The sequence below is a fragment of the Bradyrhizobium betae genome (assembly GCF_050632175.1).
GTDB lineage: Bacteria > Pseudomonadota > Alphaproteobacteria > Rhizobiales > Xanthobacteraceae > Bradyrhizobium > Bradyrhizobium betae_B.
This window is the reverse complement of the sequence record NZ_CP192576.1, coordinates 2,262,898-2,377,930: the sequence shown is the minus strand read 5'-3', so window position 1 is coordinate 2,377,930 and position 115,033 is coordinate 2,262,898. Positions and strand designations below refer to the sequence as shown.

Annotated in this window: 92 protein-coding genes and 8 pseudogenes (1 of these 100 cut by a window edge); 54 read left to right on the top strand and 46 right to left on the bottom strand. The window is 64.5% G+C overall.

All coding sequences use genetic code 11. From position 1 onward, the window contains the following. Both ACQ86E_RS11555 and ACQ86E_RS11550 read left to right on the top strand, forming a co-directional pair. Positions 1-895 (top strand): annotated as a pseudogene (locus ACQ86E_RS11555) (acyl-CoA synthetase) (it extends 661 nt beyond the left edge of the window). A 110-nt stretch (positions 896-1,005) separates the two neighbouring features. Further along, positions 1,006-1,680, top strand: coding sequence for an alpha/beta hydrolase family protein (locus ACQ86E_RS11550; RefSeq protein ID WP_431205495.1), 675 nt, complete (start codon positions 1,006-1,008; stop codon positions 1,678-1,680). A 3-nt stretch (positions 1,681-1,683) separates the two neighbouring features. Here the strand turns inward: ACQ86E_RS11550 and ACQ86E_RS11545 are convergent, their stop codons facing one another. Beyond that, positions 1,684-2,658, bottom strand: a complete 975-nt coding sequence (locus ACQ86E_RS11545; RefSeq protein ID WP_431205494.1) for a ketopantoate reductase family protein — start codon at positions 2,656-2,658, stop codon at positions 1,684-1,686. Between the two features lie 156 nt (positions 2,659-2,814). Here ACQ86E_RS11545 and ACQ86E_RS11540 point away from each other — a divergent pair, with 156 nt between their 5' ends. Then, positions 2,815-3,618 carry an enoyl-CoA hydratase-related protein gene (locus tag ACQ86E_RS11540; protein WP_431205493.1) on the top strand — a complete coding sequence of 268 codons (804 nt, stop codon included), beginning with the start codon at positions 2,815-2,817 and terminating at the stop codon, positions 3,616-3,618. A gap of 80 nt (positions 3,619-3,698) precedes the next feature. On the opposite strand, the pseudogene ACQ86E_RS11535 reads toward ACQ86E_RS11540, so the two are convergent. After that, positions 3,699-4,582, bottom strand: a pseudogene (locus tag ACQ86E_RS11535) (LysR family transcriptional regulator). A gap of 112 nt (positions 4,583-4,694) precedes the next feature. Between ACQ86E_RS11535 and ACQ86E_RS11530 the strand changes: the two are divergent. The 4 genes from ACQ86E_RS11530 to ACQ86E_RS11515 are packed head-to-tail and all read left to right on the top strand — an operon-like array spanning position 4,695 to position 8,698. Then, positions 4,695-6,059: an FAD-dependent oxidoreductase gene (locus tag ACQ86E_RS11530; protein WP_431205492.1), complete on the top strand. Its 1,365-nt coding sequence runs from the start codon at positions 4,695-4,697 to the stop codon at positions 6,057-6,059. A gap of 33 nt (positions 6,060-6,092) precedes the next feature. Further along, on the top strand, positions 6,093-7,097 hold the full coding sequence (locus ACQ86E_RS11525; RefSeq protein ID WP_431205491.1) for an ABC transporter substrate-binding protein: 1,005 nt from the start codon (positions 6,093-6,095) through the stop codon (positions 7,095-7,097). A 16-nt stretch (positions 7,098-7,113) separates the two neighbouring features. Further along, the gene (locus ACQ86E_RS11520; RefSeq protein ID WP_431205490.1) at positions 7,114-7,887 is read left to right on the top strand and encodes an ABC transporter ATP-binding protein; all 774 of its coding nucleotides are present in this window, start codon (positions 7,114-7,116) and stop codon (positions 7,885-7,887) included. Then, positions 7,880-8,698, top strand: coding sequence for an ABC transporter permease (locus ACQ86E_RS11515; RefSeq protein ID WP_431205489.1), 819 nt, complete (start codon positions 7,880-7,882; stop codon positions 8,696-8,698). Before ACQ86E_RS11520 ends, ACQ86E_RS11515 begins: the two co-directional genes overlap by 8 nt. Before the next feature lie 61 nt (positions 8,699-8,759). Here ACQ86E_RS11515 and gtdA read toward each other — a convergent pair whose 3' ends face one another. Beyond that, entirely contained in the window at positions 8,760-9,800 is a 1,041-nt protein-coding gene (gene gtdA / locus ACQ86E_RS11510; protein ID WP_431205488.1) for a gentisate 1,2-dioxygenase, read from the bottom strand. A gap of 89 nt (positions 9,801-9,889) precedes the next feature. Here gtdA and maiA point away from each other — a divergent pair, with 89 nt between their 5' ends. Further along, positions 9,890-10,522 (top strand): maleylacetoacetate isomerase, encoded by a 633-nt coding sequence (gene maiA / locus ACQ86E_RS11505; protein ID WP_431205487.1) that lies wholly within the window; start codon positions 9,890-9,892, stop codon positions 10,520-10,522. Next, positions 10,512-11,024, top strand: coding sequence for a MarR family winged helix-turn-helix transcriptional regulator (locus ACQ86E_RS11500; RefSeq protein ID WP_431205486.1), 513 nt, complete (start codon positions 10,512-10,514; stop codon positions 11,022-11,024). The genes maiA and ACQ86E_RS11500 overlap by 11 nt, the downstream gene beginning before the upstream one ends. A gap of 220 nt (positions 11,025-11,244) precedes the next feature. Here ACQ86E_RS11500 and ACQ86E_RS11495 read toward each other — a convergent pair whose 3' ends face one another. The 5 genes and pseudogenes from ACQ86E_RS11495 to ACQ86E_RS11475 all read right to left on the bottom strand — a co-directional run bounded on the left by ACQ86E_RS11495 (position 11,245) and on the right by ACQ86E_RS11475 (position 16,537). Beyond that, positions 11,245-12,858: a benzoate-CoA ligase family protein gene (locus tag ACQ86E_RS11495; protein WP_431205485.1), complete on the bottom strand. Its 1,614-nt coding sequence runs from the start codon at positions 12,856-12,858 to the stop codon at positions 11,245-11,247. Beyond that, positions 12,855-14,010, bottom strand: a pseudogene (locus tag ACQ86E_RS11490) (FAD-dependent monooxygenase). The gene ACQ86E_RS11495 and the pseudogene ACQ86E_RS11490 overlap by 4 nt, the downstream one beginning before the upstream one ends. Before the next feature lie 183 nt (positions 14,011-14,193). Continuing rightward, complete coding sequence (locus ACQ86E_RS11485) at positions 14,194-14,409, bottom strand: hypothetical protein (protein WP_431205484.1); 216 nt, start codon at positions 14,407-14,409, stop codon at positions 14,194-14,196. A 109-nt stretch (positions 14,410-14,518) separates the two neighbouring features. After that, on the bottom strand, positions 14,519-15,382 hold the full coding sequence (locus ACQ86E_RS11480; RefSeq protein WP_431205483.1) for a cysteine rich repeat-containing protein: 864 nt from the start codon (positions 15,380-15,382) through the stop codon (positions 14,519-14,521). 153 nt (positions 15,383-15,535) lie between these two features. Then, entirely contained in the window at positions 15,536-16,537 is a 1,002-nt protein-coding gene (locus tag ACQ86E_RS11475; RefSeq protein ID WP_431205482.1) for an NADP-dependent oxidoreductase, read from the bottom strand. Positions 16,538-16,747: 210 nt separating this feature from the next. Here ACQ86E_RS11475 and ACQ86E_RS11470 point away from each other — a divergent pair, with 210 nt between their 5' ends. Together ACQ86E_RS11470 and ACQ86E_RS11465 are read left to right on the top strand one after the other, a co-directional pair. Next, positions 16,748-18,046 (top strand): dicarboxylate/amino acid:cation symporter, encoded by a 1,299-nt coding sequence (locus ACQ86E_RS11470; protein ID WP_431205481.1) that lies wholly within the window; start codon positions 16,748-16,750, stop codon positions 18,044-18,046. Between the two features lie 9 nt (positions 18,047-18,055). Continuing rightward, positions 18,056-18,997, top strand: a complete 942-nt coding sequence (locus tag ACQ86E_RS11465; RefSeq protein ID WP_431205480.1) for an amino acid ABC transporter substrate-binding protein — start codon at positions 18,056-18,058, stop codon at positions 18,995-18,997. Between the two features lie 176 nt (positions 18,998-19,173). Here ACQ86E_RS11465 and ACQ86E_RS11460 read toward each other — a convergent pair whose 3' ends face one another. Further along, the gene (locus ACQ86E_RS11460) at positions 19,174-19,974 is read right to left on the bottom strand and encodes an ATP-grasp domain-containing protein (RefSeq protein ID WP_431206448.1); all 801 of its coding nucleotides are present in this window, start codon (positions 19,972-19,974) and stop codon (positions 19,174-19,176) included. 374 nt (positions 19,975-20,348) lie between these two features. Here ACQ86E_RS11460 and ACQ86E_RS11455 point away from each other — a divergent pair, with 374 nt between their 5' ends. The 3 genes from ACQ86E_RS11455 to ACQ86E_RS11445 all read left to right on the top strand — a co-directional run bounded on the left by ACQ86E_RS11455 (position 20,349) and on the right by ACQ86E_RS11445 (position 23,399). Continuing rightward, a complete protein-coding gene (locus ACQ86E_RS11455; RefSeq protein ID WP_431205479.1) occupies positions 20,349-21,122 on the top strand; it encodes a ferredoxin--NADP reductase in 774 nt (257 codons plus the stop codon). Between the two features lie 303 nt (positions 21,123-21,425). Further along, positions 21,426-23,051, top strand: coding sequence for an FMN-binding glutamate synthase family protein (locus ACQ86E_RS11450; RefSeq protein ID WP_431206447.1), 1,626 nt, complete (start codon positions 21,426-21,428; stop codon positions 23,049-23,051). Positions 23,052-23,159: 108 nt separating this feature from the next. Beyond that, positions 23,160-23,399, top strand: a complete 240-nt coding sequence (locus tag ACQ86E_RS11445) for a PilZ domain-containing protein (protein ID WP_431205478.1) — start codon at positions 23,160-23,162, stop codon at positions 23,397-23,399. A gap of 48 nt (positions 23,400-23,447) precedes the next feature. Here ACQ86E_RS11445 and ACQ86E_RS11440 read toward each other — a convergent pair whose 3' ends face one another. After that, complete coding sequence (locus ACQ86E_RS11440) at positions 23,448-24,743, bottom strand: hemolysin family protein (protein ID WP_431205477.1); 1,296 nt, start codon at positions 24,741-24,743, stop codon at positions 23,448-23,450. Between the two features lie 387 nt (positions 24,744-25,130). Here ACQ86E_RS11440 and ACQ86E_RS11435 point away from each other — a divergent pair, with 387 nt between their 5' ends. From ACQ86E_RS11435 to ACQ86E_RS11425, 3 genes are read left to right on the top strand one after another with little or no spacing between them, the layout of a single operon-like run. After that, a complete protein-coding gene (locus tag ACQ86E_RS11435; RefSeq protein ID WP_431205476.1) occupies positions 25,131-26,537 on the top strand; it encodes a TadE/TadG family type IV pilus assembly protein in 1,407 nt (468 codons plus the stop codon). Between the two features lie 10 nt (positions 26,538-26,547). Further along, complete coding sequence (locus tag ACQ86E_RS11430; protein WP_431205475.1) at positions 26,548-27,105, top strand: TadE/TadG family type IV pilus assembly protein; 558 nt, start codon at positions 26,548-26,550, stop codon at positions 27,103-27,105. 12 nt (positions 27,106-27,117) lie between these two features. Then, positions 27,118-27,777 carry a TadE/TadG family type IV pilus assembly protein gene (locus ACQ86E_RS11425; protein ID WP_431205474.1) on the top strand — a complete coding sequence of 220 codons (660 nt, stop codon included), beginning with the start codon at positions 27,118-27,120 and terminating at the stop codon, positions 27,775-27,777. A 91-nt stretch (positions 27,778-27,868) separates the two neighbouring features. On the opposite strand, the gene ACQ86E_RS11420 is transcribed toward ACQ86E_RS11425, so the two are convergent. From ACQ86E_RS11420 to ACQ86E_RS11410, 3 genes are all read right to left on the bottom strand, one after another. Further along, on the bottom strand, positions 27,869-29,833 hold the full coding sequence (locus ACQ86E_RS11420) for a carbohydrate porin (RefSeq protein WP_431205473.1): 1,965 nt from the start codon (positions 29,831-29,833) through the stop codon (positions 27,869-27,871). A gap of 396 nt (positions 29,834-30,229) precedes the next feature. After that, on the bottom strand, positions 30,230-30,493 hold the full coding sequence (locus ACQ86E_RS11415; protein ID WP_431205472.1) for a hypothetical protein: 264 nt from the start codon (positions 30,491-30,493) through the stop codon (positions 30,230-30,232). A gap of 139 nt (positions 30,494-30,632) precedes the next feature. After that, on the bottom strand, positions 30,633-31,439 hold the full coding sequence (locus ACQ86E_RS11410; protein ID WP_431205471.1) for a creatininase family protein: 807 nt from the start codon (positions 31,437-31,439) through the stop codon (positions 30,633-30,635). A gap of 139 nt (positions 31,440-31,578) precedes the next feature. Between ACQ86E_RS11410 and ACQ86E_RS11405 the strand changes: the two genes are divergently transcribed. The 5 genes and pseudogenes from ACQ86E_RS11405 (at position 31,579) to ACQ86E_RS11385 (ending at position 36,018) form a co-directional block, all read left to right on the top strand. Then, a complete protein-coding gene (locus ACQ86E_RS11405) occupies positions 31,579-32,601 on the top strand; it encodes an ABC transporter substrate-binding protein (protein WP_431205470.1) in 1,023 nt (340 codons plus the stop codon). A 104-nt stretch (positions 32,602-32,705) separates the two neighbouring features. Next, a complete protein-coding gene (locus ACQ86E_RS11400; protein ID WP_431205469.1) occupies positions 32,706-33,521 on the top strand; it encodes an ABC transporter ATP-binding protein in 816 nt (271 codons plus the stop codon). Continuing rightward, positions 33,518-34,336 carry an ABC transporter permease gene (locus tag ACQ86E_RS11395; RefSeq protein ID WP_431205468.1) on the top strand — a complete coding sequence of 273 codons (819 nt, stop codon included), beginning with the start codon at positions 33,518-33,520 and terminating at the stop codon, positions 34,334-34,336. The genes ACQ86E_RS11400 and ACQ86E_RS11395 overlap by 4 nt, the downstream gene beginning before the upstream one ends. Then, positions 34,336-35,325, top strand: coding sequence for a 2-hydroxyacid dehydrogenase (locus tag ACQ86E_RS11390; RefSeq protein ID WP_431205467.1), 990 nt, complete (start codon positions 34,336-34,338; stop codon positions 35,323-35,325). Before ACQ86E_RS11395 ends, ACQ86E_RS11390 begins: the two co-directional genes overlap by 1 nt. Next, positions 35,325-36,018 (top strand): annotated as a pseudogene (locus ACQ86E_RS11385) (AprI/Inh family metalloprotease inhibitor). The gene ACQ86E_RS11390 and the pseudogene ACQ86E_RS11385 overlap by 1 nt, the downstream one beginning before the upstream one ends. A 172-nt stretch (positions 36,019-36,190) precedes the next feature. On the opposite strand, the gene ACQ86E_RS11380 reads toward ACQ86E_RS11385, so the two are convergent. From ACQ86E_RS11380 to ACQ86E_RS11365, 4 genes are all read right to left on the bottom strand, one after another. Then, the gene (locus ACQ86E_RS11380) at positions 36,191-37,849 is read right to left on the bottom strand and encodes a hypothetical protein (protein WP_431205466.1); all 1,659 of its coding nucleotides are present in this window, start codon (positions 37,847-37,849) and stop codon (positions 36,191-36,193) included. A 125-nt stretch (positions 37,850-37,974) separates the two neighbouring features. After that, positions 37,975-38,688, bottom strand: coding sequence for a RadC family protein (gene radC / locus ACQ86E_RS11375; protein WP_431205465.1), 714 nt, complete (start codon positions 38,686-38,688; stop codon positions 37,975-37,977). A 90-nt stretch (positions 38,689-38,778) separates the two neighbouring features. After that, positions 38,779-39,597 (bottom strand): type I methionyl aminopeptidase, encoded by an 819-nt coding sequence (gene map / locus ACQ86E_RS11370; protein ID WP_431205464.1) that lies wholly within the window; start codon positions 39,595-39,597, stop codon positions 38,779-38,781. A gap of 120 nt (positions 39,598-39,717) precedes the next feature. Beyond that, positions 39,718-41,034, bottom strand: coding sequence for a mechanosensitive ion channel family protein (locus tag ACQ86E_RS11365; RefSeq protein WP_431205463.1), 1,317 nt, complete (start codon positions 41,032-41,034; stop codon positions 39,718-39,720). Positions 41,035-41,244: 210 nt separating this feature from the next. Here ACQ86E_RS11365 and ACQ86E_RS11360 point away from each other — a divergent pair, with 210 nt between their 5' ends. Next, complete coding sequence (locus ACQ86E_RS11360; protein WP_431205462.1) at positions 41,245-43,038, top strand: potassium/proton antiporter; 1,794 nt, start codon at positions 41,245-41,247, stop codon at positions 43,036-43,038. Between the two features lie 45 nt (positions 43,039-43,083). Here ACQ86E_RS11360 and modC read toward each other — a convergent pair whose 3' ends face one another. The 5 genes from modC to mepA form a co-directional block, all read right to left on the bottom strand. Beyond that, positions 43,084-43,746 (bottom strand): molybdenum ABC transporter ATP-binding protein, encoded by a 663-nt coding sequence (modC, locus tag ACQ86E_RS11355; protein WP_431205461.1) that lies wholly within the window; start codon positions 43,744-43,746, stop codon positions 43,084-43,086. Between the two features lie 2 nt (positions 43,747-43,748). Next, a complete protein-coding gene (gene modB, locus ACQ86E_RS11350) occupies positions 43,749-44,444 on the bottom strand; it encodes a molybdate ABC transporter permease subunit (protein WP_014439365.1) in 696 nt (231 codons plus the stop codon). Between the two features lie 20 nt (positions 44,445-44,464). After that, positions 44,465-45,247: a molybdate ABC transporter substrate-binding protein gene (gene modA / locus ACQ86E_RS11345; protein ID WP_431205460.1), complete on the bottom strand. Its 783-nt coding sequence runs from the start codon at positions 45,245-45,247 to the stop codon at positions 44,465-44,467. 228 nt (positions 45,248-45,475) lie between these two features. Further along, on the bottom strand, positions 45,476-45,979 hold the full coding sequence (locus ACQ86E_RS11340) for a hypothetical protein (RefSeq protein ID WP_431205459.1): 504 nt from the start codon (positions 45,977-45,979) through the stop codon (positions 45,476-45,478). Positions 45,980-46,291: 312 nt separating this feature from the next. Further along, the gene (gene mepA / locus ACQ86E_RS11335) at positions 46,292-47,236 is read right to left on the bottom strand and encodes a penicillin-insensitive murein endopeptidase (RefSeq protein WP_431205458.1); all 945 of its coding nucleotides are present in this window, start codon (positions 47,234-47,236) and stop codon (positions 46,292-46,294) included. A 521-nt stretch (positions 47,237-47,757) separates the two neighbouring features. Between mepA and ACQ86E_RS11330 the strand changes: the two genes are divergently transcribed. Next, entirely contained in the window at positions 47,758-49,926 is a 2,169-nt protein-coding gene (locus ACQ86E_RS11330) for a putative bifunctional diguanylate cyclase/phosphodiesterase (RefSeq protein ID WP_431205457.1), read from the top strand. A gap of 186 nt (positions 49,927-50,112) precedes the next feature. Here ACQ86E_RS11330 and ACQ86E_RS11325 read toward each other — a convergent pair. Further along, positions 50,113-52,078: pseudogene (locus ACQ86E_RS11325) on the bottom strand (methyl-accepting chemotaxis protein). Positions 52,079-52,444: 366 nt separating this feature from the next. On the opposite strand from ACQ86E_RS11325, the gene ACQ86E_RS11320 reads away from it, so the two are divergent. Genes ACQ86E_RS11320 through ACQ86E_RS11310 form a run of 3 tightly spaced genes read left to right on the top strand, consistent with a single transcriptional unit; the run spans position 52,445 to position 56,876 of the window. After that, the gene (locus ACQ86E_RS11320) at positions 52,445-53,542 is read left to right on the top strand and encodes an efflux RND transporter periplasmic adaptor subunit (RefSeq protein ID WP_431205456.1); all 1,098 of its coding nucleotides are present in this window, start codon (positions 52,445-52,447) and stop codon (positions 53,540-53,542) included. Then, positions 53,542-56,568 carry an efflux RND transporter permease subunit gene (locus ACQ86E_RS11315; protein WP_431205455.1) on the top strand — a complete coding sequence of 1,009 codons (3,027 nt, stop codon included), beginning with the start codon at positions 53,542-53,544 and terminating at the stop codon, positions 56,566-56,568. Before ACQ86E_RS11320 ends, ACQ86E_RS11315 begins: the two co-directional genes overlap by 1 nt. Further along, complete coding sequence (locus ACQ86E_RS11310; protein WP_431205454.1) at positions 56,565-56,876, top strand: DUF3240 family protein; 312 nt, start codon at positions 56,565-56,567, stop codon at positions 56,874-56,876. Before ACQ86E_RS11315 ends, ACQ86E_RS11310 begins: the two co-directional genes overlap by 4 nt. Before the next feature lie 32 nt (positions 56,877-56,908). On the opposite strand, the gene ACQ86E_RS11305 is transcribed toward ACQ86E_RS11310, so the two are convergent. After that, a complete protein-coding gene (locus ACQ86E_RS11305) occupies positions 56,909-58,129 on the bottom strand; it encodes an MFS transporter (RefSeq protein ID WP_431205453.1) in 1,221 nt (406 codons plus the stop codon). Positions 58,130-58,360: 231 nt separating this feature from the next. On the opposite strand from ACQ86E_RS11305, the gene ACQ86E_RS11300 reads away from it, so the two are divergent. Together ACQ86E_RS11300 and ACQ86E_RS11295 are read left to right on the top strand one after the other, a co-directional pair. After that, complete coding sequence (locus tag ACQ86E_RS11300) at positions 58,361-59,662, top strand: serine hydrolase domain-containing protein (RefSeq protein ID WP_431205452.1); 1,302 nt, start codon at positions 58,361-58,363, stop codon at positions 59,660-59,662. Between the two features lie 205 nt (positions 59,663-59,867). Then, the gene (locus tag ACQ86E_RS11295) at positions 59,868-60,281 is read left to right on the top strand and encodes an SRPBCC family protein (RefSeq protein WP_431205451.1); all 414 of its coding nucleotides are present in this window, start codon (positions 59,868-59,870) and stop codon (positions 60,279-60,281) included. Between the two features lie 234 nt (positions 60,282-60,515). Here ACQ86E_RS11295 and lepA read toward each other — a convergent pair whose 3' ends face one another. Beyond that, positions 60,516-62,327, bottom strand: coding sequence for a translation elongation factor 4 (gene lepA / locus ACQ86E_RS11290; RefSeq protein ID WP_431205450.1), 1,812 nt, complete (start codon positions 62,325-62,327; stop codon positions 60,516-60,518). A 126-nt stretch (positions 62,328-62,453) separates the two neighbouring features. Between lepA and ACQ86E_RS11285 the strand changes: the two genes are divergently transcribed. Beyond that, positions 62,454-64,079, top strand: coding sequence for a glycosyltransferase family 39 protein (locus ACQ86E_RS11285; RefSeq protein ID WP_431206446.1), 1,626 nt, complete (start codon positions 62,454-62,456; stop codon positions 64,077-64,079). Positions 64,080-64,086: 7 nt separating this feature from the next. Here the strand turns inward: ACQ86E_RS11285 and ACQ86E_RS11280 are convergent, their stop codons facing one another. From ACQ86E_RS11280 to ACQ86E_RS11260, 5 genes and pseudogenes are all read right to left on the bottom strand, one after another. Then, the gene (locus ACQ86E_RS11280; RefSeq protein WP_431205449.1) at positions 64,087-64,404 is read right to left on the bottom strand and encodes an HPr family phosphocarrier protein; all 318 of its coding nucleotides are present in this window, start codon (positions 64,402-64,404) and stop codon (positions 64,087-64,089) included. Then, positions 64,401-64,802 carry a PTS sugar transporter subunit IIA gene (locus tag ACQ86E_RS11275; RefSeq protein WP_011090868.1) on the bottom strand — a complete coding sequence of 134 codons (402 nt, stop codon included), beginning with the start codon at positions 64,800-64,802 and terminating at the stop codon, positions 64,401-64,403. Before ACQ86E_RS11275 ends, ACQ86E_RS11280 begins: the two co-directional genes overlap by 4 nt. Before the next feature lie 189 nt (positions 64,803-64,991). Then, positions 64,992-65,462 (bottom strand): annotated as a pseudogene (locus ACQ86E_RS11270) (HPr kinase/phosphorylase). Then, positions 65,459-67,261: a stimulus-sensing domain-containing protein gene (locus ACQ86E_RS11265; protein ID WP_431205448.1), complete on the bottom strand. Its 1,803-nt coding sequence runs from the start codon at positions 67,259-67,261 to the stop codon at positions 65,459-65,461. Before ACQ86E_RS11265 ends, ACQ86E_RS11270 begins: the two are co-directional and overlap by 4 nt. A gap of 175 nt (positions 67,262-67,436) precedes the next feature. After that, entirely contained in the window at positions 67,437-68,138 is a 702-nt protein-coding gene (locus ACQ86E_RS11260) for a response regulator transcription factor (protein ID WP_007597749.1), read from the bottom strand. A gap of 240 nt (positions 68,139-68,378) precedes the next feature. On the opposite strand from ACQ86E_RS11260, the gene ACQ86E_RS11255 reads away from it, so the two are divergent. From ACQ86E_RS11255 to ACQ86E_RS11245, 3 genes are all read left to right on the top strand, one after another. Next, entirely contained in the window at positions 68,379-69,128 is a 750-nt protein-coding gene (locus ACQ86E_RS11255) for a HugZ family protein (protein WP_431205447.1), read from the top strand. A gap of 55 nt (positions 69,129-69,183) precedes the next feature. Then, positions 69,184-71,778: a CHAT domain-containing protein gene (locus tag ACQ86E_RS11250; RefSeq protein WP_431205446.1), complete on the top strand. Its 2,595-nt coding sequence runs from the start codon at positions 69,184-69,186 to the stop codon at positions 71,776-71,778. Between the two features lie 283 nt (positions 71,779-72,061). Continuing rightward, a complete protein-coding gene (locus ACQ86E_RS11245) occupies positions 72,062-73,678 on the top strand; it encodes a phosphoenolpyruvate carboxykinase (protein WP_431205445.1) in 1,617 nt (538 codons plus the stop codon). Between the two features lie 174 nt (positions 73,679-73,852). Here the strand turns inward: ACQ86E_RS11245 and ACQ86E_RS11240 are convergent, their stop codons facing one another. The 5 genes from ACQ86E_RS11240 to ACQ86E_RS11220 form a co-directional block, all read right to left on the bottom strand. Continuing rightward, a complete protein-coding gene (locus ACQ86E_RS11240) occupies positions 73,853-74,668 on the bottom strand; it encodes an acyl-CoA thioesterase (RefSeq protein WP_431205444.1) in 816 nt (271 codons plus the stop codon). Between the two features lie 192 nt (positions 74,669-74,860). Beyond that, on the bottom strand, positions 74,861-77,377 hold the full coding sequence (locus tag ACQ86E_RS11235; protein ID WP_431205443.1) for a glycogen/starch/alpha-glucan phosphorylase: 2,517 nt from the start codon (positions 77,375-77,377) through the stop codon (positions 74,861-74,863). A gap of 239 nt (positions 77,378-77,616) precedes the next feature. After that, the gene (locus tag ACQ86E_RS11230) at positions 77,617-78,207 is read right to left on the bottom strand and encodes a PAN domain-containing protein (RefSeq protein WP_431205442.1); all 591 of its coding nucleotides are present in this window, start codon (positions 78,205-78,207) and stop codon (positions 77,617-77,619) included. 130 nt (positions 78,208-78,337) lie between these two features. Further along, complete coding sequence (locus tag ACQ86E_RS11225; protein ID WP_431205441.1) at positions 78,338-79,708, bottom strand: glutamate--cysteine ligase; 1,371 nt, start codon at positions 79,706-79,708, stop codon at positions 78,338-78,340. A 100-nt stretch (positions 79,709-79,808) separates the two neighbouring features. After that, complete coding sequence (locus tag ACQ86E_RS11220; RefSeq protein ID WP_431205440.1) at positions 79,809-80,306, bottom strand: MarR family winged helix-turn-helix transcriptional regulator; 498 nt, start codon at positions 80,304-80,306, stop codon at positions 79,809-79,811. A 126-nt stretch (positions 80,307-80,432) separates the two neighbouring features. Between ACQ86E_RS11220 and gstA the strand changes: the two genes are divergently transcribed. Beyond that, entirely contained in the window at positions 80,433-81,047 is a 615-nt protein-coding gene (gene gstA, locus ACQ86E_RS11215) for a glutathione transferase GstA (protein WP_431205439.1), read from the top strand. A 222-nt stretch (positions 81,048-81,269) separates the two neighbouring features. Continuing rightward, positions 81,270-81,578 carry a hypothetical protein gene (locus tag ACQ86E_RS11210; RefSeq protein WP_431205438.1) on the top strand — a complete coding sequence of 103 codons (309 nt, stop codon included), beginning with the start codon at positions 81,270-81,272 and terminating at the stop codon, positions 81,576-81,578. A 455-nt stretch (positions 81,579-82,033) separates the two neighbouring features. Here the strand turns inward: ACQ86E_RS11210 and ACQ86E_RS11205 are convergent, their stop codons facing one another. The 4 genes and pseudogenes from ACQ86E_RS11205 to ACQ86E_RS11190 all read right to left on the bottom strand — a co-directional run bounded on the left by ACQ86E_RS11205 (position 82,034) and on the right by ACQ86E_RS11190 (position 87,754). Beyond that, positions 82,034-84,247, bottom strand: a complete 2,214-nt coding sequence (locus ACQ86E_RS11205; protein WP_431205437.1) for an FAD-dependent oxidoreductase — start codon at positions 84,245-84,247, stop codon at positions 82,034-82,036. Positions 84,248-84,265: 18 nt separating this feature from the next. After that, positions 84,266-85,473, bottom strand: a pseudogene (locus tag ACQ86E_RS11200) (acetyl-CoA C-acetyltransferase). A gap of 70 nt (positions 85,474-85,543) precedes the next feature. Continuing rightward, positions 85,544-87,333, bottom strand: a pseudogene (locus tag ACQ86E_RS11195) (acyl-CoA dehydrogenase C-terminal domain-containing protein). 34 nt (positions 87,334-87,367) lie between these two features. Further along, positions 87,368-87,754 carry a nuclear transport factor 2 family protein gene (locus ACQ86E_RS11190; RefSeq protein WP_431205436.1) on the bottom strand — a complete coding sequence of 129 codons (387 nt, stop codon included), beginning with the start codon at positions 87,752-87,754 and terminating at the stop codon, positions 87,368-87,370. A 202-nt stretch (positions 87,755-87,956) separates the two neighbouring features. Between ACQ86E_RS11190 and ACQ86E_RS11185 the strand changes: the two genes are divergently transcribed. Continuing rightward, positions 87,957-88,547 (top strand): PadR family transcriptional regulator, encoded by a 591-nt coding sequence (locus tag ACQ86E_RS11185; RefSeq protein WP_431205435.1) that lies wholly within the window; start codon positions 87,957-87,959, stop codon positions 88,545-88,547. A gap of 62 nt (positions 88,548-88,609) precedes the next feature. Here the strand turns inward: ACQ86E_RS11185 and ACQ86E_RS11180 are convergent, their stop codons facing one another. Further along, complete coding sequence (locus tag ACQ86E_RS11180) at positions 88,610-88,786, bottom strand: DUF2934 domain-containing protein (protein WP_431205434.1); 177 nt, start codon at positions 88,784-88,786, stop codon at positions 88,610-88,612. 277 nt (positions 88,787-89,063) lie between these two features. On the opposite strand from ACQ86E_RS11180, the gene ACQ86E_RS11175 reads away from it, so the two are divergent. From ACQ86E_RS11175 to ACQ86E_RS11165, 3 genes are all read left to right on the top strand, one after another. After that, a complete protein-coding gene (locus tag ACQ86E_RS11175) occupies positions 89,064-92,543 on the top strand; it encodes a hypothetical protein (protein WP_431205433.1) in 3,480 nt (1,159 codons plus the stop codon). A gap of 367 nt (positions 92,544-92,910) precedes the next feature. Then, a complete protein-coding gene (locus tag ACQ86E_RS11170; RefSeq protein WP_014439410.1) occupies positions 92,911-93,828 on the top strand; it encodes a sulfite exporter TauE/SafE family protein in 918 nt (305 codons plus the stop codon). Next, entirely contained in the window at positions 93,825-94,595 is a 771-nt protein-coding gene (locus ACQ86E_RS11165) for a TIGR02186 family protein (RefSeq protein ID WP_431205432.1), read from the top strand. The genes ACQ86E_RS11170 and ACQ86E_RS11165 overlap by 4 nt, the downstream gene beginning before the upstream one ends. Positions 94,596-94,697: 102 nt before the next feature. Here the strand turns inward: ACQ86E_RS11165 and ACQ86E_RS11160 are convergent, their stop codons facing one another. Together ACQ86E_RS11160 and ACQ86E_RS11155 are read right to left on the bottom strand one after the other, a co-directional pair. Then, entirely contained in the window at positions 94,698-95,471 is a 774-nt protein-coding gene (locus ACQ86E_RS11160) for an MBL fold metallo-hydrolase (RefSeq protein WP_431205431.1), read from the bottom strand. Between the two features lie 12 nt (positions 95,472-95,483). Next, positions 95,484-96,392, bottom strand: coding sequence for a DMT family transporter (locus ACQ86E_RS11155; RefSeq protein WP_431205430.1), 909 nt, complete (start codon positions 96,390-96,392; stop codon positions 95,484-95,486). A gap of 98 nt (positions 96,393-96,490) precedes the next feature. Here ACQ86E_RS11155 and ACQ86E_RS11150 point away from each other — a divergent pair, with 98 nt between their 5' ends. After that, positions 96,491-97,354, top strand: a complete 864-nt coding sequence (locus ACQ86E_RS11150; protein ID WP_431205429.1) for a LysR family transcriptional regulator — start codon at positions 96,491-96,493, stop codon at positions 97,352-97,354. 128 nt (positions 97,355-97,482) lie between these two features. Here the strand turns inward: ACQ86E_RS11150 and lepB are convergent, their stop codons facing one another. The 3 genes from lepB to ACQ86E_RS11135 form a co-directional block, all read right to left on the bottom strand. Then, a complete protein-coding gene (gene lepB / locus ACQ86E_RS11145) occupies positions 97,483-98,259 on the bottom strand; it encodes a signal peptidase I (RefSeq protein WP_431205428.1) in 777 nt (258 codons plus the stop codon). Next, positions 98,256-99,683, bottom strand: coding sequence for a metalloprotease TldD (gene tldD / locus ACQ86E_RS11140; protein ID WP_014439416.1), 1,428 nt, complete (start codon positions 99,681-99,683; stop codon positions 98,256-98,258). The genes lepB and tldD overlap by 4 nt, the downstream gene beginning before the upstream one ends. Before the next feature lie 113 nt (positions 99,684-99,796). Then, a complete protein-coding gene (locus ACQ86E_RS11135) occupies positions 99,797-100,342 on the bottom strand; it encodes an invasion associated locus B family protein (protein ID WP_431205427.1) in 546 nt (181 codons plus the stop codon). A 461-nt stretch (positions 100,343-100,803) separates the two neighbouring features. Here ACQ86E_RS11135 and coxB point away from each other — a divergent pair, with 461 nt between their 5' ends. The 13 genes from coxB (at position 100,804) to ACQ86E_RS11070 (ending at position 112,639) form a co-directional block, all read left to right on the top strand. Then, positions 100,804-101,646 carry a cytochrome c oxidase subunit II gene (coxB, locus tag ACQ86E_RS11130; RefSeq protein WP_431205426.1) on the top strand — a complete coding sequence of 281 codons (843 nt, stop codon included), beginning with the start codon at positions 100,804-100,806 and terminating at the stop codon, positions 101,644-101,646. A gap of 88 nt (positions 101,647-101,734) precedes the next feature. Further along, entirely contained in the window at positions 101,735-103,360 is a 1,626-nt protein-coding gene (gene ctaD, locus ACQ86E_RS11125) for a cytochrome c oxidase subunit I (RefSeq protein ID WP_431205425.1), read from the top strand. A gap of 60 nt (positions 103,361-103,420) precedes the next feature. Beyond that, entirely contained in the window at positions 103,421-104,365 is a 945-nt protein-coding gene (locus ACQ86E_RS11120) for a heme o synthase (protein WP_431205424.1), read from the top strand. Further along, positions 104,362-104,538, top strand: coding sequence for a CoxF protein (locus ACQ86E_RS11115; protein WP_431205423.1), 177 nt, complete (start codon positions 104,362-104,364; stop codon positions 104,536-104,538). Before ACQ86E_RS11120 ends, ACQ86E_RS11115 begins: the two co-directional genes overlap by 4 nt. Before the next feature lie 5 nt (positions 104,539-104,543). Then, positions 104,544-105,194, top strand: coding sequence for a cytochrome c oxidase assembly protein (locus tag ACQ86E_RS11110; protein ID WP_431205422.1), 651 nt, complete (start codon positions 104,544-104,546; stop codon positions 105,192-105,194). A gap of 77 nt (positions 105,195-105,271) precedes the next feature. After that, a complete protein-coding gene (locus ACQ86E_RS11105) occupies positions 105,272-106,168 on the top strand; it encodes a cytochrome c oxidase subunit 3 (protein ID WP_431205421.1) in 897 nt (298 codons plus the stop codon). Positions 106,169-106,258: 90 nt separating this feature from the next. Next, positions 106,259-106,660, top strand: a complete 402-nt coding sequence (locus ACQ86E_RS11100) for a DUF983 domain-containing protein (protein ID WP_375311376.1) — start codon at positions 106,259-106,261, stop codon at positions 106,658-106,660. Then, positions 106,657-107,409, top strand: a complete 753-nt coding sequence (locus ACQ86E_RS11095) for an SURF1 family protein (RefSeq protein WP_431205420.1) — start codon at positions 106,657-106,659, stop codon at positions 107,407-107,409. Before ACQ86E_RS11100 ends, ACQ86E_RS11095 begins: the two co-directional genes overlap by 4 nt. Before the next feature lie 116 nt (positions 107,410-107,525). After that, complete coding sequence (locus tag ACQ86E_RS11090; RefSeq protein WP_431205419.1) at positions 107,526-107,891, top strand: nuclear transport factor 2 family protein; 366 nt, start codon at positions 107,526-107,528, stop codon at positions 107,889-107,891. A 272-nt stretch (positions 107,892-108,163) separates the two neighbouring features. Beyond that, positions 108,164-110,503 carry a TonB-dependent receptor gene (locus tag ACQ86E_RS11085; protein ID WP_431205418.1) on the top strand — a complete coding sequence of 780 codons (2,340 nt, stop codon included), beginning with the start codon at positions 108,164-108,166 and terminating at the stop codon, positions 110,501-110,503. Between the two features lie 34 nt (positions 110,504-110,537). Then, positions 110,538-110,813: a hypothetical protein gene (locus ACQ86E_RS11080; RefSeq protein ID WP_431205417.1), complete on the top strand. Its 276-nt coding sequence runs from the start codon at positions 110,538-110,540 to the stop codon at positions 110,811-110,813. Between the two features lie 3 nt (positions 110,814-110,816). After that, positions 110,817-112,364 carry a PepSY-associated TM helix domain-containing protein gene (locus ACQ86E_RS11075; protein WP_431205416.1) on the top strand — a complete coding sequence of 516 codons (1,548 nt, stop codon included), beginning with the start codon at positions 110,817-110,819 and terminating at the stop codon, positions 112,362-112,364. Beyond that, on the top strand, positions 112,361-112,639 hold the full coding sequence (locus ACQ86E_RS11070) for a DUF3325 family protein (protein ID WP_431205415.1): 279 nt from the start codon (positions 112,361-112,363) through the stop codon (positions 112,637-112,639). The genes ACQ86E_RS11075 and ACQ86E_RS11070 overlap by 4 nt, the downstream gene beginning before the upstream one ends. Here the strand turns inward: ACQ86E_RS11070 and ACQ86E_RS11065 are convergent. Next, a complete protein-coding gene (locus ACQ86E_RS11065; protein WP_431205414.1) occupies positions 112,623-113,954 on the bottom strand; it encodes a histidine kinase in 1,332 nt (443 codons plus the stop codon). The two genes, ACQ86E_RS11070 and ACQ86E_RS11065, sit on opposite strands and share 17 nt — an antisense overlap. 86 nt (positions 113,955-114,040) lie before the next feature. On the opposite strand from ACQ86E_RS11065, the gene ACQ86E_RS11060 reads away from it, so the two are divergent. Continuing rightward, positions 114,041-114,685, top strand: a complete 645-nt coding sequence (locus tag ACQ86E_RS11060; RefSeq protein ID WP_431205413.1) for a response regulator transcription factor — start codon at positions 114,041-114,043, stop codon at positions 114,683-114,685. Positions 114,686-115,033: the final 348 nt, after the last annotated feature.

Here is a 115,033-nt window from a genome sequence, read left to right as displayed (position 1 = left end):
CTCCGGCGGCTCGAACGTGATCGTTCAGGGTTTCACTCCCGAGGGCGTGATGGCTGCGATGCAGAACGAGCGCGTCACCGACGTGTTGCTGGTGCCCACAATGATCCAGATGCTGGTCGATCACCCCGCGATTGGAAACTACGACCTGTCGTCGCTCAAGCACATCATCTATGGGGCCTCGCCCATCAGCGAGGCGGTGCTCGACCGTGCCGCGCGCGCATTGCCGCATGTGCGTTTCACCCAAGCCTACGGCATGACCGAATTGTCGCCAATCGCGACGTTGCTGCACGCCGACGAGCATGTCGGGGAGGGGCGCAGAAAGGGCCGTCATCGCGGTGCTGGCCGTGCCACGCTCGGCTGCGAGGTGCGGATCGTCGACGAGAACGACCGGCCTGTGCCGGCAGGGTCCATCGGCGAGATCGTGGTGCGCGGCGATACCGTGATGATGGGCTATTGGGAGCGGCCCGAGGAGACCGCGCGGGCCGTCATTGATGGCTGGATGCACACGGGCGATGGCGGCTACATGGACGAGGACGGGTTCATCTATGTCGTCGATCGCGTGAAGGACATGATCATCTCGGGCGGCGAGAATGTGTACTCGATCGAGGTCGAGAACGCGCTGGCGCAGCACCCGTCGGTGCTGCAATGCGCGGTCATCGGAGTTCCCAATGAACAATGGGGAGAACAGGTCCATGCCGTCGTGGTCAAGCGCAACGGGGTGGAGGTTTCGCCCGGCGAGCTGATCGAGTTCACGAAGACGTTGATTGCCGGCTACAAATGTCCGCGCAGCATCGAGATCACCGAGACGCCGCTGCCGCTGTCGGGCGCCGGCAAGGTGCTGAAGCGCGAGCTGCGCCGGCCGTTCTGGGAAGGTCGGGAACGGCGGGTCAGCTAGAGACCTTCGTTCGCGCGGGCCGCACACATCAGGGTCAAGCGCGAGGTCTGCTGTTTTCAGATCGCGGCCGCGCAGGTAACATCGAGGGAATTCATCGGGAACATCTGGTCTTGGTCGAGACGCGCGAACTCAAGCTCGACATCGAACGCATCGGTACGGTTTCGGCGCTCCTGACGCAGCCGGACCATGCGCGCGCCTGCTACGTGCTGGCGCATGGTGCGGGCGCCGATATGAGGCATTCCTTCATGGAGAAGGTCGCCGAGGGCCTTGCGAGCCGCGGCATCGCGACGCTCCGCTTCAATTTTCCTTACATGGAAAAGAAGCAGGGCCGTCCCGACCAGCCGGCGGTCGCGCACGCCGCTATCCGCGCGGCAGTGCAAGCGGCGGAGCATTTGTGCCCCGGCTTGAAGCTCATTGCGGGCGGAAAGTCCTTCGGCGCGCGCATGACCTCGCAGGCGCAGTCCAAGGCGCCATTGACTGGCGTCAAGGGGCTCGCCTTCCTCGGCTTTCCCCTGCATGCCGCCAAGAAGCCGTCGGCGGAGCGCGCCGAGCATCTCGCCGATGTCGAGATCCCCATGCTGTTCCTGCAAGGCACGCGCGACGGACTTGCCGATCTCGGCATCCTCAAGCCTGTGATCGCGGCGCTCGGCGCCAAGGCGACGCTGCATGAGGTCGAAGGCGGGGATCATTCCTTCGCGGTGCTCAAGAAGTCGGGGCGTACGAACGAGGATGCGCTCACAGAGGTGCTCGACGCGCTCACCGCCTGGGTCGATCGGCTCGGCTGAGTTTCACGCGGAATAAAGCCCCTTGTCGCGCGCCTTCTGGATCGCCAGCGCGGCGATCAAGTCGAGCGTCGGCGTCGACAGGCCGGCGGTGCGGGCGAAGGCGGCGGGCGCCTTCACCAGTACGTCGATCTCCATGGCGCGGCCGAGTTCGTAATCCTGAAGCAGCGACGGCTTGTGGTTGGGGGCGGGGCCGCTGCGCGTCACGCGCTTGACCTCGGGGATGAAATGCTGGGCGATGTCGTTGGCCTCGTTCAGCATGCGCGGAATGACCTCGGCGAAGGCAGGGTCGTCGCGCACCCCGCGCGCCGTCTGGCCGGTCAGCAGGCACAGCACCGAGAGCGACATGTTGATCAGCAGTTTCGACCAGATCGCCTCGCGGATCTCGGCCACCGGCGGCGATTCCAGTCGTGCGTCGTTGAAGACGCCCCGGAGCCTGGTGATACGCTCGCAATTGCGGTCGTCGCATTCGCCGATCAGGAACCGGTTGCGGTCCGGCGTCAGGTTCTGCACCACGCCGGGCGCGACCACCTCGTTGGAGGAGAAGACGACGCCGCCGATGATCCGTTCCTTCGGAATGCAGGCCCGCAGGCGCCCGCCCGGGTCGAGGAAGGAGATGTCGGGCGGGGTCGGGTGTCGCGGCGGCAGGCCGATCCCGTACCACCAGGGAATGCCGTTCTGCGCGAACACGATCGCGGTGTCGTCCTGCAGCAGCGGCTTGATGCTCGACACCAGCCCGGGAAGCGCGGTCGCCTTCAACGTGCTGATCACCACGTCCTGCGGACCGAGCTGGGCCGGATCGCCCGTGGCGTTCACCTTGGCGGTAACCTCGGAATCGCCGACGCGCAGCTTGAGGCCGTTGGCACGGGCCGCCTCCAGATGTGCCCCGCGCATCACGCAACTGACGTCATGGCCGGCGCGCGCCAGCCGAACCGCGATGTGGCTGCCGACGGCGCCCGCGCCGAAAATGCAGATGCGCATGGATATGTCCCGTCCCTGATCCCATAGTGCCGCCCGGCGCCAGCATGACACAAGCTGCCATGCGATGGGCGCGGCCACGCTACGCCACAAAGATATGGATCAGGGCGCGCGGGCTCGGCCATAGTGCGGGTCAAACAAACGTCCGGAGGATCGCCGATGACTGCCAGCCCTGTCCTGTGGAGCCTCGACGCGCGCGGCGTCGCGACCGTCACGTTGAACCGGCCGGAGGTCAACAACGCCTATGATGGCGGGCTGATATCAGGCGTGCTCGCGGCCATGGACGATCTCGGCCGGAAACCAAGTCTCCGGGTCGTCGTGCTCCGGGGCAACGGCAAGCATTTCCAGGCCGGCGCCGACCTCAAATGGATCAACGGCGTGCGGCCGCAATCGCCCGAGGCCAACGAAGGGGCGTCGCGGGCAACCTTCGAGGCGGTGCAGCGCCTCAACACGCTGCCCATCCCGACCGTCGCGCTGGTGCAGGGCGGCTGTTTCGGCGGCGGCACCGGCGTGATCGCGGCCTGCGACGTCGTGATCGCGGCCGACAATGCCCTCTTCTCCATTACCGAGGTACGCTGGGGCCTGACGGCCGCGATCATCATCCCGCAGCTCTGCGATGCCATTGGCGTACGGCAAGTCCGTCGCTATGCGCTCACCGGCGAACGCTTCGGCGCCGAAGACGCGCGCCGCATTGGCCTCGTGCATGACGTCGTGCCGCTCGCCGAACTGGAGGCCGCCGGAGCCAAGGTGGTCGAGCAATTGCTCGCCAACGGACCCGAGGCGATGGCAGAGACCAAGCGGCTCGCGCTGGAGAGCTCGTTCGGCGGAATGGCGGTGGACGATGCCGCCTACAGCCGGCTCGTGCACCTGCATTCGGTCAAGCGCCAGAGCGCGGAGGCGGCGGAGGGCTTGGCGTCGTTCGCGGAGAAGCGGGCGGGGAACTGGGACGGCGCGAAAAGCTGAACACGCGACCGGTAGCCTGGATGAGCGAAGCGACATCCGGGAATGCCGCGAGCGCTGCCGCATGTCGCTACTCATGCGGGCTACAGCGACGACGCGAGCGACGTCTTCAGCAGCTTGAGCAGCGCCTGCACCGCGGCCGCATTGCGTCGCCGCTCCGGGATCGCGGCTTTCACCCACAATTCCGGAATCGGAAAGTCGCGCAGCACCGGCTTGAGCGTGCCGTCGCGCAACGCGTCCGCGACGAGATAATGCGACATCAGCGCGATGCCGTTGCCGGCGATGGCGCTGCGCGCCAGCACGTGGCCCTCGTTGGACGAGAGCAGCGGACTGACCTGGATACTGATGCGGCCGCGTGGGCCGTCGAAGATCCATTCCGGTCCCGTCGGCAGAAAGCTGAGGCAGCGATGCTCGACGAGGTCGCGCGGATGCTTTGGAGCGCCGTGCTTCTTCAGATAGGCGGGGAGGCGCAAAGCAGCCGCTTCAGCGCGCACAGCGGCTCGTCGACCACGCCGCCGAAGGAATGCGGAAAGGCGCCGATGGCGATGTCAAAGCCCTCGGCGACGGGATCGACCGGGCGGTCGATCAGCACGATCTCGAGCTTGAGCCGCGGGTTCTGGGTCTGGAACGCACTGAAGGCATCCGCAAGCCGCGCCACCGTCAGCGAGGTCGGCGCCTTGATGCGGAGGTGATCGACGAGGTCGTGGCCTTTCTCGCCCATGCGCGAGAGCAGGTCGGCCGCATCGGTGACGACGCCGCGCGCGCGATGAACATAGCGCTGGCCAGCGTCGGTCAGCCGCAATTGCCGGGTCGAGCGATGAAACAGCGGCGTGCCGATCCGCGCTTCCAGTTGCGTCACGCGTTTGGCCACCACCGAGGTCGAGACGCCAAGTTTTCGTGCGGCGGCGGAGAACCCGGCCGCATCCGCGGTGGCGAGGAAGGCCTGGAGGTTGACGAGGATATCCATCACGACCTTTCACGATTCGAGAAAGCTGATCGCGTATTTTGGAGGATTGTAGCCCGGCTCGCGTTAATTCATAGTCCGGTTCAAGCAAGAGAATTTGGGAGCAGGATGCGCCATGCGGGGCACGACGATCGAAGAACCGGCACGCCGGATTCCGCTCTATGGCGAATATGAAGTCGTCGTGCTCGGCGGCGGGCCGGCCGGCATCATCGCTGCGGCCTCGAGCGCGCGCGCCGGGCGCAAGACTCTGCTGATCGAGCGTTACGGCTTTCTCGGCGGCATGGGCACTGCGGCCGGCGTCACGAATTTTTGCGGCCTGCACGGCAATGTCTACGGGCAGGCCCACCGGCTGGTGCAGGGCATGGCGTCCGAACTGCTGGCGCGGATCGACCGCCTCAACGGCCTCAATGCGCCGCACCTGATCCTCGGCAAGGTCTTCGCGCAGGCCTATGACACCGCGGCCTACAAGATCGCGGCCGACGAATTGCTGGCGAGCCAGAAGGTCAACGTCCTCTTTCACGCGCTCGGTGCCGGCGTGGTGATGGGCGACAACAGCCGCATCGTTGCGCTGCTGGTCGAGACCAAGGCCGGCCGGCAGGCGGTGCGATCGGAGATCTTCATCGATTGCTCCGGCGACGGCGATCTCGCCGTCTGGGCCGGTGCGCCGTTCGAGATTGGCGACGAACACGGCCATCCGATGTATCCCTCGATGATGCTGCGCCTCAACGGCATCGATCCCGTGAGGGCCGGGGAGGCCTGGCGGACCATCCCGCAATTGATGGAACAGGCGCTCGCCGCCGGCACCCATAAATTCCCGCGGAAAAGCGCCATCGTGCGGCCGCAAAAATCCGGCATCGAATGGCGGGTGAATTTCACGCAAGTGGCGCGCGAGGATGGCCATGCCATCAACGGCGTCGAGCCCGACGATCTCACCCGCGGCGAGATCGAGGGCCGCAAGCAGGCGCTGGCCGCGTTCGAATTCCTGCGCACCGTGCCGGGCTTTGAAAAATCCTACATCGTCGACCTGCCGCCGCAGCTCGGCATCCGCGAGACCCGCCGCATCAAGGGCGGCTACCAGCTCAGCGGCGAGGACGTGCTCGGCTGCGCCTCGTTCGAGGATTCCATCGGCGTCAACGGCTGGCCGATCGAGGCCCATGTTGCCGGCGACGTCGTGTTCACCTTCCCGCCGATCCCGGAATCGCGCGGCTATAACGAGCTGCCTTATCGGATGCTGGTGCCCGAAGGCGTCGACAATCTGCTGGTCGCCGGCCGCTGCGCCTCGATGACCCATGAGGGCCAGTCGGCGGCGCGGGTGTCCGGTGCCTGTTTCGTGATGGGCGAGGCGGCCGGTTCCGCCGCCGCGCTCGCGCTCGCCGGAAACCGGATCCCACGCGAAATCCCGGTTGAAAAGTTGCAGGAAACGTTGAAACAACAGGGCGCCTTCATCGGGCGGGATCAGCCCGTGCCCGCAGGGCTCTAACGGGCCGACAAGAGAACCACTGGAGGAAACGGGATGATCGGGATTGCGCGGCTCGCACTGGCGGGCCTGGTTGCGATCATGGCGATGGGCAATGCTCGGGCCGAGGATGCGCTGAAGGCCAGGATCGGCGTGCTCCGCCTGTCGTCCTCCGCGCCGGTCTTCATCGCGCAGGACAAGGGCTATTTCCGCGAGGCCGGCCTCGACGTCGAGCTGAAGTTTTTCGATGCGGCGCAGCCGATCGCAGTCGCTACGACCTCCGGCGACGTCGATTTCGGGGTCACCGCCTTCACCGCCGGTCTCTACAATCTCGCCGGCAAAGGCGTGCTGAAAGTGATTGGCGGCATGAGCCGCGAGAAGGCCGGCTATCCCCTGATCGGCTATTTCGCCAGCAACAATGCCTACGCGGCTGGGCTGAAGACGCCCAAGGATCTCGCGGGCAAGCGCGTCGCGGTCACGCAGGTCGGCTCATCCTTTCATTATTCGCTCGGCCTGCTCGCCGACAAATACGGCTTCAAGCTCGCCGAGGTGAAGATCATCCCGCTGCAATCGCTGTCGAACGCGGCCGCCGCGCTGAAGGGTGAAACCGTCGATGCGGCGCTGCTCCCCGTCTCGACGGCGCGCAAGCTGATGGACGAAGGCGGCGCGAAATTCTTAGGGTGGGTCGGGGACCAGACGCCCTGGCAATTGGGCGCGGTGTTCGCCGCGCCCAAGACGCTGACCAACAAGGTGCTGGTGACGAAGTTTCTCGGCGCGCTCGCAAGAGCCGACCGCGAATATCACGACGTGATCCTCGCCGCGATGAAGGACGGTGTCGCGCCGATCAACGAGCAGACCAAGCCGCTGCTCGAGATCATCGCGAAGTACACCAGCCTTCCGGTCGAGCAGGTGGTCGGCAATTGTGCCTATATCGATCCCGATGGAAAACTCGACGTGAAGAATGTCGACAACCAGATCAAATGGCTGCAGGAGCAGGGCTTTGCCGACAAGGGATTTGACGCGAATGCGATCATCGCCAGGGACTTTGTGAAGGCGGATTGAGAGCAGAAACCGGTTCATGGACCTGATCGCCAGCCACATCTCCCACCGCTTCGGCGATCTCGCCGTGCTCGACGACGTCTCCTTCACCGTCGGCGCCGGCGAGGTGGTGGCGATCGTGGGGCCGTCGGGCTGCGGCAAGAGCACGCTGCTGTCGATCCTCGGCGGGCTGCTGCAACCGACCTCCGGCGCGCCCGAGCTGCGCGGGACGCCGGCGGCGGACAGCCTCAACCCGCTCACCTTCGTGTTTCAGGATTTTGCGCTGCTGCCCTGGGCCAGCGTCGAGGAGAACGTCGAATTCCCGCTGCTGCACACGCCACTCTCGGCGCAGCAACGCCATGCACAGGTCGACGACGCGCTGCGCCGCACGGGGCTGACGGACTTTCGAAAGACCTATCCAAAACAGCTTTCCGGCGGCATGCGCCAGCGCGTCGGCATTTCGCGAGCGCTGGCGGTACGGCCCGCGATCCTGCTGATGGACGAACCGCTGTCGGCGCTGGATTCGCAGACCCGCGAGCTCTTGATGGAGGATTTCGTCCGCCTGCTCGCCGATGGCGGCATGGGCGCGGTTTATGTCACGCACAATCTCGAAGAAGCGGCGCGGCTGGCCGATCGCATCGTGGTGCTGTCGCGGCGGCCCGGTCGTATCCGCGAAGTCGTGGCGGTGCCGATGACGCGCGCCGAACGCGGCGAAATCGCTGCGCGGGAAAGGCTGCTCGCGCTGCAGAACCAGATCTGGTCGCTGATCCGCACCGAGGCGATCGACGCCGAGCGCGAGGTCCAGCATGCTTGATCGCGCGGGCACGCCTGCAAAGGACGACACGACGCGGCGGGTCCGGTTCCGTGGCGCCGGCTTCGTGCCCGCAAGCAGCCGGTTCGGCGGCTGGATCGCGCTCGCGCTCGTCATCGCGCTCTGGCAGGCGGCCGGCAGCGCCGGTCTCGTCAATCCGCTGTTCCTGCCGGCGCCCCTGGCCATTGCGCGCGCGATCTACCAGCTCGCGATCTCAGGCGCGCTCTGGCAGCATGTTTCGGCCTCGCTGCTGCGCATCGGCGTCGGCTGGGTGCTCGGCACTGCGGCGGGCGTTGCGGTCGGCTTCGCCATCGGCCTGTCGCGGCTCGCGCGCAGCGTCGGCATCACGTTCATCTCGGCGCTGTTTCCGATCCCGAAGATCGCGCTGCTGCCGCTCCTGATCCTCTGGCTCGGCATCGGCGAAGAGCCGAAGATCGCGACCATTGCGTTAGGGGTATTCTTCTCGACCGCGATCTCGGTCTATAGCGGGGTCGATGCGGTGCCGCGCAATCTCATTCGCATGGCGCAGAGCTTCAACGTTCCCTTCGCCACCATCGTGCGCAAGGTGATCTGGCCCGGCGCGCTACCAGCGATCCTCGCCGGCTTCCGCATCACCGCCTCGGTCGCGCTGCTGCTCGTCGTCAGCGCCGAGATGATCGGTGCGCAATACGGCATCGGCGCGTTCGTGCTCCAGGCCGGCAACCTGATGCAGACGGATCAGCTGCTTGCGGGCGTGGTGATATTGTCGGTGTTCGGGCTGGCTGTGGGCCGGGTAATTAATTGGCTGGAGACGCGGTTGTTGCACTGGCGGTAGCTACATTCACCGCAAAATCGCTGGTGGATTACGCCTTCGGCTGATCCACCCTACGAGACCGTCACGCGTTGCCGCGATCCTCGCGAAACAAATCCAGCTTCTGCTGCACCGGTCGATCCGAGAAGCTGAACAATACCGCGTCGTCCTCGGCCTCGTGCGTCACCCACTGCCAGCTCGGCACCACGAACAGATCGCGCGGGCCCCATTCGAAGACGGCATCGCCGATCCGGCTGCGGCCGCGGCCCTCGATCGGACAGAGCACCGTCGCGTCGGTCGAACGGTAGCGCGCGGTCTTGAAACCCTTCGGTAGCAGCTGGATGAAGGTGCCGATGGTCGGCATCGCGAAATCGCCGGTCTCGGGATTGCTGAATTTCAGCTTCAGCCCGTGGCAGGCATCCCATTCCTGGCTCGTCCTGGCCTTCTCCAATGCCTCACGGGTGTAGGCATAGGGATAGCTGAAGATCGGCGAGGTCTTTGAGGACCGCTTCACGTCGACCGGCAGCAGATTGTGGCCGTAGCGGGCAAAGCTGTCGCCTGCGGGCTTCGTAATCTTCTGCTGGTCTTCCTTCGAGCTCTCCGCAAACGAGCAGTCGAAGAACTGCACCAGCGGGATGTCGAGGCCGTCCAGCCAGAACATCGGCTCATTCGTCTCGTTGGAATGATCGTGCCAGGTCATCGACGGCGTGATGATGAAATCGCCGGGCTCCATCGCGGTGCGCTCGCCGTCCACCGCCGTGTGGGCGCCCTTGCCTTCGAGGACGAACCGCAGCGCCGACTGGCTGTGGCGGTGTGCGGGCGCAACGTCGCCCGGCACCACCATCTGCACGCCGGCATAGAGCGAGGTCGTGATCCTGGATTGTCCGCGCAGGCCGGGGTTCTCCAGCACCAGCACGCGCCGCTCGGCTTCCTTGGCCGTGATCAGCTTGCCAGCCTCGGTCATGTAGTTCCGGATGACGTCGAATTTCCACAGATGCGGTCGGCACGCGCTCTTCGGCTCCGGCGTGATCAGGTCGCTCATCACCGTCCACAGCGCGGTGAGATTCTCGCCGTCGATCTTCTTGTAGAAGGCTTCGCGTTCCGGCGTCTTGGTCACGGCTTCCATGGCGCGGCTCCCGTCTGTTTTGTTGATTGACAGTATACTGACGGTCTAGGTAGCGTCAACGTCACAAGACTAAAAGAGGGAGGGTTCTGATGAAGCTGCATGGCTATTTCCGCTCCAGCGCCGCCTATCGCGTGCGGATTGCGCTGAACCTGAAGGGCCTCGGCGCCGAGCATCTGCCGCATCATCTGCGCAAGGGCGAGCAACGCGCGCCAGCCTATCTCGTCATCAATCCGCAGGGCCTCGTGCCGGCGCTTGAGGATGATGCGGGTGTGGTACTGACCCAGTCGGTCGCGATCATCGAATGGCTCGACGAAACGCATCCCAATCCGCCGCTGCTGCCCAAGGATCCGCTGCAACGCGCCAAGGTGCGCGCCTTCGCGCTCGCCATCGCCTGCGATACCCATCCGGTGCAGAACTTGAAGGTGCTGGCGCGGCTGCGCGAGCTTGGGCTTGCCGAGGAGAAAGTCCAGGAATGGGCGGCGTGGGTCAATCGTGAAGGATTGTCGGCCTGCGAGACGCTGATCAGGCCCGAGCCGGGGCCGTTCTGCTTCGGCGACGCGCCGACGCTCGCCGATCTCTGCCTGGTGCCGCAGCTTGCCAATGCGCGCCGCTTCGGCGTCGACGTCTCCGCCTATCCGCGCCTGCTGAAGGCGGAAGCCGCCGCCAGGGCCTTGCCGGCGTTCGCCAACGCTGCGCCGGAGAAGCAGCCCGATGCCGAGTAAGCCTGTTGCTCCGATCACGATCGACGCAGTCTATGCCGCGCCGGGCTATCTGTTCCGGCGCATGCAACAGATCGCAGTCGCGATCTTCATGGAGGAATGCAAGGCGTTCGACCTCACGCCGGTGCAATATGCGGCACTGATCGCGATCCACACCCATCCCGGCATCGACGCCACGCGGCTGTCGGCGGTGATCGCCTTCGACCGCTCCACGCTCGGCAGCGTGATCGAGCGGCTGCAGGCCAAGGATTATATCGAACGCAAGCCGGCTCCCGAGGACAAGCGGATCAAGCTGCTCTATCTGACGAAGCCGGGGGCTGCGATCCTGCGCGAGATCATCCCCGCCGTCGAGCGCGCCCAGGCGCGCATGCTGGCGCCGCTCAAGCCTGCCGAGCGCAAGGCGCTGATGGGGTTGCTGGTGCAACTCGTCGATCTCAACAACGAGGCTTCGCGCGTGCCGCTGCGCGCGGAGGACGCGCTGGAGCATCTGGGGAAGGCGGGATGAGGGGGATGTGAGGCGATGCTCGCGCCTCACACACAGCTGTCGTCCCGGACAAGCGAAGCGCAGATCCGGGACCCATACGCCGCAGCTGTAGTTTGACGAGTTTCGTAGGGTGTGCAAAGGCGCTCTTGCGCCGTGCCCACCATCTTTGCTCGAATAGGCCATCAGTGGTGGGCACGCTTCGCTGTGCCCACCCTACGATTTTTGCGCGTGAGCGACATCCTCACATCCGCAACAACGCCTGCCGATCGATCTTCCCTGTGCCCGTCTTCGGCAGCTCGTCGATGAAAATCACCTCGCGCGGATATTTGTACGGCAGCAGCTTGCCTTTGACATAATCCTGCAGCCGCCGCGTCGCCTCGCTCTGGTCGTTGGCGCGGCTGTTCATCACCACCACCGCCTTCAGCGTCATGCGGCGATCCGGCAGCTCGGCCGCGAACACCGCGCATTCGCGGATGTCGGGATGGTCGGCGAGGCACAGTTCGACTTCGAGCGGATAGACCCACTGGCCGGAGATCTTGATGAGATCGTCGGCGCGGCCGCGGAAGAAGTGGAAGCCGTCGGCATCGCGGACGAAGCGGTCGCCGGTGTAGATCCAGCCGCCGTCGCGGATGGTCTCGGCGGATTTGTCCGGCCTGTTCCAGTACAGCGGCGTGTTGGAATCGCCGCGCCCCCACAGGATGCCCTCTTCGTCGTCGCCGACGTCGCGGCCCTCCTTGTCGCGGAGCGCGACCTCGTAGCCAGGTACCCGCAGGCCGGCGGCGCCGAGCTTCTTCCGCTCGGGACGATTGGAGAGATAGATGTGCAGCACCTCGGTCGAGCCGAGGCCTTCGACGATCTCCAGGCCCGTGAGCGTCTTCCAGCCGTTGAAGACATCGGCCGAGAGCACTTCGGCGGCGGAGAGGGACATGCGCAGCGAGGAGAAGTCGGTTTTGTCGGCACCCTGGGCCTTGGTCAGCGAGGTATAGAGCGTCGGCAGCCCGAAGAAGACCGAAGGCCTGTACTGCTCGATCGCCGCGAAGATCGAAGCCGGCTTCGGTTGCCCCGGCAGCAGCAGCGTCGCGGCACCAGCCGAGAACGGGAAGGTGACGGAGTTGCCGAAACCGTAGGCGAAGAAGATCTTCGGCACGGAGAAGCAGATGTCGTCGGGCGTCAGCTTCAGCACGTTCTGCGCAAAGGCGGCCTCGCTATAGGCCATGTCGTGCTGGAGATGCACGATACCTTTGGGCCGGCCGGTCGAGCCGGACGAATACATCCAGAACGCCATCTCGTTGCGATGCGTCGGGGCTTCCGCCAGTTCTTCCGGAAATTGCGCGAGCCAGCCCGCTGCCGCGATCGCCTGCCGCGCGGTGTGATCGCCCACCGCGCCATTGACGACGATCAGCGTGCGCAAGCTCGTATCCTTGCACGCTTCGGCATTGAAGCGGGCACAGAACTCGGCGTCCGCTACGGCAACGCTCGCGCCGGAATCGGCAAGATAGAATTGCAGCAGGTCCGGCGGCGTCAGCGTGTTGATCAGCAGCGGCACGAAACCGGCGCGTACCGCGCCGAAGAAGGCCGCGGGATAGGACGGCGTGTCGTCGAGGAACAGCAGCACGCGGTCGCCGCGCTTCAGGCCGAGCGAGACAAGGCCGTTGCCCCAGCGACACGCGTCAGCGCAGAGCTCGGCGTAGGTGCGGGTGCCGGAAGGACCAATGAGGGCGAGCCTGTCGCCGCGGCCTTTCTCGATATTGTCGAACAGCACGCGGCTGGCGTTGTAGATGTCAGGAACGGCAAAGCCGATCTCGCGGGCGCCCGCGCAGTCCGCCGGCACCTGGTCGTGAATCTCGTTGCTCATGCCGTCGCCTCGCCGTCCGCGTCTCCGCCACCGTTCTTCGCGGCCTCGTAGCGCGCCATGAAAGCGGGCGACATATGGCGCAGGCGGGAATCGTCGATGCGCCCGGAGCGAGTGATGTAGCTGTAGGCGAAATCCATCAGGGAAGCTGCATGTGCTGGGCAAAGTGCTCGTACCAGAAGGCGCTGGTTCGCGCGGCGTTGACGAGCTTCTGCACCACGGGCTTTCGCGCGGCCTGATAGCGGTGCAGCGCGGTCGACAGATGCGCGTCCGATTCCAGCGCCTTGACCAGCGCGATGGCGTCCTCGATCGCGAGGCGTGTGCCCGAGCCGATCGAGAAATGCGCCGAATGCAGAGCGTCTCCGATCAGCACCATGTTCTTGAACGACCAATGCTCGTTCCAGACCCAGGGAAAGTTGCGCCAGAACGATTTGTTGGAGACCAGGCAATGGCCGCCGAGCGTGTCGGCAAACACCTCCTCGCAGACGCCCTTGGATTGCTCGGCGTCCTTGTAGGCAAAGCCATAGGCCTGCCACGTCGCGTGGTCGCACTCGACCAGGAAGGTGCTCATGGTCGGCGAGTAGCGGTAGTGATGGGCGTTGAAGGCGCCGCGATCGGTCTTCACGAAGGTCTGCGACAGCGTGTCGAAGCGCTTCGAGGTGCCATACCAGACGAACTTGTTGGAGGAGTAGGACAGCGACGTGCCGAAATCGCCCTCATAGGCGCGGCGCACCAGCGAGTTCAGCCCGTCGGCGGCGACGATCAGATCGTGCCCGCCCAGTTGGTCGATCGTCTGGATCTGGGTGTCGAACCGCGGCGTGACGCCGACATCGAGGGCGCGCTGCTGCAGGAACTGCAACAGCTCGAGCCGGCCGATCGAGGAGAAGCCGACGCCGTCGATGGCGACGTGGTCGCCGCCGAGGTTCAGCGTGATGTTCTCCCAGCTCTCCATGTGCGGCGCGATCGCGTCGACCGTCTCGGGGTCGTCGGCGCGCAGGAATTCCAGGGCCTGGTCGGAGAACACCACGCCAAAGCCCCAGGTCGCGTCGGCCGGGTTCTGTTCGAACAGGTCGACTTGATCCTCGGGGTGACGCTTCTTCCAGAGATAGGCGAAATAGAGCCCACCGGGCCCCCGCCAATCACGGCGATCCGCAACGTCTGCCTCCCTAATTGACAGTATGCTTACTATCTAGGGGTAGCCTAATAGGCTCCGGCTTCCCGCGCCAGCGGAATTTCGCAGGCGCGCCAAAGCCCATGCCCGGACACGCGCATCGCGTGTGTCCGAAGCAGTGACGTTGCGAAGCATAGCCAAACCGCGACAGCTTGGCTATCGGCGCATCAGACGCAGCGTTTCACGTAGACCCCGTTCACCAGCACCCTGGTGCAGCGGACCGCCGGAACCGGCTTGCGGACCACGACGGCCGCATTCGGCCCTGCGCAGCCGGCACGATAGACGCCGCGGGCGCACACCACCGCGTTGGCATCAGTGGCTTCGAACGTCATGGTTGCGCCGAAGGTGAGGAGGGCAGAGGCGATGAGCAGCAAGGCACGCATGTCGTTCTCCCGGTTTGTCGCAATTGAAATTGGATACGGCAAAAGATCTGTCGCAGCAGGCGCGCAGGAAAGCAGGACGCGCGCCGCAAGGTGTGTCGATGCGCGCCGCCTATCGCACAGTGAAGGGCGCCAGCACGTCCCTGCAGGCGGGCGACAGCGACGCAGCATTGCCCGCAATGCATTGCATGATGCGGCCGCCACCTGGCGCCACGCTGCCGCACAGCGTGCGGACGTCCTCGCGACATGCGGACTGGACGATGAACAGCTCTTCGCGTGGCCGCAGCGGCCGCAATACGATCACGGCCGGTGCGGGAGCCGGTGTCGCAGCGGCCGGTGCAGCCCCAGCCGCAGGCGCGGCTGTCGTCGCGCCGCCTCCGGATGCGGCGCTCACGGCCTTCTCGCAGGCCGGCGAAACCTTGGCCTTGTTCTTCTCCAGGCATTCGAGCGCGGGGGCGCCGCCTGTCGGGACGCCGGCGCATACTTTGGGATAGTCGCCACGGCACGCGCTCTTGATCGCAGCAACCTGCGCGCTGCTCGGCTGCTTGGCCGCGGCGGCCTTCGGCGCCGGCGCGGCTGCTGGCTTTGCCGCGGGCGCGGGTTCTGCCTTCGACGCTGCAGGTTTGGGCTCCGCCTTGGGAGCGGCTTCGGCTTTCGGCGCGGCGGGAGCGGCTTCTGTCTTGGGCGCCGCGGGGGTAGCTTCCGTCTTGGGAGCGGCGGCGGGCTCGACCGCGCGAACCGCGGTCTGGCATCCCGAGGACAGGCTGGACATGTTCTTCTCAAGACATTGATACGCTTCCACGCCGCCGGGCTTTACGCTCGCGCAGTGCGCCATGAAGTCGGAGCGGCATGCGGACCGGATTGCGCTCTTCTGCGCGTCGGTCGGCGCTTGCGCAAATGCGCCTGTTGCAGTTGCGAAGAATGCCGCCGCCAGCAACGCGCTGCGCGTCGAAACATGTTTCAACGTGTTGAACATCCGAGTGAATCCTGCCCTGCCGGTAAAGCCCGGCGCTTTATCAATGTGATGCAATCGCAATCGTCGCGAGTGATGCCTCGCGAGCGTTATCTTTGGCCGCTTTGGCCTCTACCGCAAGTAGATATTGCCTCTGCAGTCGAGACACTGACGTCGTCAGAGCTTGACCATGCGCTTGCCGCGGTTTTCGCCCGCAAGCAATCCGATCAGCGCCTTCGGCGTGTTCTCCAAGCCATCGATGATGTCTTCCTGCACCTTCAGCTTGCCGGATTTTACCCAGGTCTGGAGATCGGCGAGCGCGCGCTGGCTCTCCTTCATGTAGTCCATCACGATGAAGCCCTGCATGATCAGCCGCTTCACCACGATCAGGCCGGGCACACCGCGCGGGCCGTGCGCGGAGGGCGTGCCGTCATATTGCGAGATCGCGCCGCAGCAGGCGATGCGGCCGTAATTGTTCATTTGCGGCAGGCAGGCTTCGAGGATGTCGCCGCCGACATTGTCGAAATAGACGTCGATGCCCTTGGGGGCCGCCGCGCGGAGCGCCTTGAACACGGCGCCGTCCTTGTAATCGACCGCGGCATCGAAGCCGAGTTCGGAGGTCAGCCAGTTGCATTTGTCGGCGCCGCCGGCGATGCCGACCACGCGGCATCCCTTGATCCCAGCGATCTGTCCGACGATCGAGCCGACCGAGCCCGCGGCCGCGGAGACCACGACCGTCTCGCCCTCCCGGGGCTTGCCGATCTCGAGCAGGCCGAAATAGGCAGTGAGGCCGGCGATGCCGAACACGCTGAGCAGGTGCGTCATCGGCTCGAGCTTCGGCATTTTTGTGAGATGCCTCGCCGGCACCGCCGCATAGTCCTGCCAGCCGGTGTCGCCGAATACGATGTCGCCGGTGGCGAGTTCCGGCGCCTTCGAGCTGATGACTTCGGCGATGGCGCCGCCGGCCATCACGCTGTTGGCTTCGACGGCGGACCGATAAGTCGCGCCATGCATCCAGGCACGGTTGGCCGCATCGAGCGAGATGTAGCGCACGCGCAGCAGGGCCTCGCCGTCCTTCGGCTCCGGTATCGTGCCGTCGATCATCTTGAAATGTTCAGGGCCGAGCTTGCCGCTGGGCTTTTCCACCAGAAGAATCTGGCGATTGATGCTGCCGCTCATGGCGTTTTCCCTTCGCTTGTTTGACGATTATTGATGCAGCCGCCGCAAACAAAACGTGCAAGCCGCATTCGTTGTGCGCTGCATAAAGGCTAGATCGGCGCCTCCAGTTTCACAATGGGAACATCCGGACAAAGCGACTGCACGCCAAGCGTGTTGCGCAGCTGTCATATCTGCGACACTATGAAGCGCCGGCGTATGTGGGGGTCATCGATGTCGAACAGGTTTACGCAATACATTCTGGCGGCGATGGTGCTCGGCATCATCATGGGCTCGGCGATCTACAACTTCCTGCCCGACACGCGCGCCGACTGGGCCTCCTCGATCAACCTGATCGCCATGATGTTTCTGCGCCTGATCAAGATGATCATCGCGCCCCTGGTGTTCGCGACCCTGGTCGGCGGCATCGCCCATATGGGCTCGGGCTCTAAGCTCGGCCGCATCTTCGCCAAGACCATGGGCTGGTTCATCAGCGCCTCCTTTATTTCACTGCTGCTCGGCCTCGTGATGGTCAATCTGCTGCAGCCGGGCGCAAATTTCCCCGGCACGTTGCCTGCGGCGGGACAATCGACCGGCCTGCCGGTCTCGGCCTTCTCGATCGAGAAATTCCTGACCCATCTGATTCCGACCTCGATCGCGGACGCGATGGCGCAGAACGAGATCCTGCAGATCGTGATCTTCGCCGTGTTCTTCTCGGTGGCGATGGGCGCGATGCCGGAGCGCTCCAAGCCGATGCTGGCGCTGATCGACGATCTCGGCCACATCATGCTGAAGGTGACGGGCTACGTGATGCTGTTCGCCCCGCTCGCGGTTTGGGCCGCGATCACGGCGACGGTCGCCAAGAACGGCCTTGGGGTGCTCTGGAAGCTCATCGTCTTCATGGGCGGCTTCTATCTCTCGCTGATGATCCTGTGGGCCATCCTCGTCGTCGTCGGCTTCATCGTGATCGGGCCGCGCTACAGCCATCTCTTGAAGCTGATCCGCGAGCCGCTGATGATCGCGTTCTCGACCGCGAGCTCGGAAGCGGCCTATCCGAAGACGCTGGAGGGCCTCAACCGCTTCGGCGCCTCGTCGCGGATCTCGAGCTTCGTGCTGCCGCTCGGCTATTCCTTCAACCTCGACGGCACCATGATGTACTGCACCTTCGCGAGCATCTTCATTGCGCAGAGCTATCACATCGACATGCCGCTCGGCACCCAGCTCGCGATGCTGGCGACCCTGATGATCACATCGAAGGGCGTCGCCGGCGTGCCGCGCGCCTCCCTCGTCGTGATCGCCTCGACGCTGTCGCAGTTCAACATCCCCGAGGCCGGACTGTTGATGATCATGGGCATCGACACCTTCCTCGACATGGGCCGCAGCGCGACCAACGTCATCGGCAACACGCTGGCGACCTCCGTGGTCGCGAAGTGGGAAGGCGAACTCGGGCCCGAGCATGCGATGGGACCAGGTGATGCCGTGCCGGAAGACATGATCCCCGGCGAGGTGCCCGCCATGGCCGGCCATGGTTAGGGGCGCATCATGGGCCAGACGCTGGCAAGGCGGACACTTGCAAGTTCGGTGATCGGCGGCTGCCTGTGGCTCGCAGCATCGTTGCTCGCGACCGCGGCTTCCGCCCAGACCGGCGGCGAAGGGCTCAGCCCGACGCTGTCGGCCATCAAGAAGGCACATGTCGTGCGGCTCGGCTATCGCGAGAGCTCGCCGCCGTTCTCGTTCGTCGACCAGTCAGACCGCCCGATCGGCTACAGCCTCGAACTCTGCGAGGCGATCGTCGAGGAGATTGGCGTCGAGGTCGACGATCCAAATCTGAAGATCGACTACGTCAAGGTCACTTCGGACGACCGTATCGACGCGGTGCTCCAGAACAAGATCGACCTGGAGTGCGGTTCGACCACGGCCAATGCCGAACGTGGCAAACGTGTCGCGTTCTCGCCGTTGATGTTCGTCGCCGGCACCAAGCTGATGGTGCCGAAGGCGTCGAGCGTCCAGTCGCTGACCGATCTGAAGGGCAAGACCATCGTGGTGACGAAGGGCACCACCAACGAGCAGGCGATCCAGGCGGCCGACAGGAAATCCTCGCTCGGCCTCAACATCGTCACCTCGCCCGACCACGAGCAGTCGTACCAGATGCTCGTCGACGGCAAGGCCGATGCGTTCGCGACCGACGATATCCTGCTCTCCGGCCTGATCGCGCGTCACAAGGCGCAGGACAAGTTTCGCGTCACCGGCGATTATCTGTCCTACGACCCCTACGGCATCATGTTCCGCAAGGGCGAGCCGCAACTTTCGGCTGTAGTCGAGCGCGCCTTCCGCAAGCTCGGCTCCAACCGCGACCTTGTGCCCCTCTATAACAAATGGTTCACCGCGCGGCTTCCGACCGGCGAACGGCTCAACGTGCCGATCTCGCTGCAACTGGAGGAAGCCTTCAAGGCGATGGACGATTCGGCGAGCGCGAATAATTGAGTCCGCAAGCTCGGTGCACCCTCTTCCCTTGCGGGAGAGGGTGGGTTTCGCGAAAGCGAAGCCGGGTGAAGTGTCTCTATCCCCACGAGCAGTCTTGCGAGCGGAGAGAACCCCTCATCCGGCGCTTCGCGCCACCTTCTCCCGCAAGGGGAGAAGGGAAGGAGGCCTAGTCGCACTCAGCGTTCTTCCCCAAACACTCGGTCCAGCGCTGCGTCATACGTCGCCTGCACCAGCTCTGGATGCAGTTTGCCCAGCGCCTCCATCGTCACGCCGGAGTTGATCTCGAGGACGCGCCAATCACCGTCGACGCGCACCAGGTCGATTGAAGCGAAGGTGATGCCGATGGCGCCTGCGGCGTCGATCGCGAGCTTCACGCAAGGCTCGCGGACCTCGCCGTCCTCCAGCAGCATCGGCTTCGCACCCGCATCGAGATTGTGCCGCCAGTCCGCGCCACGCTGCTTGCTGTAGACGACGAGCGGCACATCATCGAGCAGGATCACACGGACCTCGTCCTCGATTTCGACATAGGGCGAGATCACGAGCCCCGCGCTCATTGAAAAGACCTCGCCGGCCGCGCGGTCGAGTTCCGCCTCCGTCGTCACCTTGAACACCGAACGTCCCGATGTCCCCTCGTTCGGCTTTACCACCACGCCTTGCGGATTGTCGTGCAGCAGCACGAGCATGGCCTCTCGCCAGCCGGCGCCAACAATGGTCTCGCCCAGCTTTGGATTGAGGAAGAGCTGATGCGGAATGCAGGGCACGCCTTCCAGCGTCAGAACCTCGGCGGTGGCGGATTTGTCGTTGGCGATGCGATGCGCGATGGCGCTATTGAGGCCGATATCGTAGCCGAAGGCGAAATGGCGCCTTGCCCCCCGGCGCATCGCGATCAGCCAGCCACCGGCGCGGACATCGACGGCGATGCCGTGGTTCGCACAATAGTGCCTGATCGCCTGGACGAAGATCCGCTCGCCGCTCATTTGCCTGATCATTCCTGGCGCCAAAGGCCGCAAAAATGCGGGAAACGGCGCCGTGCCTGGTGAAAACCAGAGCTATTCTTAATGAAATTCTCGCGAGCGCGACGGAAATTAAGTGCTGCGATCGAGCCCTTCGGGGAAAAGAAATTACCCTTGATGCGGGCCCGACAGCAGATCCGTTAATGATCCGGCCAATTCCGCCGCAAATGCCGGTTTGATCGGCATCAATTGCACCCGAAACGAGGTTGATTATTGGTCTCAATGGCGTAGATCACGCCTGAGAAATCCTCCGCCATGGCAAGTGGTGCCCGCCTCGCTTCAGGAGGCCGTGCAACGCTGTTGTTCTAAAACCGCAAATATTCGGAATATCGAAAATCATGAGCGCGTTTTACCGAGAGAAGGTTCTTTCCGTCCAGCACTGGACCGACACGTTGTTCAGCTTCCGCGCCACGCGCGACACCGGCTTTCGCTTCCAGAACGGCCAGTTCGCGATGATCGGCCTCGAGATCGACGGCCGTCCGCTGCTGCGCGCCTACAGCATGGCGAGCGCCAACCACGAGGAAGAGCTCGAGTTCTTCTCGATCAAGGTTCAGGACGGCCCGCTCACCTCGCGCCTTCAGAAGATCAAGGAAGGCGACACCATCCTGGTCGGCCGCAAGGCGACCGGCACGCTGATCACCGACAATCTCATTCCCGGCAAGCGGCTGATGCTGCTCTCGACCGGCACGGGCCTCGCGCCGTTCGCCAGCCTGATCAAGGACCCCGATGTCTACGATCAGTTCGAGAGCATCGTTCTGGTGCATGGCTGCCGTCAGGTTTCCGAGCTCGCCTATGGCGAGAAGCTCGTCGCGACCTTGCGTGAGGACGAGTTGTTCGGGGAGCTGCTGGCGGACAAGCTCGTCTATTATCCGACCGTGACCCGCGAGCCGTTCCGCAATCGCGGCCGCATCACCGACCTCATCAACTCCGGGCAGATCTTCAACGACATCGGCCAGGGCCCGCTCGACATCGCCACCGACCGCGTGATGATGTGCGGCAGCCCGGCGATGCTCGAAGAGCTCAAGGTGATGTTCGAAGGCCGCGATTTCATCGAGGGCTCCGGCAACAAGCCCGGCCACTTCGTGATCGAGAAGGCGTTTGTCGAGCGCTGATCGCGGTTCGCCAATCTTGCAGGTCCCGGATCTGCATTTCCTGGCCCGGGACTGGATAAGACCGCTCCCGTATTCCCCTCGCCTCTGCTGCACCGCAAAATCCGCCAATCAGGCTGATTGATCTGCCTCGGCGGAATTCGCTAGCCTGTAACAAGGGTCGCGTCATATCCGTATGACAGGCGCTGGCGTATCGTACCGCCTCATGCTGGCGAGAGGATGGGAATCGTGGCCGAACACAATACACCGCAGGAATCTCCCGCCCCCTTGTCTCCCAAGCGCCCGGCGCTCGCGGAAGAGGGGATCATGGAAACCCTGCTGCTGCCATTCTCGCCACGTTTCATCGTGCTGACGATCTGTGCGGTCGTCACCGCGCTCCTGATCGGCATCGGCATCGCCGACCGCAAGATCTTCGACATCCTGCTGGTCCCGATCCTGATCTTTGCCGCGCTCACCTTGCTCGGTGTGCGCGATCTCCTGCAAAAGAGCCACGCGGTGCTGCGCAACTATCCGATCTCGGCGCATATCCGCTTTCTGCTCGAAGAGATCCGGCCCGAGATGCGGCAGTATTTCTTCGAGAGCGAGAAGGACGGCATGCCGTTCTCGCGCGATACCCGCGCGGTGGTCTATCAGCGCGCCAAGATGGAGCTCGACAAGCGCCCCTTCGGCACCCAGGAGGACGTCTACCGCGAGGGTTACGAGTGGATGAATCACTCGGTGTCGCCGAAGGCGCATGCCGAGGAGAAATTCCGCATCACCATCGGTGGGCCCGACTGCCGGAAGCCCTATTCGGCCTCGGTGTTCAACATCTCCGCCATGAGTTTCGGCGCGCTCAGCCCGAACGCCGTGCGTGCGCTGAATGCCGGCGCGAAGAAGGGCAGCTTCGCGCACGACACCGGGGAGGGCGGTTTCAGCCCCTATCATCGCGAGATGGGCGGCGACATCATCTGGGAGATCGGCTCGGGCTATTTCGGCTGCCGGCATTACGACGGCACTTTCGATCCGGATGCATTCGCGCGCGTCGCTAGCCAGGATCAGATCAAGATGGTCGAGCTCAAGATCAGCCAGGGCGCCAAGCCCGGCCATGGCGGCGTGCTGCCGGCCGCGAAAGTCTCGGAAGAGATTTCGAAGATCCGCGGCGTCGCGATGGGCGAGGACTGCATCTCGCCGGCTTCGCACCGCGCCTTCTCGACCCCCGTTGGCATGATGCAGTTCATTGCCGAGATGCGAAAGCTCTCCGGCGGCAAGCCGGCCGGCTTCAAGCTGTGCATCGGCCACCCCTGGGAATTCCTGGCGATCTGCAAGGCGATGCTGCGGACCGGCATCTATCCGGACTTCATCGTCGTCGACGGCAATGAGGGCGGCACCGGCGCCGCGCCGCTGGAGTTCATGGACCATCTGGGCATGCCGATGCGCGAGGGCGTCAGCTTCGTGCACAACGCGCTGATCGGCATCAACGCACGCGACCGCATCAAGATCGGCGCGTCCGGCAAGATCGCCACGGCCTTCGACATGGCGCGCGCGATGGCGATCGGCGCCGACTATTGCAATTCGGCGCGTGGTTTCATGTTCTCGCTCGGCTGCATCCAGTCGCTGAGCTGTCACACCGACCGCTGCCCGACCGGGGTCGCGACGCAGGACCCGACCCGCGCACGTGCGCTCTACGTGCCGCTCAAGATCGACCGCGTGCACAATTATCACCACGCCACGCTGCATTCGCTGACCGAGTTGATCGCCGCTGCCGGCCTCGAACATCCGCAGCAGCTGCGCCCGATTCACTTCAGCCAGCGGACCTCGACGACCGACGTGAAGTCCTTCGCGCAGCTCTATCCGGCCTTGCGCCCCGGAGAATTGCTGGAAGGCACCGAGGATCCCCGGTTCCGCGATGCCTGGCGGATGGCGCAGGCTGAGACGTTCCAGCCGGCGCTCTGAGGCGCCGATCCACCGCATGATACCGCCCCATTTTGCGGCGGCGACAATTCATCGGGGATCGGAGTCGTGCTTTAACGTCGATGTCAGCTTCGGGTGTAAGCTGGCCCCATGGACGAGCGACGCGATAGAGCCAGGCATCGTGTGCTGAAGGCCGGAACCATCGAGTTCGGCGGCGGCGCGATCGACTGCACCGTCCGCAATTTTTCCGACACCGGCGCCGCCCTCGACGTCAGCAGTCCCGTCGGCATCCCCGAACACTTCACGCTCATCATCCAGGCGGACGGAACGCACCTCGCCTGCACCGTGGTCTGGCGCAAGGAAAGGCGCATCGGCGTGAAGTTCGGGTGAGCGTCTGCGTTCGGCGCGCTTGTCCGGGACGACAGCAGCGATTGGAGCTCACCCCGTTTCGACCTCACCCGTCCGGCTTGCCAGAATCTTGTCGATCCGCCGCCCGTCGAGATCGAGCACCTCGATGTGCCAGCCGCCGAAGTCGAAGGCATCGCCGATGTCAGGCAGCGCGTTGAACTGTTGCAGCACGAGGCCGGCCACCGTGTTGTAGCGGTGCGGCGGCAGCTCGATGCCGAGCAGCTCGCCGAACTCGTCGACCGGCATCCAGCCGGAGACCAGCAACGAGTCGTCGGCGCGCCTGACATAGGCCGGCTCCGGTGGTCCTTCCTCCGAATGGAAGGCGCCGACGATCGATTCGAGGATATCCGCGGGCGTCACCATGCCTTCGAAGGCACCGTATTCGTCGTAGACGAAACCGATGTGAACCGGCGCAGATCTCAGGATGGCCAGAACATCGCGGGCGTCGGCCGACGCCGGAATGCCGGGCGCCTCGCGCACCAGTGCACGCAGATCCGGCGCACGTTCGTTCATATAGGCGATCAGCAGGTCCTTGGCCTGGAGCACGCCGATCGGCTTGTCGCGGTCGCCGTCGGAGACGGGAAAGCGCGAATGCGGGCTCTTTGCGATGATCTCCTGAATGGCTTCCGGCGCATCATTCAGGTCGATCTCGTGGACCTCTGTGCGCGGCGTCATGACGGCGCCGACCGGCCGGTCGCCGAGCCGCATCACGCCCGCGATCATCTCCTTCTCGCCGGGCTCGAGCACGCCGGCATTCTCCGCCTCGGTGACGAGATGATGGATCTCATCCTCCGACACCTTTTCCTCGGCCTTGCCGCCACGGCCGAGCAGCGACAGGATCAGCTTGCCGGAGAGATCGAGCAGGAAGACGAGCGGCAGCGAGACCTTCGCAAGCACGTGCATCGCCGGCGCAACCTTCACCGCGACGCTCTCGGGATCGCGCAGCGCTACCTGTTTCGGTACCAGCTCGCCGACGATCAGCGTGGCATAGGTGATGAGAGTGACCACGATGCCGACGCCGACGATGTCGGCAACGCCGGCGGAGAGACCGGCCTCGACCAGCCATAGCGTCAGCCGCTGGCCCAGCGTCGCGCCGGAGAACGCGCCCGAAAGCACGCCCACCAGGGTGATGCCGATCTGCACCGTGGAGAGGAACTTTCCGGGATCGGCCGCCAGCGTCAGCGCCCGCTCGGCGCCGCGCACGCCCTTGGCGGCAAGCAGCGACAGCCGGGCCGGGCGGGACGAGACCACGGCCAGCTCGGACATGGATAACAGGCCGTTGATGACGATCAGGACGACGACGATGATGAGTTCGACGGACAACATTTTGCGCTGGAAGGAGGGATGCCGGGCCCGGCGGACGCCGGATCAAGCCCCTTATATAGGAACTCCAGGCACGATTTACCCGGCTCCGGCCCAAATTCTCGCAAGTCGCTCCGACTTTCGCGCGCATTTTCGAGGGATCGGATTCCCGGAGGGGCAATCTCGGCGAACCCGTTTAAGCCGCGTTAATGATGCTTTCTCAATGTGACACATCCCGATCCGTCCCAGCCCGTGTTTATGGAACGCGCGTAAGCGTTGATTAAGGCGCGATAGCCATATTTGCCCTCGTAAAGAGCGAGCGATCGGCTGCGAAAACCTTTGGTCTCCTCCGGTCGCAAGGCACCAGAAAATGGTCTCGGCCGCAGCGACGGCAATCAGGGTGAAGGTCAAATGCTCCGCCGCTTAGTGCTTCGTTTCGCGAAAGACCGGAAGGCCAACGTCGCCATCATCTTCGCGCTGATGATGGTGCCCACCATCTTTCTGCTCGGCATGGCGCTCGACTACACGCTGGCCCTGCGCAAGCGGGAGCAATTGAACGCGGCCGCCGACGCGGCCGCGATCGCGGCGGTGAGACCGGCGATGCTGACGCAGACCGACAGCGCTGTCGTCCAGGCCACCGCGACAGCCGTCTTCGCAGCGAAGGCCAATCTGGCGGGCCTCAAGGCCGCGCCGACACCGACGGTCAATGTCGTCGATTCCGGTCTGCAGCGGACCATTACGGTCTCCTACGCCGCCGAGTCCATCAACAATTTCCCGGGGGTTCTCGGCAAGCAGACCTGGCAGATCGCCGGTTCGTCGACGGCGCGAGCGTCGAGCGCGCCCAACATGAACTTCTATCTGTTGCTGGATGACTCGCCGTCGATGGCGCTTGGTGCGACCCAGGCCGACATCGACAACATGATCAAGGCCACGAAGAGTCAGCCGTCCTACGCCGCGAACTGCGCGTTCGCCTGCCATGAAGCCAATCCCAACAACAAGGCTCCAAGCTCTTCGAACAAGGACAACCTCACGGTCGCGCGCGCGAACAACATCACACTGCGCATCGATCTGGTGACCAACGCCGTCAAGCAATTGCTCGTCGGGCCCTGGACGTGCCCGCAGTCTGGTGTTTCGGGCGGCGTCATGCAGTGCATGTCGGCCATCAACAACACCACCTACAAGGCCGGCATCTACACCTTCGACTACAAGCTGAACACGATCCAGACGCTGACCACCCCGACCACCGCCGGGACGAAGATTTCGAACATCCAACTGATGACGGTCGACCATCAGAACTGCGTCATCGCCGGCAACTGCAACACCGACTACGGCTCTGACATTGCGGGCGGACTGTCGGGTGTGAATGCCGTCATGCCACTGCCGGGAACCGGCACCAATCAGGCGGGCGATACCCCCCAGGAGGTGGTCTTCCTCGTCACCGACGGTGTGGAAGACAAGCTCATCGCGAAGTCGGCGAGCTGCGACGCGAACGCCACTTACCCGCTCCCGACCGCCGGCTCGCAGGTGCGATGCCAGCAGCCGCTCGACAACGCGATCTGCACCACCATCAAGAACCGCGGCATCCGCATCGCGATCCTCTACACCGAGTATCTGCAATTGCCGAGCGACGACTGGTACAACAAGCGCATCTCGCAGTTCAACAATCCGACCTCGTCCACGGGGGCGATCGCACAGAAACTGCAGGCTTGCGCGTCGCCCGGTCTGTACGCGGGCGTTCAGACCGGCGGCGACATTTCCACGGCGCTGACCAACCTCTTCATCAAGGTTGCGTCAAGCACCGCCAGCCTCATGCAGTAGGGAAAGCGCCATGACCCCGCCGGACGTCGCAACGAAGAAGAGGAGCCGCAATTGCGGCGCCGCCTTTGTTCGCGATGACAATGGAGCCACGGCTGTGGAGTTCGCGCTGGTTGGCGCGCCGTTCCTTGCCCTCATGATCGCGGTCATTCAGACGTTTCTTGTTTTCTTTGCCCAGCAGACGCTCGAAACGGTGACGCGCCAATCGGCCCGCCTGGTTCTGACCGGGCAGGTGCAGGCCCAGCAGATGACGCAGGCCGTGTTCAAGCAGAAGGTCTGCGATCAAGTCGTGATATTCTTCACCTGCAGTGGCCTGATGGTCGACATGCAGGTCGCCAATGCGTGGTCTTCGGCGAACACGGCCACACCCACATTGACGTTCGACAGCAAGGGCGCCGTCTCGAATGTCTGGCAGTACAATCCCGGAAATGCCGGCGATATCGTCGTTCTCCGCGTGATGTATGTATGGCCGGTCGTCCTGGGCCCGCTTGGCTTCAACCTCTCGAATCTTTCGAACGGCAACCGGCTGATCATGTCGTCGGCCGCTTTCCAGAATGAACCGGGTTCTTAGAAGGAGCTTGCCATGATCGCCCGCATGAGGTCTCGCGCGCGGCACCTGTGGACCGACGCCAGGGGCGTCGCCGCGACGGAATTCGCCATCATCAGTCCGTTCCTGCTGTTGCTCTATGTCGGCGGCGTCGAACTCGGCAACGGATTGTCCATGAACGTCAAGGTCACGGCGACCGCGCGCAGTGTCGCCGACATGGTGTCGCAAAACACGCAGGTCACGTCGAGCCAGATGGACAGCATTCTTGCGGCTTCGTCGGCCATCATGGCTCCGTACGCCGTCACGAAGGGCGGCGCCTCCCTGATGACGATCACGGTTTCCGAGGTCTCGACCGACAGCGCCGGCAAAGCGACGGTTCAATGGAGCAAGTCGACCAGTTCGTCGGGAGCCAGAGCCGTCGGTCAACAGATGACATTGTCGGCGTATACGGCGCCGGACTCGAAAAATCCGAGCAATGCCAACATCTCGCTCATTCTGAGCGAGGTGTCCTATGACTACACGCCCAATCTCGGCTTCGCGATCAGCGGCACCGTCAAGCTGACAGACAGCTATTACCTGTTCCCGCGCTGCTCGACGAACAGCCCGGCTACGTCGAGCTTCCCGTATTATGACGTGAAGTACCCGGCAACGGCGACCTGCACCTGTGTCCAGCATCTGCAGCAGAAGACCTGCTAGCCTTGGCCAGGTGCATGAGGCCCGATACGATCGAGGCCCGCTGACGAAGCTCTACGGGTCTGCTTCGTGATCGACCGAGAGCTGGCTGCGATCAGAATTCGCCGTGCAGCCGCCCCGAGAACACCGAGACCGGCCCGCGGTCGGCGTTGTAGGCGGGATTGACGATGAGCTGGTAGTCGGCGGTGAAGGTCAGCGCCTTGTTCAGCGCGTAGGCGTAGTAGGTTTCCAGCACGCGTTCGCGGCGATAGTTGAGCTGGCCGTCGCCGATCAACGGCCCGAGTCCGCCGGCGGCAATGAAGTCGCGATGATCTTGCGAGAGGCCGTTGATGGCGCCGGCGATGGCGACGACGTCGTCGGGCCGGCCCCATTTCGCGCCCTTCACCGAGACGCCGCCGGACAGGCTGCGGTCGATGTCGGTGAAGGCCATGATCTCGTTGTGGCCGTCGTTCCAGCTCCAGCGGCCGAACACGCCGATGTCGTCGGTGACGGCCTGTTCGAGATTGAACGCGTAGCCGTATTTGATGCGCCCGCGGCGGGTCTGGGTGATATCCACACCGAACGCAGGATTGTCCAGCGTCTCGCGATAGCTGCCGGAATTGGCGCTGTTGACGAAGCCGAGCGTGCGCAGCTTGCCGGGTTGGCCGAACAGCGAATAGCGCGTCTCGAGCTCCACGACATATTCGCCGCGGCGGCCGACATTCATGTCGAAATTGTTCGAGTTGGACTCGGCATCTATCAGGAAGTAGCCGGCGCGCAGCGCCCATTGCTTCTGGTTCAATTCGGCGGTCGCGCCGTAGCCGAGGCCTAGCTTGTCGGCGGCATAGTCGAACGCGCCGGACGCCCAGATCGACCAGTTCATGAAATCCCTGCGCGGATCGTGCGCGTAGGAATTGCCGTCGAACACGTCGACGACGGAGAACTTTCCGACCTGCAGGGTCAGGCGCGAGACATCGACCTTGCTGGCAAGCTGAAGCTGCCCGCTGGCAAGCTCCTCCTGCTCGCCGCCGAAGCCAAACGTCTGGCGCACGAACAGCCGTGAGGCGTTGAAGTGCGGATAGGGGAAGCCGGATTTCTGCGCTTCGCCGTTGGGAAAGCCCGCGGCGCCCGTCGTGTTGTTGAACCCGAATCCCTGCAGCAGCTCGGGATTGAAATAGACCTCGCCGCCATCCCACAGCCGCGCATTCAGATAGAGCGAGTTGCTCCAGGTCTGCTGGAAATCCGGCGACGGGATCAGACTGTTCGGCCCGGTATAGGGCGCGTGGAACGCCGGGTAGCCCTGCCCCAGCACGGTCGATTGGCCGTGAATCTCCCAGCGGCTCGACTCGGTGTCCGTGACATCGGACTTCGGATTGTAGGTCGGCACCCCCGGCCAGTCGATCTTGCGATTGAGGCCGATGCGCAGGCTCTGGAAATCCATCGACGACGAATATCGCGCGCCGGACGGGAAGGTGACGTTGGCATTCTCGAACTTGCTGTAGAGATATTCGAGCCGCGCGCTCCAGTGCGGCGCGAAGGCATATTCGACGCCGCCGCCGGCAGTCCAGCCGAACCGCGTGTTCAACACCTTCTCTTCATTGCCGCCTGTCGGCGTCGCGAGGAAGCGCTCGCCGGCAAACGCGGCGCCGCCGGTGGCATAGACCAGCCAATTGCCGGTGGTGTAGCCGAGGCGCGCGCGCAGGCTCGCCACATAGTCCCAGCGCTCCTCCACGCTCGACAGCGCGGTCGCCGCCGATGACACGACGTGATTGGAGGGCAGATAGTTCGGAAACGAGATGTCGCCTTCGACGCCGAGCAGCAGCCCCGAATTGAGGCGCCAGTTGTAGCCGGCCTGCACGCCGCCGGTCGCGCCGGTGAAGACATGGTTGTCGGTTGCGAGTGTGGGATCGTTCAGCGTCGCGGAGGACGTGCCGCGCGTGAAACCGGTGTGCGCGCCGATATAGAGGCCGGTCCAGTCGTAGACCGCTTTCAGCGCAGGCGCCTTCAGCGGAAGATCGGCCGCGCGGCCGGCGGCGGGAAAAGCCAGCACGCCCGAGGCGATCGCCGCGGCCGTTCGCAAATACCGATGTCGAAGCCCCCTCAACGTCAAAACGTACGCCCCCAAAACGCGAATAATCCACACCGCGCTATCCCTGCCGATTCGCCGCGGTCCTGTCATCAAGTCTTGGGTGTACGTGATCGGTCGAGATGATCCCGATTCGAACGCCATTCCTCCCCCAAGTTCCTATACTCGTTACGAACTTTATTGCGATTAATTCGCAATAGCAACTGGCTCGGCTTGCTGCAAGGGATGGTTGGCACTTCTGTGTGACGGGACTGCAACAATTCCCTGCTGTCCAAAATGAATGACCCCGCCCGGGGGGACAGCCGGGCGGGGTCGGGGGCGCGACACGGGGTGGATGAGGCGCCCGTGTCGGACGCGGGACCCACGTGAGATCGGCCTCAGGTACTCAGATCAGTAGCAGGTGCGAACGCGGCCGATGTACTGGCCGAAGGCGTTGTACTGGGCGACCCAACCGCAGCGGTGATAGCCATTGTAGTAGGGGTCATTGCTGGCGGCGATCGCGGAGCCGACCACTGCGGCGGTGGCGATGCCGGCGCCGACACCCCAGACCCAGCCGGGCGGCTTGGCTTGCGCCTGCGAGGTGGTGGTCACCATGGTGCCGGTGACGGCGAGGGCGGCGAGAGCGACGGCGGCAATCCTGGTCTTGATCGACATGTGAAACTCCATCCGGGTTGAGGCGGTCCGTTGTGGCCCGCGTACCCAGTTGGACGGAGGCTCCTCGCGTCCGGTTCGAAGGCATGTGTCCTGGTCGCCGCGCGGAGCTCTTTCCCGAATAGATTCAGGAGGATGCGACCTAGCCCAGGGGGCCTTTTGCGAGCCTGTTCACGTCGAAGTTATCGACCTCGGCCAGCAATTCGCAGAAGGCCGTCGCGCCTTGATCGATGAGCTGCTCGCCCTTCTCGGCCACGGCCAGCGTCGCATTGCCGACCGCGCCGCTGGCGTTGAGATCCTGCGTCTGCCAGGCGAACGGCGCCGGCCGCTGCGTCGACAGCCAGCGATACTGCTTCTCCAGTGCGATGCTGCTTGCGGGAAAATCCGCAACGGCATCGCTGCGCACCTGGTCGGGATAGCGCGCCAGCATGATCGAGGTCTCGACCGCGCCGCCGTGAATGCCATGGCGAACTTCATCGGCCGGGAACAACGTGTCCGCGCCTGATAGCCGCGACCACGAGGTCGTGACCACGAACAGCTTCTGATGCGCGCGCAGATCCTGCGCGATCAGCATCATTGCCGCGCTGTTGCCGCCATGGCTGGTGATGATGACGAGCTTCTTCACCCCGCGTTGCGCGATGTCCTCGCCGATCCTGGTCCATCGCTTCAGCGCGACGTCGGTCGGCAGCGTCAGCGTGCCCGGATAGTCGATATGCTCGGTGGAAATCCCGATCGGTTCAACGGGCAGGAACGTCGCCGGAACGCTCGCGGGCAAAAGCTCACGCACGCGCGCCAGATAGGCGTCCGCGATCAGAACGTCGGTGGTAACAGGCAGATGCGGGCCGTGCTGCTCGGTCGCCGCCAGCGGCAGCACCGCGATCCAGCGCGAAACCTCGGTGGGTGCAGCATCGGCCCAGCCAATCTCGGCCCAGTCGCGGGAAGGCGTCATCAAGGTTTCTTTGCCCGAATTTGTCGCGTAATTTGGGTTTATCAGGGGACGCGGGCCAGGCCGGCTCGCGTCCCCTGATATCTTGCGGTTTTATCGCGTTGGACTGGCATCGGCTAGAAGCGATCGACGGAGTGCCATTATGAGCCCCTCTCATCTGCGGCGAGCGTTAACAGCGTGCTTGATGGCCGCTTTGGTCTCGACGGTCCCGGCACGTTCCGAGACGCTGGACAAGGTCACCTTCGGCACCAACTGGGTCGCCGAGGCCGAGCATGGCGGCTTCTTCCAGGCGGTCGCCGACGGCACCTACAGGAAATACGGGCTCGACGTCACCATCATCCCCGGCGGCCCCAACGAAAACAACCGGATGCTGCTGGTCGCCGGCAAGATCGATTTCTTCATGGCCGCGAACACGCTGATGTCGTTCGATGCGGTCGCCAACAACGTTCCCGTCGTGACGATCGCCGCGACCTTCCAGAAAGACCCGCAGGTGATGCTGACGCAGCCCGACGCCAAGGTCGCCAGGATCGAGGACCTCAAGCCGTTGACGCTGTTCGTCTCCAAGGAGGGCATGACCAGCTACTTCCAGTGGCTGAAATCGGAATACGGTTTCAGCGAGAAGAACGTGCGGCCCTACAATTTCAATCCGCAGCCCTTCATCGCCAATCCCAAGAGCGCGATGCAGGGCTACGTCACCTCCGAGCCTTTCGCGGTCGAGAAGGCCGCCGGCTTCAAGCCCAACGTGCTGCTGCTCGCCGATTCCGGCTTCAATACCTATTCGACCCTGATCGAGGCCCGCCGCGACACGGTCGAGAAGAAGCCGGATCTGGTGCAGCGTTTCGTCGATGCCTCCATGGTCGGCTGGTACAATTACATCTACGGCGACAATTCGGCCGGCAATGCCATGATCAAGAAGCTCAATCCGGAAATGACCGACGAACTGCTGGCCTATTCCGTCGCGAAGATGAAGGAGTACGGCATCGTCGACTCCGGCGACAGCGTGAGGAACGGCATCGGCGCGATGAGCGACGATCGCTACACCTCCTTCTTCAACAAGATGGTGAAGGCCGGCGTCGTGAAGCCCGATCTCGACTTCCGCAAGTCCTACACGCTGCGCTTCGTCAACAAAGGCGTCGGCGTCGAGCTGCGCCCCAACAAGCCGTAACGCATGTTGAGATCGGAAAAGTCTGGCGCGGCATCGCCGACCTCTCCCCGCTGGGGAGAGGTGAAGATCGCGGCTCGACAGAGCCCCGCCACGACCGGCGATCAATGGTAGAGCGCAAAACCTCGTCCGGGGCCGCGGCCGGCCTGACGGCGCTCGCCGTCAGCCTGCGCGGCGTAACCAAGGCCTATGACAACGGTGTCATGGCGCTTGGCCCGATCGACCTTGCCGTGCGCAAGGGCGAGTTCATCTCGCTGCTCGGCCCGTCCGGCTGCGGCAAATCGACTGCGCTGCGGCTGATCGCGGAGCTCAGCGCGCCGTCATCAGGCACCGTGCGGGTGGCGCGCCATGACAGCGACGCACAGCCCGGCCATGGTATCGGCTTCGTATTTCAGGAGCCGACCCTGATGCCCTGGGCCAGTGTGCGCGAGAATGTGCGGCTGCCTTTGAGGCTCGCAGGCGTGCCGAAGGCGCAAGCCCGCGCGCGTGCCGACGAAGCTCTCGCCAGCGTCGGGCTCGCCGATTTCGCCGAAGCATTCCCGCGCGAGCTCTCCGGCGGCATGAAGATGCGGGTGTCGCTGGCGCGCGCGCTCGTCACCGACCCTGATATCCTTCTGATGGATGAGCCGTTCGCCGCGCTCGACGAGATCACGCGCTTTCGCCTCAACAACGATTTGCTCGCGCTGTGGCGCAGCCTCGGCAAGACCGTTATCTTCGTCACTCATTCGGTGTTCGAATCCGTCTACCTGTCGCAGCGCGTCGTGGTCATGACGGCGCGGCCCGGCCGCATCCAGGCCGACATCCGCATCGAGACGGTCGAGCCGCGCGGAGAGGAGTTTCGCACCTCGACCGCCTATTCCGACTATTGCCGCCGCGTGTCGGCCGCGCTGGCGCCATCCTATTCGGGGCAGTCGACGCTATGAACGCGCCAGCCACCGTCACCGCAACATCCGCCGGCGTGCAGCGCGCGGCGCGCTTCGTGCTCCCCGTCATCGTGTTCGCGGCCGGCCTTCTCGCCTGGGAATGCGTGGTCCGCATCAGGGAGATTCCGCCCTACGTGCTGCCGGCGCCCTCCGTCATTGTCCTGACGCTGGTCAAGGATTGGGCGGTGTTGTCACAATCGCTCGCCGCCACGCTGCTGACGACGCTCGAAGGGTTTGCCGCCGCCAGCATCGGCGGGATCGCACTGGCGCTGTTGTTCAACCAGTCGAAATGGGTGGAATATTCGCTGTTCCCCTATGCCGTGGTGCTTCAGGTGACGCCGGTGATCGCGATCGCGCCGCTGCTCCTGATCTATCTGGAGCAGCAGACCGCGGTGGTCGTCTGCGCCTTCATCGTCGCCTTTTTCCCGGTGCTGTCGAACACCACGCTCGGGCTGAACTCCGTCGATCGCAACCTGGCCGGCCTGTTCCAGCTCTATGGCGCCTCGCCACTGCAGACCCTGCGGTTCCTGAAGCTGCCGGCGGCGCTGCCTTATATCCTCGGCGGCCTGCGCATCGCCGGCGGCCTGTCGCTGATCGGTGCGGTCGTGGCCGAAATCGCGGCCGGCACCGCCGGCGCGGGATCCGGGCTTGCCTACAGGATCGCCGAATCCGGCTATCGGTTGAACATACCCCGCATGTTCGCAGCGCTGTTGTTGTTGTCGCTCGCCGGGATTGTCATCTATGGGGTGCTGGCGGTAGTTTCCCACCTCGTTTTACGGCGCTGGCATGAAAGCGCGCTTGGAAAGGACAACTGATGGCTGCCGGTTCGATTTCGTCCGAAAAGATCGACCTTTTGATTTATGGACCGGTGCGGCCGATCCTCGAGAGTGGTTTTTCCGATCATTTCGTCGTCCACAAGGCCGAGACGCGGGGTGATCTTGAGCGGCTGACGCCGGCGATTCGCGACAGGATCCGCGGCATGGCCGTGACCTATCACACGGTGCGCGCCGACAAGGATTCGCTGTCGCAGCTGCCGAAGCTGGAGATGGTGGCGAGCTTCGGCGTGGGCTACGACCACATCGACGCCAAATACGCGGCCGAGCACAACATCATCGTCACCAACACGCCCGACGTGCTGACCGAAGAGGTCGCGGACGTCGCGATGGGCCTGTTGATCTCCACCTTGCGCGAATTCATCAAGGCCGACCGCTATGTGCGCTCGGGCCTCTGGCAGACCCAGAACTATCCGCTCAGCGTCGGCTCGCTGCGCGACCGCAAGGTCGGCATCGTCGGCATGGGCCGGATCGGCCAGGCCATCGCGCGCCGGCTTGATGCCTCGCTGGTGCCGGTGGTCTACCACTCGCGCAATCCGTCCAAGGACGTCTCCTACAAGCACTATCCCGACCTGATCGAGATGGCGAAGGCGGTTGATACGCTGATGGTGATCGTGCCCGGCGGCGCCAGCACCAACAAGATGATCAATGCCGAGGTGCTCAAGGCGCTCGGCCCGCGCGGTGTGCTGGTCAACGTTGCGCGCGGCTCGGTGATCGACGAGCCGGCCTTGGTGCAGGCGCTGAAGTCCGGCACCATCCTCGCCGCAGGCCTCGACGTGTTCGCGGCCGAGCCGACCGTGCCGGATGAACTCAAGACCATGCAGAACGTCGTGCTGCTGCCGCATATCGGCTCGGCTTCGGTGGTGACGCGCAACGCGATGGATCAGCTCGTGGTCGACAATCTCAAGGCCTGGTTTGCCGGCAAGGCGCCGTTGACGCCGGTTGCGGAAACGCCGGCGAAGAGCCGCTGATGGGAGCTCTTCGGGTCGCTGCAACCGTCATCGCGGCATGTGTCGCCGCGATTGGCACTGCGCATGCGCAGGATGCGTCGACCCTGAAGAAGGACATGCCCGGGCAGTGGGAGCTCTCCACCACCGAGCGCAGCAAGACCTGCGTCGTCACCCTCAAGGCCGACGCCGCGGGACAGGGCTACAAGCTCGAGCTGGAGCCGGCCTGCAAGACCGCGCTGCCTTTCACCAAGGACATCGTGGCCTGGAGCGTCAGGGGTCTCGACATCGTTCGTTTGCAGGATGCGACCGGTGAGGCCGTGATCGACCTTACCGAGGTCGAGGCCGGCATCTTCGAGGGCCTGCGGCAGGGCGAGGGCGTCTACATCCTGCAGGACCTAGCCGCCGCCCGCTCGATGGCCAAGTCGATGGACCAGATGATCGGCGACTGGGCGATGGTGCGTGGCAACGGCCAGCCGGTCTGTGGATTGACCCTGACCAACACGGAAGCCGGCCCTGACAATTTCCAGGTCTTCCTCAAGCCGAGATGCGATGCGGCCATTGCGCAGTTCAACCCGACGCAATGGCGCCTCGAGCCGCGGCCAGATCATCCTGATGTCGAAATCCGGCGATGCCTGGCAGTTCGAGGCCGACGACAACGCGCAGTGGCGGCGCGTCCCCGACACCGCCGATCCCTTGATCATGCTGCGGCAGTAGGCGGCGCGGCGCTACCGTTTCCATCTCACTAGGCCCGTTTGATCTAGCGATCGACCGAGCAACCGGGGATAAGAATAATTCCCGGCTGTGGTGATCGCGGTCTTCACCTTGGTGTCACCGATACGCTCCCTCGCGTCTGCGTATTGATCTGGCAAGCTCATGAGTGCCATCTTCAGCTCTGCGCAACTTTTGCTCCCAGATAGACCCCGTTACTGATGCCCATCAAGGTGAGGAAGCCAGTCGGTATTTCAGGGATCACATACGTCGTCACGACATTCATCAATACGAAAGCAGCCGCAATAAGGGTGAACAGCAGCAGCTGAAATCGGGTGACGTCAACTTCTTTGCCGGTTACGCCGTCGCGCGTCACCTCATTGACGAGCAGGTCATACCAGCTCGGCGCCTTGGGATTTGAGAGCTTGTCGACACCATCTTTGGCAGCCTCCGCTCTTTCGGTCGCATCACTCGCTTGCTTGGCGGCGAGTTCCTTTTGTGTTTGCGAGGCAGACGTGTCGCGGGCGATCTTGTCCGCGTTGATCTTGGCCTCATCCGCACTTTTCTGTGAAGTGACCGCAGCAGCTTGGAGTCCGGTAGTCTGAGAGTTGTCATGCACCTTCGAGCCGAGCGCGGCCGCTCCCGCGATGCCGAGCAATACGAGCGTGCCATTCGTGATCTCGATCAGGTCCCCCGAAAGCGCCATGACATAGACGGCGGATGCCGCAACCAAGATCGTCCATAGAGCAATCTGGAGCTGGGAAAGACTGGCATGTCCTGTCGGGGTCGAGATGATGCGCAGGGGCCAGGACGCCTTTGCCAACTTCGTATCAGCCAATAGCCACTTCGATACGGAGCTCAGGACGAAAAGGGCAGTGATGACCGTTACGATCGCATAGATGATTGCGAACCACGGGTTGGTGATCCCGATCGTCGTCGCCACGTCTGCGACAGGAGTCTTGTCTTCCTTGAGGACGAGAATCCGAACGTCCGCCAGGGGAACCAGCGGTATCGCAGAGTCCTGCTTCTTGTCGTCCGGTAGTTTTTCGAAAATGCGCGGTATGGTCGTGGTGATCGTCCAGGTCGTGCCGTCGTTATTGCGGTCCAGCCGATCAGGGCGGGCGTCGACATACAAGCCCTCCTTGTTTTCGGCCGCCGTCGCTTTCCATCGAAAACAGACGATGAAGGATGAGTTCGGTGGAATCGTCGCGAGAGTCCGCAGGGTGAACTGCATGACGCCGCCCTGGGGTTGCCAACGCTTGCGCTGCAAGCTTTCGCCGGTCGCTTGCACGATGCTGCCGGTGACAGCATCACTGGTCGCAGTATTGTTGCAGCCCTTCGGGCTGGGCGGTGTGGGCGGAGTCTTGGGCTGTTCGGCTGCGGGCTGCTTGGCTGCCAGCGCGTTGGGCTGTTCGGCTGCCGGCTGCTTGGATGCCGGCGCGTTGGGTTGCTCGGCTGCCGGTTGCTTCGCTGCCGGCGTGTTGGGTTGTTCGGCTGCCGGTTGCTTCGCTGGCGGCGTGTTGGGTTGTTCGGCTGCCGGTTGCTTCGCTGGCGGCGCGTTGGGTTGCTCGGCTGCCGCTTGCTTCGCTGCCGGAGCGTTGGGTTGTTCGGCCGCCGGTTGTTTCGCTGCCGGTGTATCCGGCTGTTCGGCTGCTGTCGGCTGATGCACTGTTGGAGTTTTGGCCTGTTCGGCTCCCGTCAGCGGCTTCGCTCCTGGTGTGTTGGCGGGAGCTGTCGGCGCCGCGTTTAGGGCGGAGGTTATTTGGGTTTGCGCCAGTCCGGTCTGGACCTGAAAAAGAAGTCCTAGAGCAACGATGAGCTTGAGATAGGTCCGCATGTCGCACCCTCCAACTCTCGACGGAAATAGCATATTATAGTCACAACGATCTATGATTGTGCAAGCGCCGGTGGCCGAGCACCCAATCCGGATCAGCTGCTCGATGTGGCGTCGAAGAACGGCGCCTAGATCAACCGCATCCCGCGCAGGCTCGCATGCCCGCTCTTGCCGACGATGATATGGTCGTGCACCGCGATCCCCAGCGGTTTTGCGATGTCGATGATCGCTTTCGTCATCTGGATGTCGGCCTGCGAGGGCGAGGGATCGCCGCTGGGATGATTATGCACCAGGATCAGCGCGGTGGCCGATAGCTCGAGCGCGCGCTTGATCACCTCGCGCGGATAGACCGGGGTGTGGTCGACCGTGCCTGTCTGCTGCACCTCGTCGGCGATGAGCTGGTTGCGCTTGTCGAGGAACAGCAGGCGGAATTGCTCCTTGTCGGCAAACGCCATGCTGGAGCGGCAATAGTCGATCACCTCATTCCAGGACGACAGCGCGTTGCGGCTGTTGACCTCGCCCTTGGTCACGCGGCTGGCGGCAGCCGCGATCAGCTTGAGCTGGTTGACCGCGGCCTCGCCGACGCCCTCGACCTCGCGCAGGCGCGCCACCGGCGCGTGCACGACCTCGGCGAACGAGCCGAACGTCTTGATCAGCGTCTTCGCGAGCGGCTTGGTGTCGCGCCGCGGCAGCGCCGGAAACAGCGCCATCTCCAGCAGCTCGTCATCGCGGAGCGCATCCGCCCCGGCGCTGTAAAATCGCTCGCGCAGCCGCTCGCGATGGCCGTGATAATGCGGCGTGTCCTCGGGCTTGCTCTGGTGGTTGTCGGGCTTGGCGGGCATCGAGCACCAGCATTGCCAAGGAGCCCTGCTTTTGCAACCGTCAATTGCGGCGGAAAATCCGGTTCACGTCGAGCCGACGACCGGGAAGGGTCACCCGATCTGCTTCTCGCCGTGCCGCTCTGACAGCGTGAAGATCTCGACGCCCGTCGCGGTGACGCCGACCGAATGCTCGAACTGCGCGGATAGCGAGCGGTCGCGGGTGACGGCGGTCCAGCCGTCGGAGAGGATCTTCACATGCGGCTTGCCGAGATTGATCATCGGCTCGATGGTGAAGAACATGCCGGGCTTGAGCTGGACGCCTTCGCCGGGCCGGCCGATATGGATGATGTTCGGCTCGTCGTGGAACATGCGCCCGAGGCCATGGCCGCAGAAATCGCGCACCACGCTCATGCCCTGCGGCTCGACGAAGCTCTGGATGGCATGGCCGATGTCGCCGGTGGTGGCGCCGGGCTTCACGGCGGCGATGCCGCGCATCATGGCTTCATACGTCACCTCGATCAGCCGCTCGGCCCTGCGGGCGATCGGGCCGACCGAATACATCCGGCTGGAATCGCCATACCAGCCGTCGACGATGAAGGTGACGTCGATATTGACGATGTCGCCTTCCTTGAGCGGCCGGTCGCCGGGCATGCCGTGGCAGACCACGTGGTTGAGCGAGGTGCAGGTCGAGTAGCGATAACCGCGATACATCAGCGTCGCCGGATAGGCGCCGTGGTCGAAAGCGAAGTCGCGGACGAACTGGTCGATGCGTTCGGTCGGCACGCCGGGCCCGACGATGTCGGTGAGCTCGTCGAGGCACTTGGCCACCAGCGCACCGGCCTTGCGCATACCGGCAAAGGCGCCCGGCCCATGCAGCTTGATCTGTCCGGTCTTGCGCAGGGAGGTATCGGAGGCTTCGACGTAGCTCATGCGGGGCGGTCTTCTGGGCTCGAATCTCGATGTCGCGGAAAGGCTTGATTTCACGTCCCAATCTAATGGCTGCGGGCCTGCATGCAAGCCGAGCTTACTGGCCGCGCGCCCGAAAACGGCCTAATTCGGGACTTCTACGGTGGTTTCCACCGGCAGGACGCCGCCGCGGATGCGGATTTCACGGACCGGATAGGGAACCCGGATGCCCTCGCGCTTGAAGGCGTCCCACAGCGCCAGCATGACGTCGCTCTTGACGTTGTCCATTCCGTCGGGATCGGCGATCCAGAAGGTCAGCGAGAACTTCATTCCGGCCTCCGCGAACTCGGTCAAGATGCTGTTCGGCGGCTTGCCCTTCTGGGCGCGGGGATGGGCCGCGGCGGTCTCGGCGGCGAGCTTGCACACCAGCCTTGGATCGGCGTCGTAATTGGTGCCGAAGGCGATCTTCACCAGCGTGTTCTTGTCGGTATAGGTCCAGTTGACGACCTTCTGCGTCACCAGATCCTCGTTCGGCACGAGGAATTCGCGGCCGTCGCCGGCGGCAACGGAAATATAGCGCGTCTTCATCGCGCTGATGCGGCCGGTGTTGTCGCCGATGGTGACGAGGTCGCCCGGTTTTACCGATTTGTCGGCGAGCAGGATAATGCCGGAGATGAAGTTGGCGACGATCTTCTGCAGGCCGATACCGATGCCGACGCCGACCGCGCCGGAGAACACCGCGAGCGCCGAGAGATCGATGCCGACCGTGCCGAGCGCTATGACGATTGCGACGGTCAGAAGTCCGATGCGGATGATCTTGACCAGCAGCACCTGCACCGACGGCGTCAGATCGCTGGTCGCGTTGATCCGGCTTTCGGCGAAATTGCTGGCGATGTTGGTGAGCCAGAGCGCGATCAGCAGCAGCGCGCCGGCCTTGATCACCAGCAGCGGCGTCAGCCTGAGGCCACCGAGCACGATCGCGACGGAGTCGAGCAGGTCGACCGTCGAATCGAGCTGGCCGAGGATGGACAGCGCCGCGACGAACCAGGCGGTGATCGACACCAGCCTGACGATGAAGGCGTTGCGCAGCACCGAGGTCACCAGCCGGATCGCGAGCCAGGCGAAGCCCAGCTTGGCCGCGACCATCAGGAGATAGGAGCGGCTCGGCCAGGTCGCATGGTACATCACCACGCGGGAGACGATCACGAGCAGGGTGAACACCGCCGTCGAGGCGCTGGCGACCATGACCCGGGCAAAATGCCGGAGCGGCAGCGGCAAGCGCATCGCCAGCGAGGTCATGTCGACGCGGCTGCGAATGGTCGCTTCCGCGGCATAGGCGATGCCGGCCGCGGCCAGCATCAGGCCGAATTGCAGGTAGAACCACGGTGAGGAGATTTCCGCCCCGACGCTGCGTGCGGTGGTCTGCACGAACTCCATGAAGTCTTTGAGGTCCATGTCCATTGGTCTCGTCGAGAGGCGGGGCAGAAGGATTTGATTCGAAGTCGCCGCAGAATCCCACAAAGACAGCGGCCCGGCCATCGATACACCGCCAGGTGAAGTGCGTTAAGGCCGCAAAATGCGGGCAGATTGCCGCGAACGGTAGAAATGGGTTGGCGGGCAGGGGCTGCGACGATAAGGATGGCAATCCCGCGATTTTAGCCTGGAAGGTGGATGGCTTCCCTCGACTCCGTCAGCCTCGCCATATTGCTCGGTGCCGTCCTCGTGCTGGCCGGTATCCTGTCGAGCCTGCTTGCGCTGCGCTTTGGCGCGCCCTTGCTGCTCGTCTTTCTCGCGGTCGGCATGCTCGCCGGTGATTCCGGCCCCGGGCAGCTCCAGTTCGACGACGTTCGCACCACCTATCTGGTCGGCTCCGTCGCGCTCGCCTTGATCCTGTTCGACGGCGGCCTGAAAACGCGCTTTGCCAGCATCCGCACGGTGCTCGCGCCGTCCGTGGTGCTCGCGACCGTCGGCGTGCTGCTGACCGCGCTGATCACGGCGCCGTTCGCGAAGTGGGCGCTGGATCTGAATTGGACGGAAGCGCTGCTGGTCGGGGCCGTCATCGCCTCGACCGACGCCGCCGCGGTGTTCCTGCTGGTGCACACCCAGGGTCTGCGCCTGCGCCCGCGCGTCGGTGCGACGCTGGAAGCCGAATCCGGCACCAACGATCCCTTCGCGATCTTCCTCACCCTGATGCTGGTCGAATACATCTCGCTGGGATCGAGCTCGGCCGGCCATGTGGCGATGGAGTTCATCCAGGAGTCGGTGCTCGGCGCTGCCGTCGGCTTCGTCGGCGGGCGCCTCGTCGTCATCGCCCTCAACAAGGTCGCGCTGCCGCAGGGCCTGCACGCGCCGTTCGTGACCACCGCGGCGCTCGTCATCTTCGGCGGCTCGCAGATCATGCACGCCTCGGGCTTCCTTGCGGTCTATCTCGCCGGCATCATCATCGGCAATCGGCCGACCCGCGCGCATAATTCAGTGGTGGCGTTCCTCGACGCCGCGACCTGGCTCGCGCAGATCGTGATGTTCGTGCTGCTCGGTCTGCTGGTCTCGCCGAGCCGGCTGGGTTCAAGCGTGCTGCCGGCGGTCGGGGTCGCGTTCGTGCTGATGCTGGTCGCGCGGCCGATCGCGGTGTTCGTGTGCCTGGCGCCGTTCCGGTTCAACTGGCGCGAAAAGGTCTTCATCGCCTGGACCGGCCTGCGTGGTGCCGTCGCGATCTTCCTGGCCTCGATCCCGATGCTGGTCGGCCTGTCGAAGGCCTATCTCTATTTCGACGTCGCTTTCGTCGTCGTCATCATCTCACTGCTGTTGCAGGGGTGGACCCTGGCGCCGGCCGCGCGCAAGCTGCATGTCGCGCTGCCGCGCGCCGAGCGTGGCCCACGCCGTGTCGAGCTGGATCTGCCGGGCCAGCTCGAGCAGCAGCTGGTTGGCTATCCGGTTCGCGCAAAGAGCCTGTATTTCCGCCGCGGCCTGATCCCGTCCTGGTCCAAGCCGACGCTGGTGATCCGCAACGAGAACATCCTGACGCCTGTGGAAGCCGATCCGATCGCGCCGGGCGATTACATCTATCTGCTTGCCCCGCCGGAGAAGGCCGAGTCGCTCGACCGCTTCTTCGTCGACATGCAGCCGAGCTCGGCGCCTGATCCGCATCTGCTCGGCGACTTCATGGTATCCGGCGAGCACACGCTGGCCGAGCTCGCCGAGATCTACGGCGTGAAGGTAAGCGACGACGAAAGCAAGCTGACCCTGGCCGATTATTTCGACGTCCATCTCGACCGCGCGCCGAAAGAGGGCGCCGAGCTCGCGCTGGGCGAGATCGTCCTGGTGGCACGCAGTATTTCCGGCGGCCGCGTCAGCGTCGTCGGCCTGCGTCTGCCGGAGGACGAGGAAACGCCCGCGCCGCTGACGCGCAGGCAGGAGCTGCGGCGCAAGCTTGCGGACCTGTGGACGTCGGTCGCGGGGGTTTAGGTGCGGCGCAACCCGCATTGAGTTTGGCGGGATGGGCCATGGTCATCACGTCAGCACCTTCACCCCGCCGAACGACGTCACGCGGCCCTGCTTCAGCATCACGATCTGCGTCGCGAGCTGGCGCAACTCGGCGACGTCGTGGCTGACATAGACCATCGGGATGTTGGCCTCGTCGCGCAGCCGCACCAGATAAGGCAGGATCTCGAGCTTGCGGGCCTCGTCGAGCGCGCCGAGCGGCTCGTCGAGCAGCAGCAGTCGCGGCTTTGACAACAGCGCGCGTCCGAGCGCGATGCGCTGGCGCTCGCCGCCGGAGAGTTTTCCGGGGCGGCGATCGAGCAGGGCTCCGATATCGAGCAGGTCGATGATGCGCTTGTGCTGGGCCGGATCGGGTGCGAGGCCGTTCATCCGCCGTCCATAGTCGAGATTCTGCGCGACGTTCAGATGCGGAAACAGCCGCGCATCCTGGAACACATAGCCGATGCGGCGGCGATAAGTGGGCACATGGATGCCGGCCGCTGTGTCGTCCACGGTCTCGCCGTCGATCACGATGCTGCCGCGATCGGGCCGCAGCAGCCCTGCGATCATGTTGACCAGCGAACTCTTGCCCGCGCCCGATGCCCCGAACAGGCCGATGGCGCGGCCTTCGCTGGTGAAGGATGCGGAGAGCGAGAATTCGCCAAGCTGTTTTTCGACGTCGACCCGCAGCATGATCAGTTCCCGTGCAGGCGTTGCGTAGCGCGACGGGCGAACCATTCGGCGGCGATCAATGCGCCCAGCGCCAGGACGATCGAGACGATCACAAGCCGGCCCGCTGCCGTGTCACCATCCGGCGTCTGGATCAGCGAATAGATCGCGGACGAAATCGTCTGGGTTTCGCCGGGGATGTTCGAGACGAATGTGATGGTCGCGCCGAACTCGCCGATCGCCTTGGCAAAGCCGAGCACCATGCCGGCGAGCACGCCCGGCAGCGCCAGCGGCAGCGTCACCGTGAAGAACACCTTCCACGGTGCTGCGCCCAGCGTCTCGGCTGCCTGCTCGAGCCGGCGGTCGATCGCCTCGATCGAGAGCCGCATCGGGCGCACCAGCAGTGGAAACGACATCACGCCGCAGGCGAGCGCTGCACCGGTCCAGCGGAAGGAGAAGACGATGCCGAGATAGTCGGCGAGGAAGCCGCCGACGAGGCCCTTGCGGCCGAAGGTGAGGAGCAGGAGATAGCCGGTGACGACAGGCGGCAGCACGAGCGGCAGATGCACCACAGCGTCGAGAAATGATTTGCCCCAGAAATCACGCCGCGCGAGCAGCCAGGCCAGCGCAATGCCGAACGGCGTTGCCACCAGCGTAGCGATGACGGCGACCCTGAGCGAGAGCAGGATCGCCGTCCATTCGGCAGGAGAGATGTCGAGCACGGAAATCGGGTTGCAAGAAACTAAGTCGTGGGGCTCACCAGGAACTTGAAGCCGTATTTCTCCAGGATGGTCTTGGCGGCCGTCGAGCGCAGGAAGGCGAGATAGTCGTTGGTCTCGGGCTTCGCGGTCGTGGTCGCGGCGACCGGATAGATGATCGCGGGATGCGAGTCGGCCGGGAAGGTGCCGACGATCTTCACGCCGGGCTCGACCTTGGCGTCGGTGGAATAGACGATGCCGAGGTTGGCTTCGCCGCGCGCCACCAGCGTCAGCGCGGCGCGCACGCTCTCGGCCATCGCGAATTTCGGCTCGGCAGCCTGCCACGCGCCGAGCTTCTCCAGCGCCGCCTTGGCGTATTTGCCGACGGGCACCGACTTGACGTCGCCGGTCGCGATCCTGCCGTCACCGGCGAGTTTTGCGAGATCGAAGCCCTGCGCGATGGTGACGTTGTCGAGCTTGGAATCCTTCGGGGCGATCAGCACGATGCTGTTGCCGAGCAGGTTGACCCGGGTCGGCTCGTTGATGGTCTTCTTGGCTGTAGCGTAATCCATCCAGTCGGTATCGGCCGAGACGAACACGTCGGCCGGTGCGCCCTGCTCGATCTGCTTGGCGAGCACGGAGCTTGCGGCATAGCTGACGCTGAACTTGACGCCGGTCCTGGCGGTGTAGGCGGCGTCGACCTCGTCGAGCGCGTTCTTCATCGAGGCTGCGGCGAACACGGTGATGGTCTTGTCCTCGGCGGCGGCAGCCGAGAAAGCCGCGACCAGAACGACGAAGGCGGAGAAAAGTACGGAAAGGCGGGACATCGGGGCGCTCCATGCGCGCGTGTGCGCGCCAATAGGGCACGCAAGACGGCGTTGGTTGAGTAAGGTTCGCGATCGGCGGACGCGCTGTTCCGGGAAGCCCGATGGACTTACGGTCCCTCAGGATGTCGCTGGACGTGACCATAACAGGCTGGCGGAACAGGTCAAAGCTGACCTTTGAGGTCCAAGCTGACCTTTGAGGTCAAAGCCGGGCTTTGGCCCGCTCCGTGCCTATTCGTTCGGCAGGATCGCGATCGAGACGAGATTGTCCCTGGCGCCGCTGATCTGGAGCATGAAGGGCTGCGCCGACAGCTGGTATTTCATGGTCTTGCGGATGCCGTCGCAGTCGGTGGCGCCGCTGAAGGCCACCGGCTTGAGGACATGGCCGTCCTGCACCACGTCGACCCAGGCCCCGCCGGACAGGCTGATCGTATAGAGCCCGGCCTTCGCGGTCCTGACGCTGGTGAAACCGGCAAAGGTGCCGTCCTTCGGCGCCCGCTCCGGCGGTGTCGGCAGTTTTGCCTCCGTGCTCGCGACCAGCCCCAAAATGATCGCCGACGACGGCATCACGGCTTGTTCGCTCCCCGACGCGAGCCTGGTACGATCCGGCGCGGTGAGCGCGGCGCGCTCGCGCGCGATCGGCCATTTGAACTTGTCGCAGCCGCTCGGCTCTTCGGCGGCGAGAGCGGAGGTGACGCCGAGCGAGAGCGCGGCGAGGATGGCGAGGGCGCGCATGTCAAATCCCATCGTTGGCCGCGCTGTGAATGCGGGCTTGCGGTCAGTGTGAAGAGCGGGATGCGCGTCCCGGGATGCCACGGGCTTACGGCACGGCGGCGAGGCCGATCCTAGCGCATTTCGCGGGATAGGAGCCAGTCATGACTCTGTCATCCCGGGGCGCGCGCAGCGCGAGCCCGGGATCCATAGCCACAGGAAGGAGTTTGGCGAAGACTCGTGGTTGTCAGCGCGCCCCACATCTCTCTCCGGGAGTATGGGTCCCGGGCTCGCTTCGCGCCCCGGGACGACAGCGATCAGGAGGAGACACGTACGCTACGGCTTCGCGTCGCTCGCGTGCAGCACGACCTTGCAGGCGGCCGGCATCTGCGCCAGCGTCATCGGCGGCTTCGGCTTGGGCGGTTCCGGTGGCGGCTTCGGGTGCAGCACACCGTCGCTGAACCAATAGGCGAGATCGGCCGGCTTGCAGCCCTCGTCCTCGGATTGCGACGGCTGGCCCTCGCATTCGCGCGCGCCCGCCGGGCAGCGCATGCGAATGTGGAAATGATAGTCGTGGCCCCACCACGGCCGGATCTTCGACAGCCAGGCGCGGTCGCCCTTGGCCTCGCGGCACAGCGCCTTCTTGATCGCGGCATTGACGAAGATGCGCTGCACCGCCGGCTCCTGCGCAGCGTCGCGAAGCACAAGCACATGGCCTGAAGTGAACACCTTTGGATCGATGTCGAGCCGGTCCGGCCGCACCATCATCACCGCCGACATCTCCTCGCGCTCCTCGCGCGAGAGCCGGCGATCCGGCATCGGCGTCAGCCAGATGTCGGCGTCGAGCCCGATCTGGTGGCTGGCATGGCCTGACAGCGCCGGCCCGCCGCGCGGCTGGGCGATGTCGCCGACCAGGATGCCGGGCCAGCCGGCATCCTTGCTCGCTTTGGCCGCGAGCCGCTTGATCAGCGCGATCATGTCGGGGTGGCCGAAATTGCGGTTACGCGACAGCCGCATCACCTGCCAATGGTCGCCGTTGAGCGGCATCGGCATGGCGCCGCCGATGCAGCCTTTGGTGTAGGAGCCGATGACATGGGCCGGCCCCTTCGACGGCAACAGCTTGCGCGCAAACAGCTCCTTGGCACCAAGCGTGGGATCATCGGGATTGACGAGCGGCGGCAGGGGCTTTGGCGTGACGCTGCCCTTGTCCTGAGCCGGCGCGTCGCCGGCGGCCAGGAACGTCATGACGAGCAGGAGAGGGGCGAGGCGGCGGAGACTCATGCTGATCTCCTTATAGCCGAACGCCGCGTCAGGGTTAACAATCAGGCACGCAGCCAACGGCAGCTCACGCTGTCTTTACAGCCGCGGCCTCCCTGCGCACCTCGACCATCCGCGATCGTTCGAAAGTTCTGGATTTCGCGCCGTCCGGCCGCTTTTTTAACAGCGTGATAACCGTATCCTGCATTGACCAATATTCGTGCGTGAAGCGGGATTCTGCTTGATACGTGCATGCAATCGGAGGCGCCTCCGGAATTGATTCATGGAGAGCGCGCGTTTTTGCACCACCTCTCGCCCCGATTGCGACGAGGGAGCAGGATCGCCGTGCCCGCCGACGCGGTTCGCGCCTCCCAAACAGGCAAAACGGGCCGCCCGCAGCAGTCGCGGAGCCGACGGTTCCGTGGCGGCCCCGCCGAAGATTACTTTTTTCAGACACTTGCCTCAAAGCTTGCGGCCGCTGGGCGCGGCGAGGACGAGTGAAGTTGGGTTTGGGGTCTCGAAAAACAAAAAAGCGAAATCAGAGCGTGCTCGCGAGGGCTGGCCGACAGCCGCGCAAGCCGCGATCTGCGCGCGCGCCTCATCGGCCCGTTGAAGATGACGCGCTGGTGCAGAGCCGCGCGGAAGCCGAAGCGGCCATCGCCGAGGCGCGCAAATCGCATGAACGGCTGCGCCAGGCCGTCGACCTGCTGCCGCAGGGCATCGTGATCCTCGATCCCGAAGGCCGCTACGTCCTCTGGAACAAGCAGTACGCGTCGATCTACAGCAAGACCGCCGATCTCTTCAAGGAAGGCGCCCGGCTGGAGGATACGCTGCGCGTCGGGGTTGCCCGCGGCGACTATCCGGAAGCCGCCGGCCACGAGGAAGAATGGATCGCCCAGCGGCTGAAGAAGCTCCACGAGCCCGGCAAGCGGCATGAGCAGACGCTGTCGGATGGCCGTGTCATCCTGATCGAGGAGCGCCGCACCGATGACGGCGGCGTGGTCGGCCTGCGCGTCGACATCACCGAGCTGAAGCAGCGCGAGGCCTCGTTCCGGTTGCTGTTCGACGGCAATCCCGTGCCCATGATCGTCTGCGCGCTGGACGACGAGCGCATCCTCGGCGTCAATGACGCCGCGGTCGCCCATTACGGCTATAGCCGCGCCGAGTTCGAGCGGCTGAAGATTCGCTCCCTCCAGGCCTTCGACAGCGAGGCGCCCTGGACCATCGACCGGTCCAGCGACGAGCAGGCGGCGCGCACCTGGAAGCACGTCAAGGCCGACGGCGCGCTGATCGATCTTGCGATCTACTCGCGCGAGTTGACCTATGCCGAGCGGCCTGCGGTGCTGCTCGCGTTGATGGACATCACCGAGCGCAAGCGTGCCGAGGCGCGGCTCGCCTTCATGGCCCAGCATGACGGGCTCACCGGACTGCCCAACCGCAATCTGCTGCGCCAGCAGGTCGACGAGATGCTGGCGCATATGCGGCGTAGCTCCGACAAGGTCGCGCTGCTGATGCTGGGGCTGGACAATTTCAGGGCGATCAACGACACGCTGGGACATGGCATCGGCGACAAGCTGTTGCGCGGCGTCGCCAAGCGGCTGCGCTCGACCTTGCGCGAGGACGACGCGCTGGCGCGGCTTAACTCGGACGAGTTCGCCATCGTTCAAAGCGGCCTCACGCGGCCCGAAGACGCGGTGATCCTCGCCAAACGCCTGCTGGAAGCCATCGCCGATCCCTATCTGCTCGACGGCCATTCGGTGGTGATCGGCGCCTCCATCGGCATCGCGATGGCGCCCGGCGACGGCGATGATTCCGAAAAGCTGCTCAAGAGCGCCGACATGGCGCTGTCGCGCGCCAAGGCCGATGCACGCGGCACCTTCGCCTTCTTCGAGGCCGCGCTCGATGCAAAGGCGCAGAGCCGCCGCAAGATCGAGGTCGAGCTGCGCGACGCCATCCAGAACGACGTGCTGCGGCCGTATTACCAGCCGCTGATCGACCTGACGAGCGGTCGCATCACCGGCTTCGAGGCGCTGGTGCGCTGGCCCCATGCCGAGCGCGGCATGGTCTCGCCGGCCGAGTTCATTCCGGTGGCCGAGGAAACCGGCCTGATCAATCCGCTCGGCGGGCTGATGCTGCGTCGCGCCTGCCTCGACGCCGCGACCTGGCCGGACGACGTCCGCGTCGCCGTCAATCTCTCGCCGCTGCAGTTCCGCAGCGGCAATCTGCTCTCGGTGGTGACCGACGCGCTGAAGCATTCCGGCCTGCCGCCGCGGAGGCTGGAGCTCGAGATCACCGAGACTCTGCTGCTGGAGAAGAGCGCCCAGGTGCTGGCGACGCTGCATGCGCTGCGCGCGCTCGGCGTGCGCATCTCGATGGACGATTTCGGCACCGGCTATTCCAGCCTCAGCTATTTGCGCAGCTTCCCGTTCGACAAGATCAAGATCGACCAGTCCTTCGTGCGCGATCTCGGCGCCAACCGCGAGGCCCAGGCGATCATCCGCTCGATCGTCAGCCTCGGCAAGGGCCTCGGCGTCACCATCACCGCCGAAGGCGTCGAGACCGAGGCCGAGCTGAGCTGCCTGCGGGCCGAAGGCTGCGACGAGGGCCAGGGCTTTCTGTTCAGCAAGGCTCGCCCCAACGCCGAGATCATCAGCCTGCTAAAGGCGCAGCGCGGTATCGACGGCGACGAAGAAGACGCTGCGATGGTGGCGTGAGCGTGGCTGCGCCGCAGAGGCGGTGCGCTCCCTCGCCCGCTTGCGGGAGAGGGTTGGGGAGAGGGTGTCTCCAAAATCGAGAACCCCCAAGAGGATAGAACCCTCAGCCGGCGCTTTGCGCCGACCTCTCCCGCAAGCGGGAGAGGTAAGCCGAGTCTGCGGCTCAACCTTCTAAATCAACTCACCCTACGCCGCCCGAAGCCCCGCCAGGAACGTGTCCACGCTCTGCTTCAGCGCTGATGCATGCTGCCCGAGCTCGCCCGAGGCCGCCATCACATTGCCGGCCAGCGCGCGCGATTGATCCGCGGCCTCGGCTTGCGCCGGCGACATTGGCGGAGACGTCGGTGGTGCCCGCGGAGGCCTGCTGCACGCTGCGGGCGATCTCCCGCGTCGCCGAGCCCTGCTCTTCGACGGCGGCGGCAATCGTCGTGGTGATGCCGCTGATCTCGCGGATAGTGCCGCTGATGCTTGAGATGGCGGTGACGCAATTGCCGGTCGCCGCCTGGATCGCCGAGACCTGGCTTGCGATCTCGTCGGTCGCCTTCGCGGTTTGGCTGGCCAGCTCCTTCACCTCGGAGGCGACGACGGCGAAGCCGCGGCCGGCCTCGCCCGCGCGTGCCGCCTCGATCGTGGCGTTGAGGGCCAGCAGATTGGTCTGGCTCGCGATCTCGCTGATCAGCCGCAGTACGTCGCCGATGCGCTCGGCGGCGCCGGCAAGGCTGGTGACCATCTCGGTCGTCTCGGCCGCCTTGACCACCGCGCCGCTCGCGACCTGGCTGGAATGGGTGACCTGACGGCCGATCTCGCTCACCGACGAGGCCAGCTCCTCAGTCGCCGCGGCAACCGCATTCACGCTGGTCGAGGCTTCCTCGGACGCCGTCGCGGCGGCGGAAGCGCGCTGCGAGGTGCCGTTGACGCTTGCAGTGATCTCGCCGGCGACGCTCTGCATACCCTCGGTGGCCCTGGCGACCGCCGCGACCACGCCCTTGACGTCGGCCTCGAAGCGGTCGGCCATCTGGCGCTGCAGCGCCTGCTTCTCCTCCTCCGCCCTGGTCTTGTCGGCCTCCTGCGTCTCGCGCATCGCGACGGATTCCAGCATGTTGCGGCGGAACATTTCGACCGCCTTGGCCATCGTGCCGAGTTCGTCCGGGCGCTCGCTGCCGGGAATGGTGACGCTGGTGTCGCCGCTGGAGAGCCGGTTCATGACGGCCGTGATCGCGGTGAGTGGGCGCGACAGCCCGCGTCCGAGCAGCAGCGCCAGCACGATCGCTGCGGCCAGGATCGCGACCGTGCCGAGGATCAGATTGCGCTCGGCGGTGGCGAACGCGGCCTCGTATTCGGTCGTGTCCTTGATGATCTCGAGCACGCCGACCGGCGCCCCTGCATAGTTCTTGATCGGGCCGGCATAGACTTCCACCGGATGGCCGTCGAGTTCGGCTTCGTGCCGGACCGATGTGCCGTCGACCGCGCCCTTCAACTGGTCGAGCGGGGTGACCACCGTGTTGCCGAAGGTCGAGGACAGCTTGTTCAGGGTCTTGCCGTCGAGCGAGTAGACGGCAAGGTCGATGCCGAAGCGCTTCTTGGCGCGCTCGACGAATTCCTTGCCGAAGGCGACGCCGACGTCCACGTTCGCAACGCTCTTGCCGTCGCGCATGATCGGCGTCATGCCGAAGATGCCGAGCGCCTCGCGGCCGGGTTCGACGCCGACGATTGACCGGCCTGTCTTGATCGCCTCGACGACGGTTTCCCGTCGTGCGGAGACGTCGTCGCCGAAGGTCTTCGGGGCATGGACGCGGTAAAACGCGATTGCGGGCGGAAGCTGGAAGGTGATCAGCGGAATGCCCTGCGCCTTCAGCGACTTGTTGGCGTCGCCGAGCAGCGCGGCGAGGCCGTCGCGGTCGCCCTTGGCGATGGCGTCGCCGACCGGCGGCAGTGCGGCAATCACGGAGGAGACGGCGAGCGCGGCGCGCCCCTCATAGTCGATCGCCGCGATCACGCTTTCGTACTGCAGCTTGAGCTGCTGATCGAGCGCCATCCGTGTCAGCGCTCGCTGCTGGGTGATCGAGAAGCCGGAGAGGATGGCGCAGGCCACCGCGACCGTGAGCGCGATAGCGAGAATCAGGCGAGCGGCAATCGACTTGAGCTTGATCATCAGAATTCCCAGGCATTTCCAGAATCTTGCTTTTGTCGAACGGTGTCAGAAATTGCTTAACAACAAGGGCGGCTCGGCCTCCGTGTTTCAGCGGGGACGTCCCATCCTTTTGCATGACTCAATGCAATCGTTGCATGGAGAGCGCGACCGTTCGCCGCAAGCGGCGACGGCACGCCGCAGCTTCGCCTGCCGCCGACTATCGGTTTTCGGCAAGATCGCCCTGCCGACCTCCTCGTCATGACCCCGGATTGATGCAGGTCAACGCCCCCGGATCCCTCCGGACTATCTAAAGCCTGGAAATCACATTCGAAGTTTGCACTGATGCTCTTGCTCCATCGGGTGAAGGGCTCGCGGCGCCGATGGCGGATGCTGGGCCCAATTCTGCTTGCGCTCGCGCTTGCCGGCCTGCCTCGCGTTGCGATCGCCGATGACGTGGTGAAGCTCACCGCGACGCAGGCTCAGAACCTCGGGGTCCGCGTGACCCATCCGATCTCGAGCCGGACCGATCAGACGCTGCCCTATCCGGCGCAGATCGTGATTCCGACCCCGCAATTATGGGTGGTGAGCGCGCCCGTTGCCGGCATGGTCACCAATCTGGCGGTGGCGCGCGGCGATCGGGTCATCGCCGGACAGAAGCTGGTAACCCTGCAGAGCCCGAGCTTCGTCTCGCTGCAGCGCGACTATCTGCAAGCCGTTGCGCAGGAGGTTCTCGCCAACAATCAGTTGAGGCGGAACGCCGATCTGTTCGAGGGCAAGGCGGTGCCGCAACGCGTTCTGGAGGCCAGCCAGACCGAAGCTCGCCAGGCCGGCATCGTGCTCGCCGAGCGCCGGCAAATGCTCCATCTGAGCGGCATGTCGGATGAGGCGGTCTCGCGCCTGATCAACGACGCCGCGATCAGCGCCACGTTGACCGTCCACGCGCCGCAGGCCGCTTCCGTCGTCGACATCGCGGTCTCGCCGGGGCAGCGGCTGGAGCAGGCGGCGCCGCTGGTGAAGCTGGCGCGGCTTTCACCGGTATGGGCCGAGATTGCAATTCCCGCGTCGAGCATCCGGGCCGTTCAAGCCGGCGCGAAGGTCGAGATCGAGGGCTATGATGCGCCGGGCCGTGTCATCCTGGTGTCCGAGACGACCGATGCAGCAACCCAAACGGTCCTCGTTCGCGCGGAGATGCCGAACGAGAGCGGCGGGCTCCGCCCCGGCCAGACCGCAACGGCGCGCATCAGCTTTCTCTCCGCAGGGGAAAGCGCGTGGGAAATTCCCTATAGCGGCCTCGTTCGGCGCGGCGAGCAGGCCTCGATCTTCGTGGCCGCCGATGGCGGCTTCCGGCTCGTTCCCGTCACGGTGCTCGCCGAGGACCAGGATCATGTCGTGGTCGCAGGTCCGGTCAGCGACAAGGACGAGATCGCGATCGGCGGCATCTCGGCGCTGCGGGGCATTCTCGCGCGACTCGGAGCTGGCCAGTAATGCTCCAGCGCCTGGTCGCATTTGCGCTGTCGCAGCGGCTGTTCGTGGTACTGGGCGTGCTCCTGCTGGTCGGCGCTGCCGCGGTGTTTCTGCCGAGCCTTCCGATCGACGCCTTTCCGGACGTGTCTCCGGTGCAGGTGAAGATCATCATGAAGGCGCCGGGCCTGACCCCGGAAGAGGTCGAGCAGCGCATCACGGTTCCGATCGAGCTCGAGCTGCTCGGGCTTCCCGACAAGAAGATTCTCCGCTCCACCACCAAATACGCGCTGGCCGACATCACCGTCGATTTCGAGGACGGCACCGATATCTACTGGGCCCGCAACCAGGTCTCAGAGCGCCTGTCCAACATTGCGCGTGATTTTCCGGAGGGCGTCAGCGGCGGACTGGCGCCGATCACCAGCCCGCTCGGCGAGATGTTCATGTTCACCATCGACAGCGCCGAATTGTCGCTGGCCGAGCGGCGAACCCTGCTCGACTGGGTGATCCGCCCCGCGCTGCGTACCGTCCCCGGCGTTGCCGACGTCAATTCGCTCGGCGGCCATGTGCGGGCGTTCGAGATCGTTCCTCTGGCCGACGCGCTCGCCGCACGCGGGATTTCCTCCGAGCTGTTCCGGCGGGCCATCGAGGCCAACAGCCGCAACGATGGCGCCGGGCGCGTGAACCAGGGCGAGGACAGCGCGCTGGTGCGCATCGAGGGCAGCATTCGCACCATTGACGACATCAGGGCCATCGTCATCGACACCCGCGAGGGCGTTCCGATCCGGGTCAACGACGTGGCGCGCGTCAGGGTCGGCGCGCTGACGCGCTACGGTGCCGTCTCCTCCGACGGCCATGGCGAAACGGTGGAAGGCCTCGTGCTCGGCCTGCGCGGCGCCAATGCCGGCCAGCTCGTGCGTGACGTCCGGGCGCGCCTCGAGGAGCTGCAGCCGTCGCTGCCGAAGGGCGTCTCCATCAACGTGTTCTACGACCGCAGCCGGCTGGTCGGGCGTGCGGTCGGAACGGTGGTGCGGGCTCTCGGCGAAGCCACCGTGCTCGTCGTGGTGCTTCTGCTGCTGTTTCTCGGCAATTGGCGCGCCTCGCTGGTGATCGCTCTCAGCCTGCCGCTGGCCATCGTCATTGCCCTCCTCGCCATGCGCGCGGTCGGCATGCTGATCGATGCGCTGGTCGTCGTGGTCGAGAACATCGTCGGCAATCTCGGCAAGCACGAGCCCGGAAAGGGTCCGCCGCTGATCCATGTCATATTTCGGTCGGTGTGCGAGGTGCTGCAACCGGTCGCCTCCGGCGTCCTGATCATCATCATCGTGTTCGTGCCCTTGCTGACGCTGCAGGGGCTTGAAGGCAAGCTGTTCATTCCCGTCGCGCTCGCCATCATCTTTGCGCTTGCCGGCTCGCTGCTGCTGGCTCTCACCGTGGTTCCGGTCGCAACCTCCTTCCTGCTCAAATCCGCCAGCCATGGCGACCCGCTGCTGATCCGCCTCGCGCAGCGTGTCTATGCGCCGGCGCTGGACTGGGCCCTGAAGAACGAACGCAAAGTCGTCGTCGTCGCGCTGCTCGGGCTCGTCGCGGCGGGCTACGCCTATACGCAGCTCGGCAAGACCTTCATGCCGACCATGGATGAAGGCGACGTCATCGTCAGCGTGGAGACGCTGCCGTCCGTCAATCTCGACGAATCCATGGCCATCAATGCGAGGCTGCAGGCGGCCCTGATGAAGGTGCCTGACGTGGCCGGGATCGTCGCCCGGACCGGCTCGGACGAGCTCGGCCTCGATCCCATGGGGCCGAACCAGACCGATACGTTTCTGGTGCTCAAGCCCGTGGGCGAGAGGAAAACCCGGGACCGGCAGGAACTGCTGCAGGTCCTGCGCGACGTTCTTGCGGAGTTTCCGGGGCTGTCGCTCAGCTTCACCCAGCCGATCGACATGCGCGTGCAGGAGATGATCAGCGGCGTGCGCGGCGACGTCGCGGTCAAGATCTTCGGCACCGACATCGGCCAGCTCAACGACATCGCGACGAAACTCTCCGCGATCCTGTCGAGCGTCGACGGTGCGGAAGACGTCTACACGACCATCAACGAGGGCGCCCAATACTACACCGTCGCCGTCAACCGGATGGAAGCCGGGCGCCTCGGACTGACCGTGGATGCCGTCTCCAACGCGCTTCGCACAGAGATCGAGGGACGAATCATCGGGACGGCGCTGGAGGATGGCCGCCGCACGCCGATCCTGGTCCGGGGCAGCGAGACGACGCGGGAGGCGCCGACGCTGCTCGCAAGCCTGCCGCTGACGCTGTCGTCCGGGCAGCACGTTGCGCTGTCGCAGGTCGCCCGCATCCAGCGGGTCGATGGTCCCGTCAAGATCGACCGCGAGAACGGCAACCGCATGAGCGTCGTCCGCGCCAACGTCCGCGGCCGCGACATGGTCGGGTTCGTGCAGGCGGCCCAGCAGAAAGTCACCGCCGAGCTGCCGCTGCCGAAGGGCTATCGGCTCACCTGGGGCGGACAGTTCGAGAACCAGCAGCGCGCGGCCGCGCGGCTGTCGATCGTGGTGCCCGTCGCGATCGGCCTCATCTTCGTGCTGCTGTTCACCACTTTCGGCTCCGTGCGCCATGCCTTGCTGATGCTCGTGAACATCCCCTTTGCGCTGATCGGCGGCGTCTTTGCGCTGGTGTCGACCGGTGAATATCTGTCGGTGCCGGCGTCCGTCGGCTTCATTGCGCTGCTCGGCATCGCGGTCCTGAACGGCGTCGTGCTGGTTTCGTATTTCAATCAGTTGCGCGCGCACGGCCTGGCCGAGGAGCGCATCGTGATCGACGGCGCCAGGCGGCGGCTGCGGCCGGTGCTGATGACCGCGAGCATCACTGCGCTCGGACTGATCCCGCTGCTGTTTGCGACGGGGCCGGGATCGGAGATCCAGCGCCCCCTCGCCATCGTGGTGATCGGGGGCCTGTTGTCCTCGACGCTGCTGACCCTGATCCTGCTGCCGATCCTGTATCGCCGGTTCGGCGGCGTTTCCAAGGTGGCCAGATGACCAGCGAAGCGGTCTGCCTCACCTTGATCGCCGCGCGCCAGCTTCGCGACGAGCTGTTCGACTATCTCGGCGAGCAGGGCGATCTGGTGCCGGGTTTTACGGCCTCTGATGCCGCGGGACATGGCGCCAACGTGCGGCTGCAGAGCCCGGAGGAACGCGTCAAGGGGCATGCCGACCAGGTGCTGGTCCGGATCGTCCTGCCAAAGGCTGCTGCCGAGCGCCTGCTGGAGCGGCTCAAGGTCTCGTTTGCCGGGACCAACCTCGTCTATTGGGTGATGCCGGTCGCGGACTTCGGCATCATCGAGTGATGGCTGGCGGTGCTGCGCGCGCGGGTGCAGGTTCACGCCGCCACGCGGCCAAGGTCGAGCGGCTGCCTGCGTTTGGTCGGGAAGCTCAGCGCTACCGCCACGGCGGCAAGACCGATCGCGAAGGAGCCCGCGTGCAGCCATGTGTATTGCTGGAAGCTGTCGTACACGAGACCGCCGGCCCACGGCCCCAGCGCCATGCCGAGGCTGGCAAAGGCCGATACCGCGCCGAACACGGTCCCCATGATGCGCGCGCCGAAATATTCGCGGACCAGCACCGCATAGAGCGGCATCACGCCGCCATAGGCGAGGCCGAAGACGACCGACAACGCATAGAATTCGCCGAGCTGCGCTACAGCCAGATAGGTCGCGATGCACATCGCCTGCACGAAAAGGCCGCCGACCAACACGGGTTTTGCGCCGATGCGATCGGCCAGCGTGCCGAGCAGCAGGCGGCCGCCGAGCCCGGACACGCCGGCGACGCTGTAGACCGTCACCGCCGTCAGCGGGGCGATGCCGCACACCATCGCATAGGACACCATGTGGAAGATCGGGCCGGAATGCGCCGCGCAGCAGGCAAAGTGCGCCGCCGCGAGCGCGATGAATTGCGGCGTGCGCAGCGCCTGCGCCGCGGTCAGCTCGATCTCCGGTGCTGCGTCCGTCGTCGCGGGGCCGACAGCTACCGGTGCCGGCCGCACCAGGAAACAGGCCGGGATCAGCAGCGCCCACGCAGCAAAGCCGATCACCAGCATCGCGGTGCGCCAGTCATAGGCCGTGATCAGCCAGCTTGCGGTCGGCGCGATCGTCACCGGCGACACGCCCATGCCGGCGGAGACCAGCGCCACCGCGAGGCTGCGGTTCCTGTCGATCCACGCGCTCGCGAGCGCCATCATCGGCGCATAGAAGCTGCCGGCGGCAACACCGATCAGCACGCCGAAGCAAAGCTGGAACTGCCACAGCTGCGTGGCCTGGCTCGCGGTGACGAGGCCGAGCCCCAACAGCACGCTTCCCGAGAGCACCACGATCCGCGTGCCGAAACGGTCCGACAGCGTGCCCCACAAGAACGCGGCAACGCCCATGCAGAGGAAATCCAGCGTCGCCGCCGCCGACACGCCGGCGCGCGACCAGCCCATCGCTTCCGAGATCGGCTGCATGAACACCGCAAGCGACAGCATCGTGCCGAACCCGACACAAGTCATCAGCGCCCCTGCGGCGACCACGACCCAGCCATAGTTGAAGCCTGACGGCTTGCTCATGCGTTTCCTCGCGCTTTTGGTTTTGTTTGGTGTGCGCGCGGGGATGGTGGCCCATTGGGCTGCGGAGGGCAAGGTTGCCGACCATGTGCGGTTTCCGAATCCGAGCGCAGGTCATGCAGAGACCGCGCCCGATCTCGGCTAGGCGCGAAATGCTGACATCATCTACCCGTAATGATAGTATCCTGTCATCAGCGCACGCGCGTGCGAGAACGTGTGAGGAGGGCAGGTACAATGAATTGGGGAGCGCCCTGCAGGCCGCGCGGTTGCCGTAGCCTTTTCTTGTCTGTCATTCTCGCCTTCGCGGTCTGGTCGCCGGTGGCCTGCGCACAGGACGTTCGAAGCTCTCCCGGTAAGCCCGGGCCGGTGTTTTCGGATAGCGGTCCCGATGCTGATATCTACGGTGCGGCCGAGGGCTATCCAGTCGGCACGCGGCGGACCACCACCCAGGTCGATAAGCTCGTCGGGGTCTACAGCCATTTCGGCGAGATGTTCCCCTCGCGCCCGATCGGTCGCGCGACGGCGACCTGGCAATTCAAGCGCGCGCCGGAGCCATCGATCACGTACAGTTTCGGCACGGAGCGGCTGAGCATCGCGGACTACCTCAAGCATAACCCGGTGACCGGGCTCCTGATCGCCAGGGACGACACCATCCTGTACGAGCACTATCAATATTCGCGGACCGACCACGACCGCTTTCTGTCGCAGTCCATGGCCAAGACGCTGGTGGCCATGCTGGTCGGGATTGCAGTCTCGGAAGGAAGGATCAAGTCGATCGACGACCTCGTCTCGACCTACGTCCCTGGCCTTGCAGGAACGGAATATGGAAACACATCCATCCGAGCCCTGTTGAATATGTCGTCAGGCGTCGAATTCTCTGAAGAATATGATGGGCACGATGACATCGCCCGGCTTGGACGAGCGCTGTTCGTTGACGAGACGAAAGACCCCGCCGCCGTCGTCGCGCAATTCAATACCCGAATCGCACCGTCGGGGACCAGATGGCACTATGCTAGCGTGGAAACCGAGATACTTGGCCTGGTCCTGCGCTCCGCCACGGGCACGCCCGTTGCCGACTATCTGCACGACCGGATCTGGGATGCCATCGGCACCGAAGCGGATGCGTCATGGGCGATCGATGGGAGCGGACAGGAGATCGCCTTCTGCTGTTTCAACGCAACCTTGCGTGACTATGCGCGCCTGGCCCGGCTGCTCGCAAATGACGGCGTCTGGGAAGGCCGTCAGTTGATTCCCCGGCAGTGGCTGCTGGATGCCACCACCGTCAGGCCAGGCGATGGTCATCTCGCTCCGCGCGTGGCCACCCCCTATTTCGGCTACGGCTATCAGGTGTGGCTCCTTCCCGGTGAGCAGCGCAGATTTGCCCTGCTCGGCATCCGCGGTCAGGTCATCCTGGTCGATCCAGCCTCGAAGCTCGTCATGGTGCACACCGCCGTTCGCCAGAAGCCGTCGGAGCCCGGAGCCCTCAGGGAGCCGCTTGCGCTGTGGTCCGCCGTTCTCCAGCAACTCGGGCATTGACCGCGGCGGCCGAGTTGTTCGCGGCAGTCGGTGGATGGTCAGGAGCTGCTCCACCGGCAATTTTTTGAGATATCGACGGCGCGACCATGTCGGCACGGACTGGTCTCGACCGTCCTTGGATGGACACGCCCGGAGGTGCCGTGGAATCCCGCACATCTGAAGTGACGTCGTCACCTCGACTGTCAAAGACGAACTGGAGCAATGCATGAGGATCACCGTCGAAACCAGCGTCGCAGCCCCTATCGATCAGGTCTGGCGCGCCTATACGACGCCTGCTGACATCGTGAAGTGGAACGCTGCGTCCGACGACTGGCATACGACCAAGGCGACCGTTGACCTGCGGGAAGGCGGCGCTTTCTCGTCCCGGATGGAAGCCAAGGACGGCAGCATGGGTTTCGACTTCGCCGGCACCTACACGAAGATCGTCGAACACAGGCGGATCGAATACGGGTTCGGCGATCGCAAGGCGGAGGTGGAGTTCGTGCCGGGTCCGAATGGCATTGTCGTCCGCGTCGTCTTCGACGGCGAGACGACGCATTCGGTCGAGCAGCAGCAGGGCGGCTGGCAGGCGATCCTCGACAGCTTCGCGCGCTACGTCGAGGCGAAGCAAAAATCCTGATCGATCAAACGGACGAAGGAAATGACGGGTGGCTGCATCACACACCCTGCGATGATGCCACCATACCCCTGTTTTGCCCGACGGGTCAACCGGATTTCGTAAAATCGAAAATATGCAATGCCGCCAGGGAGGCGGCTACTGTGCATGGGGTTGTTTTCGCGTTTCTTGTTTGTCGGCCCCGGATGGCCGGGCCTGACCCGTCTCGTTACGTGAAAACTGGTCCAGGCGGCAGCCTCAGCTATCGACCTTCAGTGCGGCAATGAAGGCTTCCTGCGGGATGTCGACCTTGCCGAACTGCCGCATCTTCTTCTTGCCTTCCTTCTGCTTCTCCAGAAGTTTGCGCTTACGCGTGATGTCGCCGCCGTAGCATTTTGCGGTGACGTCCTTGCGCAGCGCGCGCACCGTTTCGCGGGCGATCACCTTGCCGCCGATCGCCGCCTGGATCGGGATCTGGAACATGTGCGGCGGGATCAGCTCCTTCATCTTCTCGACCATGGCGCGGCCTCGGCCTTCGGCGCGGGTGCGATGCACCAGCATGGAGAGCGCGTCGACCGGCTCGTTGTTGACCAGGATCTGCATCTTGACGAGATCGGCCGGCTTGTAGTCGGTGAGATGATAGTCGAACGAGGCGTAGCCCTTCGAGACCGACTTGAGCCGGTCGTAGAAGTCGAACACCACCTCGTTGAGCGGCAGATCGTATTTCACCATCGCGCGGGCGCCGACATAGGTCAGCTCCTTCTGCACGCCGCGGCGGTCCTGGCACAGCTTCAGCACGCTGCCGAGATATTCGTCCGGCGTGAGGATCGTGGCTTCGATCCAGGGTTCCTGGATCTCGGCGATCTTGACCACGTCGGGCATGTCGACGGGGTTGTGAATGGAGATCTCCTGACCGTCGGTCAGGCTCATCTTGTAGATCACGCTTGGCGCGGTCGCGATCAGGTTGAGATCGAACTCGCGCGACAGACGTTCCTGGATGATCTCCAGATGCAACAGGCCGAGGAAGCCGCAGCGGAAGCCGAAGCCGAGTGCGGCCGACGTCTCCATCTCGTAGGAGAAGCTGGCATCGTTGAGGCGCAGCTTGCCCATCGCGGCGCGCAGGGTCTCGAAATCGTCGGCGTCGGCGGGGAACAGGCCGCAGAACACCACGGGAATGGCCGGCTTGAAGCCCGGCAGCATCTCGGTCACCGGCTTCCTGTCGTCGGTGATGGTATCCCCGACGCGGGTGTCGGCGACTTCCTTGATCGCCGCCGTGATGAAGCCGATCTCGCCGGGGCCGAGCTCGTCGACCTGCGTCATCTTCGGCGTGAAGAAACCGACGCGCTCGATGTCATAGGCCGCGCCGGTGCCCATCATGCGGACCCGGCTGCCCTTCTTCATGACGCCGTCGACGACGCGGATCAGCACGACGACGCCGAGATAGACGTCGTACCAGCTGTCGACCAGCAGCGCCTTCAGCGTCGCGTCGCGATCGCCCTTCGGCGGCGGCAGGCGGGTGACGATGGCTTCCAGCACATCGGGCACGCCGAGGCCGGTCTTGGCCGAGATCATCACCGCGTCGGAGGCGTCGATGCCGATGACGTCCTCGATCTGCTGCCTGATCTTCTCGGGCTCTGCGGCCGGGAGGTCGACCTTGTTCAGGACCGGAACGATCTCGTGGCCCGCGTCGAGCGCGTGGTAGACGTTGGCGAGCGTCTGCGCTTCGACGCCCTGGCTGGCGTCGACGACGAGCAAGGAACCTTCGCAAGCCGCCAGCGACCGCGAGACTTCGTAGGCGAAGTCGACATGGCCGGGTGTGTCCATCAGGTTGAAGATGTAATCCTTGCCGTCCTTGGCGCGGTAGGCGAGGCGCACCGTCTGCGCCTTGATGGTGATGCCGCGCTCGCGCTCGATGTCCATGGAATCGAGCACCTGCTCCTTGCCCGCCATCTCGCGGTCGGAGAGGCCGCCCGTCATCTGGATCAGGCGGTCGGCCAGCGTCGATTTGCCATGGTCGATATGAGCGACGATGGAGAAATTGCGGATGTTCGAAATGGGGACGGTCGTCATGGGCGCGGGATACCACTCACATCCCCGTGCGGCAACCATATTGCTGTATTTTCAGGGGCTTTCTTCACGCCAAGCTGATTCCACGAGGACCCAAAACGCGCTACGCAACGGCCCATGTCCAGGCCGATGTCGACCACCTCTCTCCCCGCCGCCCGACCGCGCGTCAAAGCCCGAGTGAGCTATGGCCGCTTCCGGGCCTGGCTCCTTGCCAATGCGACCCGGCCGGAGACGCGCCTCTGGCTGGTGATCCAGTTCGCGGCCTTGCATGCCGTGATCTGGACCTTCATCCTGATCAATCTCAAGGCGGCGCAGGACGTTCACATGGACGTCGCGGAAGCCTATGGCTGGGGCCAGAAATTCCTGTGGGGCTACGGCAAGCACCCGCCGCTGTCGGGCTGGGTCGCCGGCCTCTGGTTCACAGTGTTCCCGGCGACGGACTGGGCGACCTATGCGCTGGCGATGGCGACCGTCGGCGTCGGCATGGTGATCTGCTGGCTGCTGGCCCTGCGCGTCGTGGACGCGCGGCGCGCCTTTCTGGTCGTGGTGATGATCGCGCTCTACCCGATCTTCAACTTCAAGGGCTTCAAGTACAACCCGGACCTGCTGCAACTCGTCACGCTGCCGCTTCTGGTGCTCGCCTATCTCAACGCCTTCGAGAAGCGGAGCTGGCAGTCCGGCATCTGGTTCGGGCTCGCCGGCGCGCTGGCGCTGATGACGAAATACTGGGTGCTGACCATGATCGGCGCCATTGGCCTTGCCGCGCTGATCCATCCCGATCGTATCAAATTCCTCCTGTCGACGGCCCCGTGGGTGGCGATCGCGACGATGGCGGTGGCGATGATCCCGCACATCGTCTGGCTGGCGGACGCGCATTTCGTGCCGCTGACCTATGCCGGCGACACCTACAGCCTCGAGGACAGCCGCCTCGTGCATCAGCTCGTCGCCGGCTATGTCCTGCATAATTTCGCGCTGCTGGCCTTGCCGGTGGCGCTCGCCGCGCTGGCCATGGCGCTGGTGCCGCATTGGTTCACGCTGCTGCCGCGCGCGCCCTCGCGTATCGTCACGCGGGCCTGGGCGCGCGGGGCCAATGCGGGTGTCGATCTTTCGCAGGCGATGAATGTCTGGATCATCCAGATCATCGTCGCGGTCGGCCCGCCGCTCGGCGCGCTGGTCTTCAGCATCTACATGAAGACCGATTGGGGCATCTCGCTGTTCTTCCTGGTCCCGCTCGCGCTGGTCGCGATCCCCGCGCTGCGGGTGCAGGGCGCAGTGCTGTTCAACATGGTCGCAATCTGGCTCGTGCTCAGCGTCGCGACGCTCATGGGCTCGCCCTGGATCGCCGCGCGCGAGATGGCCGCCAATGCCGGCAACACCGCGACCTACGGCGCGCGCTCGGATCTGGCGCATGAGCTGACCCAGGCCTGGCACACTCGCTTCGCCTCTCGCTGGGCGGTCGTCGCGGGCACCATGGAGTCGATCCAGCCGATGGTGTTCTACAGCCCGGATCATCCGGCCGCGTTGATGCCGCTCGAAGCCTGGGATTCCGGGTTGACCTCACGCGAGGACGCCAAGACGTACGGCTTCATCGGCGTGTTCGATCCGACCGACGGCCGCCTGCCGGCGTTCGAGAAATGGGTGTCGGAGACCGCGCCGAATGCCGAGCGCATCGTGATGACCACGCGCCGCTTCACCCATGGCAAGGCCGGCCCGTCGATGAGCTGGAACATCTACATCGCGCCGCCGGCGAAGTGACGAGGGACTAAATCCCTTCCTCGTTGAACTTGCTTTCAACGAGTTCGGTGATTGCCGCGAGCGCGGCATCCGCTTCGACGCCGGCTGCGGCCACCGTGATCGTCGTGCCCGGGCCGGCCGCGAGCATCATCAGGCCCATGATCGAGGTGCCGCCGACGGTCTCGCCGCCGCGTGTCACCCACACCTGCGCGTTGAAGCGCTCGACGGCCTGGACGAATTTCGCGGAAGCGCGGGCGTGCAGGCCGCGCTTGTTGATGATCAGGAGGTCCTTGGAGATCGCGCCCGCGGGCACGCCCGACCCGGCTTGCGGCGCGTCGTCGCTCATTTGCCGGCGAGCACGCGGCTGGCGATGGTGACGTATTTGCGGCCCGCTTCCTGGGCCATCGCGATCGCGTCGGGCAGCGCGCGCTCTTCGCGCACCTTGGCAAGCTTCACCAGCATGGGAAGGTTGATGCCCGCGAGGACTTCGACCTTCGGCCGGCTCATGCAGGATATCGCCAGGTTGGACGGCGTGCCGCCGAACATGTCGGTGAGGATCGCAACGCCATCACCGGAATCGACGCGGTTAACCGCCTCGATAATGTCGCTTCGACACAGATCGGAATCATCTTCGGCGCCGATCGTGATCGCTTCGATTTGCTTTTGTGGGCCCATGACATGCTCAAGCGCTGCCTTGAACTCGTCGGCAAGGCGCCCGTGGGTCACAAGTACTAGACCAATCATCGGAAAACTCCTCGCGGGCGCTTTTGGTGCACCGCACGAACGCGCCACTTTGACCATCCAGAGCCCCCGCGCAAGGGGGATGTTGCGTATCTCCCTGAATCTAGACGGATGGATAAGGGGAGCTGCGTCGGTCTATTCGGTCGCGAGTGTGGGGTTCATATGGTTACAATTTCCCTTCAAACAATCGCCTCAAGGGTTAGTCGAAGGTTAACTCTTGGTAGTGGTCAAGGCCGCAACAACCAAGGGGAGGGGCGAATAGCCGCGCCCGACCGGGATTCGGGGTATTTCGACATCGGAAATGCTTGTTTTGAGCGATTCTGCCGGGGGCAGGCGTTCCGCCTCCGCAGCGTCCAGATCGACCACGAGGCCGACTGTCGCATGCTCCACGAAGTCGCAGTGGCGGATCCCCAGCCCCCGGACCTCGATTAGACCGGCCAGTCTTGGCGCGGGACGGACCTCAATTTCATGGCCGACTGTCGCCAGATGGACACGGTCGTCCCCGACCAGAACGGCGCTTTCGACCACGCCGGCGCGCCCCGCCATGATCAAATCGAAAGCAAGCCGCGACTTGCCTGAGCCAGACGGCCCGCGGATCAGCACGGCCAGAGTCCCGACCTTGACCGCGGAGGCGTGAATGCTGGGGCCGCCGTCGTCGCTCATAGCGCCGGCAGCCTCACCACGAAGCGCGCGCCGGCAACCGTCGGCGCGCCGTCCTCGTCCAGCGGGCCCGCACGGTTCTCGGCCCAGATGCGCCCGCCATGGGCATCGACGATCTGCTTGGAGATCGACAGGCCGAGGCCGGAGTTCTGGCCGAAGCCTTGATGCGGACGGTCGGTGTAGAAGCGCTCGAAGATGCGTTCCAGCGCGTCGTCGCGGATGCCGGGGCCGTCGTCGTCGACCACGATCTCGATCTCGGAGCGGACGCGGCGGCAGGTGAGGCGTACCTTGCTGCCGGCTTCCGAGAAGGATTGCGCGTTGGAAAGCAGGTTAGAGACCACCTGCCCGAGCCGCGAATCATGGCCGGTCACGGCGAAGGCGTCGGTTGGACTGCGGCCCTCGAAGCGGATCTCGACCGCGACGTCATGGCCGAGCTTGGTCTCGTTGGCGACGGACACGAGCGTCGTCAGCAGGCGGCGCAGGTCGACCGGGACCGCATCCTGGCGCTGCAATTCGGCGTCGAGGCGGCTGGCGTCGGAGATGTCCGAAATCAGCCGGTCCAGCCGCTTGACGTCGTGCTCGATCACCTCGAGCAGGCGGGCGCGGCTGTTCTCGTTGCGCGCCAGCGGCAGCGTCTCGACCGCGGAGCGCAGCGAGGTCAGCGGATTCTTCAGTTCGTGCGCGACATCGGCGGCGAACATTTCGATGGCTTCGATCCGGCTGTAGAGCGCGCTGGTCATGTCGCGTAGCGCGCCGGAGAGATGGCCGATCTCGTCGCGGCGGCGGGTGAAGTCGGGAATCTCGATGCGGGCCTTGATGCGGCGGCGAACGCTCTCGGCGCTGTCGGCAAGCCGGCGCACCGGTCCGGCGATCGTGCTGGCGAGCAGCAGCGACAGCATGATCATGACCGCGGCGGCAACACCGCCGACCTTCAGGATTGCGAGGCGCTCGGCGGTGACCATCTGGTCGATGTCGTCGCCCTGGGTGGACAGCATCAACGCGCCGTGGATGGCGCGTGAGCGTAGCACCGGGACCGCGACCGAGACAATCACCTCGCCGCGCGCATTGACCCGCACCATCGAGCGCTTCTGGCCCTGGAGTGCGTCACTCACTTCCGCATAGCCGTTGCCGTTCTCGGGCCCGAGCTCGCGATAGAGCGGCAGGTCGCCGCGGTTCAGCCAGGTGCGTACCGCGACCATGCCGCGCTCGACGAAGCCGGGCTTGTCGGCCGGCGGCGGCAGGTTGAGGCGCAGCACGTTTTCGAGATTGCGGCTGTCGAGCAGCAGGCTGCCGTTCGGGTCGTAGATGCGGGCTCGGGTCTTGGTCGGAGAGATCAGCGTGCGCAGCACCGGCGCAACGCGTTCCGGATTGATCGGAAAGTCCAGCGGCGAATACTCGTCCGGTCCGCCATAGGTCTCGCCCGGCTTGAGGTCGAGCAGCCGGTCGGGATCGATGGTGATGGTGTTGGTCTGGACCGTTGCGGACGCCGCGATCGCGCCGGCGATGATCTCGGCCTGCACCAGCAGGCTCTGCGCGCGCGCGTCGATCAGGCCGGCGCGGAACTGCGAGAGGTAAAGGATGCTCGCGACCAGCGCGACGAGCCCGGCGAGGTTGAGCGAGACGATCCGGCGGGTCAGGCTCGAGAAGGACAGTGCGAAGAAGAACTGCCCGGCGCGCTTCAGCCAGTTCAGCGGCTGCCAGCCCCGTGCGGCCGGCCTGTCCTCGGCGACGTGGTCCAGACCGCCGTCGGATGCGACATCCCCGGCGCTCTGGTTCTCGTCAGGCTGCGTTCGGTCAAGCAATGCTTACGCCCGCGTTAGGACTTCTCGTGTGAAGGATCCCCGCATCCTAGAGCATGATCCGGAAAAGTGTGCAGCGGTTTTCCGAAAAGATCCTGCTCAAACTATCGAGCCATCCCGGTCCCGATGGAATCAGAACCGGCGATACTCTTGGTCTGTTTTGAAGGCGCGTGGCGCCTCAAGCTTCCTTGAAGCGGTAGCCGACGCCGTACAGCGTCTCGATCATCTCGAACTCGTTGTCGACCACCTTGAACTTCTTGCGCAGCCGCTTGATGTGGCTGTCGATGGTGCGGTCGTCGACATAAACCTGGTCGTCGTAGGCGGCGTCCATCAGCGCGTTGCGGCTCTTCACCACGCCGGGCCGGGTCGCAAGCGCCTGGAGGATGAGGAATTCGGTGACGGTCAGCGTCACCGGCTCGTTCTTCCAGGTGCAGGTATGACGTTCCGGATCCATCCGCAACAGGCCGCGGTCGAGCGCCTTGGCGTCGTTCTCCTTCGGCGTGACGGTCGGGTCCTTCGGCGCCGAGCGGCGCAGTACGGCCTTGACCCGCTCGACCAGCAGGCGCTGCGAGAACGGTTTGCGGATGAAGTCGTCGGCGCCCATCTTGAGGCCGAACAGCTCGTCGATCTCTTCGTCCTTGGAGGTCAGGAAGATCACCGGCAGGTCGGACTTCTGCCGCAGACGACGCAGCGTCTCCATGCCGTCCATGCGCGGCATCTTGATGTCGAGGATGGCGAGATCGGGTTGAGTGGTACGGAAACCGTCAAGCGCGGAGGCGCCGTCCGTGTAGGTCATGATGCGGTAGCCTTCGGCCTCCAGCGCGATCGAGACGGATGTGAGAATGTTGCGGTCGTCGTCGACCAAAGCGATTGTGGGCATGAGCCTCTGCTTTCTGCTTTCCGTTTGGGTCGTGGCTTAAACGGCGAGCAATCCACTGATGCGCCGCATACATGGGTGCCGAATTTGGCGTTCGAACCTTGTCACCGAGCAATGCAAGCTGGGCTGAAGTGTGACCAAGTTCCACGAAACACGGCAGATTCGCCGCATGTCGACCCATAACCCGGCCCTCGTTTACCCGAAAAAAGGCCCTCCTTGCAACCACCCGAGCCGAGAAAGCCCATGCAACCGACCCCCGATTTCGACCCCGGAAAGCTCGCCAGATCGCTGCTCAGGCGGTCGCGCCAAGGTGCGCTGGCAACGCTGATGGCGGGCTCCGGCGATCCCTATTGTTCCCTGGTCAATCTGGCCAGCCACCCGGACGGCTCCCCGATCCTGCTGATCTCGGGACTTGCGGTCCACACCAGGAACATCCTCGCGGACAGCCGGGTCTCGTTGATGCTGGACGAGCGTGTGGCCGGCGATCCCCTGGAAGGCGCCCGGATCATGCTGTCCGGCCAGGCCGAACAGGCCGCATCCGACAAGGAACTCCTCAAGCGGCGGTATCTCAATGCCCATCCTTCGGCTGAAGCCTTTGTATCGTTTAAGGATTTCTCCTTCTTCCGGATCCGGCCCACGGGCACCCATCTGGTCGCCGGCTTTGGCCGGATCGTCGACCTCAGGCCGGAGCAGTTCCTAACCGACCTCGCCGGCGCTGAGGACCTGCTGGCGGCGGAGAAGGGGGCCGTCGAGCACATGAACGCCGACCACCGCGACGCCATGAGCCTCTACGCCACCAAACTCCTCGGCGCGGCCGAGGGCGACTGGCGCTGCACCGGCTGCGACCCCGAGGGCCTCGATATGCAGGCTGGCCAGACCGCGCTGCGGCTCGATTTCCCGGAGCGCGTGACCAACGGCACGGCGCTCCGAAAAATGCTGGTCCGCCTCGCTGGCGAAGCGCGCGCGAAGCTGGACTCGAGCGCAACAAATTGAACGCCCTTGCCGATCGCTGCGACCCAAGACCTCGAGGCGCGCAGCGAGAGGATTCATGACACGCCGTCGTCTGATGCTGGTTGCGGGTCTGGCGCTCGCGATCACGGTATCGCTGGCCACGCCCGGCCTCGCCCAGAAGGGTGATCTCTCCGCGCAAAGCGCGCGGATCAGCGCGCTGAGAAGCGCCGGCAAATATTCGGACGCGCTGCCGCTGGCGCAGGCCATGGTGGCGTCTCTCGAGAAGACCACCAACAATCGCGACCTCGCAGGCGCTCTCAATAACCTAGCGCAAATCCATGCCGACCAGGGCCACGACGATCTGGCCGAGCCGATCTACAAGCGCGCCATCGCGCTGATGGAAAAGGGGACGGGTCTCGACAGCGTCGAGATCGCACCGGTCCTGAACAACCTTGCTGCACTCTATCAGCGGCAGAGCCGGCTTTCCGAGGCTGAGCCGCTGTTCAAGCGCGCGCTCGCCGTTCGCGAGAAGGCGCTGTCGCGCGAGCATCCCGATGTCGGCCAGTCGCTCAACAATCTCGGCACGCTCCATGTGAAGCAGCAGCACTACACGGCCGCGGAGCCCCTGTTTCAACGGGCGCTGGCGATCTACCAGAAGGCCGGTGGCCCCGAGCATCCGGCCGTCGCGACCCTCCTGAACAATCTCGGTCAGCTCTATCGCGATCTCAACCGCGACGCGGAGGCCGAAGTACCGATCAGGCGCTCGCTCGCGATCCGCGAAAAGGTGCTGGGGATGGATCACCCCGACGTCGCGCGATCCCTCAACAATCTCGCCGGCCTCTACGAGCACCAGCGGCGCTATGCCGACGCCGAGCCGCTCTATCGCCGTGCGCTGGCTATCCGCGAGCGGGCGCTCGGGCCCGATCACCCTGATGTCGTGACCTCGACCAGCAACCTTGCTTATTTCCTCTACGTGTCTGGTCGAAATGCGGACGCGTTGCCTCTCGCAGAAAAAACCCTTCGCAGCGACCGCGCGCAGCTGCGCGTCGTACTGCCGGTCCTGTTCGCTGCGCGGCAGCAACATCTGCTGGCCGACGACAAGGCGTTCGACGAGGCGCTCGCCGCGATCCAGCGCGGCACGCAATCGTCTGCCGCATCCGCCGTGAACAAGCTCGCCGTGCGACTCGCTGCCGGCAGCGACCGGCTTGCCGAGCTGGTGCGCCGGGATCAGGATCTCGCGGCCGAGTCCGAGGCGCTCGACAAGGCGATCATCGTCGCGGTGTCGAAGCAACCGGCCCAGCGCGATGTCGCGGCCGAGGCGCGCAGCCGCGCGCGGATCGCGACGATTGCGAACGAGCGCGCAAGCTTGCAGAAGACGTTCCTCGTCGAGTTCCCGGACTACGCCTCGCTTTCCAATCCGCTGCCGCTGGCCGTGAAGGACATCCAGCCGCTGCTGTCGGCCGATGAGGCGATGGTGCTGTTCTCCGTGGTCGACAAGCAGAGCCATGTCATCGCGATCACGCGCGAGGGTGTCGAGTGGAAGGAGATTCCGCTCGGCGCGGACGCGCTGGCGCAGAAGGTCACGGCGTTCCGCCGCGGACTCGATGTCGGCAAGGCGCGCGATGCATCCGGCAAATCCGGATTGTTTGATCTTGCGCTTGCCAACGAACTTTATGTCGCGCTGCTCGGTCCGGTCGAGGCTCTGACAAAAGGCAAGCGCAACCTTCTGGTGGTGCCGTCGGCCGCGCTGACCGCCTTGCCGTTTCACCTGCTCGTCACGGAAAAGCCGCAGGCTGCGATTCCGGATACGCTCGATGGCTATCGCAGCGCCGCCTGGCTGCTGCGGCGTCAGGCCGTGTCGGTGCTGCCGTCGGTGACCAGCCTGAGATCGCTGCGTGCCTTTGCGCGGAGAGACCAGGGCGTGAAGCCGATGACCGGCTTCGGCGATCCCGTGTTCAATCCCGCGCTGGAAGGGCCGGCCGATCGTCGCGCAGCGAATGGAAAGGTTGCCGCGCGCAGCATCGTGACATCAGCCTATACCGACTTTTGGCGCGGTGCCGGCGTCGATCGCGCGCGGTTGGCGCAGGCGCTGCCGCAATTGCCGGATACGGCGGATGAGTTGAACGCGGTGGCCAAGGATGTCGGCGCGGCCGCAGCCGACATCCATCTCGGCCGCGATGCCAGCGAGACGACGCTGAAGCGTGCAGCGCTTGCTCAATACAGCATCATCTACTTCGCCACCCACGGCCTCGTCGCTGGCGACATCAAGGGATTGGGTGAGCCTTCGCTTGCGCTCTCCATTCCTGAACAACCCACGGAGCTGGATGATGGCCTGCTCACGGCGAGTGAAGTCGCCCAGCTCAAGCTCAACGCGGATTGGGTTGTACTGTCGGCCTGCAACACCATTGCCGGCGACAGGCCGGGCGCTGAAGCCCTGTCGGGACTGGCGCGCTCGTTCTTCTACGCCGGCGCCCGCGCGCTGCTGGTCTCGCACTGGGCCGTGGATTCGGAAGCTGCCACACGCTTGACCACCTCGACTTTCGAGCTGCTCAAAAACGAACCAGAAATCGGTCGTGCTGAGGCCCTGCGCCGCGCGATGTTGGCGTATGTTGACGACGCCTCGTCGCCGCGCAACGCTTACCCCGCGATGTGGGGACCGTTCGCACTGATCGGTGAAGGCGAGGTACGATAGCCCGGTCCAGGATTGTGCGTCGCAGCAACTTCAGGAAACGCCAAAACACGCATTTGGTTGCGCGATCATTCGTGATTTTTTTGATGCGGATGCTCAGGGCTGACATGCGCGACGTTTGGCGCGGTCCTTGAATAAACCAAATCCTAAGGGATCGGCTTGGCAACGTCAGCGTTCACCGATATTAGGTCGTCCAACCGAGGCCGGTCGGCCTGTAATTCACGGTGACCGCGATGGCGCCAAAGTCAGGTCGCGCTATGTGTCGCGGGTTCTAGGAGGATTTTTCGTGCAAGAGACGGGCGTGCGCAACGGTGCCTTCGGCGCCGACAAATTCGGCTTAAAGAATCTCAAGCAGGTTCACTGGAACCTCGGCGCACCGCAACTCTATCAGTACTCGCTCGCCGCGGGCGAGGCGGTGCTGTCCGCTGACGGCGCGCTCTGCGCCGACACCGGTGAGTTCACCGGCCGCAGCCCCAAGGACAAGTTCACGGTGCGTGACGCCACCACCGACAAGAAGATGTGGTGGGCCGGCAACCAGTCGATCACCGCCGAGCAGTTCGAGACGCTCTACCAGGATTTCCTCAAGCACGCCGAAGGCAAGAAGCTGTTCGCGCAGGATCTCTATGGCGGCGCCGATCCGGCTTACCGGATCAAGACCCGCGTCTTCACCGAACTCGCCTGGCACTCGCTGTTCATCCGCACGCTGCTGATCCGCCCCGAGGCGATCGAGCTGTCGACCTTCACGCCCGAGCTCACCATCATCGACATGCCGAGCTTCCGCGCCGATCCGAAGCGCCATGGCTGCAAGTCGGAGAACGTCGTCGCGATCGACTTCGCCCGCAAGATCGTGCTGATCGGCGGCTCCTATTATGCCGGCGAGATGAAGAAGTCGGTCTTCACCACGCTGAACTACTATCTGCCCGAGCGCGGCGTGATGCCGATGCACTGCTCGGCCAATGTCGGCGCCAAGGGCGACGCCGCGATCTTCTTCGGGCTGTCAGGCACCGGCAAGACCACGCTGTCGGCCGATCCCAACCGCACCCTGATCGGCGACGACGAGCATGGCTGGGGCCCGAATGGCGTGTTCAACTTCGAGGGCGGCTGCTACGCCAAGTGCATCAAGCTCTCGCAGGAAGCCGAGCCGCAGATCTATGCGGCGTCGACGCGCTTCGGCGCGGTGCTCGAGAACTGCGTGCTCGACGAGGACACCCGCGTGGTCGACTTCGACGACGGATCCAAGACCGAGAACACGCGTTCGGCCTATCCGCTCGAGTTCATTCCGAACGCCTCGCGTACCGGTCGCGCGCCGCAGCCGAAGAACGTGGTGATGCTCGCCGCCGACGCCTTCGGCGTGCTGCCGCCGATCGCAAAGCTCTCGCCGGCGCAGGCGATGTATCACTTCCTGTCCGGCTACACCGCCAAGGTCGCGGGCACCGAGCGCGGCTTGGGCGCCGAGCCGCAGCCGGAATTCTCGACCTGCTTCGGCTCGCCCTTCCTCCCGCTCGATCCGTCCGTCTACGGCAACATGCTGCGCGACCTCATTGCCCAGCACAATGTCGATTGCTGGCTGGTCAACACGGGGTGGACCGGCGGCAAATACGGCACCGGCTCGCGCATGCCGATCAAGGTGACGCGCGCGCTGCTCACCGCCGCACTGGACGGCTCGCTTCGCAACGTCGAATTCCGCACCGATAAATATTTCGGCTTCGCCGTCCCGACCGCGCTGCCGGGCGTGCCCAGCGAGATCCTCAACCCGGTCAACACCTGGAAGGACAAGGACGAGTTCGACAAGACCGCCCGCGCGCTGGTCGGCATGTTCCAGAAGAACTTTGCCAAGTTCGAAGCCCATGTCGACGCCGAAGTGCGTGCGGCCGCGCCGGACGTGAAGCTCGCGGCGGAGTAGGTTTTCGCTCAGTCTTCAATTCAAAGGGCGGCCGCAGGGCCGCCCTTTTGTTTCGTGAGAGCTCTCTCCACGCGTCTTTGCGAGCGCAGCGAAGCAATCCAGGATCCCTCCGTGGAGGCAGACTGGATTGCTTCGTCGCAAGGGCTCCTCGCAATGACGAGTTTGTGGAGGCACCTACGCCTTGAAATACGCGATCTGTGTCGTGGTCGCGAGCAGCCGCCCGTTCGGCGACCACAGCTCGGCGTTCTGGTCGGCGTAGCTCTTGTGCATGATCTTCGAGTCGGCGGTCGCGAGCACGCGGGTGATGTCCTCGGCCGCAAGCTCTTCGCTGTCGGTGTGGAAATACGTCGTCAGCGACACCGTTCCGAACGGCACCAGTTCGCGCCGCGCGTGGAAGATACGGCCGAAGAAGGCGTCCGACATCGACATCAGCGACAGCATGTCGAGCTTGCGCGGAGTGCGGTCGCTTATCCAGATCTTCGAATAGGTGCTGGCAAGTTCGGCCTGCGGCGGGCCGATCCGCATCTCGCCCTCGACGAAGCGGAATTCATACTGGTTGGCCCAGGACGCCGAGATCTTCGGAAACGGTAGCGTCTGTTCGAACGGTTTTGCTTCAGGATATTGCGCCACCCTGTGCTCCCACGACGGTCGGCGCTCGGCAAACACGGCGGTGGCGAGCGTCGCGACATCGCCGCCGCCCTGCGACAGTTCGACGCTCCAGTGCTGGCTGGAGCGGTTGGCCTTCACCAGCCGTATGTCGAGATCGAACGGGCCCTTGGCGATCGGCGCGCAGTAATTGACGGTGAGGGCGAGTGGTTCGCCGGCGCGTTGCGGATGTTCGATCAGCGCGCGCAGGATCGTCGCGGCTGTGATGCCGCCGAACGGGCCGACAAAGGCCCAGTAATCGTCGCTGGTGTGCCCCTGCCAGCTAGAATCACCGGCTGTGATGCGGGTCGCGTCGTCGAACGGATGCGGGAGCTTGGCGTGCATTGTTGGTCCTCGATGCCGGCCCCTCCGTCATTGCGAGCGCAGCGAAGCAATCCAGACGACCACCGTGGAAAGATTCTGGATTGCTTCGCTTCGCTCGCAATGACGGGTGTCGGAGATGACGAGGATCATATCATCATCCTCTCCGCGAGATGCAATAACCTCGCAGGTAAGCCGATTTCATCTTGCGGAAAATCAGCCCGCGACGTCGCGGAGGTTCGGCAGCAGCGGCGTGGTCGGGTTCACCGGCACGGTCCAGATTTCCTCGGCGTACTCGCGGATGGTGCGGTCGGAGGAGAACCAGGCCATGCGCGCGACGTTGAGGATGGAAGCGCGCGTCCAGGCCGGCGCCACCTGCCAGCGCGCATCGACGCTGCGTTGCGCTTCGTAGTAGGAGTCGAAGTCGGCGCTGACCATGTAGTGATCGAGATAGCGCAGCGCATGCGCGATGGATTCGAAGCGGCCGGGATCGCCGGACGAGAATTCGCCGGCACCGATCGCATTGATGGCGCGCTGCAGCTTCGGCGATTTGCGGATCACGTCGGAGGCATCCAGCCCCTGCTTGCGACGGATCATCACGTCGCCGGCCTCCATGCCGAAGATCGCGATGTTCTCAGCGCCGACATGATCGCGGATCTCGATATTGGCGCCGTCGAGCGTGCCGATGGTGAGGGCGCCGTTCAGTGACAGCTTCATGTTGCCGGTGCCGGAGGCTTCCATGCCGGCGGTCGAGATCTGCTCGGACAGGTCGGCGGCGGGAATGATCACTTCCGCGAGGCTGACATTGTAATCGGGCAGGAAGACGACCTTGAGCTTGCCGCCGATCGCAGGGTCGTTGTTGACGACCTCAGCGACGTCGTTGATCAGCTTGATGATCAGCTTGGCGTAGCGATAGCTCGCCGCCGCCTTGCCTGCGAAGATCTTGACCCGCGGCACCCAATTGCCGTCGGGATCGTCCTTGATCGCCTGGTACAGCGCGACCGTCTCGATGATGTTGAGCAGCTGGCGCTTGTATTCGTGGATGCGCTTGATCTGCACGTCGAACAGCGCGCTCGGGTCGACCTTGATGCCGAGCCGTTCGCCGATCAGGCGCGCGAGCGCCATCTTGTTGTGAAGCTTGACGCTGCGGAACTTCTTCTGGAATTCGACGTCGCTGGCGCGCGCCTCGATCAGGCTGAGCTGGGTCGGATCGTCGAGCACGGCATCGCCGCAGGTTTCGCGCAACAGGTCGGTCAGCTTCGGGTTTGCCAGCATGAGCCAGCGGCGGAAGGTGATGCCGTTGGTCTTGTTGGTGATGCGACCGGGATAGAGATGGTTGAGGTCGTGGAACACGGTCTCGCGCATTAGGTCGGAATGCATCGCCGAGACGCCGTTGATGCGGTGCGAGCCGACGAAGGCGAGCTGGCCCATGCGCACGCGGCGGCCGCTCTTCTCGTCAATCAGCGAAACCGACGCGCGGAAATCGATATCGCCGGGGGCGCGCGCTTCGGCAAGCGCGAGATGCTGCACATTGATGCGGTAGATGATCTCCAGATGCCGCGGCAGCAGCCGCTCGAACAGCTCGACCGGCCAGGTCTCGAGCGCCTCGGGCAGCAGCGTATGGTTGGTGTAGGAGAGGGTGGCGACCGTGATTTTCCAGGCCTCGTCCCAGCGGAAATTGTGCAGGTCGACGAGGATGCGCATCAACTCGGTGACGGCAAGGCTCGGATGGGTGTCGTTGAGCTGCACCGCGACCTTGGACGACAGGCTGCGCAGCTGGCCGTCGGACGACAGATGCCGCTTGATGAGGTCCTGCAGCGAAGCAGAGACGAAGAAATATTCCTGGCGCAGGCGCAGCTCGCGGCCGGCGGGGCTCTCGTCGTTCGGATAGAGGAATTTACAGATCGCTTCGGCGCGCGACTGCTCGGCGCTGGCGCTGACATAGTCGCCCTTGTTGAAGGCATCGAGCTTCAACGGATCGGGCGAGCGCGCCGACCACAGGCGGAGCGCATTGACGTGCTGACCGCGCCAGCCGACGATCGGCGTGTCATAGGCGATCGCCTGCACCGTCTCGCCCGGGTGCCAGATCGCGCGGTCACGCCCCTTGTCGTCGACATGCTCGACGCCGCCGCCGAAATTGATGTCGTAGATGACCTCCGGCCGCTGCAATTCCCAGGGATTGCCGAAGCCGAGCCATTCATCCGGATATTCCTGCTGCCAGCCCTGATTGATGATCTGGCGGAACAGGCCGTAATCGTAGCGGATGCCGTAGCCGATCGCCGGGATCGACAGCGTGGCCATGCTTTCCATGAAGCAGGCGGCGAGCCGCCCCAAGCCGCCATTGCCGAGCGCGGCATCCGGCTCGCATTTGCGGAGCTCAGGCAGCGAGACGCCGAGATCGCCGAGCGCGACCTCGAAGATCTTGAGCAGCCCCATGTTGTTCAGCGCGTCGGTGAATAGACGGCCGATCAGGAATTCGAGCGAGAGATAATAGACGCGCTTGCGCCCGGCGTCGTAGCTGTGCTTCTCGGCTGTGAGCCAGCGGTGCACGATGCGGTCGCGCAGCGCGAGCGCAGCGGCCTGGTACCAGTCGTGCTTGGTCGCCATGCCGGCGTCCTTGCCGATCGCAAGGCGCAGTTTCGCCAGGATCGTGCCCTTGATCTCAGCCAGCGCGAGTTCGTCGATGGGCTGGCCGGGAGCTGGGAAATTTGGCTGGAACGATTGATCTTGCAAGGGCATCACTTCCTGGTCGCGAGAACACTACTAACCCTACGCGTATTGCCCCCGCACCGAAACCATCGCTGGTGCGGCCGTGCACTGCGCTGGCGTAAAATTATGCAAGGAATGGGCCGATTTGGAAACCCGGAAGCGTACGGTGTGAGGCAGATTTGCTACGTCGGGGCCAGCTCGCGTCAGCAGTGATTATCCACGAGCGGGTGTGAAATCCCTCGGCGTGGTCAAAGAGCAAGCCGCTATCTAACCACGCCGGACGTGAATCCCGCCTTGCGGCGCGGCGGCTTGATTTCCTTTTTCAGGAAGCAGCGCGCTTCACGTCCGGTGTAGCCGGGACGGGCATAGGTGAAGGCGCGGCATTTGTTGTCGGCGGTGCAGGCGGCCTTGCAGGCCTCTTCGCCTGCACCGTCCTTGATCTCGAAATTGCGCAAGTCACCGCCGGGGCGGTCGATCGAGGTCTCCACGCCTTCGACCCGCGGCTCGATCACGCCGGCGCCACGGACACCGGAGATGCAGCAATTGCCGGGGACGCGCGGCGGCACCGTATTCTTCAGCCAGCAAACAGCAGCGGCGCCGTCGATGTCGGGATAGCTGAAGCTCCACGAGCGGCAGCGACGATCGCGCTCGCATTGCAGCGCGCAATCCTCCGGGTCACCTGAGGTGACCGGCGTACTGAAATAGTCGCCGCCGGGCCGGTCGAACGCCGTCTGGGCGCGTGCAAGCTCGCTCGCGAACATGAGCGACAGCAGCATGGCGCAGGCCACGACGCATGCCGAGACCTTGGCCAAAACCTTTGCCATAACGGCCTCAGGCAGGCGGCCCTTCCCCATCGGAACAGCTTTCGAGTTATTGACGGCGCTCAGGTTTTTTCAGCGGTCATTTGATCGCCGCAAACCTGTATGGGCGATGAACGGCCGAAGCCCCGGTCGTCCGCCTATGGTCTAGGACTTCGCCTGTGGTCTAGAATGCGTATTCCGCGTAGGCCGGTTCCACCGAGCCGTTCCAGGGCCCTTTGAACTTCTCCAGCATCTCCTCGGCCGGAGTCCGGCCGGAATCGATGATTCGGTCGAGCGGCTCCAGATGCCGGGTTTCGTCGCGGCCGAGCTGGTCGATCCGGCCGCGCCGGCGCAGGCCGGCATGGGCCAGGACGAGGCATTCCTTGGCGATCTCGAACAGATAACGGTCCTTGATCCGCGCCTTGAAGCCGAAGCGCGGCACGTCGTCGCGCAAGGCTTGGCGCTCGGGCGCGGTCCAGTGCTTCACCAGGTCCCAGGCGGCATCAAGCGACACATCGTCATAAAGAAGTCCGGCCCAGAACGCCGACAGCGCCGGCAGCCGACCCCACGGGCCGCCATCGGAGCCGCGCATTTCGAGATAGCGCTTGAGCCGGACCTCGGGGAAGATCGTCGAAAGATGGTTGGCCCAGTCCGACAGTGTCGGACGCTCGCCGGGCAGATTGTTGTTGCGGCCGTCGAAGAAGGCGCGGAACGAGGAACCCGACACGTCGATGTAATCCTCCTCGCGCTTGACGAAATACATGGGCACGTCGAGCGCGTAGTCCACATAGCGCTCGAAGCCCATGCCGTCCTCGAACGCCCACGGCATCATGCCGGCGCGCGCATTGTCGGTATCGCGCCAGATCTCGGAGCGGAAGGAGAGGAAGCCATTCGGCTTGCCCTCGGTGAACGGCGAATTGGCGAACAAGGCGGTCGCGACCGGCTGAAGCGCGAGCGAGACGCGCAGCTTCTTGACCATGTCGGCTTCGGAGGAGAAGTCGAGATTGGTTTGCACCGTGCAGGTCCGGTACATCATGTCGAGGCCATATTGGCCGACCTTCGGCATGTAGTTGGTCATGATCTTGTAGCGGCCCTTCGGCATCACCGGGATGTCGGCGCGCGACCAGGACGGCGTCATGCCGAGGCCGAGGAAGCCGATGCCGAGCGGGGTTGCGATCTCGCGCACCTGCGCCAGGTGCGCCATCAACTCGCTCTGGGTCTGGTGCACGTTCTCGACCGGCGCGCCGGAGAGCTCGAACTGTCCGCCGGGCTCAAGCGAGATCGCCCCGCCCCCGGTGACGTCGTAGAGGCCGATGATGTTGCCCTTCTCCATGATCGGCTCCCAGCCGAGCAGGAGCTTCATGCCTTCGAGCAGTGCGCCGATGCCGCGCGGGCCTTCGTAAGGCACCGGACGGTGGCCTTCGAGCGTGAATGGCGTCTTCTCGTGCTCGGTGCCCATTCGCCACTCGGACGGTGGCTTGCAGCCGGCCTCGAACCACGCGACGAGCTCGTCACGCGATTGCAGCGGCGTCATGTCGATCTGGTCTCGCGCCATATCAAACTCTAATCAAAAAGGCGCTTCGATCGAAGGCGCGCGGGTGACAGGGATGGTCCGCGAACCCTGAGGTGCGCGGACGTGCTGGTGGGCCGCGTGATCATCGCGGCGGCGAGGTTTCGTTGACGCTGGCGACGGGCGGCAGTTTCATCTCGCCGCACGAGCAGCCCAGGCGGTCGAGCAGACCGCTGAGCTTGACGGCATCCGCATCGGACAGTTTCGAGCCGACATATTTCTCGATCGCGGCGGAGTAGGCACCCCACATCCGCTTCTGCAACTCGCGGCCCGCTTCGGTGATCTCAACGAACTGGCCGCGCTTGTCGATCTTGCATTCGCGCCGGGAGGCGAGGCCCTCGTCGACCAGGCGGTCGATCAGGCGCGAGGTGGAATATTGCGGAATCAGCATCTGCCGCTCGAGTTCCACAGGCCGCAATTCCCCCGAGGGCGCCCGCGACAGTTCCAGCAGCGCGTCGTACCAGGCCAGCGGCGGGAAGCCCGCCTTCTTCAGGTCCTGCTCGACGCAATTGAGCACGCGACTCTGCACCCGCATCAGGCGGATCCAGGCGGAAGTTGCCTCGGTCGATGGCTTGCGTTTCATGGTCCCGCTCAAACTCGTCGCCTGTCTCTTACCCCACTCGATGCACCTGCATCAATCTTGACTATTGCATGCACGTGCATGTAGGCGTTTATTCGCCGCAACCAAGCGTCAAGAGGAGGAAATTCCATGAAACTCTATTACTCGCCCGGCGCCTGCTCCCTGTCTCCTCACATCGCTCTCCTGGAAGCCGGCCTGCCCTATGAACTGGTCAAGGTCGATATCAGGGCCAAGAAGCTCGAAAATGGTGAGGATTATCTGAAGCTAAACCCCAAAGGTCAGGTCCCCGCGCTGGGCCTCGACAGCGGTGAGATCGTGACCGAAGGCCCGGTCATTGTCCAGATGATCGCCGACAAGGCCGCGGCCAAGGCGCTGGCTCCTGCCCACGGCAGTGCCGAGCGCTACAAGCTGCTCGAATGGCTGAACTTCCTCACCTCGGAGGTGCACAAGAGTTTCGGCCCCATGTTCGCGCCGGCGCTGAACGACGACGCCAAGGCGTTCTTCAAGGACAGGGTCATGGGCAAGCTGAAATACATCGACAGCCAGCTCGCCGGCCGGGACTACCTCATGGGCAAGCAGTTCACGGTCGCCGACGGCTATCTCTTCACGATGCTGACCTGGGGCGACCGGATGAAGTTCGACCTTTCGGCGATGCCGAACCTCTCCGCCTACAAGGCCCGCGTCGCAGCGCGGCCGCAGGTACAGGAGGCACTGAAGAAGGAAGGCCTCGCGCAGGCCGCCTGAGCTGCCCAAAGACCCAACAAGAAGCTAAAGGCCGGACCGACGTCCGGACTTTAGCTTCTCCAAAAGGTCCGGTTGACGAGAACCCAACCCACGGGATCATCGTACCTTTGCATAGACTTATGAACCACTGTTCGTACTAAGTAAGCAGTCCTGTCTTGTTCCCGCCGGCGAAGGGCGCCAAGCTTCAGTTGCAGATCAGGAGTGCTCTCACCGAGGTTGAATTTGACGGTCGCCCTTTTGCTCATTCTTGTAAGTGCATTGGCAGGACTGGCCACCGGATTCACGTACCGGGTCTGGGCCCTAATCCTCATTTCACCGCTGATTGCATTGTTTGCGGCGATCATTCTTCACATCTACGAGTTTGGCCTCATCGCAGGCGTCACAATTATCACCGCCTGTCTCGTTGTCTCGGAACTCGCCTATCTGGCCGCGACGTATTTGATGCACAGGCGCGAAATTTCACTTCAGGACGAGATCGACGGCGCCCCAGGCGAGCAGAGCGAGCAGAGCGTCCGCCGCCAGCACAAGTAACGCCGAAGCTGCCCAAAACATCGGCCCTTTTCGCCGCAGACGCATACCGTTCGGTTGAGGCACTAGGCGGGCGAGCGCAGGCGCAGCTCCATATCTCGCGGACAGTTCGCAGTCGAGCGTGGTCTTCTGGAGCGCATGCGAATTCATTCAGAGCACTTTCCTCTTATTCGGCAAACCTGTCGGTTGCCGGCAGCGATCTAATCCGCCGACTGATCCAAATTTCGTAGCAAGACTAATGCCAGAGCCGAGCAAAAGAACGGCACCGCTTTGACGCCCCCATGGCATTTGCAGCGAGATCGCCCGCATCGGAACTCTGGCGTGGTTCCTACGCGGATTTTGTGACGTGTTCCACAACCTGGGAAATGCCTGACGCAACCGTGATGATGCCGGGCCAAAGAAAAAGGCCGGATCGATTATCCGGCCTTTCTTGATGCTCCGTCGTTCAGAGCTTGGACTTAAGCCGCCGCCTTCTTCGGCGCGAAGCGGTCGTAGAAGGTTTCGCCCTTCGCGGCCATCTCCTCGAGCAGCTTCGGCGGGGTGAAACGCGAGCCGTACTTTGCTTCCAGCTTGTGGCAGAGCTCGACGAACTTTTTCGTGCCCATGAAGTCGATGTAGGACAGCGTGCCGCCGGTGAACGGCGCGAAGCCGAAGCCGAGGATCGAGCCGACATCCGCCTCACGCGGATCGGTGATCACGTGGTCTTCCACCGTACGCGCGGCTTCCACCGCCTGCACCACCAGAAAGCGCTGCTTCAGCTCCTCGACATCGAGCGTATCGGGGTCGAGCTGCTTCGGCTGCAGGGCCGAGAGACCCGGCCACAGGCTCTTCTGGCCCTTGCCCTTCTCGGGGTAGTCGTAGAAGCCCTTGCTGTTCTTGCGGCCCAGACGGCCTTGTTTCTCGACCAGCTCCACCATCAGCTTCTTCTGATCGGGGTTGATGGCGTTGGGGCCGAGATCGGCTTCCGTCGCCTTCATGATCTTGAGGCCAAGGTCGAGCGCGACTTCATCCGAGAGCGAAAGCGGGCCGACCGGCATGCCGGCCATCTTGGCGCAGTTCTCGATCATCGCCGGCGGCACGCCTTCGAGGAACATCTCGTTGCCCTCGGCGACGTAGCGGCCGACGCAGCGATTGGCGAAGAAGCCGCGGCTGTCGTTCACCACGATCGGCGTCTTGCCGATCTGCCGGACGTAATCGAGCGCGGTCGCGAGCGCGACATCGCCGGTGTTCTTGCCCTTGATGATCTCGACGAGCATCATTTTCTCGACCGGCGAGAAGAAGTGGATGCCGACGAACTTGCCCTGGTCCTTGAACCCTTCGGCCAGCGAGGTGATCGGCAGCGTCGAGGTGTTCGACGCAAAGATCACGTCCGGCTTCATATGCTCCTGCGCCTTGGCGAAGGTCTCCGCCTTGACCTTGCGGTCCTCGAACACGGCCTCGATGACGAGGTCGACGTCCTTCAGCGCGGCATAGTCGGCAGTCGCCGTGATGCGCGCGAGCAGGGCTTCCGCATCAGCGGGCTTGGCGCGGCCCTTCTTGATCTGCTCCTCGATCACCTTCTGCGCGTGCGCCTTGCCCTTGTCGGCGCTCTCCTGGTCGCGGTCGATCAGAACGACGTCGAGGCCGGCGCGGGCCGAGACGTAGCCGACGCTGGCGCCCATGAAGCCGGCGCCGATCACGGCGATCTTCTTCACCTTGGTTGCGGGCACCTCCTTCGGACGGCGTGCGCCCTTGTTGAGCTCCTGCATCGACAGGAACAGGCTGCGGATCATCGCTGCCGCTTCCTTCGAGCGCAGCACCGAGGTGAAGTAGCGCGACTCGACGCGGAGTGCTGCATCGATCGGCAACTGCAGGCCTTCATAGACGCAGCTCATGATGGCGCGCGCGGCCGGATAATTGTCGTAGGTCTCGCGGCGGTAGATCGCGTTGCCGGCCGGGAACATCATCATGCCGGCCTTGGAGAACACCGGACCGCCCGGGAGCTTGTAGCCCTTCTCGTCCCAGGGCGCGACGGCCTTGCCGCCGCCCCTGATCCAGTCCTTGGCGGCCTTGACGAGGTCGGCGGCGGGAACGACGGCATGAATGAGGTTCAGCGCCTTCGCCTTTTCGACCGTGACCGGGTCGCCCTTGAGCAGGATCGTCATGGCGTCCTGCGGCGGCACCAGGCGCGGCACGCGCTGCGTGCCGCCCGCGCCGGGGAACAGGCCGACCTTGACCTCGGGCAGACCGAGACGCGTCTTGGGATTCTCCGCGGCGACGCGATAGTGGCAGCACAGCGTGATCTCGAAGCCGCCGCCGAGCGCGAGGCCGTTGATCGCGGCCGCCCACGGCTTGCCTGAGGTCTCGATCGAACGCAGCACCAGCGAGAAGCGCCGGCTCTGGTCGAACAGCATCTGGTTCGCGGCGGTCTCGCCTTGCTCCTTGAAGACCTTGGCGTAGGCCCGGTTCATGCCTTCCAGCATCGACAGATCGGCGCCGGCGCAGAACGCCTCCTTGGCGGAGGTGATGACGACGCCCTTCACCGCGGCATCAGCCGTGGTTTCCTTGACGATCGCGTCGAGCTCGTTGGTCGAGGTCTCGTCGAGCACGTTCATCGAACGGCCCGGGATGTCCCAGGTCACGAGCGCGACGCCGTCGGAATCGGTCTCAACCTTGAAGTTCTTGTAAGCCATGTTGGTCGCTCCCTATCCTTACACGCGCTCGATGATGGTCGCGGTGCCCATGCCGCCGCCGATGCACAGCGTGACGAGGGCGGTGGACTTGTTGGTGCGCTCGAGCTCGTCGAGCACGGTGCCAAGAATCATCGCGCCGGTGGCGCCGAGCGGATGGCCGAGCGCAATCGCACCGCCATTGACGTTGATCTTGGCGTTGTCGATGTCGAAGGCCTGGATGTAGCGCAGCACGACGGAGGCGAAGGCCTCGTTGAGCTCGAACAGGTCGATGTCCGACTTCTTCATGCCGGAGCGTGCGAACAGCTTCTCGGTGACGTCGACTGGACCGGTCAGCATCATCGCCGGCTCGGAGCCGATGTTGGCGAAGGCGCGGATTTTTGCGCGCGGCTTCAGGCCGTACTTGCTGGCGGCCTCCTTGCTGCCGAGCAGCACGGCGCCGGCGCCGTCGACGATGCCCGAGGAGTTGCCGGCGTGGTGCACGTAATTGACGCGCTCGATCTCCGGATGCGACTGCACCGCGACGCCGTCGAAGCCGCCCATCTGCGCCATCATCGTGAACGCCGGCTGCAGCTGCGCCAGCGACTGCATCGTCGTCGAGGGACGCATGTGCTCGTCCTTGGCGAGGATGGTGAGGCCGTTGATGTCCTTCACCGGCACCACGGACTTGTCGAAGCGGCCTTCCTCCCAGGACTTCGCAGCGCGCTGCTGGCTCTGCACCGCGTAGGCGTCGACGTCGTCGCGCGAGAAGCCGTATTTGGTCGCGATCAGGTCGGCCGAGACACCCTGCGGCATGAAATAGGACGGCACCGCCATCGACGGATCCATCGGCCAGGCGCCGCCGGAGGCGCCGATGCCGACGCGGCTCATCGATTCCGCGCCACCGCCGATGACCAGCTCATGCTGGCCGCTCATCACCTGGGCTGCGGCAAAATTCACGGCGTCGAGGCCGGACGCGCAGAAGCGGCTGATCTGCACGCCGGGAACGGCTTCACCGAGGCCGGCCTTCAGCGCCGCAAAGCGCGCGATGTCGGAGCCGGCTTCACCGACCGGATCGACCACGCCGAGGATGACGTCGTCGACGGCATCTTCCGGAAGGTTGTTGCGGTCCTTCAGGGCCTTCAGCGGCACGGTGGCGAGCGCGAGCGCAGTGACTTCGTGAAGCGCGCCGTCGGCCTTGCCGCGGCCGCGGGGGTGCGGACGTGATCGTAGATATAGGCATCTGCCATGGGAGCCTCCTGATTGCAGCGATTGGTTGCGACCGCGGTGCGGTCGAGATTGTCGGGGACGCGAATATTCTCAGAAAGCTTCCGCCGCCAGTTCCATGATGGTGTCGGAGCCGGCCTGGATGCGCGCGAGATTGGCGGCAGTCTCCGGCAGCATCCGTTCCATGAAGAAGCGGCCGGTGACGAGCTTGGTCGACAGATAGGGCGTGGCCCCGCTGTCGGCAATCTTGGCCTGCGTCACCTTTGCCATCTTCGCCCACATGTAGCCGAGGGCGACGAAGCCGAAGAGGTGCAGGTAGTCGGTTGCGGCGGCGCCGGCATTGTCCGGCTTCATCATCGCGTTCTGCATCAGCCAAGTGGTGGCCTGCTGGAGGTGACCGAGCGAGGTCGAGAGGGGGTGATGAAGGGCTTCAGGGCCTCGTCGCCGCCGTTCTCCTTGGCGAACGCGCCGACCTCGCCGAAGAAAGCCATGATGGCACGGCCGCCGTCGCGCGGCAGCTTGCGGCCGACGAGGTCGAGCGCCTGGATGCCGTTGGCGCCTTCATAGATCATGGCGATGCGAGCATCGCGCACGAACTGCTCCATGCCGTGCTCGGCGATGTAGCCGTGGCCGCCATACATCTGCTGCGCCTGCACCGCGTTGGCGAAACCGTACTCGGTGAGGAAGCCTTTCAGCACCGGCGTCATCAGCCCCATGTGGTCGTCGGCGGCCTGGCGGTCCTTGGCATCCTCGGAGCGATGGGCGACGTCGCTCTTCAGCGCAGTCCACATCACGAAGGCGCGCGCGGCCTCGTTGAAGGCGCGGATCGAGAGCAGCGTGCGCCGCACGTCGGGATGCACGATGATCGGGTCGGCCGCCTTGTCCGGCGCCTTGGCGCCGGTGAGCGAACGGCCCTGGATGCGCTCGCGGGCATAGGCAACAGCGTTCTGATAGGCGACCTCGGACTGCGCGAGGCCCTGAACCGCGACGCCGAGTCGGGCCTCGTTCATCATCACGAACATGCCCTGCATGCCCTTGTTCTCTTCGCCGATCAGCCAGCCCGTGGCGTTGTCGTAATTCATCACGCAGGTGGAATTGCCGTGGATGCCCATCTTGTGCTCGATCGAGCCGCAGACGACGCCATTGCGCTGCCCCACCGAACCGTCGGCATTGACCAGGAATTTCGGTACCACGAACAGCGACACGCCCTTGATGCCGGCGGGCGCGCCCTCGACGCGGGCAAGCACGAGGTGGATGATGTTGGGGGCGAGGTCATGCTCGCCGGCCGAGATGAAGATCTTGGTGCCCGTGATCTTAAAGCTGCCGTCGGCCTGGCGCACCGCCTTGGTGCGGAGCATGCCGAGATCGGTGCCGCACTGCGGCTCGGTCAGGTTCATGGTGCCGGTCCATTCACCCGCCACCATCTTCGGCACGTAGGTGGTCTTCTGCTCCGGCGAACCGTGGACGATCAGCGCCGCGGTCGCGCCCATGGTGAGGCCGCCGTACATCGAGAACGCCATGTTGGCCGAGCACTGGAATTCATTGACAGCCTGGCTCAGCGTCACGGGAAGCCCCTGCCCGCCATACTCGGTCGGCGCCGACAGACCAAGCCAGCCGCCCTCGGCGACCTGCCTGAAGGCGTCCTTGAAGCCCTTCGGCGTGGTGACGCTGCCGTCATCGGCGCGCTTGCAGCCTTCCAGATCGCCGGCACGATTCAGCGGCTGCAGCACCTCTTCGGATAGCTTGGCGGCTTCACCGAGAATGGCTTCGCGCACGTCGCTCGACGCGTCGGAGAAGCCGGCCAGATTGTCGTAGCGGTCGATCTGGAAGACGTCGTTGAGCAGGAAGTTCACGTCTTCGACGGGGGCTTTGTAGATCGGCATGGTGGTCTCCCGGCAGGCGGTCTGATGATGTTGCTTAGGATTGGGCAGCGGCAAGCTGCTCCGCCATCAGGCGGTGCAGCATGTTGATCGCCTTGAGCGGACGCACCATCACCTTGAAATTCGTGATGCGTCCCTCGCTGTCGAAGGTGATGATGTCGACGCCGTTGAGTTCGATGCCGTCGATGATGGTCTTGAACTCGAGCACGGCGCCATTGGTGCTCGTCCACTCGCCGACATAGGTGAAGCCGGGACCGCCGAGCACTTTTTCGGCGCTGGCGAGGTATTTGAAGGTGATGTCGCGGCCGCGCTGCGGCGAGTGTACCACGGGGCTTTCGAACACGGCGTCAGGATGCAGCAGATCCCAGAGCGCTTTCGCATCATGGGACTTCATGAAGGCGTACCAGGACTCGAGGCCGGTCATTGTCAGGATGCCTCCCTAGATCAAAGGCCTTGGCAAAAGCTCGAAAACAACCCCATGCACAGTAGCGAGGAGTTTGATGTCGCTATGTTTTCGGGTCGAGTATTGAGCCCCGACCGTTGGCATTTCATATGCACATTGACGCATATGCACCAATGCGCATAAAGTCAAGTCAATTGGTCGGGACCTCAAGGGAGCAGGTGCCATGGCGCTGGGCGACGCAATCCTCGCATGCCTGACGGAACGTCCGATGACAGGCTACGAGCTGGCCAAGACGTTCGACTCCTCGATCGGCTTCTTCTGGAAGGCCGACCATCAGCAAATCTACCGCGAGCTCTCCAAGCTGCGCGACCGCGGCTACATCCAGGGTCGCGAGGTCGTCCAATCAGGCAAACCCAATAAACTCATCTATACGCTCACTCCGGAAGGGCGAACAGCGCTGCGGCACTGGGCCGCGCGGCCGAGCACGCCGCCCTCGATCAAGGACGACCTCCTGATCCGCCTGCATGCGCTCGACAGCATCGACATCGAGCCCATGCGCACCGATCTGATGGCCCGGCTGGAGCACCACCGCGACCGCCATGCGAACTACGAGCGCATCCTGAAGAAGCGTTTTCCGGAAGGGACGGCGGCAGGCGTGCTCGACCTCGGCAATCTGCTGCTGCTCCAGCTCGGTGCCCGGCACGAACAGATGGTGGCGGACTTTTGCGAGGAGGCGCTCGAGGCCATGTCGGCGATGAGCAGCAAGGGCGCCGTGGTGCCTCTGGAGGACGGCAAGCGCGAGGGCAAGGGCTGAGGTGGCCGCGTGGAGAATGGATCGGGGACGTCGCCTTCGGGGCGGCGAGTCCGTAAGCCAGGCTAGACCGGCAAATTGTCGCTCATGCCGGGCGGCACATCGCCCTGCTCGGACCTTTCGGCCAACAGCTCCTTCTCAGCCTCATACCAGAAGCTGTCCATTTTCTCGTTGGGCTGGCCGGCATCTTTCCAGATTTCATAGGCGCGTTTGCGAACGTCTTCTTCAGTCAAACCGGCCATGTTCAGCCCTCCTTGGTTGCTGAAGCTCCAAGTGGCGAACCCGCATAGGGTTCCTGCAGGAGAGCTTTGAGGGTGAGGCCCGACGGATCGGGGCGGCCCCCGCCGCCCAACTTTAAGACACCGTCAAGGGGTTCCTTAACCCGTTATTTACCGTAACAGACAAAAGTCGGTTTTCGAGGCAGACGACCCGCGCAGAATCCGATTGTCTTTGCAACCGGCACGCGTGGGGAGACTGGAGGCGCCGGGTGGGGCGCCGGAGTCGGAACCGGACAGAGTCATGAATTCGCGCGTATCGTGGAGTGTTGACAGTATCGACCCATCCGTTCGGGAGCGGGCCGAAGCTGCCGCGCGCCGGGCCGGCATGTCACTGAACGATTGGCTGAACTCCACGCTCGGCGAGACTGCCCAGCCAAACTTTCGTGGACCTTACGACCAACGTCAGGATCAACGCCCCGATCCGCGTTCAGCGCAAATGCCGAGCCAGGAGAGCCGCGAAGTCGCCGACATCCACCAGCGGCTCGACGCGATCACCCAGCAGATCGAACGGATCTCGAAGCCCGCGCCGCGCCAAGACGCTTCACGACAAGACGTTTCACGCCAAGATGCTGCAAGACAGGACGCTGCGCGGCCAGACGTCTCGCGCGAGCAGGGCGTCGCGCGCCAGCTCAATGACGCCATCTCGCGGCTCGACGCGCGGCTGTCGCAAATCGCAAAGCCGCCGCAGCCTCAGGCAGGGCGGTCGGCACCCGTCGAAACGCGCCAGCGCCAGGCCGATGCGGTCGAGCGCGCGGCTGCACAGGTCTATCGCAACTCACCGCCGCTGAGCCCCGCGTCGTTCGACGTTGCCGTCGCCGAGATCACGGCGCGCCAGAGCGAGCTCGACGGCTTTGCGCCGCGGCAGATGCCGCCGCGCGCCGCCCCGTCGATGGCGCCGGTGGCAGCGCCATTCGCTCCCCCGATGGCGCCGCCCAAACCCGTCTACGCTCCGCCGCCACCGCAGCCGGGGCCTGATTTCTCGTCGCTCGAGCGCCATTTGCTCAAGATCACGAGCCAGATCGAGTCGCTCCAGCGTCCTGACAATACCGAGCAGGCGATCAACGCCTTCCGCAGCGAGCTTGCCGAGATCCGTGCCGCCATCACCGAGGCGATGCCGCGCCGCGCGATCGAGTCGATCGAGAACGAGATCCGCTCGCTGCATCGTCGCATTGACGAGACCCGCTCGTCCGGCACCGACGGCCAGGTGCTATCAGGCATCGAGCACGCGCTGTCCGACATCAAGCAGGTGCTGCGCACGCTGACGCCGGCCGAGCAGCTCACCGGCTATGACGAGGCGATCCGCAATCTCGGCGCCAAGCTCGATCTGATCCTGCGCGCCAATGACGATCCGTCGACGGTGCGGCAGCTCGAAGACGCAATCTCGGCGCTGCGTGCCATCGTCTCCAACGTCGCCTCCAACGAGGCGCTGGCGCGGCTTTCGGACGATGTGCAGCTGCTGTCGTCCAAGGTCGACCAGGTGACCCGCGCCTCCGGCCCCGGCGATAGCTTCGCGGTGCTCGAACAGCGCATCGCGGCACTCACCGCCGCGCTGGAGACCCGCGAGCGGCCTCAGCCGCCGGAGAGCAGCGAACATCTGGAAGCTGCGATCCGGGCGCTGTCGGACCGTTTCGACCGCATGCAGGTCGGCACCGATTCCGCATCGACGTTCGCGCATCTCGAACAGCGGGTGTCGTATCTGCTGGAGCGGATCGAGGCCGCCTCCGATCCGCGCAACGGCAATTTGAGCCGCGTCGAGGACGGGCTGCACGACATTCTCAGGCATCTGGAACGGCAGCAGGCCACCTATTCCGCGCTGGCCGAGAGCCGCAATTCCGTGCCGTCGTCCGATTCCGGCGTGGTGGATGTCGTCAAGCGCGAGCTCTCGGACATCCGCTTCAGCCAGGCCGAGACCAACCGCAGCACCCAGGACTCGCTCGAGGCCGTCCATAACGCGCTCGGCCACGTGGTCGATCGCCTGTCCATGATCGAGGGCGATCTGCGCGCGGTGCGCACCGCGCCGCCGGCCCCGCAGCCCATGACGATGCCCATCGCCGCGCCGATGGAGCCCGCGCCGATGGCGCGCGAAATGCGGCCGCAGCAACAGCCGCAGCCGAAATACGATCCCAAGCCCGAATTGCCGAACCCGGCTGCTGCACAACAGCCACCGCAGTCGGCCTTCGTCGCCGCGCCGCGCGAATTCCATGCTGCTGCCATACCGGCAGCGCCGCCGCTTGCGCCGATGGCGCCGCAAGCCGCACCACCTTTGCCGCCGCGCGCGATCAGCGAGATCCTGGAGCCCCACACGGCGCCGGCCCGCTCGGCGCTTGCGCCGGAATTGCCGCCCGATCACCCGCTCGAGCCGGGCACGCGGCCGGGCGGCCGCGTCGCCACGCCGTCGGAGCGCATTGCCGCGTCCGAAAGCGCGATCAGCGAGATCCCCGCCGCTCCGAAGGAGCCGGTGTCATCGTCGAGCTTCATCGCCGCCGCGCGCCGGGCGGCCCAGGCCGCCGCCGCGCAGCCCGAAAAGCCCGCCCGCGGTGCCAAGGTCAAAGCGACCAGTGCTGGCCGCGCCAAGGACAAGGGCCAGGAAGGCGGCTCGACCATCACCTCGAAGATCCGCTCGTTGCTGGTCGGCGCGAGCGTGGTCGTGATCGTGCTCGGCACGTTCAAAATGGCGATGAACCTGCTCGACGGCGGCACCGCGCCGCCGGCGCCGCAGGCGATGGAGGACTCCTCCAGCACACCCGCGCCGCAGGCGCCGCCGGTCGAAAGCAAGCCGGCCGCGCCCGAGCAGGTCACGCCGTCGATGACCTCGCCGACGCCGATCGGAAAGCAGTCGCTGAACAATTCCGCGCCGGCCCCACTCGCCGGTTCGGGCAACTCGGCCTCGGTCGAAATCCCGCCCGCTCCCGCTGCGGCGCCGCCGCCCGCGGCGAGCGGCGATGTCACCGGCGCGCTGACGGGCATGAGCCGCGCGCGGATCGGTCTGGTTCACGTGCCGCCCAGTGAAAAACTGCCTGACGGCATCGGCGGTCCAGTGCTGCGCACCGCCGCGATGAAGGGCGATGCGGCCGCGGCCTTCGAGATCGGCATGCGGTTCGCCGAAGGCAAGGGCGTTGCGGCGAACTACGACGAAGCCGCCAAGTGGTACGACCGCGCGGCACAGGCCGGCGTGGTGCCAGCGACCTTCCGCCTCGGCACGCTCTATGAAAAGGGCCTCGGCGTGAAGAAGGACGCCGACATCGCCCGCCGCTACTACACGCAGGCGGCCGAGCGCGGCAATGCCAAGGCGATGCATAATCTCGCGGTGCTCGACGCCGACGGCGGCGGACGCGGCGCCAATTACAAGAGCGCGGCGCAGTGGTTCCGGAAAGCCGCCGATCGCGGCGTCGCCGACAGCCAGTTCAACCTCGGCATCCTCTATGCCCGCGGCATCGGCGTCGAACAGAACCTCGCCGAGTCCTACAAATGGTTCAGCCTGGCAGCCGCCCAGGGCGACGGGGATGCATCCGGCAAGCGCGACGACGTCGCCAAGCGCCTCGACCCGCAATCGCTCGCCGCCGCCAAGCTCGCGATCCAGACGTTCAGCGCCGAGCCGCAGCCGGACGATGCCGTCAACGTCACGGCGCCCGCCGGCGGCTGGGACAGCGCGCCGCAGGCAAACGCCAAGCCCGCGCCGAAGCCGGTGGCGAGCAAGCGCTCGGCCTCTGCGGCGCATTGAGCCGAATAGCTTTAGGCAGACAGAACGAGCCCCGGGCTCGGTGCACCTCTCCCGCTTGCGGGAGAGGTCGGCGCGTTCCGGGCGATGCGAAGCATCGTCCCGCGCCGGGTGAGGGTTCTATCCTCTAGGGGATTATCCCGTTGTGGAGATACCCTCTCCCCAACCCTCCCCCGCAGGCGGGGAGGGAGCGCACCTGCGATTGTCGCAACGATTGCGCCAAGCTTCATAAGATTCTCGCTCATTCACCACGCCCGAAATTCCTGATCCGCCCGCGACCGAATTCCGCTATTGAAGGGCGCGGCAATCGTTCGACCGTCCGGCGAGCATTCCGCACAATCGATCCGTCTCGCCGGAGCGTGGTCCCTCGATGCAGCTCTATCTCCCGATCGCCGATCTTCCGGTCAACATCTTCCTGGTGCTGGCGATGGGCGCGGCGGTCGGCTTCGTGTCCGGCATGTTCGGGATCGGCGGCGGCTTCCTGATGACGCCGCTCCTGATCTTCATCGGCATCACGCCGGCGGTCGCGGTCGCCTCGGTCGCGAGCCATATCGCGGCCTCGTCCTTTTCCGGCGCGCTGGCCTATTGGCGGCGGCGCGCGATCGACCCGGCGCTGGCAGGCGTATTGTTATGCGGCGGCGTGACCGGCACGGCGCTCGGGGTGTGGACGTTCACGCAGCTCCGCGCGCTCGGCCAGCTCGATCTGATGATCGCGCTGTCCTACGTGGTGCTGCTCACCACGGTCGGCAGCCTGATGTTCTCGGAGGGCCTGCGCGCCCTGATGCGGACCCGGCGCGGGGCGGTGCCGCCACGGCGCACCCACAACTGGATCCACGGCCTGCCGCTGAAGATGCGGTTCAAGCGCTCCAAGATCTACCTCTCCGTGATTCCCGTGGTGATCGTCGGCATCGTGATCGGCTTCATCGGCGCCATCATGGGTATCGGCGGCGGATTCATCCTGGTGCCGGTCATGATCTACCTGCTGCGGGTGCCGACCTCGACGGTGATCGGGACCTCGATGGTCCTCACCCTGGTCACCATGCTGTTCGCGACCATGCTGCATGCGGTGACCAATCATCTGGTCGACGCGGTGCTGGCGCTGATCCTCATGGTCGGCGGCGTCACCGGCGCGCAGTTCGGCGCACGCGCGGGCCAGAAGATCCGCGGCGAGCAATTGCGGCTGCTGCTCGGCCTGCTGATCCTCTCGGTCGGTGTCCGCTTCGCGATCGAGCTGGTGATCCAACCTGCGGATCTCTTCACCATTCGTGAGCTCGGGGCGAGCGGATGATGCGCGCGCTCCTCGCAATCCTGCTCGTCACGTTGACCGTCTCGGCCGCGCGCGCCGAGCGGCTGATCGTGTCGGTCTCCAACCATCGCGTCACGGTGACGCCGGACTATTCCGGCGAGGAATTGGTGCTGTTCGGCTCGATCGAGAAGGATGCTTCCACACCGGCTGACCGTACGACATACGATCTCGTGGTCACCGTGATGGGTCCGCGCGCGGACATGGTGACGCGGCGCAAGGAGCGCGCCTTCGGCATCTGGATCAACACCGACTACCGGCAGTTCCTGCAGGTGCCGAGCTATCTGGCGCTGTTCGCCAACCGCCCCTTCGATGTCATCACCTCCCCCGAGATCGCGCGGCGGCAGCAGATCGGGCTCAACAACGTGCTGCTGACCCAGCGCGTCAGCGGCGACTTTGCCGACGTGGTGCCGCAGGACGCCTTCCGCTCGGCCTTCATCCGCCTGCGCACCCAGCGCGGGCTCTATCGCGAGGATGCGGGCGCAGTGACGTTCCTGACGCCGACGCTGTTCCGCACCGGCATTCCGCTGCCCGCGGAAGTGCCGATCGGCACATACCAGGTCGAGATCAAGCTGTTCGCCAATGGCGCATTCATCGGCAAGACCGAGACCGCGTTCGAGATCGTCAAGGTCGGCTTCGAGCAGTTCGTCGCGACGAGCGCGCGGCAGAACGGACTGATCTACGGCCTCGTCACCGCGGCGATGGCGCTGATGACGGGCTGGATGGCGTCGATTGTGTTTCGGAAGGATTGAGTTTCCGTCATTGCGAGCGAAGCGAAGCAATCCAGGCTGTCTCCGCGGCGACAGTCTGGATTGCTTCGTCGCAAGGGCTCTCCGCAATGACGGAGGGTACCATCACGGCGCCTCCACCACCGTCGGCACGCCGGGCTCCAGCAGGCGCAGCCGCGTGCCGAAACCGAGCACGTCGAAAGTCTTGCGCAGATCCTCGCCATTCTGGCGGAAATGCGCCCAGCCTTCGGTATGCACGGGCACGATCATCGCGTTCGGGAAGGCGCGGGCGGTCTCGATGGTGTCGTTGGTGTCCATGGTGAGGTGGAACGGCCCGCGCGTTTGCGCGGCGCCCGCGAACGGCATCACGACGCCGCATTTGAAGCGGCGTGCGACTTCGGCGACACCGTCGAACCAGGTGGTGTCGCCGCTGATATAGAGGTCGCTGGTGTCTTTCCGGCTCGACGACACCACGAAGCCGATGACGTCGCCGGACAATGGCTCGATGCCGGCCGGGCCGTGACGCGCGGGCGTGGCGGTGATGGTCAGCGTGTTGCCGTCGCGGTCCTTCAGATGTGCGGTCGCCCAGGGGGCAAGGCCCTCGACATGGCCGCCGAGACGCTTGGCGCCCGCTTCGGTCGTCAGCGCGCGCTTCGCCTTGAGGAGATATTCGCGCCCGGAATTGTCGAGATTGTCGGAGTGCTGGTCGTGGCTGAGCAGCACGGCATCGATCGGACCAATGGCATCGGCTTTCATCGCGGGGCCGATCGTCTTCTCCAGCTTCACATGCGGCAGCTGGTAGGCGCCGGGCGCATCGAAAGTCGGGTCGGTGAGCAGGCGGAAGCCGTCGATCTCGATCAATGCGGTGGGGCCGCCGATCAGGGTGATGGAAATGGGCATGGTGAACCTTCCTTACGATGCCGGCTTCGCCGGTCGCGTGACCAGATAGATACCGAGTGCGACCGGGATGATGCCGAGCAGGTCGCGGGCCTCGACATGCTCGCCGAGCACGATCCAGGCGAACAGCATGCCGAGCGGCGGCATCAGGAAATGATAGGCGCTGGCGGCGGTCGCGCCACACACTTTCAGGAGATGAAACCAGAGCCAGTAGGCGAGGATTGAGCCGCCGAGCACCAGGAAGGCGAAGGCGCCGATCAGGCTAGGAGTGACGTCGATCGCGCCAATATCGGCAAAGGTGAGCGCGATCGGCGTCAGCACGATGCTGGCGGCGAGATTCTGCACGCCGTTGCCGATCCAGAGCGAGCCCTTCGGTGCCAGCAGCTTGAACAGAACGGTGCCGGCGACGATGGAGGCGAGCGAGGCCAGCGTGAAGAGGATGCCATGTATGGAATCGCTGCCGACTGCGAGGCGATGCCAGACGATCGCGGTCACGCCGATGACGCCGAGCAAAAGGCCGCTGGCCTTGCGCCAGGTCATGCCTTCGCCGAGCAGCAGCGCGGCGAGCGCCGCGGTGAACACCGGATTGGCCGAGACGATCAGTCCGCCGAGGCCGGCGGAGACCGATTGCAGGCCGGTATAGCCGAGCCCGAGATAGAGCGCGTTGTTGGCGATGCCGAGCACGGCGAAGATCGCCGCATCCCGCCATGACAGCGACCAGTCGCCGCGGATCAGCGTGGCGCCGATGATCAGAACGCCGGCCAGCGAGAAGCGCGCGGCAAGCAGGAGCAGCGGCGGGCAATGGGTGACGCCGATCTTGCCGGCGACGAAGGCATAGCTCCAGAGCAGGCAGAACAGGCCGATATGGAAGGGCAGGGCGTCGAAGCGGCTGCGCGGGACGGACATCGAGGGGGCGAGCGACATAGGGGCATTCTCCTGAGGCCTCGATCTAGGGAGACGGCTTGTCATTTGGAAATTAAATGATTAACTACCAAGTAGTTGATTTTCGAATGGAGGCGGCCATGCTCGATCTGGAGCTCCTGCGCAGCTTCGTCTCGGTGGTCGATGCCGGCGGCTTCACCCGTGCCGGGGAGCGCGTCCATCGCACGCAGTCGACCGTCAGCCAGCAGATCAAGCGGCTGGAGGAGGACGTCGGGCAGGTGCTCCTGCACCGCGACGGCAAGGACGTGCGTCCGACCGAAGCCGGCGAGCGGCTGTTGTCATACGCACGGCGGCTGCTCTCGCTCGCTGAGGAGGCCCGCGACGTGCTGAGCAAGCCCGACAGCGAGGGGGCGATCCGGCTCGGCATCCCCGAGGATTTTGCCGCCTACCGGCTGGCCAAACTGCTGGGCGCGTTCGCGCGCTCGCATCCGGGGCTGCGGCTCGATGTGCGGGCCGACCAGAGCAAGCACCTTGCGCGCGATCTCGAACGCGGCGAGCTCGATCTGGCGCTGTTCAAGCGCGAGGCCGGGGAGAAAGGGGCCATTGCGGTGTGGCCGGAGCGGGTGCATTGGGTCACCAGCAGAAGCCATCCGATCGACGTCAACGTCGCATCGGTGCCGCTGATCGGCTTTCCCCTCGGCTGCATCTATCGCGCCGGCGCCATCCACGCCCTGGAAAGCGCAGATCGGGCTTGGCACACCGCCTATACATCCTCGAGCCTTGCCGGCATCCAGGCTGCGGTTGCCGCCGGCATGGGCCTGAGCATCCTGTCGGAAATGTCGATCCAGTCAGATCACAAGGTGCTGACGGCCAAGGACGGCTTTGCGCCGATCAACCGCACCGAGATGGCGCTGATGGCCGCGCCGGGCGCGAGCCCCGCGACGCTGCGGCTCGCGGATCGGCTTGCGGAGTTCTGCGACAATGTGCAGGCGAAGGCGGCGTAGGAGACTGTGTAGGGTGGGTTAGCCTGGCGGCTGCGCGAAGCGCAGGCGCCAGGCGTAACCCACCATGCTTCCGTGCTTGCGGAACGAAGTTGGTGGATTACGCCTCGCTAATCCACCCTACGATTCAGCTAATGCACGGCCGTGAAGAACCGCCCGAGCCGGAAGCCGGACAGCCACGTGTACACCGGCTGGCTGCGCATGCCGAGATCCCAGGAGCCGACTACGGCATCGGCGCGTCCGACCAGATTGTCGATCGGCAGCAGGCCAACACCGCCGGAGCGCAAGGGCACGCGGCTGTCGGCGGAATTGTCGCGGTTATCGCCGAGCACGAAGAGATGGCCCGGTGGCACGGTGACTTCCTGCGTGTTGTCGAGCGGGCCATTGTCGCGCATCTTGAAGATCAGGTGCGAGACGCCGTTCGGCAGCGTCTCGACATAGCGGTACGCAGGTTCGCTGCCACCATTGTCGTCTTCCGCAGCGCCGACGCCATCCGGCTTCAACTCGGCGGGGCGGTCGTTGACGAAGAGCTGGCCCTGCCGCATCTGGATGCGGTCGCCCGGCAGTCCCACGACGCGCTTGACCCAGGCTTGCGAGCGATCACCGGGCCAGCGGAACACGACGACGTCGCCTTGCTTCGGCGTCTCCGCGAAGACGCGGCCGCTTTCGGGCAAATTGATCTGGATCGGCAGCGACGAGGTGCCGTAGCCGTAGGGGAATTTCGAGGCTAGCAGCGCATCGCCGATCAGCAGCGTCGGCTCCATCGAGCCCGACGGAACGTAGAACGGCTCGGCAAGCGCGCCCTTGGCGATGAACACGGCGGCGACGATGCCGGCGAGCTGCATCAACTGGCCGGCCCAGCCGCTGCTCTTCCGCTTGGGGGCGGCAGTTACCTTCTCGACACTCATGCGCCCGTTCCACCCACAGTAATGCGTTCCATCAGCAGCGACGGCTGGCCGACGCCGACCGGCACGCCCTGGCCGTTCTTGCCGCAGGTGCCGATGCCGGTGTCGAGCGCGAGGTCGTTGCCGATCATGCGGATGCGATGCAAATCGGTCGGCCCGTTGCCGATCAGCATGGCGCCCTTGAGCGGCGCGCCGATCTTGCCGTTCTCGATCTTGTAGGCCTCGGTGCACTGGAACACGTATTTGCCCGAGGTGATGTCGACCTGTCCGCCGCCGAAATTCGCGGCGAACACGCCGTTCTTCACCGACGCGAGAATCTCGGCCGGATCGCGGTCACCTGCCAGCATGTAGGTGTTGGTCATGCGCGGCATCGGCACATGAGCATAGCCCTGCCGCCGGCCGTTGCCGGTCGGCTTCATGTTCATCAGCCGCGCGTTCTGGCGATCCTGCATGTAGCCGACGAGGATGCCGTCCTCGATCAGCACGGTGCGGTTGGTCGGCGTGCCCTCGTCGTCGATCGACAGCGAGCCGCGGCGCGAGGCGATGGTGCCATCGTCAACGACGGTGACCCCCTTGGCCGCGACCTGCTGGCCCATCAGGCCTGCAAAGGCAGAGGTCTTCTTGCGGTTGAAATCGCCCTCAAGGCCGTGGCCGACCGCTTCATGCAGCATCACGCCAGGCCAGCCGGCGCCGAGCACCACGTCCATCTCGCCGGCGGGAGCGGGAATCGATTCCAGGTTGACCAGGGCCTCGCGCAGCGCGCCGTCGGCGGCATCGCGCCAGTTCTTGCTCTCGATGAATTCGGCATAGCCGGCGCGGCCGCCATAGCCCTTGCTGCCGCTCTCCTGGCGATCGCCCTGGCCGGCGACGACGGAGACGTTGACGCGTACAAGCGGGCGGATGTCGCGATAGCTCTCGCCATCGGGCCGCAGGATCTCGACCACCTGCCAGGTAGCCCCCAAGCTCACGCTGACCTGCCGCACCCGCGGATCCTTGTCGCGCAAGTAAGCGTCGATCTCGGCGAGCAGTTTTACCTTGGTCTCGAAGCCGGGGGCATCGAGCGGATTGTCGTCGGCATAGAGCCGCACATTGGTGTGGGGAGGCGGGGCGGCAAAGCTGCCGGAATAGCCGCCGCGGACGGCCGCGACCGCATCGGCGGCGCGAATCAGCGCCGGCAGCGAGACGTCGGAGGAATGCGCATAGCCAACCGCGTCGTCCTTGACGGCGCGCAGCCCAAAACCCTGCGAGGTGTCATAAGTCGCCTGCTTCAGCCGGCCGTTGTCGAACATCAGCGCTTCGGTCTGGCTGTATTCCAGGAACAATTCGCCGTCGTCGGCACCGGCAAGCCCGCGCGCGAGCTCGCTGCGAACCTGGTCGCGGTCGAGATTGGCGCGGTCGAGCAGGGAGGTCGTGGCAGGGTTGGTCATGCGTCCGTCCATTATCTGGAGATGTGGGGCAAGATAATGGTTTCGGACGGGATCCGCGAGGGCGCGAAGGCTCACATTACGGAAACAATAGGCTCGCAGCCGGTTTCGCGCGCCTAGGGCAGCTTGTCATAGCCCTCGCCAAGCCCATTGAGGCTGAGCGGGAAGCCGATGCCTTCTTCCGGCGTCTCGAAGATGATGAAGGTGGCGGTCTTGGCGGTGCGGAGCTGGCCGAGCAGCTTGTCGTCCATGACGACCTCGGCGACGCAGCCATTGGGCAGGCAGCGGACGAAGCCGGCGCGGCCGACGTCCTGGTTGTCGAGCTTCAGGCCGAGGCCGGAGGGCAGGAGGACGCCGAGCGGGGCGACCACGCGCATCAGGCGGCTCTTCTGGTCGGCGGTCTTGAGCACGATCACGGTCAGGCCGGCATTGGAGCGGTCTTCGGCCACCACGCTCTGGATCAGGGCGCATTGCTCCGCCTGGGCGCCCGGAGGGGTGTCGCAGCGAATCTGCCAGTCGCCATGGACGGAGCGCACCGCGCCCTGCGCATGGGCGAGGCCCGGAAGCGCCATGACGACGACCGCCGCCAGCAGAGCGGCCAGCGTCGCAAGGCCGCCAGCCTGCCTTTTTGCCCGCCCTGCCATGCCTCTCGAAAACCCCATCGGGTCGGTCCCTCTGCTCGCCTGGGTCGCTCGCCCTTGGTGGACTGATCTGGCGGACTGATACGGGAATGACGGCGTCTTGAAGGCGATTCGCAAGCAAATTCCGCGCCGCCTCGCACCGCCATCGCCCGCACGAATCAGGTTCCTGCGCGGCTGTTCGCCAGTGCCTACCGCGGGCAATTCCGCTGTCAAGCGGCAGCATCCCGGGAAACGGTATTTTTGTTTGATGTTACTAGGAAATATCTTGCGGGTGATGGCTGACAGACAGGCCTCAAGACTGCATTGCGATAGATCAAGAATTATGGTTTGAGAAGCTTGATTTCGGCGTTCTCACGATCTGGCCCCAATTCCTCTTAGAGGGATTCTTGCGCGGCGGTTTGTCAGGCGGGCGGATCGAATAAGCGTTTCCCAAAAATAGGGGAATGCACTCGGGGTGATTTCGTAAGGGGAGCGCGAACGGCATGAGAATGTCCATGGGCCGGGTGGGCCGGCACTTGCTGGGATTGGCCGTAGCGGGTCTGACGCTGGCGACGGGTGGCGCGGCATTCGCCGCCGAGCCCGGGCAACCGGCGCCGTGGGAGTGGACGCTTCAGCAGTCCGCCTCCCCGGTGATGGATAACATCGTCTGGTTCCACAACTTCCTGTTCGTGCTGATTACCGTCATCACGCTGTTCGTTCTGGCGCTGCTCGTGATCGTGGTCATCAAGTTCAACGCGAAGGCCAATCCGGTGCCGTCGCGGACCACGCACAACACGCTGATCGAGGTGGCCTGGACGCTGGTCCCGGTGCTGATCCTGGTCGGTATCTCGGTGCCGTCGTTCCGCCTCTTGTTCCTAGAGCTTGACGTGCCCAAGGCGGATGTCACCATCAAGGCCACCGGCAAGCAGTGGTATTGGTCCTATGCCTATCCGGATAACGGCAAGTTCGAGTTCGACTCGCTGATGGCCCAGGACAAGCAGCCCCGGCTGCTCGGTGTCGACAACGAGATGGTCGTGCCGGTCAACAAGGTGATTCGTGTCCAGGTTACCGGCGCAGACGTCATCCACGCCTTTGCGCTGCCGGCTTTCGGCGTCAAGATCGACGCCATTCCAGGGCGGCTGAACGAGACCTGGTTCAAGGCGACCAAGGTCGGCATGTTCTACGGCCAGTGCTCGGAGCTCTGCGGCAAGGACCACGCCTTCATGCCGATCGCGATTCGCGTCGTGGAAGACAAGGACTTCGCCTCCTGGGTCGAGACGGCGAAGAAGAAATATGCGAGCGGCGGCACCAGCACCTATGCTTCCGCGGCCGGCCCGACGCAGTAAGCGCCGGGTGAGGGCTCGAGGGGACTGAAAGCGACAAAAAGGGCGGGACCGCATAAGGTCCGAACGGGACGCAAGGCAGGATTTGAAAATGGCAACGAGCGCAGCGGCACACGGCGATCACGCGCAAGACCACGGACATGACGAGCATGCCCATCCGACCGGATGGCGCCGTTACGTCTATTCGACCAACCACAAGGACATCGGCACGATGTACCTGATCTTCGCGGTCATCGCCGGCGTCATCGGCGCCGCGATGTCGATCGCGATCCGTGCCGAGCTGATGTATCCGGGCGTGCAGATCTTCCACGAAACGCACACCTATAACGTGTTCGTGACCTCGCACGGCCTGATCATGATCTTCTTCATGGTCATGCCCGCGATGATCGGCGGCTTCGGCAACTGGTTCGTGCCGCTGATGATCGGTGCGCCCGACATGGCGTTCCCGCGCATGAACAACATCTCGTTCTGGCTGCTGCCGGCGTCCTTCGCCCTGCTGCTGATGTCGACCTTCGTGGAGGGCGAGCCCGGCGCCAACGGCGTCGGCGCCGGCTGGACCATGTACGTGCCGCTGTCGAGCTCGGGCCATCCGGGCCCGGCCGTCGACTTCGCGATCCTGTCGCTCCATCTGGCGGGCGCCTCGTCGATCCTCGGCGCCATCAACTTCATCACCACCATCTTCAACATGCGCGCGCCGGGCATGACCCTGCACAAGATGCCGCTGTTCGTGTGGTCGATCCTGGTGACGGTGTTCCTGCTGCTGCTGTCGCTGCCGGTGCTCGCCGGTGCGATCACCATGCTGCTGACCGACCGCAATTTCGGCACGACGTTCTTCGCGCCCGATGGCGGCGGCGATCCCGTGCTGTTCCAGCATCTGTTCTGGTTCTTCGGTCACCCCGAGGTGTACATCCTGATCCTGCCCGCCTTCGGCATGATCAGCCAGATCGTCTCGACCTTCTCGCGCAAGCCCGTGTTCGGCTATCTCGGCATGGCTTACGCCATGGTCGCGATCGGCGGCATCGGCTTCGTGGTGTGGGCGCACCACATGTACACGGTCGGCATGTCCTCGGCGACGCAGGCCTATTTCGTCGCGGCGACGATGGTCATTGCGGTTCCGACCGGCGTGAAGATCTTCTCGTGGATCGCCACGATGTGGGGCGGCTCGATCGAATTCCGCGCCCCGATGATCTGGGCGGTGGGCTTCATCTTCCTGTTCACCGTCGGTGGCGTCACCGGCGTCGTGCTGGCGAATGCCGGTGTCGACCGCGTGCTGCAGGAAACCTACTACGTCGTCGCCCACTTCCACTACGTGCTGTCGCTCGGTGCGGTGTTCGGGATCTTTGCCGGCTGGTACTACTGGTTCCCGAAGATGACGGGCTACATGTACAACGAGACGCTGGCCAAGGCGCACTTCTGGGTCACCTTCATCGGCGTCAATCTGGTGTTCTTCCCGCAGCATTTCCTCGGCCTGTCGGGCATGCCGCGCCGCTATGTCGACTATCCCGACGCCTTCGCGGGCTGGAACCTGGTCTCGTCGGTCGGCTCCTACATCTCCGGCTTCGGCGTGCTGATCTTCCTCTACACCGTGATCGACGCCTTCGCGAAAAAGGTGCCGGCTGGCGACAATCCGTGGGGTGCAGGTGCGACCACGCTGGAGTGGACGCTGCCTTCGCCGCCGCCCTTCCACCAGTTCGAAGTGCTGCCCCGCGTCCAGTAATCGATCTCCTGCGGCGCCCGTGACGGGCGCCGCGGCTCGATCAAGAAACGAGTCAAATTAGTGTCCGTCCTCGACCAGAATGCCATCGACATCAATCCACGCATCTCCGAGGCGGAGGTCGGCGACTATCTTGCGCTGCTGAAGCCACGGGTGATGTCGCTGGTGATCTTCACCGCGCTGGTCGGGCTGGCAATGGCGCCCGGGAATTTCCACTGGGTGCTGGCGATCACCTCGCTGCTCTGCATCGCCGTCGGTGCCGGCGCCTCCGGCGCACTCAACATGGCGCTGGAAGGCGACATCGACGCCAAGATGTCGCGCACGGCGAACCGGCCGATCCCGCGCGGCCGCATCACCCGTCCCGAGGCGATGGCGTTCGGGCTGACGCTGTCCTTCTTCTCGGTGATGACGCTCGGCATCCTCGTCAACTGGATCGCGGGCGCGCTGCTCGCCTTCACCATCTTCTTCTACGTCGTGATCTACACGATGGGCCTGAAGCGCTGGACCGCGCAGAACATCGTGATCGGCGGCGCCGCCGGCGCGCTGCCGCCGGTGGTGGCCTGGGCCGCGGTGACAGGCAGGGTCGATGTCGAGCCGCTGCTGCTGTTCGCCATCATCTTCTTCTGGACCCCGCCTCACTTCTGGGCGCTGGCGCTTTTCCGCTCCGACGATTACGCGCGCGCCGGCATTCCGATGCTGCCCAACGTCGCCGGTCCGGACGCGACCCGCCTCCAGATCCTGCTCTACACGATCGTGCTGATCGCGGTCGCCGCGGCGCCCTGGGCGCTGGGCTATTTCGACGCCGTCTACGGCATCGTCTCGCTGATCCTCGGCGCCGGCATGCTGGTGCTCGCCATCAACGTCTATATCCGCCGCGAGCGCAGTCAGTCGCTGCGCGCGACGCGAAAACTGTTCGCTTTCTCGATCCTGTATCTGTTCGCACTGTTCGCGACCCTGCTGGCCGAGGTCGTGGTCCGGGCGCTTGCTCCGATGGTTGGGGGCGCATGATCGCGCAGATGGCTGACAAACCCGAGCCAGATGGAATCGTCCTCACCGAGGCGCAGCGGAAGAGCCGTCGTCAGCGCTCAGTCGCGATCGCGCTCGCGCTGGGCGTGCTCGTCGTGCTGTTCTTCGCCGTCACCATCGTCAAGGGGCCGGCAGTTCTCGTCCGGCCGATGTAGGAAAGATGGATCACGAGCCCACCATATCGCGGGATCAGAGCCGGGCGGCCAGCAAGAGGCGTGGTCCTTTCAAAGGCGTTGGCCGTGACGTTCTGGTCGCGTCGATCTGCGGCGGCGTGGTCGCGCTGATGGTCGGTGCCTCCTACGCCGCGGTGCCGTTCTACAACTGGTTCTGCCGCGCCACCGGCTTCAACGGCACCACCCAGGTCGCCATTTCGGCGCCGGCCACCGGGCCGATCGCGCGGAAGATCGCGGTGCGCTTCGACTCCAATGTCGCCCCCGGCCTGCCCTGGAAGTTCGTGCCGGAGCAGAACGAGATCGAGGTCAATATCGGCCAGGTCGTCACCGTCTTCTACACCGTGACCAACCAGGCCGCGCGCACCACCGCCGGCCAGGCCGCCTACAACGTCGCGCCGCTGACGGTCGGCTCCTACTTCCAGAAGATCAACTGCTTCTGCTTCACCGAGCAGACCATGGCGCCCGGCGAGACGCGCGAGATGCCGGTCGTGTTCTATGTCGATCCGTCGATCGCCGACGATCAGGAGAACGACGGGCTCAACACGATCACGCTGTCTTACACGTTCTATCCGGTCAAGGATCCGGTGGTGAAGCCGCTCGCGGCCAGCGAAGTCGACAAGCGCAAGGGCAATCTCTGATCACCGGCGTCACGCTCCGGGGTTGGACACAAGGGGATAAGTGCCTGACAGGCACGGGATTGAGGAGAGAGACGGAAATGGCGACCGCGCAAGGCAAGCATCACGACTATCACCTGGTCGACCCCTCTCCGTGGCCGTTCGTGGGCTCCGTCTCGGCCTTCATCATGGCGGTCGGAGCGATCACATGGATGCACCACATGTTCTCGGCCGCCCCGATCGTGTTCGGTGTCGGCACCGTCGGCGTGCTCTACACCATGGCGAGCTGGTGGGGCGATGTGATCAAGGAAGCCCAGTACAAGGGCGACCACACCCGCGTCGTGCAGCTCCATCACCGCTACGGCATGATTCTGTTCATCGCCTCCGAGGTGATGTTCTTCGTCGCCTGGTTCTGGGCCTATTTCAACGCGGCGCTGTTTCCGGCCGACGCTGTCCACGCCACGCGCGATGCGGTGTTCGGCTGCGGCCTCGGCACCGCTGCCGGCGCCTGCGCGGTGCCCGGCACATGGCCGCCGCACGGCATCGAGACCTTCGATCCCTGGCACCTGCCGCTCCTGAACACGCTGATCCTCCTCACCTCAGGCACCACGGTGACCTGGGCGCACCACGCGCTGCTCGAGAACGATCGCCAGGGTCTCAAATACGGCCTGATCCTCACGGTCGTGCTCGGCGCGCTCTTCACCTGCGTGCAGGCCTATGAGTACAGCCACGCTGCGTTCTCCTTCGCCGGCAACGTCTATGGCGCGACCTTCTTCATGGCGACCGGCTTCCACGGTTTCCACGTGCTGGTCGGCACCATCTTCCTGCTGGTTTGCCTGATCCGCGCCTATGCAGGCCATTTCACGCCGACCCAGCATCTCGGCTTCGAGTTCGCCGCCTGGTACTGGCACTTCGTGGACGTGGTCTGGCTGTTCCTGTTCCTCTGCATCTATGTGTGGGGACACGGTGCCGAGACCATGGCTCACGGCGCGCACTGAGCAGTCCTGCATCTATCAGAAGGGGCGGCCGCAGGGCCGCCCTTTCGCTTTTCGGAAGCCTCGGCGGAAACTGTGATAGAGTGCGTCATCATGAACGACACCGCCGGCAAGTCCGAACCCGAGACGACCGTCCTGCAAAGCGCGATGCGCGGGCTGGCCTGCAAATGCCCGCGCTGCGGCCAGGGCAAGCTTTATGCGGGCTTTCTGACGCTTGCGCCTGCTTGTGACCGTTGTGGTCTCGACTATGCCTTCATCGATACCGGCGATGGGCCTGCGATCTTCATCATTATGCTGGCCGGAGCGATCGTGGTCGGCTGCGCGCTCGTCGTCGAGGTCAAGTATCAGCCGCCGTACTGGCTGCATGCGGTGCTGTGGCTGCCGTTGATCCTCGCCACCACGCTGCTGCCGCTGCGTGCCATGAAGTCGCTGCTAATCTCCCTGCAATTCCACCACAAGGCGGCGCCGGGCCGGCTGGTCGACCGCGCGAAATGAACGAGACTGCGCGCAAGCCTCGCGTGGCCGGCTTCGCGCTGTTCACGCTGTTCCTGACCGTGTCCTTCGTCGCGCTCGGCGTCTGGCAATTGCAGCGGCGGACCGCCAAGCACGAGCTGGTCGCCGCGCTTACCGAGCGGCTTGCCGACGCGCCGATTCCGCTGCCGCCGCCGGCGCAATGGGCCGCGCTCAATCCGGCGCACGACGAATTCCGCCGCGTCAGCTTCACCGCGACTTACGCAGCCTTGCCCGATGCGATGGTCTATTCGTCCGGCTCGGCCGTGCGCAAGGATGCCTCAGGCCCCGGCACCTGGGCCTTCCTCCCCGCGCGGCTTCCGTCCGGTGAAATGGTCGTGATCGATGCGGGCTTCGTCGAGAACACGATGCAGGATCGCAGCGTCGAGGATCGCGCGGTGAAGAAGCTCGTGACCGGCCAGCCAGCCGCGCTCACCGGCTATCTGCGCTTTCCTGAAGCGCCCGGCTGGATGACGCCGGCGGAGAACCGCGACAAGCGGCTCTGGTTCGTGCGCGATCATCTCGCCATTGCCCGTGCGCTCGGCTGGGGCGCTGTTGCGCCGTTCTACATCGATCTGGAGCGGCCCGCTCCCGAGAACAACATCCCGCGTCCGGGCCCGCTCGACGTGCATCTGAAGGACGACCATCTGCAATACGCCATCACATGGTTCGCACTCGCAGGCGCGGTGCTGATTGCATTCGGCGTCTGGGTGCGGGGACGCCGCCCGGCCTGACCGTTCCGTAGGTTCCCGGAGAGAACCCGGTATCGCCCGGGGTTTATTATTCAGCACACATTCACGAGTGTGATCCTAAGCCGCAGGCGAATTTTCGCGGCAGACAGGACTTTGGCGTGAGCGATTTCGATCAGATGGGAATTGTCGTCGACTGGGTGGATGCGTGCCGCAAAGGCGATCTCGCCATGCTGCTCGACCTCTATGCGGACGACGCCCAGGTCGAATGCAGCTGCAACGGGACGCGACGTTATCGTGGACGACGCGAGCTCGAAACCTATTGGGGCCCGCGGCTCAGCGCCTATTCCTCGGCGGGTTTCGGCCTGGAAGAGATCAATCCCGCGCCATTTGGCATCGATCTCGAATATTCCGTCGCCGGCTCGCTGCGCATCCACGCCTCGTTTCGCTTCAGCCCCGAAGGCAAGATCCACAGCACGCTGTGCGAACCGGCCTTGCAGGAGCCGCACCACGGCTGCGCTTGCTGATCGCGCGAGCGCGCCGCACTCCTGATTCGATATTTGCGATCGTCGCGCGAAGCGGTGACGCAAAGTGATGCGTGCTTCATCTCTTTCCCAGAAAATCTGCTTCTCTTTCCTGGAAAGCCTGCAGCTCTTTCCCATTTCATCCATGTGCATTTATTTGCTTCGGGACGACCGTCGAACTTAGACATCTTCCATCTTCGTGCATCTGCACTCACCAAAACCCACGTGTTAGGTGACAACCGGAACCTGTGCGTTTGCAGGGATTGGGGTGCAGTATGGAATGCGTCTTTGCGTCGGGACGTTCGGTCCGCGCTGGTGTGGTTGGGGCTGTCAGTTTTCTTGCTCTGTCATTGAATTTTTCCTCCGATCAATCTGCCCACGCGCAAGGCACATTGCCGCCGGTGACAGTAGACGCGCCCGGCAAACCAAAGCCGCGGCAAGCGGTCCAGCGCACGCAATCCTCCCGCGAACGCGCGCAAAGGCAGGCCACTGCGGCGGCACCGCGCAACATCGCGCCCGTGCCTTATCTGACGCCGTCGACCGGCACGCTCGGTGCGCCGCCTGCGCCCTATGCCGGCGGCCAGGTGGCCAGCGGCGGGAGCCTCGGTCTGCTCGGCAATCGTAGCGTAATGGACACGCCGTTCAACCAGACCAGCTACACCGCCGAGCTGATCCAGAACCAGCAGGCGCGCACCATCCGCGACGTGCTGATCAACGATCCCTCGGTGCGCGTGATCCAGGCGGCCGGTGGCGGCGCCGATGGCCTGTTCATCCGCGGCTTCTATTACGACAGCGGCGATTATGCGCTCAACGGCCTGTCCGGGATCGCGCCCTATTATTCGACGGGAGCGAACTTCATCGAGCGCGTCGAAGTGCTGAAGGGGCCGAGCGCGGTGCTCAATGGCATGACGGTCGGCGGCACCGGTGCCTCGAGCGGCGGCGCCGTAGGCGGCAGCGTCAACCTGATCACAAAGCATGCGCCCGACGTCGACATCACCCAGCTCACTACGACCTACGTGTCCAAGTCGCAGTTCGGTCAGCAGATCGACGTCGGCCGGCGCTACGGCGAACACAAGGAGTGGGGCGTCCGTCTCAACAGCACCTATTCCAACGGCAACACGCCGTGGAATCGCCAGAACGACGAGTTCGGCAACGTCGCACTCGGGCTCGATTATCGCGGCGACACGGTGCGGGCCGCGGTCGATATCGGCTACCAGGCCGACGTGCTCGATTCGCCGCTGCGGTTCTTCTCGGTTGGCTCGACCGTCATTCCTCCGGCGCCGAAAGCTGGGACGAACTTCCAGGTGCCTTGGGCCTACTACCATCCGACCGACTTCTTTTCGACCGTCAAGGGCGAGGTCGACCTCACCGACTGGATGACCGCCTACGCAGCGTTCGGTTATCACGACAGCAACATCAACTACGCCTATCCGTCGCCCACCATCACCAATTTGAGCGCGCCTCCCAGCACCTCGCAGCTCGGCGGACTTCGCTCCCTTCCGTTCACCGGCAAGGAGACGTTCGAGACGCTCGCCGGCGAAGCGGGCGTGCGGATGAACGCGGATCTCGGACCGGTCAACCACGCCGTCAATGTCGGCTATTCGATCACGGACCGGACCTACAATCAGCGCGTGCTGACGCCGTCCTCGGGCATGATCTACTGGAATCTCTACACCGAGCCGACCAATATCGCGAAGCCCGCCTTCAACACGCTGGCCGCCAACCAGGCCACCAATGTCGACCTCTGGAGCGTCGGTGTTTCCGACACGATGTCGATGTGGGACAAGCGGCTTCAATTCACCGTCGGCGTCAGGCGTCAGACGGCGGGCAGCTCGGTGACGAATTACATCACGCCGGCCTCTTCGCGCGGTGAGCAGGACACGTCGGTGTGGACGCCCGCCTATGCCGTCGTCCTCAAGCCGATCGATCACATCTCGCTCTATGCGAACTACATCGAAGGCCTTCAGACACCCGCCGTGGTGGGCGCCGCGTACCTCAATCGTGGAACGGTCTTCCCACCCGGGCAGACCAAGCAGGCGGAGGCCGGCATCAAGATCGATGCCGGGCGCATCACGACGACACTGAGCGCGTTCGACATATCCCAGCCGAGCATCATCGCGGTCGCAGTCGCGGGTGGAACGGAGCAGCAGCTCAACGGCCGCCAGCGCAATCGCGGCATCGAGCTCAACGTGTTCGGCGAGGTCACGCCTGCGATCCGGCTGCTCGGCGGCATCGCGATGGTTCATGGCGTGCAAGAGCAGGCGGCGCTTGCATCGAACAACGGCAAGGTCGCGGTCGGCGTGCCCGGCGTTACCGCCAATATCGGCGCGGAATGGGATACGCCCTTCGTTCGCGACCTGACGCTGACTGGCCGCGTCGTCTATACCGCATGGCAATATGTCGACGTTGCCAACACGCTGACGATTCCCGAATGGACGAGAGTTGACCTCGGTGCGCGCTACACTTTCACCTCGCCCTGGAACGGCAAGCCAATTGTGGTCCGCGGCAGCATCGAGAACGTTTTCAACAAGGCCTATTGGGCGTCGGCCTATAGTGGCGTGATCACGCTCGCTGCACCCCGGACCTATCTGGTCTCGACCACATTCAATTTCTAAGGACCATGATCCGACGGACCGTGAACACCATCAGATGATGATATTCGCCAGAACCGCCCTTGCCATTGTCGGAGGTTATGTCGGAACCTCAGCGATCATCGCTGCCCTGTCGATGATCGCGGTGGCCATGGTCGGCATGGAGCGCAGCGAAGCCGCGACGCTCGGCTCCATGCTGGGATTCGTGATCTATCTCGGTGTCATGATCTGGTCGTTTGCCGAGCCGGGCCTGATCCGCGTCACGCTCTGGCTTGGCGCCGTGACCACGCTGAGCCTGACGCTGGTTTTCCTCCTCGATCATTTGGTGTCCTAGACCATGGAGGCGACGTTCCGCGCATCGATGAACTGGCTGCACACCTGGTCGGGCGTCGTGCTGGGGTCGCTGTTGTTCGCCATCTTCTGGATGGGAACATTGTCGGTCTTCGACAAGGAGATCGACCGCTGGATGATGCCGGCATCGCGCCTCGCGCTTCCGGCGGATTTCTCCTACGACACGATGCGGCCGGCCTATCAGGCCGCGCTGGCGGCAAAATCGCCCAGCGTGCTTCTGCTCGTCCCGAACGAACGCAATCCCGTCATCACGGCATTCTGGCGGGCCCCGGACGGCTCGTTCGCCCAGCACATGTTCGATCCGCGCAGCGGCGCGGAATTGCCGGATCAGGGCACGCTTGGCGCCAGTCGGTTCATCTATCCGTTTCACTATAGCCTGAACCTGAAGGTGCTGGGGCTCGGCTATTGGATCGTCGGCCTCTGCGGCATGATGATGATGACGCTGTGCGTCTCCGGCGTGGTGATCCACCGCAAGATATTCGCGGACTTCTTCACCTTCCGGCCCGAGCGCAAGATCCGGCGCGCCACGCTCGATCTGCACAACGTCGCCGGCGTGCTCGGTCTTCCCTTTCACGTCGTGATCAGCGTCTCCGGCCTCGTCATCCTGTTCTCGCTGTATTTTCCCAGCAGCATCTGGGCCGTCTATGGAAAGGATGCGCGCCTGTTCGGCCGCGAGGCCTACGGCTCCTATGTGCGGCCACCCGTCCGGCAGGCCGCGGACCTGGTCTCGTTCGACACGATCGTCGCAAAGGCGAGGTCGGTGTGGGGGCAGGGCGAGCCGAATTATCTCTATGTCTTCAATCCCGGCGATGCCGCGGCCTATGTCCAGGTGAACCGTGCCTCCGAGGACGTCGTCAGCAACATCTCTCATGTCGCCTATGTCGACGGGGTGACCGGCGAGATGCTCTCGGCCACAAGGCCCGAGAAGCCGGCCGCGGTCACCCAGCGCTTCATCGCCGGACTGCATTTCATCCAGTTCAGGCACTGGACGCTGCGCTGGTCGTATTTCCTGCTCGGGCTTGCGGGATGCGTGCTGATTGCCACCGGCCTGTTGTTCTGGGTCGAGTCCCGGCGCGAGCGGCATCGCAAGCTCGGTCGTTCCGGAGCCCGCGTTGTCGCGGCGGTCACGGTTGCGAGCGTGACCGGGCTGCTGATTGCGACGCTTTCTTTCATGGTCGTGAATCGTGCGCTGCCTCTCGGCGTTTCGGCTTTCGGCATCGGGCGCGGCATGATCGAGGCCATCGTCTTCCACCTGATCTGGCTGCTCACGCTGTGTCATGCATGGGGCGCCACAGGCCGGGCGTGGGTTGGTCAGTGCTGGACGATCTCCGCGCTGGCCCTGATGGCGGTGCTGCTCAACGCTCTTACCACCGGAGACCACCTGGCGAGATCCATCGCCTCCCCGCAGCTCTGGCCGGTCGCGGGCATCGATCTGACGCTGCTGATTGCCGCCGCCGTCTCCGCGTGGGCCGCACGTCGCCTTTCGCGCGGCGGGCGTGTCGGTGCGGCGTCCTTGCGGGAGAGCGCGCGATGATCGCGATGATGCTGCTCCTCGCCGGTTGGAGCCTGCTGGCGTGCAGCCAGCCCAAGCAGTTCAACCGCATCGTCCGGCACGGTCACCTCTCGACTTCCGGCAGGATCGCGGCGCGATCGCTGGGTGCGGTCCTGCTGTTGGCGGTGCTCGCCATGTTGGTGCGAAGCGAGGGACTGGCCTTTGGCGCGCTGCTTTGGGCCTGTCTGCTCAGCATCAGCGCGATGGCCGTTGCGCTGATGCTGGCGTGGCTGCCCGGATTTACGGCGTCGACCTAGATTCCGGGACCGGCAGGCGACATCGCACATAGGTTCGCTCGTCCGCGCGAAGCAGTGACAGCGATCCGCTGAGCGCGCGCACGCGCTCGTGCATCCCGGTCAGGCCCCGGCCGAAGACGTTGCCGGCGGGAAAGCCGCCGCCGTCATCGGCGATCTCGATGGTGAGTGCGCTGCCGGCAATGGTCGCCTGCACGTGGGCATGGCTTGCTCCGGCGTGGCGCAACACATTGGTCAACGCCTCCTGGATCAACCGATAGACGGTCTGCGCCAGCGGTCCGGCGATGCCGTCGAGATCAGGGGCGAACGTGGCCGTCAGGGCGACCTGCGGCGCCTGCCTGCGAAAGTTCTGGAGCAGCGTCTGCACGCTGCTCTCCAGCCCCAATTCCTCGATGTAGAGCGGGCGCAGCCGGTCGAGAATGCGGCGGTTGGTCTGTTGGAGCGCTTCGACCGAGCGCATCACCTCCTGGGTCGCATTGCCGAGATTTCCCGACGGTGGCGCGGTCTCGATCAGCGCGGTCGTGCCGGCGCGAATGCTGAACAGCAATGGCCCGAGCTCGTCGTGCAGCTCCCGGGCGAGATCGCGCCGCTCGTCGTCCTGGAGCGACACCAGGCGGTGCAGCAATTCGCGATTGTCCCGGCTCAATTGTGCGAGCGTTGCCGCCAGCGCATTGGCTTCCTCGCAGCTCTGCCGGATCTCCGGCGGCCCGGCCACCGGGATCGGCGTCGCGTAATCGCCGCGCCGGATGCGGGTGAGGCCTACACCGAGATTGTGCAGGGGACGCAGCGCCGATCCCGCGAAAAGATAGGAGATCGTTCCAGTCAGCACCATCAGCACGGCGATGAGGCTCGTCAGCGCCAGAAAGCCGATCCATTTCTCGAACAGGTCGGCCGACAGGTCGGGCACGAAGACGAGATCGCCGACGCGCCTGCCGTCAATGATGACCGGAGATGCTGCGTCCATGTCCGGAATGGCGATCAGGTCGACGAACCATTGCGGCACGCTATGCAGCCCACGCAGGCTGTCCTTCGGAGGAGGCGTAGAACCTGTTTCCGCTGGCCGGAATTGGATATCAGAGGATGTGCCCAAGGAATGGACAAAAGCGTCAAGCGCCTTTTGCGGATCGTTCGAAGCGCTCAAGGTATTGTTGAGCGCCCCGGCGATTGTCCGGGCCGAGCGTCGTCCCGGCTCATTCTCGTCGGCCAGCTGGCCGGTCGCGAAGGTCTGGAGCAGCACGCCGCTCATGGCCAACGCGGCGAGGAAGCTCAGGCCGAGCGGAAGAAACAGTTGAGTCCTGAAAGAGAGCCGTTGCCACATTAGGTCAATTCTAACGCGCATTGGCCGGATTTTCTCTTTCCATTTGTTCCCGCCGGTCTATGAGTCGAAAAACCAGAGAGCGCGAAATGCAAGATACCGCCAAGCCGGCGACCAAGGTTCTGATCGTCGACGACCATCCCGTGGTGCTGTCGGGTTGCCGTACCCTTTTCGCGTCCGACCAATCGATCCGGATCGACGAGGCGATCGACGCCAAATCCGGGCACCGTGCCTATATCAGCAAGCGGCCTGACGTTACCGTCATCGACATCAGCCTGCCCGATGTCTCCGGCTTCGAGCTGATGCGGCGGATACGCAAGGACGATCCCGAGGCCAAGATCATCATGTTCAGCATGAACGATGATCCGGCTTTTGTGGTGCGGGCGGTCGAACTGGGGGCGCAGGGCTATGTCTCCAAGGGCGACGATCCCCGGATCCTGCTCAAGGCGGTACGCAAGGTGGTCGCCGGCGACAATTTCATCTCGCCGCAACTCGCGGAGGCCGTGACCTTCTCCGGCGCCGCGATCAAGGCCAATCCGGCCTCGCAGATGACGCCGCGGGAGCTTGAAATTCTTCGCCTGCTCGGGCGAGGCGACAAGATCGTCGAGGTCGCCGAGGCGCTCGGCATCTCCTACAAGACGGTCGCCAACACCACATCCCTGCTCAAGCAGAAGTTAGGGGCCAAGAATCATTCCGATCTGATCCGGATCGCGGTGGAAATCGGGATGAACTGAGATCGCGGCGCCGCCCGGTCGCCGAACCGGCTGCTCCAGGATGCATCCGGTTCGGCGGGGCGGATCGGTATCGGCGCCAGCCGGGCAATGCATGGACACCGCCGACACCATCCTCGGGCACAATGGGGGCGGGTGATATTCGTTCCGGAACCTATCTTCGATTCGGGAAAAAGAAGCAAAAACGGGCTGGCGAACCGCCTCTATGCGCACCGGTGGACGATAGTGTGTCGGGAAAAGTAGGAATTTTTTCTTGCGCCCGTCGTTTTCGCCCTTGACGATGTCATGACAGGCGATGAAAGCTGGCGCGAACTGTTTTCGCGGGGCGTGACCCGCACAAGCCAAACTGGT

Bases quoted from the DNA above. Each gene is read 5' to 3' on its own strand.
- ACQ86E_RS11545 (WP_431205494.1), bottom strand. From the start codon at position 2,658: ATGCGCATCTGCATTTTCGGCGCGGGCGCCGTCGGCAGCCACATCGCG.
- ACQ86E_RS11540 (WP_431205493.1), top strand. From the start codon at position 2,815: ATGACTGCCAGCCCTGTCCTGTGGAGCCTCGACGCGCGCGGCGTCGCG.
- ACQ86E_RS11530 (WP_431205492.1), top strand. From the start codon at position 4,695: ATGCGGGGCACGACGATCGAAGAACCGGCACGCCGGATTCCGCTCTAT.
- ACQ86E_RS11525 (WP_431205491.1), top strand. From the start codon at position 6,093: ATGATCGGGATTGCGCGGCTCGCACTGGCGGGCCTGGTTGCGATCATG.
- ACQ86E_RS11520 (WP_431205490.1), top strand. From the start codon at position 7,114: ATGGACCTGATCGCCAGCCACATCTCCCACCGCTTCGGCGATCTCGCC.
- ACQ86E_RS11515 (WP_431205489.1), top strand. From the start codon at position 7,880: ATGCTTGATCGCGCGGGCACGCCTGCAAAGGACGACACGACGCGGCGG.
- gtdA (WP_431205488.1), bottom strand. From the start codon at position 9,800: ATGGAAGCCGTGACCAAGACGCCGGAACGCGAAGCCTTCTACAAGAAG.
- maiA (WP_431205487.1), top strand. From the start codon at position 9,890: ATGAAGCTGCATGGCTATTTCCGCTCCAGCGCCGCCTATCGCGTGCGG.
- ACQ86E_RS11500 (WP_431205486.1), top strand. From the start codon at position 10,512: ATGCCGAGTAAGCCTGTTGCTCCGATCACGATCGACGCAGTCTATGCC.
- ACQ86E_RS11495 (WP_431205485.1), bottom strand. From the start codon at position 12,858: ATGAGCAACGAGATTCACGACCAGGTGCCGGCGGACTGCGCGGGCGCC.
- ACQ86E_RS11485 (WP_431205484.1), bottom strand. From the start codon at position 14,409: ATGCGTGCCTTGCTGCTCATCGCCTCTGCCCTCCTCACCTTCGGCGCA.
- ACQ86E_RS11480 (WP_431205483.1), bottom strand. From the start codon at position 15,382: ATGTTCAACACGTTGAAACATGTTTCGACGCGCAGCGCGTTGCTGGCG.
- ACQ86E_RS11475 (WP_431205482.1), bottom strand. From the start codon at position 16,537: ATGAGCGGCAGCATCAATCGCCAGATTCTTCTGGTGGAAAAGCCCAGC.
- ACQ86E_RS11470 (WP_431205481.1), top strand. From the start codon at position 16,748: ATGTCGAACAGGTTTACGCAATACATTCTGGCGGCGATGGTGCTCGGC.
- ACQ86E_RS11465 (WP_431205480.1), top strand. From the start codon at position 18,056: ATGGGCCAGACGCTGGCAAGGCGGACACTTGCAAGTTCGGTGATCGGC.
- ACQ86E_RS11460 (WP_431206448.1), bottom strand. From the start codon at position 19,974: ATGAGCGGCGAGCGGATCTTCGTCCAGGCGATCAGGCACTATTGTGCG.
- ACQ86E_RS11455 (WP_431205479.1), top strand. From the start codon at position 20,349: ATGAGCGCGTTTTACCGAGAGAAGGTTCTTTCCGTCCAGCACTGGACC.
- ACQ86E_RS11450 (WP_431206447.1), top strand. From the start codon at position 21,426: ATGGAAACCCTGCTGCTGCCATTCTCGCCACGTTTCATCGTGCTGACG.
- ACQ86E_RS11445 (WP_431205478.1), top strand. From the start codon at position 23,160: ATGGACGAGCGACGCGATAGAGCCAGGCATCGTGTGCTGAAGGCCGGA.
- ACQ86E_RS11440 (WP_431205477.1), bottom strand. From the start codon at position 24,743: ATGTTGTCCGTCGAACTCATCATCGTCGTCGTCCTGATCGTCATCAAC.
- ACQ86E_RS11435 (WP_431205476.1), top strand. From the start codon at position 25,131: ATGCTCCGCCGCTTAGTGCTTCGTTTCGCGAAAGACCGGAAGGCCAAC.
- ACQ86E_RS11430 (WP_431205475.1), top strand. From the start codon at position 26,548: ATGACCCCGCCGGACGTCGCAACGAAGAAGAGGAGCCGCAATTGCGGC.
- ACQ86E_RS11425 (WP_431205474.1), top strand. From the start codon at position 27,118: ATGATCGCCCGCATGAGGTCTCGCGCGCGGCACCTGTGGACCGACGCC.
- ACQ86E_RS11415 (WP_431205472.1), bottom strand. From the start codon at position 30,493: ATGTCGATCAAGACCAGGATTGCCGCCGTCGCTCTCGCCGCCCTCGCC.
- ACQ86E_RS11410 (WP_431205471.1), bottom strand. From the start codon at position 31,439: ATGACGCCTTCCCGCGACTGGGCCGAGATTGGCTGGGCCGATGCTGCA.
- ACQ86E_RS11405 (WP_431205470.1), top strand. From the start codon at position 31,579: ATGAGCCCCTCTCATCTGCGGCGAGCGTTAACAGCGTGCTTGATGGCC.
- ACQ86E_RS11400 (WP_431205469.1), top strand. From the start codon at position 32,706: ATGGTAGAGCGCAAAACCTCGTCCGGGGCCGCGGCCGGCCTGACGGCG.
- ACQ86E_RS11395 (WP_431205468.1), top strand. From the start codon at position 33,518: ATGAACGCGCCAGCCACCGTCACCGCAACATCCGCCGGCGTGCAGCGC.
- ACQ86E_RS11390 (WP_431205467.1), top strand. From the start codon at position 34,336: ATGGCTGCCGGTTCGATTTCGTCCGAAAAGATCGACCTTTTGATTTAT.
- ACQ86E_RS11380 (WP_431205466.1), bottom strand. From the start codon at position 37,849: ATGCGGACCTATCTCAAGCTCATCGTTGCTCTAGGACTTCTTTTTCAG.
- radC (WP_431205465.1), bottom strand. From the start codon at position 38,688: ATGCCCGCCAAGCCCGACAACCACCAGAGCAAGCCCGAGGACACGCCG.
- map (WP_431205464.1), bottom strand. From the start codon at position 39,597: ATGAGCTACGTCGAAGCCTCCGATACCTCCCTGCGCAAGACCGGACAG.
- ACQ86E_RS11365 (WP_431205463.1), bottom strand. From the start codon at position 41,034: ATGGACATGGACCTCAAAGACTTCATGGAGTTCGTGCAGACCACCGCA.
- ACQ86E_RS11360 (WP_431205462.1), top strand. From the start codon at position 41,245: ATGGCTTCCCTCGACTCCGTCAGCCTCGCCATATTGCTCGGTGCCGTC.
- modC (WP_431205461.1), bottom strand. From the start codon at position 43,746: ATGCTGCGGGTCGACGTCGAAAAACAGCTTGGCGAATTCTCGCTCTCC.
- modA (WP_431205460.1), bottom strand. From the start codon at position 45,247: ATGTCCCGCCTTTCCGTACTTTTCTCCGCCTTCGTCGTTCTGGTCGCG.
- ACQ86E_RS11340 (WP_431205459.1), bottom strand. From the start codon at position 45,979: ATGCGCGCCCTCGCCATCCTCGCCGCGCTCTCGCTCGGCGTCACCTCC.
- mepA (WP_431205458.1), bottom strand. From the start codon at position 47,236: ATGAGTCTCCGCCGCCTCGCCCCTCTCCTGCTCGTCATGACGTTCCTG.
- ACQ86E_RS11320 (WP_431205456.1), top strand. From the start codon at position 52,445: ATGCTGGGCCCAATTCTGCTTGCGCTCGCGCTTGCCGGCCTGCCTCGC.
- ACQ86E_RS11315 (WP_431205455.1), top strand. From the start codon at position 53,542: ATGCTCCAGCGCCTGGTCGCATTTGCGCTGTCGCAGCGGCTGTTCGTG.
- ACQ86E_RS11310 (WP_431205454.1), top strand. From the start codon at position 56,565: ATGACCAGCGAAGCGGTCTGCCTCACCTTGATCGCCGCGCGCCAGCTT.
- ACQ86E_RS11305 (WP_431205453.1), bottom strand. From the start codon at position 58,129: ATGAGCAAGCCGTCAGGCTTCAACTATGGCTGGGTCGTGGTCGCCGCA.
- ACQ86E_RS11300 (WP_431205452.1), top strand. From the start codon at position 58,361: ATGAATTGGGGAGCGCCCTGCAGGCCGCGCGGTTGCCGTAGCCTTTTC.
- ACQ86E_RS11295 (WP_431205451.1), top strand. From the start codon at position 59,868: ATGAGGATCACCGTCGAAACCAGCGTCGCAGCCCCTATCGATCAGGTC.
- lepA (WP_431205450.1), bottom strand. From the start codon at position 62,327: ATGACGACCGTCCCCATTTCGAACATCCGCAATTTCTCCATCGTCGCT.
- ACQ86E_RS11285 (WP_431206446.1), top strand. From the start codon at position 62,454: ATGTCGACCACCTCTCTCCCCGCCGCCCGACCGCGCGTCAAAGCCCGA.
- ACQ86E_RS11280 (WP_431205449.1), bottom strand. From the start codon at position 64,404: ATGAGCGACGACGCGCCGCAAGCCGGGTCGGGCGTGCCCGCGGGCGCG.
- ACQ86E_RS11275 (WP_011090868.1), bottom strand. From the start codon at position 64,802: ATGATTGGTCTAGTACTTGTGACCCACGGGCGCCTTGCCGACGAGTTC.
- ACQ86E_RS11260 (WP_007597749.1), bottom strand. From the start codon at position 68,138: ATGCCCACAATCGCTTTGGTCGACGACGACCGCAACATTCTCACATCC.
- ACQ86E_RS11255 (WP_431205447.1), top strand. From the start codon at position 68,379: ATGCAACCGACCCCCGATTTCGACCCCGGAAAGCTCGCCAGATCGCTG.
- ACQ86E_RS11250 (WP_431205446.1), top strand. From the start codon at position 69,184: ATGACACGCCGTCGTCTGATGCTGGTTGCGGGTCTGGCGCTCGCGATC.
- ACQ86E_RS11240 (WP_431205444.1), bottom strand. From the start codon at position 74,668: ATGCACGCCAAGCTCCCGCATCCGTTCGACGACGCGACCCGCATCACA.
- ACQ86E_RS11230 (WP_431205442.1), bottom strand. From the start codon at position 78,207: ATGGGGAAGGGCCGCCTGCCTGAGGCCGTTATGGCAAAGGTTTTGGCC.
- ACQ86E_RS11225 (WP_431205441.1), bottom strand. From the start codon at position 79,708: ATGGCGCGAGACCAGATCGACATGACGCCGCTGCAATCGCGTGACGAG.
- ACQ86E_RS11220 (WP_431205440.1), bottom strand. From the start codon at position 80,306: ATGAAACGCAAGCCATCGACCGAGGCAACTTCCGCCTGGATCCGCCTG.
- gstA (WP_431205439.1), top strand. From the start codon at position 80,433: ATGAAACTCTATTACTCGCCCGGCGCCTGCTCCCTGTCTCCTCACATC.
- ACQ86E_RS11205 (WP_431205437.1), bottom strand. From the start codon at position 84,247: ATGGCTTACAAGAACTTCAAGGTTGAGACCGATTCCGACGGCGTCGCG.
- ACQ86E_RS11190 (WP_431205436.1), bottom strand. From the start codon at position 87,754: ATGACCGGCCTCGAGTCCTGGTACGCCTTCATGAAGTCCCATGATGCG.
- ACQ86E_RS11185 (WP_431205435.1), top strand. From the start codon at position 87,957: ATGGCGCTGGGCGACGCAATCCTCGCATGCCTGACGGAACGTCCGATG.
- ACQ86E_RS11180 (WP_431205434.1), bottom strand. From the start codon at position 88,786: ATGGCCGGTTTGACTGAAGAAGACGTTCGCAAACGCGCCTATGAAATC.
- ACQ86E_RS11175 (WP_431205433.1), top strand. From the start codon at position 89,064: ATGAATTCGCGCGTATCGTGGAGTGTTGACAGTATCGACCCATCCGTT.
- ACQ86E_RS11170 (WP_014439410.1), top strand. From the start codon at position 92,911: ATGCAGCTCTATCTCCCGATCGCCGATCTTCCGGTCAACATCTTCCTG.
- ACQ86E_RS11165 (WP_431205432.1), top strand. From the start codon at position 93,825: ATGATGCGCGCGCTCCTCGCAATCCTGCTCGTCACGTTGACCGTCTCG.
- ACQ86E_RS11160 (WP_431205431.1), bottom strand. From the start codon at position 95,471: ATGCCCATTTCCATCACCCTGATCGGCGGCCCCACCGCATTGATCGAG.
- ACQ86E_RS11155 (WP_431205430.1), bottom strand. From the start codon at position 96,392: ATGTCGCTCGCCCCCTCGATGTCCGTCCCGCGCAGCCGCTTCGACGCC.
- ACQ86E_RS11150 (WP_431205429.1), top strand. From the start codon at position 96,491: ATGCTCGATCTGGAGCTCCTGCGCAGCTTCGTCTCGGTGGTCGATGCC.
- lepB (WP_431205428.1), bottom strand. From the start codon at position 98,259: ATGAGTGTCGAGAAGGTAACTGCCGCCCCCAAGCGGAAGAGCAGCGGC.
- tldD (WP_014439416.1), bottom strand. From the start codon at position 99,683: ATGACCAACCCTGCCACGACCTCCCTGCTCGACCGCGCCAATCTCGAC.
- ACQ86E_RS11135 (WP_431205427.1), bottom strand. From the start codon at position 100,342: ATGGGGTTTTCGAGAGGCATGGCAGGGCGGGCAAAAAGGCAGGCTGGC.
- coxB (WP_431205426.1), top strand. From the start codon at position 100,804: ATGAGAATGTCCATGGGCCGGGTGGGCCGGCACTTGCTGGGATTGGCC.
- ctaD (WP_431205425.1), top strand. From the start codon at position 101,735: ATGGCAACGAGCGCAGCGGCACACGGCGATCACGCGCAAGACCACGGA.
- ACQ86E_RS11115 (WP_431205423.1), top strand. From the start codon at position 104,362: ATGATCGCGCAGATGGCTGACAAACCCGAGCCAGATGGAATCGTCCTC.
- ACQ86E_RS11110 (WP_431205422.1), top strand. From the start codon at position 104,544: ATGGATCACGAGCCCACCATATCGCGGGATCAGAGCCGGGCGGCCAGC.
- ACQ86E_RS11105 (WP_431205421.1), top strand. From the start codon at position 105,272: ATGGCGACCGCGCAAGGCAAGCATCACGACTATCACCTGGTCGACCCC.
- ACQ86E_RS11100 (WP_375311376.1), top strand. From the start codon at position 106,259: ATGAACGACACCGCCGGCAAGTCCGAACCCGAGACGACCGTCCTGCAA.
- ACQ86E_RS11095 (WP_431205420.1), top strand. From the start codon at position 106,657: ATGAACGAGACTGCGCGCAAGCCTCGCGTGGCCGGCTTCGCGCTGTTC.
- ACQ86E_RS11085 (WP_431205418.1), top strand. From the start codon at position 108,164: ATGGAATGCGTCTTTGCGTCGGGACGTTCGGTCCGCGCTGGTGTGGTT.
- ACQ86E_RS11080 (WP_431205417.1), top strand. From the start codon at position 110,538: ATGATGATATTCGCCAGAACCGCCCTTGCCATTGTCGGAGGTTATGTC.
- ACQ86E_RS11075 (WP_431205416.1), top strand. From the start codon at position 110,817: ATGGAGGCGACGTTCCGCGCATCGATGAACTGGCTGCACACCTGGTCG.
- ACQ86E_RS11070 (WP_431205415.1), top strand. From the start codon at position 112,361: ATGATCGCGATGATGCTGCTCCTCGCCGGTTGGAGCCTGCTGGCGTGC.
- ACQ86E_RS11065 (WP_431205414.1), bottom strand. From the start codon at position 113,954: ATGTGGCAACGGCTCTCTTTCAGGACTCAACTGTTTCTTCCGCTCGGC.
- ACQ86E_RS11060 (WP_431205413.1), top strand. From the start codon at position 114,041: ATGCAAGATACCGCCAAGCCGGCGACCAAGGTTCTGATCGTCGACGAC.